Source organism: Burkholderia sp. IT-111MI5 (genome assembly GCF_949752865.1).
GTDB classification, from domain to species: Bacteria; Pseudomonadota; Gammaproteobacteria; order Burkholderiales; family Burkholderiaceae; genus Burkholderia; species Burkholderia pyrrocinia_C.
Genome location: NZ_CATKIF010000022.1, coordinates 502,024 through 593,162, shown reverse-complemented (window position 1 = coordinate 593,162; position 91,139 = coordinate 502,024). Strand labels below are relative to the sequence as shown.

The window sequence follows — 91,139 nt, the reverse complement described above, 5'->3', positions numbered from 1 at the left end:
CGCCGACAGCACGCCGTCCGCCACGTTGTGGACCGCCACCGGCGTACCGGCATTGCCCAGCGTGACGCCTGCCTTGGTCGCATCGTCGTACGTCACCGCCAGCGACGTCAGGTTGCCCTGGCCGTCGTCGCCCACCAGACCCGATTGCTTCAGCTGGCCGAGGTTCAGCGCGTCGCTGTCGCCCGTTGCGTCCGCCACGTTCGTCACCTTCACCGGACCGTTGCCATCGCCCAGCGTCACCGAACCGTAGTTCGGCGAACCGTCCGGGTTGCGGTCGTACGTCACGGCAGCGATTGCCTTGCCGTCGCCGCCGATCAGGCCCGAGTCCTTCAGTTGGCTCACGTTCACCGCGTCCAGATCGGCCACGCCTGCCTTCACGTTCGACAGCGTCGTGCCGTTCGCGCCGGCCAGCGTCGCCTTGTCCTTCGATGCGTCGTCGTACGTCACCGCCAGCGACGTCAGGTTGCCCTGGCCGTCGTCGCCCACCAGACCCGATTGCTTCAGTTGGCCGAGGTTCAGCGCGTCGCTGTCGCCCGTTGCGTCCGCTACGTTCGTCACCTTCACCGGACCATTGCCGTCGCCCAGCGTCACCGAGCCGTAGTTCGGCGAACCGTCCGTATTGCGGTCGTACGTCACCGCGGCAATCGCCTTGCCGTCGCCGCCGATCAGGCCCGAGTCCTTCAGCTGGCCCACGTTCACCGCGTCGGTCGTCTGCGTGCCGGCGGCCACGTTGGTGATCTGGCGCTGCAGCGTCGAGGAGCCGACCGACACGCTGTTATCGCGATCGGTGGAGGCGTCGGCACCGAGTGCGACACTGCCGTCGTTTTGCACGTTCGCACCCGCGCCGAGCGCGAGCGATTTGGCATTTCCTGCCCTAGCCCCGTAACCCAGCGCGGTCGCGCTGTCAGCGGTCGAGCTGGCGAGATATCCGACTGCGGTCGCGCCGTTGACGTTTGCGGTTGTACCACCGCCGATTGCAACTGCGCGACTCACTGCGTTCGCATTGCCGCCCACCGCAAGACTGTTACCGATTGCGCTGGCGTTCTGCCCGATTGCAACTGCTCGATGCGCCGCACCGGTGGCATCTGCGGTGGCGTTGCCGCCGATCGCGATTGCGCCGCTTGCTATCGCCGTGGCATCAGCTGTAACGCCGTTCACCTTGACGTACGGATTGGCTGTCGTGCCCGCAAGCGCGGCATTCAACTGAGCGAGGTTCACGGCATCGGTCGCTGCCGTACCGGCGGCCACATTGGTGATCTGGCGTTGCAGCGTCGAGCTGCCGACCGATACGGCATTTGCACGATCCGCCAGCGATCCATAGCCGAGCGCGACCGAGTTCTGTTCCGTTGCCTTCGCGTCGCCGCCCAGCGTCACTGCATTCGCCCCGCTTGACGTGGAGCGCAGGCCCAATGCAATGGCTTCGGTAGCCGACGCGGTCGAGTTGGAGCCGATCGCAACCGCACCGGCGCCGTTCGCGTTCGAGTTCCATCCCATCGCAATGGCCGGGGAGTTCTGCGGATCCGCGTACGAAGTGGCTCCGCTGCCGATTGCGATGTTCGACGTATTCCCGGAAGTGGCCGCGGCAGTCGTTCCGCCGACCTTGATGACGGTGTTGTCGAGCTTGGGTGCAAGCGCGGTGTTCATCTGGCCGAGGTTCACGGCGTCGGTCGCGGCCGTGCCGGCTGCGACGTTGACGACCTGGCGCTGCGCCGTCGCAGTACCGACCGAAACGGAATTTGCACGATCGGCGGTCGAGAACGTGCCCAGCGCAACCGAATTATTGGCGGTCGCAGCGGCCCCGCGGCCCAACGCCGTCGTATTCGTTCCTGATGCATTGGCGCCCACGCCGACGGCCGTAGACTCCAAACCCGTCGCTCTCGACATGGTACCGATAGCCACCCCGTTCTGCCCGGTCGCGACCGTGTTGCCGCCAAGCGCCACAGCCGACTGCCCGGTAGCATTCGCATTGGCGCCGACCGCAGTCGCGCTGCTTCCCGCTTGCGCCGGCGTCGCGGCGGCGTAAGTACCCGTATTGGTCACCACATACCGGTTATCGGTTGCCGCGATCGCCGCATTCAACTGCGAGACGTTGACGGCATCCGTGCCCGCAACGCCCGCCGCCAGATTATTGATGCGGTGGTTCGTCAGGTTGACGTTGTTGTCGAAATCCACCGGACCCTGGATGTGCACGCCCGAGCCGCCGAGCAACATCAGATGGCCGTCCTTGCTGCCGCCGATGCCGACTTCGGTCGCTGCGGACGGCTGGCCCATGCCGCTGCCGGTCGACGTGGTGTTGTTATAGAGCTGGAACGCCATCGGGTGATTCAGGCTCAAGCGGCTCGGATTCGCGGTACACGCCGCGGTCAGTGACGTACCGGTAAGGGCTCCCGATCCGAAGGTCACCCCGTTCGCACCGCCCGTCGGGCCGCACAAATTCAACCCGCCCGCGCCGTTCGCCGCCGCCTGCGCCTGCGCATCGAACGACACCGCCGCACCACCGACGCCCGCCATCATCGCGACCGCCGTCGCGATCGCCGACTTCGCGTTCGAATTCGATTTCGAGCGCGAGCGCGCCGTTTCCGCCGCAGCGGTCCAGGTACCCGTCGTCGCGTTCCAGACGGTCCGATAAGTCTTGTTCATTGATTGCCTCTATACGAGATACGAGAGATTGAGACGAGGATCCAGTTACACGAGGCAATATATTTTTTAAGCGCGCTTTCGATAATCAGACACTTGGCGGCGGCCAAACTATCTTTATAGGACCGGTCCGAATATGAACATGCCTGACAATTCTGCGAGGAAAGCGCAACACGCCATCACCGTCGCGTTTGACATGCACACGCATCGGATCGTATAAACGCAGCTCGCAGGCGACCTCACAAATAGGACTAGTCCTACCGGCATCCGCCCATTGTTTCGGACTGCCCTACATACCGACGATCCTGCCATCTTGATAATTGGCTCGTTCCCCGAGCCGGCAGCGCAATCGCCTGCCTCCCACACGGCTTACGGATATCGCTACGCGTCGCGCTTCGCACATGGCCCTTGCCGATCGACCCGCGCGCGTCACCCGATTTGTGCATTGATTTCCCGGTATTCGTCCCATGCCCATCCGCAAACTGTTCGCGTCCCAGGCGGACGCCAGCGCGCCGTTCGCGTCGAGCGAAGGCGACGCGCGCGACCTGAGCCTGCTGAACCGCTATCAGCGCTTCACGCTGTACGGCGGCGCCACGGTGCTGTCGTGCGTGATCCTGTTCGCGACGAGCATCCTGCTCGCCGGTTCGGTGCGCGACTACATCTCGAAACGGCGTGAACTGTTCGAGACGCACAAGGCGCTCGTGCAGCTCGAAGTCGAGGCGAAGCAGGCATCGATGCGACGCGCGGTCATCAACGCGGAGCTGCTGTGGAACAGCCATCCGCAGCATTCGCGCAACGCGGCGGACGCGCTCGTGCGCGACGGGCATGTCGTGCTTTCGCCGCTGCGCAACGTGAGCGAGATCTTCGTGGCGGTCACGCCGGAAGCCGTCACGACCAACGACGAAATCGACGAGTACGTGCAGTTGATGGAACGGCTGACGATCTCCGTGGCCGCCGCGGAGCGGCAAACCGGACGCCCGATGTCGGGCTACGCGTACAGCCCCGATCGCAACGTGATCGCGATCACGCCGCCGCCGTCGACGCCCTATTCGCACGTACTGGCGCACATTGGCGTGGCCGATACGCGCAAGCTGATCGACCGGCTCGCCTTCGACGTCGCCGACTGGTCGAACCCCGCCACCGCGCGCTACTGGCGCGACACGCGCCGCATCGCGTGGCAGGCACCCGCGATCGATCCGCTCACGGGCAAGACCGTGTTCCGCCTGGTCGAGCCGGCGTTCGACGGCCAGCGACACTTCATGACCTTCGTCAGCGATCTCGACGTCAGCGTGATCGACAACCGGCTGAAGCAGGCGCCCGAGGACGCCGTCGTGATGCTGGTCGATCACGCCGGCCGCAAGCTGCTGGACGAGGATCGCACCCGCGCATCGATCGACGGCGCCGCGCTGATGCGCCACGCACTTGCCGAGAACGCATGGCGGCACGGCATCGACCGGTTCAAGGAAAACTATCTGCACGGCGTCTTCACGATCAGCGACCGGATCTCCGATTCGGGCTTCGCGATCGTCTACGCGTATTCGTGGCGCACGATCGCGATCGCGATCTGGCCGACGATCGTGCGCGAGTTCGGCGTGGCCGCGCTGATCCTGGCCGTGCTGTGGACGCTGGTCATCTCATTCGACCTGAAAGTGTTCGCGCCGCTGTTCCGCCGCTCGCGCCGCGTGTTCGACAGCGAGCAGATGAGCCGCGCGATCATCGCGACGTCGCCGTTCGGCATCGCGCTCGTGTCGCTCGACACGCGCGACGTGCTGCTGCGCAACCGGATGCTGGAGGCGTACGAGCATGCGGCGGGCGAGCCGCCGCTGCACGAGCGCATGCTCGCGTGCTACCACGCGCGCTCGAACGGCGCGCCGGTGCTGCTCGACGTCGAGCTGCCCGTCACGCTCGACGACGGCCGCGCGCGCGACCTCGTCGTCAACTTCGTGCGCGGGCGCTACCGCGGGAAAAACACGCTGCTGTGCGCGTTCTCCGACATCACGACGCGCGCCGACGCCGAGCGCGCGCTCGATAGCGCGAACCGTGCGAAATCGACCTTCCTCGCGACGATCAGCCACGAGATCCGCACGCCGCTGAACGCGATGCTCGGCAATCTCGAACTGCTCGACAAGGCGCCCGACCCGAGCCGCCAGAAGCCGCGGCTGCACGCGGTCACATCGGCCGCGCGGATGCTGCTCGACATGCTGAACAACGTGCTCGACATGACCAAGATCGAAGCGGACCGGATGACGCTCGAAGCGACGAGCTTCCGCATCGACGAACTCGTGCGCGACGTGGTCGAGCTCTTCGAGCCGGTCGCGGCCGCGAAGGGTGTCGTGCTGTGCGCGGAAGTCGATCCGCGCATCGTCCGGCCGTACGTCGGCGATCCGCTGCGGGTGCGGCAGATCGTCGTCAATCTGGTCAGCAACGCGATCAAGTTCACCGAGCGCGGCTCGATCGCGCTGTCCGTGTTCGTGCCGGGCGCGGACGCGACGCCCGTGATGATTCGCGTCAGCGATTCTGGCATCGGCATGACGGCCGCGCAGGTCGAGCGCGTGTTCGAGCCGTTCGCGCAGGCCGATGCTTCGACCGCGCGCCGCTTCGGCGGCACCGGGATCGGGCTGGCGCTCAGCCACAAGCTCGCGGAATCGATGGGCGGCCGCATCGCCGTCGACAGCGTGCCGAACGTCGGCTCGACCTTCGTCGTCACGCTGCCGCTGCCGTACGACGATCGCCCCGGCACGATGCCCGGCGATGCAACCGACGACGACGCACCGAACGTGCGCGTGCTGTTCGTCGACGACAACCCGGTGAACCGCTCGCTGGTGCACGACCAGCTCGACGTGCTCGGCTATCACGCGGACGTCGCCGCGAACGTGGCGGACGCGCTGGAACTCGTCGCGCGTCACAGCTACGCGCTCGTGATGACGGATCTGAACATGCCCGGTCTCGACGGCTATACGTTTGCACGCGTGCTGCGCGAGCGCGGCCACACGCTGCCGATTCTCGCGGTAACGGCCCATGCGGAACCGGACGAACAGCGGCTGTCGCTGGAGGCCGGCATCGACGAGATCGTCACGAAGCCGACGTCGTTGAAATCGCTCGAGCAGGCGATCACGCGTTATACGGGGTCGCGCCGCAACGCGCGGCCGGCCGCGAGTGCGCTGTCGCAGGCGGACCGGCCGCTGCCGGCCGAACTGCACGCGGTGCTGGCCGACGCGATGCAGCGCGCGAACGCGGCGATCGCGAATGCGCTCGCGCATCGCGACCTGAAGGCGGCGCGCACGGAAATCCACAGCATGCGCGGCGCGTTCGCGATGATCGGGGAAAGCGGAATATCGGATTTCTGCGCGACGCTCGAACGGCTCGCGCTGGCGGGCGACGCCGCCGCGTTCGCGAGGGAGTTCGAACGTTATCGCGAGCTCGCGGGCGATGCGCTTGCGCGGCGCATGGCGGCGGAGACCGCACACGGCGCCGATTCGATTCCGATCGTGGATACGCCGGAGCGTTGACAGTTGGAGACGAAGTGGTGGCGCCCGGCCAACGCGGCTGACACAAGCGCACGCGCCTTGTCCTGATGGCCAACGTGGGTAGAACGCGATTAACCAATGCCCATTCCACCGTCGATTCGTCTACAGTGGATGCACGTTTGCGCGAGGGGATGAATCGGCCTTGCCGATCATTCGTGATGCGAGGGTATGCGGGTTGAAGTCCCCGCGTAAACGAGCGCGGGCCGTGAGTGTAGGAGCACCCACGACCCGCTGACCACAATCAACTCACTCCAGGAGTCAACCATGGCTGACGCGAATCATAACGCACAGGCAGTTTTCAACGATCGCTTCGTCGCTGCTCGATCGTCTTTGCGGCACCGCCGCACCATTCCGCACCTCCGGTTCGCCGACCGGGCACCGCCGGTGCTGTATCTGTGGATGAAGCTGTCCGGCCGATGGATCGAGGCAGCGGGTTTCGAGCCCGGGCAGCGCTTGCGGATCGACGTGACGCACGGTCGGCTGGTGATCACGCCAATGGACGAAACAGACGGCGACCTTGTCGGGCAGGACATTTTCCCCGAAGTCGATCCCGCGACGGGGCAGCGACAGTTTGCGGTGATGACGGGAGACGCACAATGAATCGCAACGACTCGCATCAAGACACTGACAACGTACCGCTCGACCCCGATTTCGACGACGTAGGGTTACTGTCGGCCAAGTCCGCGCTCGCGCTGAAACTCAACGCACTGATCGCGTCGTATGGGTTGAGCGAGGCCGAGGCGGCGGCGCTCGCGGAGATGGCGCGGCCGGTGGTCACGCCGGAGCAGCGCGACAGGCTTCGGAACGTTTCGCTGGAGCTGCTGATGCAGACGCTGGTGTCGTTTGACCAGCATGTGGAAATCGTGGTGCGGCCTGTGGGGCACTCGCGGTCGGCAGGCATCACGGTTTCGGTGTAACGGCCGGAGAAGCTGACAGAAAAGCGTGTGCGGCGGTCGGGTTCGGCCGCCGACTCCGAAGCGGCATCGCCGCCGCGCGCTTTCAAGGATCGGAACACACCGGCGCCGATCCACGTCGATAGCCAACGCTGTGCGCTGACCGCACGAAACCGTGCCGAGCGCGCCGAGACGCGCACGCAACAACATCATTCCGCTAGCGGCCCGCCAGCCAATCGAATTTTTCAGCCTTTGCGATGGTAGCCAGCACTATCACGACGATTTCGGCGCTCTCGAGTTATATCTGAACGGATATAATCAACGGAGCAAAAACGGAAGCTGCTGAAATAATGAATCGCAAAAAACCTCTTCAAGGCACCGACAACGTGCTTGTCGACCTCGGTTTCGATGATGCCCCGGAACTGACCGCCAAGGCCGCACTCGCGCTCAAACTCAACGACCTGATCGACAAACGTGGCTTGAGTCAGATCGAGACAGCGGCAATCACAGGCATGACCCAGCCGAAGGTTTCCCAGGTGCGTCGCTACAAGCTCCAGAACATTTCACTGGAGCGGCTGATGCAAGCTCTGGTATCACTGGATCAACATGTGGAAATCGTCGTGCAGCCTGCACGGCGCACGCGTTTGGCAGGCATCACGGTTGCCGGCTGACACCGGCTGCGGGCGCACGTTGTCGCGCCAGTCAAGATCTGTCTCCGCGAAGCTACGCGGACGGCATCGCCTATCAACGGGCGCGATAGTGCTCCGCCATGTGATCGATAAAGGCGCGTACCTTCGGCGCGAGATGGCGGGTCTGCGGATAGAGCGCGTGGTAGAAGCGCGTGCCGAGCGTACAGCCCGGCAGGATGCGCACGAGTTGCCCGCGCGCGAGTTCCGATTGCACGGTGTGCCACGTAAAGGCCGCGATGCCGAGCCCCGCTAGCGCGGCCGAGTAGGTTGCGGTGATCGCGTCGGTCTTCAAACGACCTTGCAGTTCGACGCGAACCGACTCGCCGTGCATGGGCTGGATCATCCATTCGGCCGGCGCGGCCGAACCCGCATGCGTCAGCAGTTCGTGCTCGCCGATATCCTGCGGCGCGACCGGCAGCCCGCGCCGCGCGACATAGCCGGGCGACGCGACCAGCACGATTTCGGATTCGGTGAGCATGCGCGCGATCATGCTGCTGCTGTCGAGCGGGCCGCTGATGCGCAGCGCGGCGTCGAAGCCTTCCGCGACGAGATCGACCATGCGGTCGCTGCACGACAGGTCGATCCGGACGTCGGGATAGCGCCGCTGGAACGCCGGCAGCCAGTCGACCAGCTCCAGCGTGCCGATTGCGAGCGGCACGCTCACGCGCAGCGTGCCGGCCACGCGCGCCCCTTCGCTCATCACGCCGCTCGCTGCGGCTTCCACTCTGCCCAGGATGTCGACGCACGCGTCGTAGTACTGCGCGCCGGCCGCGGTCAGCGTGAAGCGCCGCGTGTTGCGGTTCAACAGCTGCACGCCGAGTTCGGCTTCCAGCCGCTTGAGCTGGCGCGACACCGACGAATGCGTGGTATCGAGCCGCGCCGCCGCGGCGGAGAAACCCTCCGCCTCGACGATGCAGCAAAAGACGCGCATGGCGAGCAACTGGTCCATGATGATCGGTGCCGTGGAGTTGCACGCCCCGAAGGGCGTGTGGTGAGAATCAGCGCAGCGGCAGCTTCGTGATCTCGGACGTCGTCATCACGTCGCCGAACGTATCCTCGATCTCCGCCAGCGCCGCGCGGTGCAGCGTGCCGCTGTCGATCGTGCTGCCGTTCGCGCGCTTGATCGAACGCGTGGCAGACGCGTCGGATGCTACCACCACCTGATAGCCGAGCGGCACTGCGTCGCGCGCAGCGCCGGCCACGCATGCATGCGTCATCAGACCCGCGACGATGATCGTCTTGATGTTGGCCGCCTTCAGCTGCTTGTCCAGGTCGGTGCTGGCGAACACGCTGACGGTGGTCTTCTGCACCGTCTTGTCGTGTGCGCGCGGCTCCATCCCCGGCTGGAACTTCACGGTATCGCCGTCGATCGCGAACACGGCGGAACCGGCCGGTGCGATGTGCTGGATCTGGTACACCGGAATCTTCGCGGCGTCGGCGAACTTGATCAGCTTCTGCGTATTCGCCATCGCCTGCTTGCCGTCCGGAATCGGCATCTTGCCGCTGAAGTACTCCTTCTGGAAATCGATGACGACGAGCGCGGTCGTCTTCGGATCGAGATGATCCAGCTGCTTCGCGCCGGACATCGCGCGGATGGTCGGAGTGGCATCGGACTGTGCCGGCGCGGCTTCGACGATGGACGTAGCCGCGAGCGACATGCCGAACGCGACGGCTTTCATGAAGTGGGGAAAACGGAACGTCATGGTGTAATCCTGTTAAAAAAATGGAAAGGTCATTCTATGAACGCTGCGGTATTCGCCGCTACGTGCCGGGCGCTACATGATCTGTGCGCGGCGTGCACAGATCCGGCCACCTGTCGGACGAGACCGGTTTCGCTGCGATCGCTCGCAACGCGGGATCACGGCAGACAATGCACATCGAGGCGCACGCGCCGCGAATACGAACAATCAGCAAACGGGAATGAAGGCCACCGGGGAAACGCGGAACGGATGCACCGCGTCGCCACTACAAAGTGATGCAGCCGCGGCAGTGCCGTGGCTTCCACGCTCCGGCGGCTGCAATGCGCCACGCGAACGATGGCGCGTTCGCAACGGCCGTGAAAGCCGACGCGATCGCGAAAGAAAAAGGTGCGTGGCGCTCGAAGCGCTGCGCCCGACGCTCGCATAAGGCAGCGTGAGGAGTAGTGCTACAGGTAGTAGCCAGGTATGCGGCCGCGCCCACCGGCCGCCGTCGAACGTGCTTCGATGCCACGCAAGACCAGCTTAGCGTCCATCGCTTCCCGATCCAATCGGACTGGACTGAATTCGCGATCGGCGCCGCAGGAACAGTCGCCGGCACAATGCCATGCAAGCGCTTGCACGCGAACGGGCGCACCGCGGATTCGCCGCGGTACGCCCCACCCCGTCACGGGCGAATCGTCGCCTGCGCGGCAAGCTTGTCGACTAGCGCGGCAAGCGCACGATCGTTTGCCTGCACGTCAAGCTGCTGACGCAACACACCCTTCGCCTGGTCGAAGGTCGGCACGACCGTATTCCGCTTCTCGTCGAGCTTCACGATCGCGTACGCATTGCCGATCTGGATCGGGCCCGTCGTCGCGCCGACGGGCGTCATCGCGATCGCCTGTGCGACCGGCATCGGCAACCCGGCCGTGCGGCCCTCGGCGAGCGGCGTCTTCAGATCGACCCATTGCGCGACACCGCCGTTGGCGGTCGTATTGAACTCCTTCGCGACGGCGTCGAATGCGACGCCCTGCTTGAGCTTCGCCAGCGCGGCATTCGCCTTCGCCGCATCGTTGACCGCGATGACTTGCGCGCGGTATTCGAACTGCCCGGCGTTCGCGACGATCTGGTCGTAGCGCGCCTTCACCTGCGCGTCGGTCACCGGCTGCGGACGCAGCATGTCGCGCAGATAGAGGTCGCTGGCTGCGTCGGTGCGCACGCGCGAAACGAGGCCCTGCACTTCGGGGCGGCTGCCGTAGTTGGCCTTGTCGGCCGCCTGGCCGATCAGTTGCCGGACCACCAGTTCGCGCATCACGCGCGCGCGCAGTTCGGGCGTGTCCGCCTGCCCCGTCGACTTGATCGCGCTGTCGAACTCGCTTTGCGGGATCGGCACATTATTGACGACGGCCACGACGCCCTTCGGCAGCGGTTGCGATTCGGCGGCGGTCACATTCGCCGCGCCGGCCGCGCAGGCGATCGCGATCAGGGCGCCGGCGGCGCGAAGTCGGGTCTTCATCTTCATGATGCACTCCTTGATAAAAGTAAGTAGCTGGAACTGCACGCACGATCGGCACGACGCGTCCGCGGACAGGAAGGAATGCCCTGCGCTCGCATATGGCAGCGTTGTTCCGTCAATCAACTGGAGAGTCGGTCAGTCGATAAGCGGCCGAGCCCACCGGCCGCCGCAGGGCATTCGTTCGTGTCGAACGGAACCGGTACGTGATGCCGCATCGCGCGGCGTGCGTCCGAAAAAAAGGCGCCGCCCATGACGGGCGGCGCGTAACGAAGCCAAGCTTCGGATACGAGGTATCGAACGGCTCACCATGCATCCGTTCGACAAGGCCATTTTCAGCGCGCGACGATCGACAGCCAATCAGACCAGTCCCATTTTGCTTTCGCGATCATTCGCCGACGAATCAGACTGGGCTGATTCCATGCGCGAGCCGCGCTCGACACAATGGCTGCGCTGGATGACTAAAACCCTGTCACCCGGCATGTCGCGCGGAATCTATCGCGATTAATGTCTCCGTTTTTCGCCGCCTCCACCCCGAGGCGGCGTCTTTTTTTGTGCATGCCATCCACGTGCGAGGTCAAGCCATGAAACAGCGCGCCACCGTTCTCTGCCGACGCGGCGACCGGATTCTGCTGGTCGCGCGTGCGCATGCCCGCTGGGTGCTGCCCGGCGGCGGGCTGCATCACGGCGAATCGCTATACGACGCCGCGCGCCGCGAACTGCGCGAGGAAACCGGGCTGGTCGGCAACCGCCTGCGCTATCTGTTCCGCACGGCGGGCAGGCACAAGCTGCATCACGTGTTCGTCGCCGATATCGACGACCACGCGATTGCGCGTCCCGCAAACGAGATCGCGCAATGCGCGTGGATCGACCGCCGCACCGTCGCATCGATCGACTGCAGCCGGCCGACGCAGCCCATCGTCGAATGTGCGCTGGCCATGCTCGATCGCGGCCCGCACGCGTCGCGTCCGGTCGACGGCATTTCCATGCTCCTGATTGCATAGCAGACCTGTCGACTGCCCGTCGATACGAGTAGGCCCAGTCCGATTCGAATACCGGCGATTACGTCCCGCCGTCCGATGGTTTTGAGATGTTCCGGCACCTAGACTCGCCTTCATCCCCGGACACGTGAGCGGTTTTCCGGCCGAGCGGCGCCGTGTTGCCGGACAGGTAAGCCGCGCGCCTCCGATTGCGCGCGGCATGCAACCAAGAGAACCAGGACATGAAAATCAAACAGCCGGCACGCGGCGAGATCGTCGTTTGCGCGGTCGACGTCATCATGATCGTAGCGATCGCCGCATGGGCACATACGGGTTCGTTTCGCGATCTCGCGACGTTTCGCATCGAGTCGATTCTGGTCGGCGTCAGTGCGCTGCTGGCGGCGTTCCTGCTGCGGCTGGCCGGCTCGGGCATCGAAGGCCGGCGCCTGCCCGCGACACGCACCGCGCTGCGCACGCTCGCGCTGTGGCTCGTCGTACAGGGCTTCGTGTTCGTGAAGATGGTCGCGCTGACGACGCTCACGGTCGTGCTGCTGCACTGGTTCTTCGACTGGACGGTCGGCGCCGCGATCGCACTCGTCGTGTTGCGCGTCGCGCTGAGCGTCGTGCGACGCCGCAGCCTGCGCGCGACGGTCGCGCCGTGCCGCGTGGCGATCGTCGGCGACGGCGCGCGCATCGAGCGCATCGCCGCCGCAACGCGCGCGAACGTGTCGCCGTCGTACCGGCTCGTCGGCGCATACCGCACGTCGGGTGAGATGCCCGCACTCGACGACGGGGCGCGCGTGCTCGACGATCTCGCATCGTTCGCGGCGTGCGCGCGACGCGCGCAGGCGGAAGAGATCTGGATCGCGCTCGCGATCGAGGACGACGCGGTCGAGCCGGTGATCGACGAGTTCCGCAACGACTTCGTCGAGCTGCGTCTGATGCCCGACGTCAGCAAGCATGCGCTGTTCGGCAGCCGCGTCGACGAGATTCTCGGCGAACCCGCGATCGCGCTCGCGGCGCCGCCGCTGTCGCGCGGTGCACAGCTGACGAAGACGATCTTCGATCGCGCGTTCGCGGCGGCGGTATTGATCGTGCTGATGCCGCTGCTGCTCGCGATCGCGGCCGCGATCAGGCTGACGTCGCCGGGCCCGGTGCTGTTCACGCAAAAGCGGCGCGGCGGCGATGGCGGCACGTTCGACATCTACAAGTTCCGCACGATGCGCGTGCATGTCGAACAGCCCGGCACGGTCGTGCAGGCAAAACGCAACGACCCGCGCGTGACGAAGGTCGGCGCGTTCCTGCGCCGCACGAGCCTCGATGAATTGCCGCAGTTCATCAACGTGCTGTTCGGCGACATGTCGGTGGTCGGCCCGCGCCCGCACGCGGTGGAACACGACGCGCAGTACCGCACGCTCGTGGACGGCTACATCCATCGCTACCGGATCAAGCCCGGCATCACGGGCTGGGCGCAGGTCAACGGCCTGCGCGGCGCGACCGAACGGCTCGAAAGCATGCAGTCGCGCGTCGACTACGACCTGTATTACCTGCGCAACTGGTCGTTCGCGCTCGACCTGCGCATCATCGGCGCGACCGTGCTGAAAGGGATCGTGCATCCCAACGCTTACTGAACGGCTCGGCCGTTCGCCGCGGCGGCGTCATGCCCGCCGCATTCCGATAGACCCGGCGCGGCTCGGCTTCGACGAGCCCGTCGCGCGCCGCGCATCGTCATGCGCGGCGTTACTGGAAGGTAATCATGAGCATTCCTATCGCATCGGCGGCCGCCGGCCGCCGCGGTGCGCTTGCGCTCGTTCTGACGGCCTGCGTGTGGCTGTCCGGATGCGCGTTCGCGCCCGGCATGAAAATGAACACGTCCTATCTCGGCTGGCTGGCGGACGGCCAGGATCAAGCAGCCGCGACGCCGGCCAGCGCGCCCACTGCGGGAGCGCCTGCCGCCGGCGATACCGGTGGCGTCAGCGCGACGGCGCCCGCCCGCACCGCATCCGCCGCGATGCCACCCATCGTCGCGATCGATCCCGCGCTGATCGCGCGCCAGCGCGCCGCGCGTGACGCGGCGGCCGCATCGCTCGACGAGCCGGCCGCGCCGCGCGCGCCGTCGTACCGGATCGGCCCCGGCGACGTGCTGCAGATCACGGTCTGGGACCACCCCGAACTCGCGGCCGCGCAAGGTGGCGCGCAGCAAACGCCGCCGCGCGCGGCCGACCCCGTCGCCGGCTTCGTCGTCGACGATCGCGGCAACCTGACGTTCCCGTATGCGGGCACGCTGAAGGTCGCCGGGCTGACCGCATCCGACGCGCAGGCGCGCGTGCGCCGCGCGCTGTCGACGATCTATCGGGATCCGCAGGTCACGCTGCGCGTCGCGTCGTTCCGTTCGCAGCAGGTCTACGTCGACGGCGAAGTGCACACCCCCGGCGCGCTGCCGGTCAACGACGTGACGATGACGCTCGCCGACGCGATCGCGCGCGCGGGCGGCTTCACGCCCGCCGCCGACCAGAGCGACGTGACGGTCGTGCGCGACGGCACGCCCGTGCGCATCGATCTCGCGAGCCTGATCGAACACCATCGCGATCCGGCGCGCATCGTGCTGCGCGGCGGCGATCTGCTGCGCGTCGGCGCGCGCGACAACAACGGCGTCTATGTGATGGGCGAAGTGAACCGGCCGCTGCTCGCACTGCCGAAGCGCAACGGCCGCCTGACGCTCAGCGACGCGCTATTGCAGGCCGGCAGCATCAATTCGAATACGGCCGACGCCGCACAGATGTTCGTGATCCGCGACGCGCAGGGCCGTGCGCCGACGGTGTTCCATCTCGACGCGCGCTCGCCCGTCGCGATGGTGCTCGCGAACCAGTTCGAGCTCGAACCGAAGGACATCGTCTACGTCGACAGCAACGGCCTCGTGCGCTTCAGCCGCGTGCTGAGCCTGCTGCTGCCGAGCGTCAACACGGGCGTCGCCGCCGGGATCGCCGCGAAATGAGCGCGCGCCCGTTCCTGCTCGTCGTGTGCGAAGGCAACATCTGCCGCAGCCCGCTCGCGGCCGCGCTGCTCGCGGCGCGGCTGCCGCAGGCCGACGTGGGTTCGGCCGGCCTCGCACCGCCGCCGGGCCGCCCGGCTGATCCGCTCGCCTGCGAGATGGCCGGCGCACGCGGCCTGTCGCTCGACACGCACCGCGCCCGCCCGGTGACGACCGACCTGTGCAAGCAGGCATCGCTCATCTTCGTGATGGACGATGGCCAGCGCCGCGTGCTCGAAACCCGCCATCCGTTCCTGCGCGGGCGAGTCTTCCGGCTCGGCGAATACGCACGTGCGTCGGACGACGCACTTCCCGGCCTCGACATCCCCGACCCGTATCGCGGCACGCGCGCGGATTTCATCCGCAGCGCGGCGCTGATCGATCTCGCCGTCGCCAGCTGGCTGCCGCGCCTCGACGCGCGCTGGCCGGCCCTTCCCGTTTCGGAATTGTGGTCATGAACACTTCCTCTCCCCAAGAACGCGAGATCGACCTGATCCGCGTGCTCGACGTGCTGCGCAACGCGCGCTGGACGATCGCCGCGATCGCGACGGCCTGCGTCGCCGCCGGCGCGCTGGTTGCGTTCGTCGCGCCGCCCACCTATCAGGCCGACCTGATGATCCAGACCGACGACGCGACCGACGCGGCGTCGAAGAACCTGCTCGGCGACGCCGCGTCGTTCTTCAACGTCGGCTCGCCGGCCTCGGCGGAAGCGCAGATCCTGTCGTCGCGGCTCGTCGTCACGCGCGCGGTGGAAGACCTGCGCAGCTATATCGTCGCGAAGCCGTCACGCGTGCCGGTGATCGGCGCGTTCGTCGCCCGCTTCAACGACGGCGCGGTACCGCCCGGCCTGTTCGGCTTCGGCGGCTACGCGTGGGGCCAGGAGCGCATCGACGTCGCGCGGTTCGACGTGCCGACGCGCGCCGAAGGCGACACGTTCCACGTCGTGCGGCTCGACGCCACACGCTACCGCCTCACGGGCGCGGACATGCGAGCCGACGCGGTCGGCACCGTCGGCCACCCGGAAACATTCGACACGCGCTACGGCCCGCTGCACGTCGAGATCACGGGTTTCGACGCATTGCCCGGCACGCGCTTCAAGCTGATCCGGCAATCGCGCGCCGAGACGATCGACACGTTGCGCACCGCGCTCGACGTGCAGGAGAAGGTCAAGCAATCGGGCGTGCTGGTCACGTCGCTGCGCGGCAGCGATCCGGCCGAGATCAGCGCGACACTCAATGCGATCGCGAACCGCTACGTCGAGCAGAACATCGCACGCCGTTCCGCCGAGGCCGCCCAGTCGCTGACGTTCCTGAACGGGCAGCTGCCGATCGTGAAGCAGCAGCTCGAACGCGCGGAAACGCGCTACGCAGCGCTGCGCAGCCGCACCGGCTCGGTCGATCTCGCCGAGGAAGGCAAGCTCGCGCTCCAGCAGGGCGCGGACCTGCAGACGCGCGCGCTCGAACTGCAGCAGAAACGCGACGAACTCTCGCGACGCTTCCTGCCGACGCACCCCGACATGGCCGCGCTCGACGCGCAGCTCGCGACGCTTAAGCGTCAGCAAGGCGCGCTCGATGGCCGCATCGCGCGGCTGCCCGCGCAGCAGGCCGAGGAAGTGCGCGCGCAGCTCGACGTGAAGGTCAACACCGATCTGTACACCGCGCTGCTGAACAACATCCAGCAGCTCGAACTCGTGCAGGCCGGCAGGACGGCCAGCGTGCGCGTCGTCGACGCGGCCGTCGCGCCCGCCGATCCCGTGCGGCCGAACCGGCCGGTCGTGATCGCGGCCGCCGCGCTCATCGGCCTCGCGCTCGGCGTGATCGCCGCGTTCATGCGGGAGTTCCTGTACGGCGGGCTCACGGCCGTCGACGAAATCGAGCGCCATACGTCGCTGCCGGTGCGCGCGGTGCTGCCCGCCGCCACGCGCCAGCGCCGGTTGATGCGCGCGGTCGAACAGCACGACCAGGGCCTGCACGTACTCGTATACGACGATCCGTACGAGCCGGCGATCGAAGGCTTGCGCAGCCTGCAGACCTCGCTCCACTTCTCGCTCGCGGATATCGCGCACCCACTGGTGCTGGTCAGCGGCCCCGCGCCCGGCACCGGCAAGTCGTTCGTGTCGGTCAACCTCGCCGCGGTGCATGCGGCGAGCGGCCGGCGCGTGCTGCTGATCGACGGCGACCTGCGCAAAGGCTATCTGCACCAGTATTTCGGCCTCGAGCGCGGCCCGGGCTTCGCCGAACTGCTCGACGGCCGCGCCGACGCCGACGACGTCGTGCGCCGCGGCGTCGCGCCGAACCTCGATTTCCTGCCGACCGGCGAACTGCCGCACGCACCGACCGCACTGCTGCAACACGCGCGTGCCGGCACGCTGCTCGCATCGCTGCGTGCGCGCTACGACCTCGTCGTCGTCGATTCCGCGCCGCTGCTCGCCGCCACCGACGCCACCTGGCTCGACATGTACGCGAATGCGGCGCTGCTGGTCGCGCGTGCGGGCTCGACGCGGGCCGGCGAACTGGTTGAATCCGCGAAGCGGCTGCCGCAGCGGCCGGACCGGCTGGTCGGCGTGGTGCTGAACGGCCTCGATCCGCGCTCGGGCGCGTCCGCGTTCGGCTCGAAATACGGCGGCTACCGCTACGAAGCGTATCGCTACACCTGCGAGACGCGCTGCACGCACGTCGCCCGCCTGCGCGCGGTGCTGCAACGTCTGCTGCGGAGGTCCGCATGAGCGACATCGAACTCGCGCCGCCGCCGGTCGATTACCGCGCCCCGCGCGCGGCAACGCCTCCGGTTCCGGCCACGCCGCCGCTGCGCATCGCGCTGGTCGTCGAAGCGGCCGGCGGCGGCGTCGCCGTGCATCTGGCCGACCTGATCGCGGGGCTGCGCGCCCGCTCGAACGCGGAAATCCACCTGATCGCGCCGCTCGGCGAGCGCTTCGACGACGCGATGCTCGCCGGCGCCGCCGCGCAATGCCATTCATTCCACCGGCTGCCGCTGCGGCGCCCGGTCGGTCCGCACGATCTGACGGGCCTGCTTGCGCTGCGCCGGCTGCTGCGCCGGCTTCAACCCGACATCGTGCACAGCCACAGCTCGAAGGCCGGTGCGCTCGCTCGGCTGTGTCGCGGGCCGTGGAAGCAGGTCTACACGCCGCATGCGGTCTATACGCTGAACCCGACGCTGTCGCCCGCGAAGCGCGCGTTCTACGGCGGCATCGAGCGCGTGCTCGGCAATGCGTGCTCGGATGCGGTGGTCGCAGTCTCGCGGGACGAGGCCGACCACCTGCATGAACTCGGCATCGCGCGCCAGCGGATTCGCGTCGTCGAGAACGGCGTGACGCCGCCGCGGCTGCTCGCGCGCCAGGCCGCGCGCATCGCGCTGGGCCTCGCCGACGATACGTTCGTCGTCGGCTTCGTCGGCCGCTTCGATCACCAGAAGGGTGTGGATCGCCTGGTACGCATCGCACGCCTGCTCGAGCAGCGTTATGGCCGTCGCTTGCAGGTCGTTGCAATCGGCTCCGGCGATTTCGCTCGCGCTGCCGGCGACGAAGCGCGCGACCTGCCGCTGAACCTGCACGTCGCGGGCCGCGTCGACGACGCGCGCCGCTACTTCTCCGCGTTCGACCTGCTCGCGCTGCCGAGCCGCTACGAAGGCTTTCCGTATGTGTGCCTCGAAGCCGTCGCGGCCCACGTGCCGATGGTCGCGACCGAGGTCGCCGGCGCGGCCGAACTGATCGCCGCGCATCGCGTCGGCCTGGCCGTGCCGAACCACGACGATCCGGCCGCGTTCGCCGCGGCGGTCGGCCGGCTGGTCGATCACCCGGGCGCCTTCGGGCTGATGCGCGATCAATGCGAGCGCGCGTACCCGCATTTCTCGGCCGACGCGATGGTCGACCGCACGCTCGCCGTCTATCGCGAGCTTCTCCAGGAGAACACACGATGACCCGCCCCGTTCACGTCGCGCTGCTGCATGCGTACAGCGCGCGCAATTCCGGCGACGGGCTGCTCGTCGAACTGTCGGTCGCGCTGCTGCGCGACGCATTCGGCACCGACACGCAGGTATCGATCGTCGCGGCTGACCCCGCTTCGTTCCCCGGTCATCCGGACGTACGGCCGGCGCCCGTGCTCGCCGCCGGCGGCGCCGGGCGCCTGATCGGCGCCGCGATGGCCGCGCTGCCTATCGGCGCGAACCCGGCGCTTGCCGACCTGCGCACGCTGCTGCGGCGCGCCGACCTGATCGTCGGCGTCGGCGGCGGCTATCTGCGCGCGCGCAATGCAATCGAAGCGCTCAAGCTCGAAGCCGGGCATCTCGTGCAGATGCGCGCGGCCCGCGCGGCGCGCAAGCCGGCCGTCTATCTGTCGCAGAGCATCGGGCCGGCGGCCGGCAATCCGTTGCTCGCCGGGCACCTGACTTCGCTGCTCGCAGGCTTCGACGCCGTGTTCGCGCGCGACGACCGCTCGGCCGCGTTTCTCGCCGGCAACGCGAACACGCGCCGCGCGCCCGATCTCGCGGTGCTCGAATTCGGGCGCCGCGCGACCTGCCTGCGCGACCGCGTGCGCTCGGCCGCGTCGACGCCAGCGCACATCGCGCTCGTGCTGCGCCGCCCGCCCGCGTGGAACGATACGCAACGCGCGCGCTATCTCGCGTCGACCGACGCGCTGATCGAGCGGCTCGGCGCGTTCTGCCACATCACGTTCGCGGTGCAAAGCATGGGCCGCGGCAACGACGACGCCGCGTACTACCGCGAACGCGGCTTCGACGCCGCGCGCTCGCTGAAGGACGTGCTCGCCGACGACACGCCCGACGCGGTCGTATCCGTGCGCCTGCACGGCGCGCTCGAAGCGATCCTGCACGGCGTGCCCGCGTATCACCTGAGCTACGAGCGCAAGGGCTTCGGCGCGTATGACGATCTCGGTGTCGGCCAATGGGTTGCGAATGCGGCCGACTTCGACGCGAATACGGTCTGCGACACGCTGCTCGCGCCCGATGCGCTGCGCCGGTTCTGGATCCACGCCGAGGTCGGGCTCGCGCGCCTCGGGGACGAACGTGCGCGGATCGTCGCCGTGCTGCGCGATGCGCTCGCGAATGGAGCGGCACGATGAGCGCCGCATGGTTTCGCCTGGCGCTGCGGGTCGGCGCGCTCGGGTTGAAGTTCATGCTGACGATCGTCGTCGCGCGCACGCTCGGCTTCGACGCGGTAGCCGTTTATGGTGTCGCGCTCGCCGTGTCGGTCGTATCGTCGAAGGTGCTGGGGCTCGGCTTCAGCACCGAGATCAATCGCCGGCTCGCCGGCCCCAACCCGCACGACGCGGTGCGGACCTGCGTGCGGCTGTCCGTGCTTTACGCGGGCGTCTATGCGCTGCTGTGCGGCATCGCCGCGCTGCCGGTCGACGCGTTTGGCGCGGCGCGCATCGGCGCGTTGCCCGACATGCCGCTCCTGCTCGTGGTGCTCGTCGCCTGCGCCGAACACGCGGCGCTCGAAGTCAATACGTGGCTGTTCTCGCTGCATCGCGCGCGTGCTGCGTCGTGGCTGCTGTTCGTTCGCACCGGCGCGTGGGCCGGGGTCGCGATCGGTGCGCTGACAACGCGCGCGATCGGTTCGATCGACGGACTGTTCGGGATCTGGATCGCGGCCGACGTCTTTGTCGTGGCGACCGGCTGGGTGCTGATCGCGGGCGCCGCGCACCGGTTGCCGGCAATGCCTGCGTTGTCGGCGACGCGCGTGCGGCTCGGTGCGGTCTGGCGCGATGGCGCGCCGTTCTTCGTCGCGCTGCTGTTGCTGTCGGTGCTGCAATATCTCGAACGCTTCGTCGCGTCAGCACAGCTCGATGCGAACGAACTCGGCCGCTATGTGTTCGTCTGGTCGATCGCCAATGCAATACAGACGATCGCGTCGGCGACCGTCGTGGCGGTGGCCGCGCCGCGCCTCGTGAGCGCGCTCGACAGCACGCGCGCCGCCGCGCCGGCGTTCCGGGTCGAACTCGCGCGGGCCTTGCGCGCGTCGCTGCTGCTGACCGGCGCCGCCGCGCTCGCGATCGCCTTCATGCATCCGTGGATCTTCAGGCTCGCGCACGCAGGCAACGATGCGCCGTCGGCCGCGATCCTCGCGGTGCTGCTGCTGTCGTTCGTGCTGCGCGCCGCCGCCGACGTGCTGTGGGCCGCCGCCGTCGCGTTGCGGGCCGGGCGCGTGGTCGCCGGCGTGATCGCCGTGCTGACGCTCGCCTGCGTGCCGATGTCGATCGCGCTCGTGCACGACCAACACGCGCTCGGCGCGGCCGTCGCGCATCTCGTCGCCAGCATTGCCGTGACTGCGTGGCTCGCGTGGATCGTCACGTCGCGCGTCGCCGCCGTGCGCGGCAAACGCGCCGGAGCGGGCAATGCTGCGTAACGTGATCCGAAGCGTCATCTGGAGCGGGCCGCTGCTAAGTCGCGGCCTGCGCGACGCGATCGCGGCGCTCGTCGCGCTGCTGTATGTCGGCGTCTATGCGAACGCGCGCACGCTGCTGCCGGAATTCATCTTCCGCGACGCGGACAAGATCCAGACCCAGATCGGCGGCGGCTCGACCTACGACGGTTCGTCGTTCGACGCGGTCGGCAAGCTGTATCAGGCACTCGGCAACGCCGGCACGGCCGTGTTCGTGGTCGCGCTCGGCGTCGTCACGATCTGGGTCGCGCTGCGCGAGACGCGCCGGCTCGGCGGGCTCGTCGTTTATCTCGCGCTGCTTGCGCCGTGCCTGTTCTTCAACCTGTTCGTCGCCAGCAAGGACACGATCGTCGTCGCGATGTCGCTCGCGGTGCTCGCCGCCGCGCGCCTGCGCGGCACGGCGCGGCCGATGCTGATCGCCGCCGCGCTGTATCTCGGCTATGCGGCGACGATCCGCAGTTATTTCGCGCTGATTCTCGCGATCGCGCTCGCGGCATGGGTGTATCGGCGCGTGTCGACGCTGCCGCGAGTGGCCGGCGTGCTGCTGGTCGTCGCCGTGCTCGTCGCGCTGCCGAACGCCGCCTATACGCTGCTTCAGCAGCCGCGCGACCTCGCCGTCGACTATCTCGTCTATTCGTCGCCGTTCGGCGCGCGCACGAGCTTCTACAATCCGTTTCCGCCCGATTCGTTCGTGCATTTCGTCGGGAATTACGCGTATTCGCTCGTCCGGCTGAACCTGCCGGTGTTCTTCTCGTTCGATCCGAAGGGATGGGCGATGCAGGCGCTGATCGCGCTGTTCCTGTGCGCCGCGTGGCGACGCGTGCCGGCGCGGCGGACGGTTGCCGACGCAACCAGGCCGGCGCGCGACGGTGAATTGCCGGCTTGCCTCGTACTCGGCCACGTGGCCGTGTCGATGCTGTTCGAGCCCGATCTCGGCAGCTATCTGCGACACCTGTCGAGCGTCGCACCGTTCGCGGTCGCGCTGTGGTCGATCCGCACGCGGCGCGCGCGATCCTGATTACCGGGCCGGGGGCACCGCGTGCAGCGACGCGCGAACCGCGTCGAGCGCGGGCTTCGGCGTCCGGTCCGCCTGCACGATCCCGTAGCTTCGCTGGGCCGTGTCTCTGGCGTTCCCGGTATCGGCCCATTCGTAGATCGCGATCAGCGGGGTTTGCAGTTCACCGCGTGCGTCGAGCAGCGTGCGCAAGCGGTGCGCCTGGCGCAGTTCGCCGTCGCCGCCCACCGACGCCGCGCCGACTTCGGTGACGATCGCCGGCAAGCCGTAGCGCGCATCGATATCGCGTGCCGCCGCGCGGATCTGCGCGGGCGTCATGCCGTACGCGTGATAGGAAACCGCATCGAGACAACCCGGCGCGGCCGTCTGCACGCTCGCCAGCAGGCCGCCCGGCACGCTGCCCGGCAGCGGCGCCCGCGCGAACCCGAAGCCGACGATCGGCACGGCCCTTGCCCCTTCCGCCAATCGTCGGCAGAGCGCGACGGCGAACGGCGGGAAGGTCTGCGCCACGTCACCAGTCGGCCAGTAGCGGGCGAGGTCCGGTTCGTTCCAGAGTTCGACGGCGATCAGGTCGCGCCGATGCCGTGCGGCCAGCGCCGCGACCGCATCGGCGATCCGTTCGCCCGCGGCCGCGAGCGCCACCGCCTTCGGCTTCGTGCCGCGCGCCACCGCGAACGAGCCGAGCGCGCGCACGGTCAGCAGCACCGGCAAGCCGGCGGACCGCGCGGCATCGAATGCGTCGTCGAGCTGCGCGCGATAGGCGGCTTGATCGAGGCGGTCGGCCCAAGCGCCGAAGCGAACGAATGCGAAGCCGGTCGCGTGAATCCTGCGCGCGTCGTCGGGCGTGAACGACTGGATCTTGACCTGCACGCCGACGAGCGGTTTTTCGCTCGATGCATCGGGCCAGCGAGTGCGGTCGGCCGCGCATGCCGCGGCCGTCAGCAGGCAGCCGACGGCCATGATCGCCAGCTTGCGAATCCGGTTCGTCATCGAGCGGAAGGCTCCTTTTCAGTCATGGAAAGTTCGCATGTCATATCGACCGGAATCGGTCACAGCACGAAGAATATGGCGACAGTGACGCATATCGCGATGATCAGCAGACCCATGCATTGAATCCTCGAAAGTCCGACAGCATCGCCTACGTCGATCGCGCCGGCAATCAGACCGGTCCGATCCACGCCGTCCCGTGCGCGCAGAGCACCCCGAACCCGGTGCCGGTTGGGACGGCTGCCGCGGGCTGGTCATTGCCGCATCAATCACGACGGGATACGGCGGGAGAGCGCCGGAATGCGCCATAACGAAACGAATGAAACACGATCCGGGCGGATCGGTTTGTCATATCCGTCGACGTGGATCGACAGATGCGATGTCGGCAACGATGTTCAGCCGGCATTCGACCACTGAGATCAGGAGAAACGATATGAGCAAGCTCATCGCATCCGCTGTCGCGGCCGTCATTGGCATGCTGTCGGTTCCGGCGCAAGCGAATCAAGCGATGGTGACGCGCGCGCAGGTCAAGGCCGAACTGGCCGCGCTGCAGGCGACGGGTTATCGGGTGTCCGGCGAGGAGCCGGGCTACCCGGTGAAGTTGCAGGCGGCGTTGTCGAAAATCGACGGGACCGGCATGGCGGCAGAGGACAGAAGCGGCTATGGGTCGATGCCGGCGACGATGTCGGAGTCGGCGCACCGGAATGATCCGTTCAGGCGCGATCTGCCGGTCTACCGTGGACGATGAATGAACGGCCCGGTGCTTCAGGCACACGCAGCGTCGTCAACCGCGGCGCCGCTCGGGGTTTCAACCGATGCGGTAGCCGCGGCCTGCGTGCTTACGGCGCGCCATCGTGGGTCCCGCTTCCCAATGAACGGCCAGCTGTTCGCAGCAGCGCAATCTGGTCGCGGAAGTTGCGGCAGCCGCGGCAGATCGGCAAATGCACGCGCACACGCAGCCATTCGCTTGCAGTCAAAGGTCGGTCCAGCGAATCGGACACCAGACGCGCAATGCTCTTACAGGCTTCCGGCAGCATCTTCGGCCCCCACTCCCTGTTCGGTCAGGCACGCGCGCAATCGCGAGCGGGCACGGTAAAGCAGGACGCTGCAGTGATTGGCGGTGAGGTCCAATTCGTCGCAGATGGCGGCGATCTCCAAGCCGAGGAGCTCACGCATGACGAACACCCGGCCGATATGCGCTGGCAGCCGGTCCACGCACGCTTCGAAGAGCGCCCAGAATTGTTGCTGCTGCAACAAGGTTTCCGGCTTCGGCCACGGATTGGGCTTGGCGTGACCCGCCCAATGCCCGCGGTCATCGAACAGTTCGCGATCGAAAATCGATTCGCCATCGAGCTCGGATTCGAGCGCCGATGCATTGATCGTTCGACGGCGCGAGCGCAACGCGTCGATGAGCTTGTGTCGCAGAATCGCGAATACCCACGTCTTGTGCGACGACTTGCGGTCGAACCGGTCGGCATGGATCCAGGCGGCGGCAAGGGATTCCTGCACCGCGTCTTCCGCGGCGTCGGGATCGCGCAATTGCAGGCGAGCGAAACGCAACAGGTCGGATCGCAGTCGATCGAGATAGGTCGGATCGTGGAGTGTGTCGTGACATGCATCCATCATCTGGATACCTCGCTAATGGCTGTACTGCTATGAAGCGGATTGGGTACGGCGGTTGCCCCGCCGATCGAATGCGAACGTTTCCCGATGCCTTCGGGTTCTTCGGCTTGACGCGGTGCGGGACGAAACCGTCCGCACCATTGCCGGCGCTTTCAATACCGGCACGACGACCGCGACTGCGACGCGCCGAGGCTCATGCCGCGAGAAATGGCATGCGAAAGGGTGCGCCTGGCGGATTGCTTCCAGCCGGCGAGCGAGCCCCACAAGCGACTTCTGTCAAACCAGCCGAGCTATGTGCTCCGGCCGTATTCGAGGTTGCCTAGATTCAGTCGTGACCGACGCAAGGCTGGCGCGACGCTGTTCGCGGCCGACCGGCTGATGAAATCTCGTTCCATCAGGCTAGCGGCCTCGCGCCGCCGATGAAATCGGACTGGGCTGATTTCCTGGCCGCGTAGGCATCCTCACCATGCAATCGATCAGAATCCGACTAGTCCGATTGCCGCACCTGTCGATTGTTGGGACCATGGTCTTTTAGTGCGGGCAAAACCTTCATCTGCCCGCGTTCGCGCGCGCCGTGTGCGAGTCGCGATCGCGCTGCCCGGTTTTTCGGCGCGCCCGCGATCGAACCACGCACCGGCCTCAACGCGGGCGTCGCATGACGGCCCGCGATGCGTTTCATCCAGCCGTGCGTCGCCTGGCGATGCCGGCATCGCCGCCCTTCGCGAGCGGCCCGCCACACCGATCAATACGGATCCGGTCCGGCCTCGCGCCCGTGCCGCCGCGCCGCTTCCGCCCGACAACCGAATCGAAACAGGACATTCTCGATGAGCGATACAGGACTGCCTCCCCCTAGCGCCGACCTGACCGGTCGGCCGGCGTCGACCGCCCCCGAAAGCCAGACGCTGCAACGCACCCTCACGTGGAAAGACGGCTTCTGGGTCACCAGCGGCGTGCCGGCCGGCGTGCTGTTCACGATCGGCGGCGTATCGGCGACGATCGGCCATCCCGCGTGGGCGATCTGGATCGCCGCGATCACGATGGGGTTGATTCAAAGCGCGACCTACGCCGAAATCTCCGGGCTGTTCCCGCACAAATCGGGCGGCGCATCGGTGTACGGCGCGATCGGCTGGGTGCGCTACAGCAAGTTGATCGCGCCGGTTTCCGTGTGGTGCAACTGGCTCGCGTGGTCGCCGATGCTCGCGCTCGGCTGCGGCCTCGCGGCCAGCTACGCGCTCACGAGCTTCTTTCCGGCCGACGCGGCCGTGCTGCAATGGCGGCTCACGCTCGCCGACCTGAGCTTCATCAAGCCCGGCCTGTCGCTGCGGATCAACGCGACGTTCATCATCGCGGCGATCCTGCTGCTCATCACGTTCAAGCTTCAGCACAGCGGCGCGTCGAAGGCCGCAAAAACGCAGCGCATTCTCGGCATCGCATCGCTCACGCCGCTGTTGATCGTCGGCATCGTGCCGTTCGTCACCGGCGACGTACCGATGTCGAACCTGCTGCCGCTGCTGCCGCTCGGCCACGACGCACAGGGCAACCTCACGGCCGCGACCTTCGGCGCATGGAACGGGCAAGGCGTCACGATGGCGCTCGGCGCGATGTTCATGGCCGGCTGGGCGTCGTACGGTTTCGAGACGGCCGTCTGCTACACGCGCGAGTTCCGCGATCCGCGCCGTGACACCGCGAAGGCGATCTTCTGGTCCGGCGCACTGTGCCTCGTCGTGATGACGCTCGTGCCGATGGCATTCCAGGGTGCGCTCGGCACGCAGGCGATGCTCGATCCGGCGATTCGCGACGGCACCGGCGTCGCAGCCGCGATGGCGAAGCTCGTCGGCGGCGGTGCATGGGTTGCGAACGCGCTCGTCGTGATGCTGATGCTGTCGATCCTGCTGATCGTGATGACGTCGATGATGGGCTCGTCGCGCACGCTGTACCAGGCATCGGTCGACGGCTGGCTGCCGAAGTACCTGTCGCACGTGAACGAGCATGGCTCGCCGACACGCGCGATGTGGACCGATCTCGGCTTCAACCTCGTGCTGCTGATGATGTCGGACTACTTCACGGTGCTGTCGATCTCGAACGTTTGCTACATGCTGTTCGTGTTCCTGAACTTGCAGTCAGGCTGGATTCACCGGATGGATCGCGGCAACTGGGATCGTCCGTTCCGCTGCCCGACGTGGCTGCTCGCCGCGGGCGCGGTGTGCGGGTTCGCAAATCTGGTCTATGCCGGCGCTGGCGCCGATCTGCAAGGCGAAGGCACGCTGCGCAACGGGCTGATCGCGATGCTGCTGATCGTGCCGGTATTCGTCTATCGCCACTACTGGCAGGATCGCGGCCGCTTCCCCGCGCAGATGCAGCAGGACATGGAGCTTGAAGTACCGAAGCGGAGCGCGTGGATGAATCTCGCGCCGTATGCGACGCTGGTCGCCGCGGCACTGACGATCGGCGGTGCGTATTACTTCGCGTGGGTGCATTGAGCATCGCGCGCCGATCGCCGTGCGGGTTCGAATCAGCCTGGTCTGATAGGCCTGCGCGGCTTTCGGCGATAAGCTTGTTTTGCGCGGTGCCGGATTCGCGTGGTCTGACGGCCCTGTAAAGGGCTGCGCTCGGGAGGCGCGAGCGAATCCGGATACCGCGCACCTTTCGCTTGCGACGGCTTCGATGCGGGCGCTCGATGGTGGCCGGTGGGCGCGGCCACGCTTTGAAGGGCGCTGATCCTGCTGCAACTCGATAACGCTGCCATATGCGAGCGTCGAGCACCCGCATCGAAGCCCTGCCGCGCGTGCGCGATACCGATCACGATGGAGTCAGCATGAATCATCGACAGACGACACTACAGGACGGCGAATACTGGGCCGCCTGCAAGGAACGCAACGATCTTGCCGCCGCCGTCAACGGGCACGGCGCCGTGTATCCGCGCACGCGGATGACCGTCCGTGACGGCGTCGCCGTTTTTCATCGCGGCGGCAATACGCTCTGGACGTGCCGCGCGCACTACGCGCTCGCGAACTTCACGATCGATCCGGCGTAGCGCGTCGCATCGGTCGGCAAAGGCGGACGCGAACCGCCCGCCTGCCTCTACTCGGGCGCCCCCTCCGCCCACTCCCGCAACGCCGTGCGCTCCGGCGCGACCCTCGGCGGCGGCACCGTCGGCACGTCGGGCCATGGCAGGTTCGGAATCTCGTCGAACACCGAACGCTGCCGCGCCGCCCACGTCGTATGCAGCATCCCGTAGTACGGATCATGCTCGTCGAACGTCGCGAACTTCGTCGCGCGCAGCGCATCGCGTTCGTACACGAGCAGATCGACCGGCAGCCCGACCGACACGTTCGAACGGATCGTCGAATTCATCGAGATCAGCGCGCATTTCGTCGCGTCCGCGAGCGGCATCGCCTCGCACAGCATCCGTTCGATGATCGGCTTGCCATACTTCGCCTCGCCGATCTGCACGTACGGGCTCAACGTCGACGCCTCGATGAAGTTGCCGGCCGCATAGATCTGGAATAGCCGCGGCGCCTCGCCGCGCACCTGCCCGCCGACGATGAAGCTGCAGTTGAAATCGACGCCGAACTGGCTCAGCGACTGTGCGTCGCGCGCATGCACCGCCCGCACCGCGTCGCCGACGAGCCGCGCCGCGTCGTGCATCGAGCGCACGCGCCAGATCGACTGCGGATCGGTCCTCGGCTGCGACGCAAGGCTTTGCGTGACCGCCTGCGTGATCGCGAGATTGCCGGCCGACAGCAGCACGACGACCTGCTCGTCCGGCACTTCGAACAACGCCATCTTCCGGAACGTGCTCACGTGATCGATGCCAGCATTGGTGCGCGAGTCAGACAGGAACACGATCCCTTCGTCGACGCGCATCGCCACACAGTAGGTCATAACGCGCCTCCCGCCTGCACGTCCACCCGCACGTCGAGCGACTCGTCACCGCCGCCGATCCGCACGCCGCGCACCGGCGCGGCCGCTTCGTAGTCGCGGCCGGTCGCGACGCGGCAATACGCTTCGCCCGCGAAGCGCGCGTGCGTGACGTCGACCGACACCCAGCCAATCTCGCGCACCCATACGTCGACCCACGCATGGCTCGCCGCATGCGGCACGTCGCCCGCGTCGAAATAACCGCTCACGTAGCGCGCGGGCACGCCGCGCGCGCGGCAGCATGCGAGCATCAGGTGCGCGTGATCCTGGCATACGCCGTGCCGCAGCGCGAGTGCGTCGGCCGCCGTGCTCGTCGCGGCCGTGATTCCTTGCCGGTACGCAACCGCATCGGCGATCCGCTCGGCCAAAGCAATGAACGCGCCGGAGCCGTCGCCCGCTTCGAGCGGGGCGGCAAGCTCGCGGATCGCGCCGTCGGCCTCGGTCAGCCGCGTCGCACACGTGTAGTGCGCGACCGGCACGGGCCCCGGGTCGAGCCCGAGCCGGCCGTCGTCGAGCGGCTGCGTGTCGATTGCACCGTGCGCATGCAGCGCGATTTCGGTCAGCGGCCGCGTGACGACCAGCGCATGCAGCGCGTTGCCGTACGCATCGGTCGACGCATCGAGCGCGCCGGGCGCGGTGATCCGCCAGCCCGCGACGTACTGCGACGGCAGCGCCGGCGGCGTCATCCGGATCTGCTGGATCGAATAGGTGAGCGGCGCCGAATAGCGATAGATCGTGTCGTGTCGAATGGTCAGGTACATGGGAACCTCGATTCAGCTCGCGGACATCATGAAAGCGCGCGAGACCATGTTGCCGAGCGCATACACGCGCTCGAGCGATTCGTTCAGGAATGCGTGCAGCCCCTGCGCGCGGATTTTGCGGATGTCCGCGTAATGCAGCTCCGCACGCAATCGGCCGGCTTCGCGTTCGCACTCGGCCGACGCGCCGTTTTTCAGCTTGTCGAGCGTCATGCAGAAATCGTCGATCGCCGCGCGCAGCGAGCGCGGCATCGCGGGGTTCAGCAGCAGCAGTTCGGCCACGCGGTCGGGCGTCACGACGTCGCGATAGACCTTGTGATAGATCTCCATCCCCGACACCGACGTGAGGATCGACGTCCAGTAGTAGAACTCGTCGATCTCGTCCGGAGAATCGGCCGTGGCCTGCTCGATGTCGAGAAAGCGCACGTCGAGCATCCGCGCGACGTTGTCCGCGCGTTCGAGAAACGTGCCGAGCCGCGAGAAGTAATACGCGTCGTCGCGCATCGCGGTGCCGATCGATACACCGCGCGCAAGGTGCACGCGCGACTTCACCCATTCGAGGAATTCGTGCGGATCGGCCGCGAGCGCATCCGCCGCGAGCTGCTCGACGCACTCGATCCACGTATGGTTGATCGTCTCCCACCACTCCGTCGTCAGCAGGCCGCGCACCGCGCGCGCGTTCTCCCGTGCGCTGCGCAGGCAGGACACGATGCTCGACGGATTGTCGCGATCCGCGACGAGAAACGCGACGACCGTCTCGGGCGCCGGTTCGCCATGCTTCGCCGTGAAGGCCGGCTCGAGTTCGACCGAGCGCAGCAGCGCGCGCAGCGTGCGGCGCTGCCGTTCGTCGTCCTGCGGCAGCAGCAGCGATTTCAGGTTGATGTCGACGATGCGCGCCGTATTCTCCGCGCGCTCCAGATAGCGCGCCATCCAATAGATATGATCCGCGGTGCGGCTCAGCATGCTGCCTCCTTTGTCTTGTGGTTCGGGCCCGCGCGTGCCGCTCAGCCCGCGACCCACGTGTCCTTCGTGCCGCCGCCCTGCGACGAATTCACGACCAGCGAGCCCTCCTTCAGCGCGACGCGCGTGAGCCCGCCCGCGACCATCTTCACGGTGCGGCCCGACAGCACGAATGGGCGCAGGTCGATGTGGCGCGGCGCGATGCCGGCTTCGACGAAGGTCGGGCAGGTGGACAGCGCGAGCGTCGGCTGCGCGATGTAGTTGTCGGGCTGCGCGACGAGTCGCGCACGGAACGCCTCGATCTCCGCTTTCGTCGCGGCCGGACCGACGAGCATCCCGTAGCCGCCCGCGCCGTGTACTTCCTTGACGACGAGATCGGGCAGGTGCGCAAGCGTGTATGCGAGATCATCCGGCTTGCGGCACTGGTACGTCGGCACGTTGTTCAGGATCGGCTGCTCGTCGAGATAGAACCGGATCATGTCGGGGACGAACGGGTAGATCGACTTGTCGTCCGCGATGCCGGTGCCGATCGCGTTCGCGATCGTCACGCGCCCCGCGCGATACGCACCGAGCAGCCCCGGCACGCCGAGCGCCGAATCGCTGCGGAACGCGAGCGGATCGAGAAAATCGTCGTCGAGCCGGCGGTAGATCACGTCGACGCGCTTCGGCCCGTGGGTCGTGCGCATGTATACGTGCCGGCCGTCGACGAACAGGTCCTTGCCCTCGACGAGTTCGACGCCCATCTGCTGCGCGAGGAACGTGTGCTCGAAGTACGCGGAGTTGTACATGCCGGGCGTCATCACGACGACCACCGGATCGTCGACGCCGTCCGGCGCGCTCGCGCGCAGCGTGTCGAGCAGCAGATCCGGGTAGTGCGCGACGGGCGCGATGCGGTTGCGCACGAACAGGTCGGGAAAGAGCCGCATCATCATCTTGCGGTTCTCGAGCATGTACGACACGCCCGACGGCACGCGCAGGTTGTCTTCCAGCACGTAGAACGCGCCGTCGTCGCCGGCCCGCACGAGGTCCACGCCCGCGATGTGCGCACGGATGTCGCGCGGCACGTCGACGTTCTGCATCTCCGGCCGGTACTGCGCGTTCGCATAGATCTGCGCGGCCGGCACGATGCCCGCGCGCACGATGTCGCCGCGATGGTAGACGTCGTGCAGGAACAGGTTGAGCGCCTGCACGCGCTGCCGCAGCCCGGCTTCGAGCGTGCGCCATGCGTCGGCCGGCACGATGCGCGGAATCTGGTCGAACGGGATCAGCCGCTCGCCGCCCGATTCGTCGCCGTTGACGGCGAACGTGATGCCGACCCGTCGAAACATCAGGTCCGCTTCCGCGCGTTTGCGGCGCATCGTGTCGTCGGTCTGCTGGCTCAGCCAGTGCTGGAATGCTTCGTAGTGGCGCCGGACGGCGCCGCCTTCGCGATGCATCTCGTCGTAGAACTGCATGCTTGTCTCCGCTTGCTGGTTTCTGGTTGGATACGCCGCCGCCGGCGTACGGCGCGACGCGCATCGGGAACGGGCGGCAGGCGCGACCGGCGGCCGCGCCGGTCTTCGGAAGTCGTGCCGCCCGGCAGGGTCAGGAATCGGTCGGGCGCGCGGGGTGCATCGGGTGAAGTTCGGCCGCGCCGCGTTCTCGTGGATGAAACGTCGGCTCCGACGTCTGCTGGCGAATGTCGGTAAGCCACGACGCGAGTTCCGCGTCGGTCATGCCGAGCGCCTTCGCGGTATCGGACGATGCATCGGGCCGGCGCGGATAGCGCGCTTTCGCGCGCGCGGCCGCATGCACGGCCGAATCGTGCGCGGTGCGCGCCGGGTCGCCAACGCCGTGCCGTGCGGCGCCGACGGGTACGGCCGCCGGGCGCACGACGGAACCGGTGTGCACTGGGTTCGCGCCGTCTTGCATCCCGATCGCGGCCGGCGTCTGCATCTCGTACACGCGCGGCGCCGCGACGCATGCGGCCGCGAGCAGACATCCTGCCGTCGCCGCGAGAATCGTCGTGCGGCGCGGACGGCGCAGCACGTCCTTGAAGCACGGTGCCAGCGTGCTCGCCAACCGCCCGATGATGTGTCGATCGCCCATGATGTTCATATGGCTCCGTCCTCGGCCGAGCCGGAACGCGCCGCCGTCGTCATGCGACGGGCGACATCCGCGCTGCGTCGCCGCCGCGCGGCGGCAGCGACGCCAGCAGCAGGCACAGCGATGCCGCGAGCAGCACGAGGTCCTTCAGCAGGAACTGGCCGATCGGCGCCGAGATCGCCGGGAACCCGCCGGCCGTTGGCTCGCCAACGCCGGGCGTCGTCAGCATGAAGGTCAATGTCATCGCGTATGTGGCCGATGACATCGCGGCGCCCAGCACCGACGCCAGCGGCACGCGCGAGCCGACCACCAGCATCGCGGCCGTCGTCAGTTCGACCGCGCCGATCGCGATGCTCGCGCCTTCCACGCCGAACAGCGCGTGCAGCCAGCTCATCAGCGGGCTGTTCGCGATGAATGGCGCGATGCCGCCTGCTTCGTACGCGGTGAACTTCATTCCGCCGAACCACAGGAAGATCACGACTAGCGACCAACGCAGCAGTGCGAACGAACTGCGCGAGCCGTGCGTGCGCTCGGCAATGCGTGAGAAGGAATCAAGAACGGTCATGCGGAACGCCTCCGTCGAATGGCAATGCGCGTGAAGCGCATCATCGATTCCATTCTATGAACGCGAGGGACGCAAATGAATCGGACCCGTCTGATTCGGCGCGATATCGCTGATGCGATTGGCCGTGCGCGTACGCTGCTTGAAGTAGTGAATCAGCGAGTGAGCACGCGACGGCTCGCGGCTGGCGCCGGAGGAACACGATGGGCCGCGCAACGCGCGGTCTCGCGAACGGGAATGGCAGACGGGTGACGGCAGGCAGGACGCCGTTCAGATCCGGTACCCGAAGGGTATCCCGATCGCGGAGCCGACCCAATCGGACCAGTCCGATTACGTTTCGCCAGGTCAGGTGATGGAAGTGCCGGTGTCGCTGGGCCGGCATGTTGAAACCGTGGTGCGGCCCGCGCAGCGCGCGCATTCGGCAGGCATCACGGTTGCAAAGTAAGGTGCGGATCGTCTTCGATGGCGAACGGTTCGGCGTCGACGCCGCGCGTTCGGCTAAATCACCTTCAGCATGATGGCCGCAGATGCCGGGCACACACCGGCGAACTGACCGGACGATAGCAGCGGTCCAGGCACGTCACCGAGCGTAACGCGCACAAAACCCTGCCGAGCAAAATAGCGCTCCGCCGTGGTCGTGCGCAACGCTACCGCTTCGACCGCGCGACTGCGGCATTCCGCCAGCAAGCGCGAAACGATCGTCTTTCCCAGCCCGCCGCCGCGCGCTTGCGCAGCGACGGCAATCGAACGGATCAACGCGAAGTTGCCGTGGTATTCGATGCCGCCGCACGCAATGACGCTCCGGTCATCGACGGCCGCAATGAAATTAGACAAGTGCTCCGCCACACCGGCAACAGGTAAGTCGGAGGCACGAAGCAGGGCCTCTATCGAGACCAGATCGGATGTCGCCGCAGTGCGTAGTTGCATGATGCCGATCCTCGAAAGGTAGAGTCTTTTCAGGCGGTAGTGATTCGCGAGCGCCGAGGTGCACGTGGCCGACCGTCCGCTGTGGATCGTCATGGGCGCCGCACCGAGGCACGTCAGATACTGCGCTGATTGACGCGCTTCGACAGTTCCTCCGCGCTTTCCTTCCGCTCGCTATACCGATCCACCAGATAAGGCCCGATATCCCGCGTCAGCAGCGTGAACTTGACCAGTTCTTCCAGCACATCCACCACGCGATCGAAATAAGCCGAAGGCTTCATCCGCCCTGCTTCGTCGAATTCCGCGAACGCCTTCGCCACCGACGACTGGTTCGGGATGGTCAGCATGCGCATCCAGCGTCCGAGCACGCGCATCTGGTTCACCGCATTGAACGATTGCGAGCCGCCGCTGACCTGCATGACGGCGAGCGTCTTGCCCTGGGTCGGCCGCACGGCGCCCATCGACAGCGGAATCCAGTCGATCTGCGCTTTCATGATGCCGGTCATCGCGCCGTGCCGCTCCGGCGAGCACCACACCATGCCTTCCGACCACTGCACCAGTTCGCGCAGCTCGACGACCTTCGGATGACTCTCGGGCGCATCGTCCGGCAGCGGCAGGCCGCTCGGATTGAACACGCGCACTTCGGCGCCCATTGCGGTGAGCAGGCGCGCGGCTTCATCGATCAGCAGCCGGCTGAACGAACGCTCGCGCAGCGAGCCGTACAGAAGCAGGAACCGGGGCGGATGCGTCGACGGCACCGCCGGCTGCAACTGGCCGGCATCCGGCACGCGGAACGATTCGACGTCGAGTTGCGGCAGGTCATTCAGACGGTCAGACATGCGCACCCTCCGCGTGATCGCATTGAATCGTGACGTAGTTCATGCAGATGGATTCTCCCGTTTGCTCAAGCACGTTCGTACCAGCCCTTCGACCGGTTGACGATGCGCACCACCAGCAGCATGACGGGCACTTCGATCAGCACGCCGACGACGGTGGCCAGCGCCGCGCCGGAATGAAAACCGAACAAACTGATCGCAGCCGCGACCGCCAGCTCGAAGAAATTGGACGCGCCGATCAGCGCCGACGGACACGCGATGTTGTGCTTCTCGCCCACGGCGCGATTGAGCCAGTAAGCGAGCGCCGAATTGAAAAACACCTGGATCAGGATCGGCACCGCGAGCAGCGCGATCACCAGCGGCTGCTTCAGGATCGCTTCGCCCTGGAACGCGAACAGCAGCACGAGCGTGGCCAGCAAGGCGGCGATCGACCACGGACCGATCCTGGCCATCGCGGCATCGAACGCCGCCTGCCCGTTCGCGAGCAGCCGCTTGCGCCAGAGCTGCGCGAGGATCACCGGGATCACGATGTAGAGCACGACCGACGTGAGCAGCGTCGCCCACGGCACGGATATCGCCGACATCCCCAGCAGCAGGCCGACCAGCGGCGCGAACGCGATCACCATGATGCTGTCGTTCAGCGCGACCTGCGACAGCGTGAACAGCGGATCGCCGCCCGTCAGCCGGCTCCATACGAACACCATCGCCGTGCACGGCGCGGCGGCGAGCAGGATCAAGCCGGCGATGTAGCTGTCGAGTTGATCGGCCGGCAGCATCGGTGCGAACAGATGCCGGATGAACAGCCAGCCGAGGAACGCCATCGAGAACGGCTTGACGAGCCAGTTCACGACGAGCGTGACGCCGATGCCTTTCACGTGCTGACGCACTTCATGCAGCGCGCCGAAGTCGACCTTGACGAGCATCGGAATGATCATCACCCAGATGAGCAGCCCGACCGGCAGGTTGACCTGCGCGTATTCCATCCGGCCGATCTGCTGGAACAGGCCGGGCAGCGCCTGGCCGAGCGCGATGCCGGCGACGATGCACAGCGCGACCCAGACGGTCAGATAGCGTTCGAAGAAGTTGATGGAAGGCTTGGCGACAGCCTGCTCCGGCGGAGCGACGTTGGACGTGTTCATTGGACGGGTATCGGTCTCGAAGTCGCTGGCGGCCGGTGAATTCGGCCAGCCGCCGTGCGAACGGTCAGCTCCGGGAAATCTCGGTCAAGGCCGCCTGGAGTTCGGCGTTGCTCATGCGATCGAGCAGCAGCGCCAGCAACTGCAGCATCCGGTAGCCGATCGCCTGGCGCGTGAGTTCGAACGCGAGCCGCTTGCCTTCGTCGCCGCCCACCGCGTTCGACGGATCGGCATAACCCCAGTGCACTTTGACCGGGCTGCCGGGCCAGTACGGGCACGTCTCCGCGGCCGCGCTGTCGCACACCGTGATGACGACGCGCATTTCAGGCGCGCCGTCGCCCGTGAATTCGTCCCAGCTCTTGCTGCGGTAGTCGCCGACATCGACACCGGCGTTCGTCAGCGCTTCCAGCGCGAACGGATTGAGCCGGCCGCTCGGCGCACTGCCGGCGCTGTACGCGCGCACGTCCTTGCCGAGCTTCGCGGCCCAATGATTGAGCATGCCTTCCGCGAGCACGCTGCGCGCGGAGTTGTGGGTACAGAGGATCAGGACGTTCGTGGTCATGGGCGAGGTAGGCGAAGGCGCTTCAGCAAGGTTGCGGGCCGGACGTCGAACACGCGGACACCGGCGAGCACGGATTGCCGCCGCAGCAGTTCTCCGTGAGATAGGCCAGCAGCCCGTTCATCGTCGCGAAGTTCGCGCTATAGATGACGAAGCGGCCGTCCTGCTGACTCGTGACGAGCTGCGCATGGGCCAGCTCCTTCAGATGAAAGGACAGCGATGAAGGCGGTACATTCAGCAGCGTGGCGATCTGCCCGGCCGGCAGGCCCTGCGGCCCCGCCTGCACGAGCGTGCGGAAGACGGCGAGCCGGGATTCATGCGCGAGTGCCGACAGCGCGGCGATGGTCTGGTTCGTTTCCATTATTCGATAATAATCGAAATATCAAATTCCGAGAAGCCACCTCGAGATGAAGCGGTGGCCAACGAACGGGGACAAACAAAACGACTGCGCCAGCGGGCGAACCCTTCGCCCGACGACAGCCCGGCCTTCGACTACGCGCCGCGCGCTTCCCGATGCACGTCCCGATACGTTCCCCGGGCCGTCAGCATCGGGGTCGACGCACGGCTCACGGTTGCGAGAACACCATCACGCGCCCCGACACGCGCTGCAGCTTGAGCCAGCCCATATCGGCCGTGAAGCGCAGTTGCTGCAGCGGGAAGTCGAACGACGCCTTCTCGGCCGCGCTCACGACCGACTTGGCGATCCAGCGGATCAGCGCCTTCCCTTCCTCGGTCGTCACGCTGCCGTTCTGGATGCCGCCGTAGAAGTAGCGATTCCCGGCGTTGACCTCGTTCTGCAACTGCATCCAGTGACCCGGCAAACCCGGCAGCGTCCGGAACAGGTCGGCGACCCGCTTCGTCGTCAGGCCGCGCGCCCATAGCGCACCGTTCGCATCCGGCCGAACCAGGTTGTGGCGATCCGCTGCCTGGGCCTGCCCCTTGATGTCGCCCCGCAGGGCATCGAGCTTCGACATGACGCATTCCTCATGGTGATGGGCGCGGGAAAATGGCCCCGCGCGCGCCGCTAGCACGATACGCCCGTTGCGTGGAGTCATCTCCTGTCAGGTTTGTCAGGCCGCGCCGCCTCGCCGGCGCGGCCGCCACCGCCCGCTTACGCGACGGCCTTCACCGCCGCCTGCGCGCCAAAGAACGTCGCCTGCGCCGCTTCGTCAGCCCGCGCATACGCGCGGTTGACGCCGCTGATCACCGCGCGAATCGACGCGGTCGTCAGGTTCGCGTCGATGCCCACGCCGAACGCGCTGCCGCGCACGCCCGAGCCGGCCAGTTCCGCGATCGCGATCGCCTTTGCGTCGGCGCCCTGCGACAACGCGCGTTCCTCGTAGTGCTGGATTCGCAGCGGCGTGCGCAGCGCATGCATCAGCGCGTCGAGCGGGCCGTTGCCTTCGCCGCGCAGCACGCGGCGCTCGCCGTGCACGTCGGCGGTGAGCACGATCGTCTCGCGGCCGTCGCGTTCGCTAAGTTCATGGCCGACATAGCGCAGCGGCGCGTCGCCCTCCACGTATTCCTGCTGGAACAGCGACCAGATCTGCGCGCTCGTCACCTCGTGCCCGCTGTCGTCGGTCAGGCGCTGCACGGCCGCGCTGAAGTCGACCTGCAGGCGGCGCGGCAGCGCGACGCCATAACCCTGTTCGAGCAGGTACGCGATGCCGCCCTTGCCCGACTGGCTGTTCACGCGAATGATCGAATCGTACGTGCGGCCGAGGTCGCTCGGATCGATCGGCAGATACGGCATTTCCCACACGGCGTCGGCGCGCTGCACCGCGAAGCCCTTCTTGATCGCATCCTGGTGCGAGCCGGAGAACGCGGTGAACACGAGGTCGCCAACGTACGGATGACGCGGATGGATCGGCAACTGCGTGCATTCCTCGGACGTGCGCGCGACTTCGTTGATCTGCGAGAAATCGAGGCCCGGATCGACGCCCTGCGTGTACAGGTTCAGCGCGAGCGTCACGAGATCGACGTTGCCCGTGCGTTCGCCGTTGCCGAACAGGCAGCCCTCGATGCGGTCGGCGCCGGCCATCACCGCGAGCTCGGCCGCCGCGACCGCGGTGCCGCGATCGTTGTGCGGATGCACGGACAGGATCAGCGCATCGCGACGCGCGAGGTTGCGGTGCATCCATTCGATCTGGTCCGCATAGAAGTTCGGCGTGCCGACCTCGACAGTCGCCGGCAGGTTCACGATCGCCTTGTGCTCGGGCGTCGGCTGCCACACGTCGAATACCGCGTCGCAGACTTCCTTCGCGAAATCGAGCTCGGTCGCCGTAAACGTTTCCGGGCTGTACTGCAGCGTGAACTGCGTGTCGGTCGCGGCATCGGCGCAGCGCTTGATCGTGCGCGCCGCGTTCACCGCGAGCTGCGTCACGCCGTCGCGGTCGAGGCCGAACACGATCTTGCGGAATTCCGGCGCGGTTGCGTTGTACAGATGCACGATCGCGCGCTTCGCGCCGCGCAGCGATTCGAAGGTGCGCTCGATCAGGTCGTCGCGCGCCTGCGTCAGCACCTCGATCGTCACGTCGTCGGGAATGTGGCCGCCTTCGATCAGCTCGCGCACGAAGTTGAAGTCGGTCTCGGACGCCGACGGGAACGCCACCTCGATCTCCTTGAAACCGATCGCGACGAGCGTCTTGAACATCCGCATCTTGCGCGCCGCGTCCATCGGCTCGAACAGCGCCTGGTTGCCGTCGCGCAGGTCGGTGCTCATCCAGATCGGCGCGTGCGTGATGGTGCGCGACGGCCATGTTCGGTTCGGCAAGTTGACGGGCGTGAACGGCCGGTACTTCGTTGCGGGGTTCTTCAGCATCATGATGTTCGGTCCTCGGTCGGTTTGTCGGGAAACCGCGGCGCGGCGGCCTTCAGCAGTGGCGGCCGGCTGCGCACGCAGCGATCAAAGCGGTAAAAAGCGGCACAACGGCAAAGCGGTACGGCGAACGACAGCCTTGACGGTTGAGCGACCGGGACGGAGCGGAGCGATACGGAAAAAAGACGAGCTCAGGCGCCGGTCGACAACCGGGGCCAGGTCGGTGATACGGGGGAAATCTGGCGCTTCAGGAAAGAAGCAGATGGAAAGCGCGCAGCCGCAGACCCAGCCCGGAACAACGGGCTAGTAGTCGTAGCGAGAAGAGGGGCTGGGCGGCTTGCATGGCCGGAATCAAATCACAGGGTGGACGGGGCTGTCAACGGGAAGCGCGTGCCTCGCATGGCCGCGCCGTCTGCAAAATCAGTCCCGTCCGATAGGCGGCGGCCGCGCCCGTCGATATGCTTCATGGGTGCGGCGCCGGTGAGGTCCTATTCATGTTCGGAGTGAGTCGGTCCATCCTCTTCGCCGGTCGCCGCACACCCTCCCTTTGCGATCGGGCTTCGGCGTGGGCGTTTGGTGGTGGCCGGTGGGCGCGGCCACGACAGAGATGCTGATGTTGAAACGAACGCTGCCAGATGCGAACACCGAGCGCTCGCCCCGAAGCCCGATTGCCCCGTTGCCGATCCGCCTGTACCGCGCACTATTCAGAAAAACGACACGCGCGCCGGCATAGTTTCCGGAATATATAAAAACATCCTCGATTAAACCTGTTTCATTAAATCGATTCACCTTGATTTTCGATTTATTGAACAATTACCATTCTCATCTGAATATTTTTTTATTTATTTTTCGACATGCTTGTCGAACCGCGTTTCAAACGGCAAACGTTTGCGAGACGCGGGGAGACGCCTTACTACTGATCTTCAGGAGGAAAGCATGGCCGATTCTCAAACGTCATCCAATCGCGCCGGCGAATTTTCGATTCCGCCGAATACCGATTTCCGCGCGATTTTCTTCGCGAATGCCGCCGAACAACAGCACATCAAGCTGTTTATCGGCGACAGCAAGGAACCCGCCGCTTATCACAAGCTGACCACGCGCGACGGCCCGCGCGAAACCACGCTGAATTCCGGCAACGGCAAGATCCGCTTCGAGGTGTCGGTAAACGGCAAGCCGTCGGCCACCGACGCGCGCCTCGCGCCGATCAACGGCAAGAAGTCGGACGGCTCGCCGTTCACGGTCAACTTCGGGATCGTCGTGTCGGAAGACGGCCACGACAGCGACTACAACGACGGCATCGTCGTGCTGCAGTGGCCGATCGGCTGATCGGCCCGCCCGCCGATTGACCGATGACCGCCGGGCTGCCGCCTGCAAGGCAGCCCGGCGGTTCCACATCGAAAACGCGAAGCCATTCAATTCAAACCCGTTTCGCCTTCAGGAGACCGCCATGCCCATCATTTCGGCATCGATCAACAGCGCGCCCGTCGTCACGTCCGAGACTTACGTCGACATTCCGGGCCTGCATCTCGACCTTGCGAAAGAGCAGGCAAACATTCGCGACGGCAAGCTGCTCGTCACGCTCAACGTGCCGACGCCGTACGCGACCGGCAACAACTTCCCCGGCATCTATTTCGCGATCGCGACCGACAAGGGCGTCGTCGCGGACGGCTGCTTCACCTATTCGTCGAAGGTGCCGGAAAGCACCGGGCGCATGCCGTTCACGCTCGTCGCGACGATCGACGTCGGCAGCGGCGTCACGTTCGTGAAAGGCCAGTGGAAAAGCGTGCGCGGCAGCGCGATGCATATCGACTCGTACGCGAGCATTTCCGCGATCGGTAACGCCGTCGCGCAATCGTCGTCGCAATCCGGCGGGAATCAGGGCGCCGAAACCGGCAGCGGAACCGGCGGCGCCGGCAACATCGGCGGCGGCGGCGAACGCGACGGCACGTTCAATCTCCCGGCCAACATCAAGTTCGGCGTGACCGCGCTCACCAACGCGTCGAACGACCAGACGATCGACATCTACATCGACGACAACCCGAAACCGGCCGCCACGTTCAAGGGCGCGGGCGTGCAGGACCAGAACCTCGGCACGAAGGTGCTCGACTCCGGCAAGGGCCGCGTGCGCGTGATCGTGACGGTGAACGGCAAGCCGTCGCGGCTCGGCTCGCGGCAGGTCGACATCTTCAAGAAGTCGTTCTTCGGGATCGTCGGGTCGGAGGACGGCGCGGACGACGACTACAACGACGGCATCGTGTTCCTGAACTGGCCGCTGGGCTGATCGACGGACGTCAATAACAGGGACGCACGGCGCGGCATGGATTGCGCGCCGCTTTCGGTATCGCAATGACGACAGGGCCAACCACGCGTTGCGATTCATTCGGGCAGCCGCGACTGCCCACGCTTTGCTCCGCGCGCGACACGGCGAAACCGATTCGTCGGCCGCGCGACGCGAGACCTTCCATTACGACGAGGACGACATGCCACAACCCTTTACCCATGACGATCTGTACGCACTGCTGCAACTCGCCGGCAACGACGCGCTCGCCGTGCAGGCCGGCGGCGACCAGGCCGTGCTCGACCGGATGCGTCAGTTCATGACCGCGCAGCTCGTCGAGAAGCTGCCGCAATTCGATGTGTTCGTCCACCTCTCCACCGTGCCGTACAGCTTCGACATCAGCAGCTGGATGAACAAGGTCAAGACCGACACGACCGGGAAGATCGACGCCTGCACGGTGACGTGGGCCGGCGCACCCGGCGTGCTGCCGGGCGCTGCCGCGAAGTTCGGCATCGGTGCGGTGGTCACGTACTTCGCGAAAGCGACGGCGCAACCGCAACCCGCGCAGCCCGACCCCGCGACGAATGCCGGCGGCGAACGCGACGGCATCTTCAACCTGCCGCCGAACATCGCGTTCGGCGTGACGGCGCTCGTCAACTCTGCCGCACAGCAGACGATCGAGGTATTCGTCGACGACAACCCGAAACCGGCCGCGACGTTCCAGGGCGCCGGCACGCAGGACGCGAACCTGAACACGCAAGTGCTGAATTCGGGCAAGGGGAAGGTGCGCGTGGTTGTGACGGCGAACGGCAAGCCGTCGAAGATCGGCTCGCGGCAGGTCGACATCTTCAAGAAGACCTACTTCGGGCTGGTCGGATCGGAGGACGGTACGGACGGCGACTACAACGACGGGATTGCGATCCTGAACTGGCCGCTCGGCTGAGCATCGCGCGACGCTGACGGTCACGCTTCGGCATCGCCAGGCCTCATGGCCTGGCGATCCGGGTTCACGACACTCAGAAATTGAGTGTCGCCGTGACCCACGTCTGCCCGTTGTCCGGCCGCTGGCCGGCCGGCGCGCCCACCCGGAACGCATGCGATACGTCAACCCGTGCACGGGCCTTGTACTGATAGGAAACACCCACGCCATAGCCGCGCGCGTTCCACGTGTTGTCCGCGCCGGCGAGCGCGCGCGACTTGTTGATCTGACCGCGGCCGGCATCCGCGAACACGCGAGCCGAAAGGCCGGGCACGGCCGCGATCTGCTGCGTCAGATCGACCGACGCAATCGCGCCCTGGTCGACGCTCGGCGCATCGTATCCATAGGCGCGCACCGCATTCGGCCCGCCAAGCGACATCTGCTCCGACGGATCAAGGTGCCGGCTCGCGAACTGCGCACTCATCCGCGCGCGGACATTCGCCCCCGGCCACAGCGTCTGCGTGAAATCGGCGGAGCCGCCCCACTTCACGAAACGTCCCTGCGTGGACGGATCGCCCAAGCCGACGTCGAGTTGCTTCACATCGCCGGCATCGACCGAAAGCGCATACTGCAATCCGTTCGGCCGCCCTTTCCAGTCGCCGAAATGCGAGCCGTTCAGCGTGACGCTCGCCACGTTCGAGCGGCGACGAAACGCGTAAGAGAAAAACGAGTCCTTCAGCAGTTTCCGGTTATAGGCGACGCCGACGCTCAGATCGTCCTTGGGCGTCAATATCAACGGATGCCTGACATACGCGCCGATGACGTCCGCATAACCGTCGCCCAGATCCTGCAAGGGCCCGCCCAGCGCATACTGGACGCGAGAATACTGAACGCCGCCGCGCGTTCCCGCGCCGCCCAGCGGAACGTCGTACGACGCGAGACCGATCCACGTCATGCCATGCCTGCCGTCTCGATCCTGAATCGCGGATGGCGCGTTGTAGGCAAGCACGCGCGCGCGATCGCCGATGCCCAACGGACTGTTCGCCGCCAGTTGCGCGCCGATCCGGTAGCGTCCGGTACTCGGCGATCCGCCGTTGTCGGCAACCGCCGTCGCTTCGAAGGCCGGCTCGGGCGCGACGTCGAGCACCACGCGCGTGCCGCCCTCCGTCTCGCCTTGCGTGAGCATCGGCGTCACGGATGCGACGCCGGGCAGCGTGCGCGCGATCTGCGCGGCATGCTGCAGGTCGCTCAAATCCGGGCGCGTGATCGACAGCAGCGCCGCCCCGCCCTTTCCCGCGCCCGGCACGACTCGCTCGAGCGTCGCATCCGACACACGCGAACGATTGTTCAGTTCGATGCTTTCGACATGCCCGCGCACGATCCTGAAGCGCACGACGCCGTTGCTCGCATCCTGTTCCGGCAGGACGGCGAATACCAGCAAACCGAGCTGCCGGCGCAGCAGCGCGTTGAGCTGCATCCGCACCGCGGTGATCTGCTCGAACGTCAGATCGCGGCCGGCCGCGCCCGCGAACAACCGCGCGATCTCGCCGTCGAGCGGCTCGCCCAGTGATTCGTTCAACTCGAAACGTTCGACGTGCAGCGTCGCCGTCCCGCCTCCCGCCGCGCTCGCGCGCTCGTCGACGACCGTAGCGTCCGCACCGCGTTGCTGGCGCGCGGTATCGGCGTCGGGGGACAACAACGACTGGTTCTGCTGCAGCAGCTGGCCCGCGTTCCCGGGCACCTGCGTCGTCTGCGCGTCCGCGCGGGCGGCAGCAAACAGCAGCAATGCGGACGCAGAGATGCGTGCCGTCGCCCCATTCATGCGACGGCCAACCGTTAACCTCGATTTCATGATGAGTTCCGCCAACGAGCAACCGCAAGTCAGGCGCGGACGCCGTGTTGCGGCGTCCGGTCATGCGGCTCTTCAAGAGATTCGGGATTCGACGCCGCATGCCTGCGCTGCGGCGGATACGACGGAGGAGGCGCGGCGCGCTGCCGCGCATCCGTCGGATGATGCATTCGCGGCTCGAGCCGCGACGGCCGATCGATTGGATCGGGACGGCGCAAGCGCACCCACGCCTGTCCCGAGCGCGAAACGACGAGCGCCTACGTCACGTTTGCGCTCGCCCATGCCGCACGGAAGCGATTCCATGCGGCATGCGGCGCGACTTACCGCGACGTGCCGATATTGCTCATCGACAGTTTGCCGGACGTGTTCAACGGCCCTTCCGCCACGTACACGGCGTCGTCGCCGACACCCTGCACGGTTGCGTCGCCGTTGATCGTCGCGCCGGTCGACGCGATCGTCACGCGCCGGCCGGCCAGCGTCACGCCGTAGTCCGGGCCGACGTTGCGCGTGTTCAGCGTGGCGCCGTTCGACACATTCAGATCGCCCGTGCTGGCCAGACGAACGGTCTGCCCGGTGATCCGGCCGCGGATATTGACGATGCCGCCCTGGTCGCCGTTGTCCGCGTTGCGGCCGCTGATCAGCACGTCGCCGCGGCTCAGGCCGTTCGCCGACCGGCCGGCGTTCGACCGGTTGATCGCATCGATCTGACCGCGGTTGCGCGCAATTTCCGCATCGGCAGCGCCGGATGCGTATGCGTGCAGGCTGGCATAGCCGTTGTCGGCCGTGATCCGGCCGTCGTTCGCCACCAGCGCACGGTCGGTCGCGTCCGTCACGTCGATCCGGTTCAGGCTGCCGTCCGCGTTCAGCGACATCGTTGCGCCGCCCCCCGCCGCCAGCGCGACGTTGCCGTTGCCGCTCGTGATGCGCCCGGACGCCAGATTCGTCGCCTGGCGGCCGATCAGCGCCGCGCCGGTCCTCGTCGCGATCGACCCTTCGTTCTGGACGATCCCGCGCTTGGCCTGATCGATGTTGAAGCGCAGCGCGCGCTTCTGCATGAAGTCGTCGTCCGACGTGTCCGCAGCCGCGAGCGTCACGCCGTTCGCATTGATCGTCGCGTCCTTGCCGACCACGATGCCGTCCGGATTCAGCACGAAGACGCGGCCGTTCGCGTTCAGCGCGCCATCGATCGACGTGACCTTGCCGGACGCGACGCGGTTGAGCACCGCTGCATTCGCATTCGGTTGCCGGAAATTGATGGCCTCGTCGCGCGCGATGTCGAAATCCTTCCAGTTGACGACCAACCGATCGGTCGACTGCGCGACGTCGGTGATCTTGCCGTCCTGGGAGATGGTGCCGGCACCGGCAACGATCGAGCCGCCACGCCCCGGCTTGGCCGGTGCGACGGTCGCGCCGTGCGCCTGCCCCGGCGCGTAGTCGCCCGGTGCATAGTTGAAGGTGTCGTGCTCCGTGACGGAATACCCGGACGGCGCGTGCACCGTGCCGTTGAGCGCGACGCGCCCGTCGGTCGCGACGCTCAACGATCTGGCGCCGCGCAGGATGCCGCTCGGGGATTGCTCCACGCTCCGGTCCCCGTAAAGCTCGACGCGCATCCCGTCGACCAGGCCATCGATACGAAGCGTGCCATCGCCTCCTTCCGTCGTCCCGATTCTCAGCGCCCCGACGGGGCCGTCTGCCGTCGTCACCGCACCGGCAATATTCACGTTCTTGCCGGACAGCAACCCCGCACCGGAGGACACATTGACCCGTCCGTCGACGTTCAGATCGTTGCCGGCATGCAGCCCGGTGCTGATTGCATTGACCGCGCCGGTTTCGGAGACGGTCAGGTCGTTCCCGGCCCTGACGCTGGCCGTGTTCGCCGTCAGCCCGCCGTTCACGTCGAGATTGCGATCGGCACTCACCCTCAGGACGCCGGGCGTCGTCACTTCGCCGAGTACGATGTCGCGTGCGGAAAGATCGATGGGCCCCTCTGCGTACAGCAGCCCGCCGTTCTGAGCCAGGCGATCGAAACCCGAGGCGCTCATGGCGCCGTTGGTCAGGATCAGGTCGCCCTGCTGGAGATATGTCGCATGCTCGCCCGTCCCCACGACCTGCAGCGTACCGTCGGATGTCGCGCCGTTCTCCGATACCGTGACCTAATTGGCTTTAAGGATCGTGTCGGGTACGCGTCGCGGGTCGCCCCGGTTGGTGCTCAATTTCGCTCCGTCGAGCGTCAGGTCGCCGGAACTTTCGATCGAGATGTTGCGCGTGCTGATGTCGCCGCCGACACGAATGCCGGCGCTCGCGGGCGTGTCGCCGCTTGCGCGAAGCATCACGGTGCCTGCACCCTCCGGCGCACCCAGACCGCCGAGCGATTGCGCTTCGACGAAGCCGGTATTGCGTACGACCTCAGTACGCAGCGCATCGGTCGTTCGCCCTTCGAGTCGCACCCAGCCGCTCTCGGCCCCCACCTGTCCGTCATTGGCCGCCGATGCCCCCGACGCACCCGTGCTGACGTAGGCCTGAGCCATGCTGCCGTCCGGATTGAGCTCGAGCATCACCTTGCCGCCGGCCGCCAGCGCGATGTTGCCGTTCCGGGCCATCAAGATACCGTCCGGGCCGTTGATGACACGCGCCCCCGCCAGCAGTGCGCCGCTCTGCGTCTCGATCGTGCCGTCGTTCCGCACGGTGCCCGTCGCGCCGTTGGCGTTCTGCAGCGTCAGTACGCGATTCGACATGAAATCGCTATCCGACACGTCGGCTGCGGACAGCACCACGCTGTTCGCGTTGATCGTCGCGCCCTTGCCGACCACGATGCCGTTCGGGTTCACGACGAACACGCGTCCGTTCGCGTTCAGCGCGCCCTGAATCGACGTCATGTCTGCCGACTGCACGCGGTTCAGGATCGCCGCATTGACATCCGGCTGCTTGATGTTGACCGCTTCGGTTCTGCCGATATCGAAATTCTTCCAGTTGACGATCATCTTGGACGACGTCTGGTCGATCTGCGTGTTCGGGCCGGTTTGCGTAATGCTGCCTGCACCGGCCGCGATCGCTCCGCCTTGAACCGCGTATGCGTGGCCGGCGGCAATGAGCGGCACCAGCATCGCCAGCGGCTTCAGCACGCATTGACGTGCCTGCTTCTTGTCTGATTGCAAGGACTGCTTTGAATTCATTTTCCTTCTTCCTGAACTGGTCGATAACGGACCGGATTTCGTTCACGGATTTTCTCCGTTGCATCGGACCGAAAAAGCCGAATGGGTACGAAATCCCGGTGCACGAGATGCAGTGACCGATGCAATCTCGGGATGCTACGCAGGCACTTTCGGCACGTCCATCAGACCAGGATGATTCTGCGCGGAGCGCGCGGTTCTCCCCATTCACGCCACGAAAATACTGCGTCGATGGCCGCGTGATCCGAATCACGCCATGGCTGAACACACGCTCGGACTGGTCCGATGCAACGGGAACGAAATCGCTCATCGACCGGTATTCGAGCTGCACTTGTCCGGCCCGCACAGCGCGCCGTGATCGTAATGAGCTTGTTCAAGTGACTTCTCCCGTTCGATGAATGGGTGCCGGAAGCGAACATCGCTGCCGACATGGCGTCGGTCGGTTCGCAAACGGGAAAATGACAGCGCAAACAAAAAACTTCTGGATCGGCCGTTCGGGAAGTACGCCGCGGTGCGCGGATGCTCGCCGCCCGGCGCGGCGATTTGCTTTGGCGCGCCCGCCAGGCCAAGCCGCGTGTCGCAAGAACGATCAAATGCTCCCGCCACCGATACCATATAGTCCGCCCGACACCCTCATTGGCACACCATGAACCCGGTTGGAAAAGCACTCTGGTTTATCGAAACCGAACTGGACAGGAACCTGACACTCGACAGGATTTCCGCCGATTGCGACATGACGCGCTTCGGTTTTTCGCGCCTCTTCTCGATGAATACCGGCTGGCCGGTGATGCGCTATGTCCGGTCGAGGCGGCTGACGCGTGCGGCGCGGGCATTGGCGCAAGGCGCGCCGGACATCCTTCACGTGGCACTCGATGCCGGATATGGCTCCCATGAGGCGTTTACACGCGCCTTCCGCGATCTCTTCGGCGTCACGCCGGAGGAAGTGCGGGCACGGCGCACTCTCGACGGGTTGTCTCTTGTGGAGCCGCTTCGCATGAAAGAGCTGAAAATCATCGCCGTTACGCCATCGCGCTTCGAAGTCGCCGAAAGGCAGCTGATCGCGGGCATGAGCAGCCGGTATACCTTTGAAACCAATGAAGGGATTCCGGCGCTCTGGCAAGCCTTCATCCCGTATATCGGCCACATCCCCGGCCAGGTCGGCGGCGTAACGTATGGCGTGTGCTGCAACCCGGATGCGGATGGCAGCTTCGAATACATCGCGGGCGTGGAGGTCGAGAGTCGCGACCGGTTGCCTGCTCCATTTCGTTGCGTCGAACTCGAACCGCAACGTTATGCGGTCTTCGAACACAGCGGGCATATCTCCACGCTGCATCAGACCTTCTACAGCATCTGGAACGGCTGGCTGCCGACGTCGGGGTTCAAAGCCGTGGACGCGCCCGAGTTCGAGCGCTACAGCGAGGACTACGATCCGGTGACGGGCACCGGCGTGCTCGAAATCTGGTTGCCTGTAGAAAAATCCGCGTGAGTTGGCTGTCTGCACTGATCGGCCGCGACGATGTTCGCCGCGACCGATCGATCAACGCGTCATCGCCAACGACATCACCACGCCCAGCGCACGCCCGCATCGCCGGTAATCGTGCGCTGATGCTCGCCGCCGAGGTTCGTCAGGTAGCTGACCGTCGCATACACGCTGCCGCGCTTCGTCAACTGCGCGACCAGCCCCGCGCCGATCTGCCCGGCCGTCTGCCCGACCTGCGTGCCGATCGTCGTCGAGCCGCCGAACGAGGTCTTGTCGTCCGCGCCGAACGAGCGCAGCACGTTCACGCGCAGGTAAGGCTTCCAGCTCACGCCGTTCGTATCGAACGCCCATTGCAGCCGTGCGCCGATCCGGCCGACGAACGTGTTGCCGTTGTTCCACGTCACGTCCGACACCCCGTCGTTGAACCTGCCGAGCGACAGGTACTGCCATACGAGTTGCGCCTGCGGCTCCAGCGTCAGCCCGTAGCCGAGCGCGACCGGAAAGCCGGCCTCCACCGAACCCGTGAACGCGTTGCCGTCCGTCGAGCCGTTCACGTTGTCGTTCGAGTGCGTGCGCACCGTCAGCGCACTGCCCATCACGACGGCGTCCGTGTACCAGCCGCCCGGGCCGATATGCGTCCAGTAACCGCCGAGGTTGTACGAATTGATCTGCAGCGTGCCGACGCCGAGATCGGGCTGCGCGACCGCGAAGCCGTTCACGTCGCCGACCGCGCGCGCGAAACCGACGAAAAAGCCGTAGTGATTGCGATGACCGCTCGGGCTGTTGTCCGCATACAGATCCTGGCCGACCTGCATCCCCCACACCGTGCCGTCGAACGACGGCGTCGCGTCGCCCTTCTGCTTGATGTTGCTGTTGCCGCCCCACACGCGCGCCCACGACGCAGGCATCGGGCCACTCTCGCTCAGCAGCCCCTGTTCGCCCTGCCGGTCATGGAACGTGTCGATCTGCAGCAGGCCGAGTTGCCGCGCGACGGCCGGTGCCTCTGCATACAGCGGCACTTCGGGGCGGAAGATCGGCTCCGGGCTGCCGCCGGTGCCGGCATCGGCGACGGCTTCGACGATCGATTCGGGCGTGCCTTCGGCCGGCGTGACCGGCACCACGGGCGGCGGTGTCGGCTGCCCAGGTTCGACGACCCGCGGCTGCGGCTTCGGCGGCACCGTGTTGCGCAGGTACCAGCTGTCGCCGGTGCCGGCCGCCGCGCCGCCTTTCGCGAGGAAGTATGAATACGCGCCAGCGCTCACCGTGCCGCCCGACAACGTGAACGCACCCGCGCTCGACGTCGCGCCGTTGGTAGCCTGCACGACCTGGATGCCGTCGCCGGTCGTCAGTGCGCCCGCGCCGCCGACGTTCGTCACCTTCAGCATGCTCGCGCCGCTCGCCGTGCCGCCGCTGACGACCAGCTTGTCCGACGGCGCGCCGTCGCCGGCGAGCGTCGTGTTCAATGCGATCGTCGCGTTCTGGCCGACGTAGTTGCCGGCCACCGTCAGCGCGTTGCCCACGCCGCTGCCGCCGAGCTGCACGAGCCCCGCGTTGGTCAGGTTGCCGTTGATCCGGAAATTGCCGGTCGCGCCGCTCGCGAGGCTTGCCAGCGCATTCGCGACCGAGATCGTGCCGTTGCTGGTCACGTTGCCCGTCACGCTGCCGTAGCCGCCGAGCGTCGCGCCCGATGCAACCGTCACCGGCCCGCCGCCGCCCAGCGCCGCCGACGCGCTCGTACCGTCGCCGACGATCACCGTGCCGGCGTTCACGTTCGTGCCGCCCGCGTAGCTGCTCGCTCCGTTCAGCGTCAGTGTGCCGCTGCCGAGCTTCGTCAGCGAACCCGCACCGGCGATGCCCTGCGTCAACGTCGAATTGAAGCCCTGCGTATCGATCGTGCCGTTGTTCGACGTGATCGACACCGCGCGGCCCGACGCAAGATTGAACGCGCTGCCGAGCTGCAGCGTGCCGCCGTTGAACGTCAGGTTTCCTGACGATGCGCCGAGCGCATGGTCGGCCGCGACCGTCAACGTGCCCTGCGTGATCGTCGTGCCGCCCGAATACGTGTTGCCGCCGGCCGACGAAGGCGCGACCGTCAGCGTGCCCGCGCCGGTTTTCTCCACCGCGCCCGAGCCGCCGATCGTGCCCGTGTACGTGCCGGCGCTGTCCTGCTGGAAGCGCACGAGGCCGTTGTCGGTCACGGACAGCGGCAGGTTCGACGCATTCGCCTGCAGCGTCGCGCCCGCGTTGACGGTCGCGACGACCGACGCCGTCGTCGTGCCGAGCGTGCCGGTGAGATTCAGCGTGCCGCTCTGCACGAGCGCGGTCGAGAACGTGCCGGTGCCGGCCCATGTCCAGTCCGTGCCGGCCATCGTCAGGCTCTGGAAATTCGTGAACGCGTTCGACGCGGTGCCCGTGCCCTGCAGCGTCACGGTGTTGGCGCCGCCGCCGCCGTTCGCCGTGCCGACGATCTGCGAGCCCGTCTGCAGGATCAGCGTCACGTTGCCGCTGCCTCCCTGGATCGCGGTGCCGCCGCCGCCCTGGATCAGCCCCGCGTTGGTGATCGTCGTCGCGCCGTTGGTCGAGCGCACGCCGATGCCGTTGTTGCTGATGATCCTGCCGCCGGCCTGGTTCGTGATCGTTGCGGTAAACGAGCTGCCGAGCGTGTTCGACACGACCGCGTCGACGCTGCCGCCGCTCGTCGCGGTGCCCGTCGTCTGGATCGTGCCGCTGTTGACCAGCGTGTCGTTGTTGCCCTGCATGTAGACGGCCGGCGCATCGCGGCCGTTCGACGTCAGCGTGCCGCTGTTGATGATCGTGCCGTTGCCGCCGAGCAGCGACGCCGCGCGCGCGTTGTTGCCGGACGTCGTCACGGTGCCGGTGTTGACGATCTGGTTGCCCGACGCGCCGGGATTACTCTGCCCCCACGCGGCCGTCATCCCGTACGCATTGTTGCCGCTGGTCGTGATCGTGCCGTTGTTGACGAGCGTGTTGTTGTTGCCGTTCGCGGCCATCCCGTCGTTGTACTGACCAGTCGTCGAAATCACGCCGGTCGCGGCATTGGTGAGCGTATTGCCGTTGTTCACACCGAGCAGCACCGCGCCGCGGTTCGCGACGCCCGTGCCGTTGCCGGACATCGACAGGTTGCCGTTGTTGGTGATCGCACTCGACGTGTCGACGGAAAACGGCGTCGGCGTGGACGTCAGCACATAGCTGCCCGTCACGGTCGAATCGAGGTTGACCGTCACGTTGGTGCTGCCGGCCGTGGCCACGACCGACGGCGCATTGGCGCCGGAACACGTGACCGTCGTGCCGCTGCCCGGCGCGGTGGCCGAGCATGCCGCATGGGCGCCCACCGGCATCGCGCCGGTCAGGATCGCCATCCCACCCAAACCCAGGTTCCGCGTTTTTCTTTTCATCGTTCCGCTCGCATTTATTGGTGACGTTATTGCTGCAAATCGGTGCGTGGAACGGGTTATATCACCTGTCTTGAAATAATCGCAAGGTCAGTTCGTGTGATATTGGAAATCAGCCGGCGATTAATTTCTCAACGAGAAATAATGGGAACGGTTTCTGCCGCTGCGCAGCATTCGGAGATGCGGCAAGCGTCGCATTCGCGATGGAACGAAAAACCGGTTGAATTTGCCGGCTTTCGCTCACGCGCTGAAAGCGATCGCGATGCAGTCCGAAGCAATCGGAAAATTTGACGCAATCTATTAAACGATTCGCCGCGCATGTGTTGCCGCACGCCATTCAGCGATGTTGCTTCGCACGATGACCTGCCGTTCAAACGCGGACGTACCTCGGAATATCGCTGCCGCTGCGCGACTGCGCGTGCTGGTGCAGCGACGCCGACCGCAGCGGCCGGCATCCGGCGCTAGCGATCAGCCCGTATGCGGCTCGACTGCCGTCGACATGGCGACCGGCTGTGTCCACGTGGCCGACGCCAACTGCGTACGGGCGGCATGAGCCACGCGGTTGAACGCGACACGCAGTTCGCCCTTCAGCTTTGCCGCGTTGGCTGCTTGCACGAGCGCGACCGGATCGACGAGACGGGCGTTTCGCCGGACCTCGAAATGCAGATGCGGGCCGGTCGCGGTCCCCGTACTGCCGACGGCGCCGACACGCTGGCCGCGCTCGACGCGCGTGCCGGTTCGCAGCGTCGGCTCGAACGCCGACAGGTGCGCGTAGTACGACGCATAGCCGCCGTCGTGACGAATTACCACGTACTTGCCGTAGCCGCGCGGCTCGGTGCCGATGAACGACACGACGCCGTTCTCCGACGCATGGACGGCACGGCCCGTCGGCGCAGCCAGATCGACGCCGGAATGCACGTGGCGCGTGCCGGTCACCGGATGCACGCGCGCGCCGAACTGCGAGCTGATCCGCGTCGCGGCGACCGGCATCGCGAAATGCGCACCGGCGAGCGGCACGCCGTCGAGGTCGTAATACGCGCCCGGCGAGCCGGCGTCGGGCGCAAACCACACGCCCGCCACCTGCTGGCCGCGAAAACGCACGTCGAGCGCCGTCACGCGCACGCCGCCCTGCAGCGTCGCGTCGTCGTCCGGTTCGAATGCCACGCGGAAGGTGTCGCCAATCGCGCCACGCTGCTTCGGGTCGATGCGCCCGGCCAGCAAACGGACGACCTGCGCCGCGACGCCGGCAGGCAGTTCGGCGCGCGCCAGCGACGCCCGCAGGCTGCCTGTAATCGCACCGGCGCGCGTGCTGCGATCCGGCGCCGCGAGCATGAACGGCTCGGCCGACGCCAGATCGACGGAGCCCCGCTCGAATGCCGGCTGCGCACCCATCGACGGCAACGGCGATGCAATGCCGTACGCGAACCGCGTCGCGTAGCCACGTTCGATCGCACCGCGCGCCGCGTCGCAAAGCACGCGGTAAGCCACGCATGCGCCGAAGCGGGCAACGGGATCGTCGCCCGTCGGCAGGTTCGACGCATGCGATGCGTACGCGACGTCGAGCGGCGCCGCCGACGATGCACGCAAGCCGCCCCACGTCGTTCGGGCAGAACTGAAAAAAGGCACGTCGACAAGGTCTGCCGTTTCCGCCGTCACGGGCGTGAACGGCGCGGCGTCGTTAAACGCCTGTGCTGCCGCACCGTGTGCGCCGGCGACGCAGGCCGCCGCGACGGCACCGCGCAGCAGCACACGGCGAATCGGGAAACAGCAAACGCCGCGTCGGGCGGGTTGACCTTGTTCGCGTGCGAGACGGAAACGCAGGTTCAACCGCATGACGTCGTCACTCGCTATCAATGAAAAATCGGGAAAGGACCGGGTATCGCGGAGGAACGATCGTCGCGATCCGGCAACTTGAAACCGAGTGTATCGGCGTGCTTGAAATCGCTGAATAGGACGAATCCTATTTTATGGAACAGTCGATTAGTACTAGAACGAAATCGCGATTTCGCCGTCCGCCGACAGGGCGCTCCGCTCCCTGCATTCGCGCGAACCAACGTGTGCCGTGTACAGTCGAACGCTGCCTGCGCATGAGCGTCGTCCCGCCCGACAACGGCGGGCGGACGCACTATGCGCCGCGTACTGTATCTTCAACCCGGAATCCCGTCATGTTTCTCGATCATCTTCATCCGGAACGCTGGACGTTCCTGTGGAACGCACTGTCCACCCTTTCCATCAAGCTGAGCGCCGGCCTTGCGCTGCTCGTCGCAGGCTGGTGGCTGTCGAAACGCGTCGGCAACTGGCTGAACCGGTTGCTCTCGAACAAGGAGCGCGTCGACGACACGCTGCGGCCGATTCTCTGCGACGTCGCCGTGTGGGGCGTCCGCATCGTCGCGATCGTCGGCGCGCTGTCGCAGCTCGGCATCGAAACCGCGAGCATCGTCGCGGTGCTCGGCGCGGCCGGCCTCGCGATCGGGCTCGCGCTGCAGGGCACGATGCAGAACATCGCGGCCGGCATCATGCTTCTGCTGCTGCGGCCGTTCAAGGTCGGCGACTATATCGACGGCGGCACGGGCGTCGCGGGCACCGTAGACGAGGTCGGGCTGTTCATGACGCGGCTGACCAAGCCGGACGGCATCTGCGAATTCGTGCCGAACAGCGCGCTGTGGGGCAGCTCGATCCGCAACTACACACGCAATCCGACGCGCCGCCTCGATCTCGAAGTCGAGGTGTCCGTGCACGACGATATCGATCGCGCGCTCGACGCGCTGCGCACGCTGGCCGAAGCCGATCCCGACGTGCTGCAGGATCCGGCGCCGGACGTGATGGTGATGCGCTTCGACGACAGCACGGCCGTCGCGAACATGCGCGTGTGGACGCATACCGACAACTTCTGGGCGATGCGCTGGCGCCTCGCCCGCCAGGTGCGCAAGGCGCTCGCCGATGCGGACTGCGCGCTGCCGATCCGTACGCGCGAGCTGCACATCGTGCACGACGCGGAACGTCGCGCGGACAGCGTGCGCGTACGGGCGTCGTAACGCGTAACGACATCGGGGCGCGCAACCGCGCGTGACGCGCGGCGCGCCCCGGCTTCGTCGTTACATCTTCACGATATCGAGCAGCGCCTTCCTGCCGCTCTTGTACGTGAACACCGAGATCGCGCCGTGCTTCAGGTCGCCCTGCGGCGTGAAGCTGGTTTCGCCGATCACGCCGCGATAGTCGGTGGCCGGCATCGCGGCCAGCACCTTCGCCGGGTCGGTCGAGTTCGCGCGCTTCATCGCGTCGACGATGATGTAGACCGCGTCGTACGAGAACGGCGCATACACCTGCATCGGCTGGTGGTAACGCGCTTCGTAGCGCTTCGCGAACGCCGCGCCGCCCGGCATCTTCTCGAGCGCGATGCCGGCCTCGGAACACACGACGTTGTCGGACGCCGGGCCCGCGAGCTTCGGCAGGTCGGTCGAGCACACGCCGTCACCGGCGAGGATCTTCGCGCGCAACCCGAGCTGCCGCGCCTGCTTCGCGAGCGGCCCGCCCGTCGCGTCCATCCCGCCGTACATGATCGCGTCCGGGTTCGCGCCCTTGATCTTCGTGAGGATCGCGCGGAAATCGATCGCCTTGTCGTTGGTCGCGTCGCGCGACACGATCTTCATCCCGGCCGCCTTCGCCGCCTTCTCGAACTCGGTCGCGAGGCCCTGCCCGTAAGCGGTCGAATCGTCGACCACGGCCACCGTCCTGATGCCCATGTTCTTCGCCGCATACGACGCGAGCGCCGGCCCCTGCTGCGCATCGGTCGCGACGACGCGATAGGTCGTCTTGAAGCCCTGCTGCGTGTAAGTCGGGTTGGTCGCGGCCTGCGAGATCTGCACGACGCCGCCGTCGCGATACACGCGCGACGCCGGAATCGACGTGCCCGAGTTGTGATGGCCGACCACGCCGACGACCTTGTCGTCGACGAGCCGCTGCGCGACCTGCGTCGCGGTGCGCGGATCGCCCGCATCGTCCTGCGCGTCGAGCTGCAGCGTGACCTTCCTGCCGCCGATCGCGAGCCCCTTCGCGTTGATTTCCTCGACCGCGAGCCGCGCGCCGTTCTCGCTGTCCTTGCCGAGATGCGCGATCGCGCCGGTCAACGGCGCGACGTGGCCGATGCGCACGACTTCGTCCGCGTGCGCGGAGAACGCGGACAGCGCGCACGTCAGCGCGGCCGCGGTGGCGAGTGCCGTCTTGTGATGTCGATTCATGCTTGTCTCCTTCGTTGTCGCACTTCGTTCGTGTTCGGATACGTCGTTCGTTGAAGGCAATGCCACGCGCTTACGCGCGCCCTTCGAAACCCAGCAGTACGTTCACCGCGTTGATGCCGATCTCGTCGACCATGTAGCCGCCTTCCATCACGAACAGCGTCGGCAGGTTCAGGCGCGCGAGCGCCTCGCCGATGCGCAGGTAGTCGGGCGAGCGAAGGCGAAAGTGGCTGATCGGATCGTGCTCGAACGTGTCGACGCCGAGCGACACGACGAGCAGGTCGGGTGCATGCGCAACGATCGCGGCCGCCGCATGGCCGAGCGCGGTTGCATAGGTGTCCCACTGCGTGCCCTTCGGCAGCGGCAGGTTCAGGTTGAAGCCTTCGCCCGCGCCCGTGCCGCGCTCGTCCGCGTAGCCGGAGAAGTACGGATACGACACCGACGGCTCGCCATGGATCGACGCGAACAGCACGTCGTCACGTTCGTAGAAGATGTCCTGCGTGCCGTTGCCGTGATGGAAATCGACGTCGAGCACCGCGACGCGCGCGGCGCCGCTCGCGATGCCGTGCTGCGCCGCGATCGCCGCATTGTTCAGGTAGCAGTAGCCGCCCATGTACTCGCGGCCCGCATGATGGCCGGGCGGCCGGCACAGTGCGAACGCCGCGCGCGCGCCGCCGTTCGACAACAGGTCGGCGCCGGTGAGCGCCGAATTCGCGCTCGCGCTCACCGCGTCCCACGTGCCCGCGTTGATCGGCGCACCGGCGTCCATCGCGAAGAAGCCGAGCTTGCCGTCGATGAAATCGGGCAGCGTCGCGGCCGCCGGCATCGCGCGCACCGGCCATACGAGCGGCAGCGCCTGGCAGGTGCGGCCGGTCGCGGTCCATTCGTCCCAGGCGCCGGCGAGGAACTCGACGTAGCGCGCGCTGTGCGCACCGGCATAGCTGGCTCGGTCGAATGCGCGCGGCGCGATCACGTCGCCGAGGCCGGCCGCGCGGACCTGCGCGAGCACCGTTTCGGCGCGAAGGGGGTTTTCGAACGACTCGGTGATCGCGCCGTCCTTCAGTTCGACGCCGCGATGCAGGTGGTGATCGCTGCTGTAGACCGTGAGCATGGTTGACCGTTGCAGTGATGGCAGTGAGGGGGTGGCAACAGTCTATTGACGCCGACCGGCAATAACTTTGCTTTTCACATTCCCGTTTCGTACAATTTTGAGAAAACTGTCTACGGAACTACGGATATGAGCAAAAATCGCGCTTCGGTTGAACTGGACGGCGTCGACCGCGCGATGCTCCGCCTGCTGCAGGAAGACGGCGCGCTGTCGAACGCGACGCTCGGCGAAAAGCTGTCGCTGAGCGTCACGCCGTGCTGGCGCCGCCGCAAGCGGCTCGAGGACGAGCGCGTGATCACCGGCTACCAGGCGAACCTCGACCGGCGCGCGCTCGGGATGAACGTGTTCGCGTTCGTGCAGGTGACGTTCAACATGCACTCGGGCCAGGATTCGGATCACTTCGAGGATGTGATGCGGCGGCACGACGAGGTGCTGTCGTGCCACAAGATCACCGGCGCGGCCGATTACATCCTGCAGGTCGTCGCGGCCGATCTCGATGCGTATGCGGAATTCGTCGAGCGCGTGCTGAGGAAGCAGGCCGGCGTGTCGTCGATCCAGTCGAGCCTCGCGTTGCGCGAAGTGAAGTTCTCGTCGCGCGTGCCGGTGCCGGACGCGTGAACGGTGCAATGAACATGCAGGCCGTCATTCCGTTCCCCCAAACCCATCCCATGGAGCACGCCCCCATGAAACGTTTCATCCCCTCCGTCTCGCTTGCCGCCGCGATCGCGTTCGCACTGAGCGCCTGTGCGGCGCAATCCACCGCGCCTGCCAATGCGTCGGCGCCGCTCGATGCTTCCGCGCCGGCCGCGCCGCCGATGGTCGGCGGCGATCGCGATGCGCACGGCTGCATCGGCTCGGCCGGCTACGCATGGTGCGAACAGACGCAGCAATGCGAGCGCCCGTGGGAACTCGCGAAGCAAAAGGGCTTCGCGAATTCGGCGCTGTCGTACGAGCAGTTCTGCAGGAATAATTCGGCGAAGTGAGCGGATCGCGGCGCAATGCCGCGACGCAATGACGGGCCGACGCGAAGCGTTGCGCGAGCGATCGCGCAACGCTTCGGCACATCGACATTCCGACATGTCGCATCGGCACGCGGCGCGCCAATCGCGAACGCCGTGCCGCCAAATTCCCGCCGGTTTTCCGGCGCGGCACACCACGATTCCGGAAACCCGGACACGCGAAAAACCCCACAAAAACAAGGACATTTTTCGCGTGCGACACGTTAACCGAGTTCGGTTATATTACGCGCCCCTTGCCACCCCGCCCCCGGCAACAACGTCGCGTGCGGCCCTTTTCGATGCAGCCTGAAACCCCAACTACTCAGGCTTGCCGCAGGGGCCTCGGCGCAATGCGCGCCCCGTGACGCCGGCAATTGCGTGCCTGTCGCGAGCCGATCCGAAGGTGTCCTCCTCAACGGTTTCGCGTGCGCAAATGCAACGGCGAACAGCGTCGATCCGGAATTCCGGATTCGCGATCCGGATCTCCGGATGCGCGTATCGCGCCGCGATCGAAACGCGCGTCGGGCGGCATGGCAAAACCGATGCATCCAAGTTGAAAAAGGGATCTGCTGTGATCAAAACGTTACGGGTAATACTGTCGGCGCTCGCGCTGTGCATCGCCGCGTCGTCCGCGCACGCGGCCGATACGAAGAAGGTCGACGTCCTGCTGGTGGGCGGCGGCATCATGAGTTCGACGCTCGGCGTCTGGCTGCACGAGCTTCAGCCTGACTGGTCGATGACGATGGTCGAGCGCCTCGACGGCGTCGCGCTGGAAAGTTCGAACGGCTGGAACAACGCCGGCACCGGCCACTCGGCGCTCGCCGAACTCAACTACACGCCGGAAAAGGCGGACGGCAAGATCGACATCTCGAAGGCCGTCGAGATCAACGAGTCGTTCCAGATCTCGCGCCAGTTCTGGGCGTGGCAGGTCAGGCAGGGCGTGCTGAAGAACCCGCATTCGTTCATCAACTCGACGCCGCACATGAGCTTCGTGTGGGGCGACGACAACGTCCGCTTCCTGAAGAAGCGCTACGAAGCGCTGCAGGCGAGCCCGCTGTTCCGCGGCATGCAGTATTCGGAAGACTACGACCAGATCAAGCAGTGGGTGCCGCTGATGATGGAAGGCCGCGACCGCAAGCAGAAGGTCGCCGCGACGTGGACGCCGATCGGCACCGACGTGAACTTCGGCGAGATCACGCGCCAGTTCGTCGGCTACCTGAAGACGCAGCCGAACTTCACGCTGTCGCTGTCGAGCGAAGTGCGCGAGATCACGCGCAACGCCGACGGCACGTGGCACGTGTCGTGGGTCAAGCTGCATTCGGATGAAGCGCCGCAGGCCGTCGACGCGAAGTTCGTGTTCATCGGCGCGGGCGGCGGCGCGCTGCACCTGCTGCAGGCGTCGGGCATCCCCGAGGCGAAGGATTACGGCGCGTTCCCGGTCGGCGGCTCGTTCCTCGTGACCGACAACCCCGACGTCGTGAAGCAGCACCTCGCGAAGGCTTACGGCAAGGCGTCGGTCGGCTCGCCGCCGATGTCGGTGCCGCACCTCGACACGCGGATCATCGACGGCAAGAAGATCATCCTGTTCGGGCCGTTCGCGACGTTCTCGACCAAGTTCCTGAAGAACGGCTCGTATTTCGACCTGCTCACGAGCACCAACACGCACAACGTCGCGCCGATGATGCGCGTGGGCGTCGACGAATTCCCGCTCGTCCAGTACCTCGCCGGCCAGCTGATGCTGTCCGACGACGACCGCTACAACGCGCTGAAGGAATACTTCCCGAACGCGAAGAAGGAAGACTGGCGCCTGTGGCAGGCCGGCCAGCGCGTGCAGATCATCAAGCGCGACCCGGTGAAGGGCGGCGTGCTGAAGCTCGGCACCGAGATCGTCAGTTCGCAGGACGGCAGCATCGCGGGCCTGCTCGGCGCGTCGCCGGGCGCGTCGACGGCCGCGCCGATCATGCTGAACCTGATGAAGAAGGTGTTCAAGGACAAGGTCGCGACGCCCGAGTGGCAGCAGAAGCTTCGCCAGATCGTGCCGAGCTACGGCACGAAGCTGAACGACAGCCCGGCGAAGGTCGTCGAGGAATGGACCTACACGAGCGACGTGCTGCAGCTCTCGCCGCCGCCGAAGATCGATGTCAACGTGCCGTCGCAGGCGACCGGCACCGCGCCGGTCCGCCCGGCGAAGGCGTCGGCCGACATGGCGCTGTAACGCGTACGACCGCCGCGCGGCGCCGTTTCGCCGCACGACATGGCCGCCCTCCGGGGCGGCCATTTTTCATGGCGCGCCATAGGCGACGCCCGCGCCGGCCGCCCACGCCGGTCGCCCGCAGTCGTCGCCCGCCGCCATCGCCCACTGCCGGTCGCCCGCATCCGCTAGAATTGCGGCACGCGCGACCCCGTCGCCGCCCGATCCATCATCCGCATCGACGCAGTCCAAGCGACCGCCGGTGCGGCCCGCGCCCGAGCCGCGCGAGCGCCGCACGCCGTTGCCGCGCCCGCCCGGGCGCGCCACCAACCGAATTCAGCTGGAGAAAGACCGTGTTTACCTGCAGAAACCAGAGCTGCGGCACGCAGTGGGAAACGTCCGACGTCGTCATCAAGGACGAAGGCCAGGGGCTGTTGTTCCGCTGCCCGCTGTGCGGCGCGCGCAACTATCTCGAACGCTTCGAAGGTGACGACGGCACCATCGTCTACGAACAGATGGAAGGCAAGCCTTACCTCGGAGACCTGGAATGACCCAACCGACTGCAGCGCCCTTCAGCGCGCTGCCGCTGACGCCCGCCACGCTCGCCAACCTCGCGCAGCTCGGCTATGTCGACATGACGCCGATCCAGGCCGCGAGCCTGCCGATCGCGCTGGCCGGCCAGGACCTGATCGCGCAGGCGAAGACGGGCAGCGGCAAGACCGCCGCGTTCTCGCTCGCGCTGCTGTCGCGCCTCGACGCGCGCCGCTTCGACGTGCAGGCGATGATCCTGTGCCCGACGCGCGAGCTCGCCGACCAGGTCGCGCAGGAAGTGCGCCGCCTCGCACGTGCCGAGGAAAACGTGAAGGTGCTGACGCTGTGCGGCGGCACGCCGATGCGTCCACAGGCGCAGAGCCTCGAGCATGGCGCGCACATCGTCGTCGGCACGCCGGGCCGCATCATGGATCACCTCGATCGCGGCAACCTGAAGCTCGATGCGCTGAACACGCTCGTGCTCGACGAAGCCGACCGGATGCTCGACATGGGCTTCTTCGACGACATCGCGAAGGTCGCGCGGATGTGCCCGCCGACGCGCCAGACGCTGCTGTTCTCCGCGACCTATCCGGACGGCATCGTGAAGCTGAGCCAGCAGTTCCTTCGCAACCCGAAGGAAGTGAAGCTCGAAGAGCGTCACGACAACAGCAAGATCCGCCAGCGCTTCTATGAAGTGACCGAGAACGAGCGGCTGCACGCGGTCGGCCAGTTGCTGAACCACTATCGGCCCGTCAGCACGATCGCGTTCTGCAACACGAAGCAGCAGTGCCGCGACCTGCTCGACGTGCTGCATGCGCAGGGCTTCCACGCACTCGCGCTGCATGGCGAGCTCGACCAGCGCGAGCGCGACCAGGTGCTGATCCAGTTCGCGAACCGCAGCTGCTCGGTGCTGGTGGCGACCGACGTCGCCGCGCGCGGGCTCGACATCGCGCAGCTCGAAGCGGTGATCAACGTCGACGTGACGCCCGACCCGGAAGTGCACGTGCACCGCATCGGCCGCACCGGCCGAGCGGATCAGGACGGCTGGGCGCTGAGCCTCGCGAGCATGGACGAGATGGGCCGCGTCGGCGCGATCGAGCAGGCGCAGAAGCGCGACGTCGAATGGCATCCGCTCGCCGAGCTGAAGCCGGCCGGCGACGACACGCTGCTGCCGCCGATGGAAACGCTGCAGATCCTCGGCGGACGCAAGGACAAGATCCGCCCGGGCGACGTACTCGGCGCGCTGACCGGCGACGCCGGGTTCGACGGCAAGCAGATCGGCAAGATCAACGTGACCGAGTTCTCGACCTATGTCGCGATCGAGCGCGGCGTCGCGCACGACGCGCTGCGCAAGCTCAATGCGGGGAAGATCAAGGGCAAGCGGGTCAAGGTCCGGTTGATGGACGAGGAGTGACGGGAAGCGGCGCGGACGGTCCCACCGTTGCGCGCCGCCCTGTACTACCCGCACCTCACGCCAGTTCCGGATACCCGTGCGCGGCGGCCTCCCGTGCAAACCGCGCAATCGCGTCGTAGTCGGCCGGCGACAGCCGTTCGAATCCCTTCAGTCTCAGCATGCGCGAGCGTTCCGCATCGGCCGCGACCGCGCGATCGAGCGCATCCTGCAATGCGGCGACCTGCCCGCCTTCCAGCGCCCGCGAGGCGATGAACGGCAACCCCGGCGCGGACGCCGTCGTGCCGATGATCCGGATCTCCTTCAGCAATTCAGGCAGCGCGTCGCGCACATACGCGAACGTCACGCAGTCGATCGCCGCGCAATCGGCTTCGCCGGAAGCCAGCGCACGCAGCACGTTCAGGTGCGAGCCGAACGGCGTGACCGATCCGAAGAAACTTCCGTCGTGCGCATGCGGCGCGACCGCGTGCCGAAACGCGTTCATTCCACTGTGCGAATCCTCGCCGTTGAACGCGGCCCGCAGCCCGCGACAGGCGGCGAGCGTGGTCGCGCCGCCCGCGTGCACGCGCGCCGACACGACCAGCACGCTGCGATAGCGCGCCCCCTGACAACCATCCGCGTCGAAAACCGGTGTCGCGATCAATCTCACGGTGTCGCGCAAACCAAGCATCCGGTACGGATAGCCGCAGGTCTGCGACAGCAGCAGATCGTCGCGCCGCCACAGCGCGTGCAGGTCGTCGAACGGTTCGTCGGGCAGCACGACGTCCGCCGGCCCGCCCGCGTTCGCGAACGTATCGAGCGCGTCGCGCAGCAGCGCGCGCCACAGCACGGCGTGGCGCGGCGTCACGTTGTACATCGGCAGTTCTGCGATCCATTGGCTCATGCGCACATTCTACGCATCGGCGTCGGCTCAGCGGAACCCGGTTCGATCGCACGAAAACGGGCACCGAACGCGCCGCGGCGGCCTGAAAGCTTATCGGCCGCGCGACGATAAGCAAATGCGAATCGATTGGTTGGCCGTGCCGCGCCATCCCGGTAACGTCCGGATGCCTGCTCCCGCATCGCCGCCGCGCGCATGCCGGGCAAGCCGACCGTGATCCGCGAGACACCCGAGCATCCGGGCCGGCTCCGCGCCGCCCGTTCCATCCCGCTTCAGCACCATGGCCGAATACTTCGACGTCGACCACGCGCGCGCGATCGCCGCGCTCGACGCCCGCTTCACCGCCCGCACCGAATGGCCGACCTGGCTGCTGATCGTCGCGATCTACGGCGGCTGGCTCGCCGTGCTGCTGCTCGTGCGCGCGCAGCACCTGTCACTCGCGGCCGCGACGCCGCCGCTGATCCTGCTCGGCGCGTGGCACCTGTCGCTGCAGCATGAGCTGCTGCACGGCCATCCGACGCGTTCCGCATTCGTGAACAAGCTGCTCGGTTATCCGCCGCTGACGGTCTGGTATCCGTACACGCTGTATCGCGACACGCACCTCGACCATCACCGCGACGAAGACCTGACCGTGCCGGGCGTCGATCCCGAAACGAACTACGTATCGCGCGAACGCTGGGCGCGGCTGCCGCGCTGGCGTCGCGCGCTGACGGTCGCACGCACGACCTTCATCGGGCGGATCGTCGCCGGGCCGCCGCTCGCCATCGCCGCGACATTCGCCGACGCGTTCGCCGCGTTCCGGCGCGGCGACTTCCGCTACCTGCCGATGTGGGCGACGCACGCTGCATGCGTGGTCGCGCTGCTCGCGTGGCTGCAATGGGCGATCGGCGTGCCGTGGTGGTACTACCTGCTGGCGGTCACGTGGCCCGCGCTGTCGCTCGCGATGATCCGCTCGCTGTACGAGCACCGCGCCGCGCGGCATCCGAAGGCGCGCATCGCGATCAACGAAGCCGGCTTCGCGATGCGGCTGCTGTACCTGAACAACAACTATCACCTCGTCCATCACGACCTGCCGAAGCTGCCGTGGTACGACCTGCCGCGCGCGTACCGGATGCGGCGCGACGCGTATGCGGAAAAATGCGGCGGCTTTGTGATCCGCGGCGGGTATCGCGAGCTGCTGGCGCGCCACGCGTGGACGCCGACCGATGCGCCGGTGCATCCGTTCGATCAGGGCACCGCGTCGCTGTCGACGGGTGGCGGGGTGCAGGTGGCGGTGGTCGACGAGGTGCTGCAGATCAGCACGTAACGTTCGACGGAGCCGCGCTTCGTCGTGAAGTCGCCCGATTCGACGATGCAGGCGCGACGCCGCACGCCATGCCGATCCGCGCGCGTCGGCGCGAATTTCTTACGAAATGCCGACAACCCGGCGGTTCGTCGTCGAATTGCCAATCGCGTCGGCAATGTCCAGAATGGCGGGTCATCCGGGGCTCCCAAAACAAGCCCATCGCCCCGGCTCCGCTGCTGGCCGGGCGCTCATTCTCCGACGACGATGCAACCGAACACCCCGCCCGGCGCGATCCGCGCGATCGGCAACGACTGGTCCGTTTCCGCGATCACCGCCGGTTTTCTCGCGGTGCTGATTTCCTACGCGGGCCCGCTCGCGATCTTCTTCCAGGCCGCGCAGGCAGCTCACGCGTCCAATGCAATGGTGTCGTCGTGGGTCTGGGCGATCTCGATCGGCGCGGGCGTATCGGGCCTGTTCGCGAGCTGGAAGTTGAAGGTGCCCGTCGTCACCGCATGGTCGGCGCCCGGCACCGCGCTGCTCGTCGGCCTGTTTCCGCAACTGACGCTCAACCAGGCCGTCGGCGCGTACATCACGGCCGCGCTGATCATCCTGCTGATCGGCGTCACCGGCTATTTCGACCGGCTCGTGCGCCACATTCCGCGCGGCATCGCGTGCGGGATGATGGCCGGCATCCTGCTGCCGTTCGGCACGCATGCGTTCGCCGCGGCATCCGAGCAGCCGGCGCTCGCATTCGGGATGATCGCGGCCTACGTGATCTTCAAGCGCCTGCTGCCGCGCTACAGCATCGTGCTCGTGCTGCTCACGGGCGCCGCGCTCGCGACGCTGCTCGGGATGACGCATCTCGGCAACGTATCGCCGAGCATCGCGCAGCCGATCTTCATCGCGCCCGAATGGACGCTCGGCACGACGCTCAGCCTCGCGCTGCCGCTCGTCGTCGTCAGCCTCACCGGCCAGTTCCTGCCGGGGATGACGATCCTGCGCGTGTCGGGATATCACACACCCGCGCGCCCGATCATCACCGCGACCAGCGTGATGTCGCTCGTCGTCGCATGCTTCGGCGGGATCACGATCGTCGTCGCGGCGATCACCGCGGCGCTCTGCACGGGCAAGGACGCGCACGAGGATCCGGACCGGCGGTACATCGCCGGGCTCGCGAACGGCGCGTTCTACCTGATCGGCGGGCTCTTCGCGGGCACGATCGTCACGGTGTTCTTCGCGCTGCCGAAGGCGTTCGTCGCGATCCTCGCGGGGCTCGCGCTGATCGGTGCGATCGGCGCGAACGTGCACGGGATCTTCGAGGACGAGAATCACCGCGAAGCGTCGGTAATCACGTTCCTCGCGACCGCATCGGGGATGACGTGGCTCGGGCTCGGCGCCGCATTCTGGGGGATCGTGATCGGGTCGCTTTCGTATGCGGTGCTGAACAAGGTGCGGCGGCCCGCGTGATGCACGTTGCGCCCGTCGTGCGCATCGCTCGCCGCCGCTTCGATCACCGCGCGTGCCGGCGCACCAGTTGCGCAAGCGCATCCGCCAGCGTCGTCGTGCCGTAAAGTCGCTCCGACACGCCGGCCTCGACGTCGATCTGCCCGGCGTTGTGCACGTCATACAGGTCGACGATCAGTTGTGCATGGCGTTCGCCGAGGCCCGCGCGCAGCAGCGCCTCATTCCAGGTATCGCGCGGCAGCTCGTGCGCGACGATCGTCCGGCCGGCCGCCGCGCCGAGCGTATCCGCGATCGCCGTCACGCTCACCCGCTGCGGCCCTTCGACGCTGACGATGCGCGGCCCGTTGCCGCCTTCGGGCGCATCGAGCAGCAGCCGCGCCGCGACGACGCCCACATCGGGCGCCCAGACCGTCGGAAACACCTTGGCCACCGGATGATGAAAGCTCGGCAGCACACCGGTGCCGAGCGCGACCGGCAGAACCCGCGCCCAGTTCTGCAGATGCTCGGCCGAGCGCAGCAGCGTCAGTTGCGTCGGGATCGTCTTGAGCCGTTCCTCGAAGTGATGAAAGAGACGCGTGATGCCCGTATTGCCGTCGAGCTCCGCGCCGTAGTCCGACAGCGCGAGCAGCGCCGGCGGCGGGTTCGCGGCGAGCGCGGCGGTGGTGACGTCGATCGTCCGCTCCATCGTCGCGGCCGGATCGGAGTCGGCGACGGGCACCGGGCACAGCATCTGCACGGCCTGCGCGCCGTCGATCGCCGACGCGACCGCGTGCGCGTCCGTCAGCGCCGCGATCGCCACGTCGCAGCCGAGCTGCGCGAAACGTTCACGATGGTGTGCGTCGCGCAGCACCGCGCGCACGGGATGGCCTGCGTTGCGCAAGGTCGTTACGGTCGACAAACCGACGTTGCCTGATGCACCGAAGATCACGAACACGATCCGCTCCTGGGGGATGAAGGTGTGGTGATTGTCGAGGCGCATAGCCGGCATGGCGCGCACGGACAGATGAATCGGACAGGAACGGATGATGGATTGTCCGGCGGCTGTGACGCATATTGCCCGCTGCGTCACCTCTCACTTTGAATCGTACGGTCTGCCGATGACGGACAGCGACACGCCTGTGATGAATGAACCGTTCACGCTGAAGGCGTTGCGCTTCAACAGGCCGACGGTGCAGCGGTGAGAGTGCCGTCGCAGTCCCCGTTTTTGCATTTGATCGACTGCCGCGGCGAAGAAATCGTGAGTTTTGATCCGTCCGCCATCCCGCCGGCAATACCGGCTGGACGAACGCACGTGGGCCGGCGCGATGCGGTATGCGCAGCCGGCCGCCAATGACCGCTATGCGTGCGCCGCCGAGCGAGCGCGCGAACGCGCACGCGTTGATGCGGGAGCAGGCGCCGACGCCGATTCGGCTGCTGGCGCGGCCGGAGCAACGGTCAGGTGCAATCCCAGCGCGCTGACAACCTTCATGATCGTAGCGAATTCGGCGTTCCCACCCTCCGACAGTGCGCGGTAGAGCGCTTCACGCTTCACGCCAGATTCGCGCGCCAGCGCCGTCATGCCGCGTGCCTTCGCGACATTCCCGAGCGCGGCCTGGATCAGTCGCGGATCCCCATCTTCGAACGCTTGCGCCAGGTAGTGACGAATCGTTTCCTCGTCCTTCAGGTACTTCGAGCCGTCGAATTCGGCCAGTTCGCTGATTTTCATACTCAATCCTCCAGTTCGCCGGCGATTTGCTTCGCCACCCTGATGTCCTTCTTCTGCGTCGACTTGTCCCCGCCGCACAACACCACGACAATGATTTTCCCGCGTCGCACGAAGTAGGCTCGATATCCCGGCCCTACATCGATCTTCATTTCGTTGACGCCGTCACCGACTGCGCGCCATTGGCCGAGGTTGCCGAGCTTCGCCCGCTCGATGCGCAAGTTGATCGCCGCGCAACCGACCGGGTCGCGAAGCCCATCAAGCATTCATCAAATTGGGGAGTGGTCAGGACTTTGAACATGAAGTCACTGTAACCCATGAGGGACAATATAACTACCTGCATAACCATGGTGACCGTGTCGACAGTCACGCCTAAACCAGCACGGTTATGGGACCTGCAATTGCACGCGTTGAAGATCAGTGCCTACGCCCGCTGCGCTGCGCCTGCGTAATTGACGAAGGCGGCGCCAATTTCAACGTTGAGGGCAAGCCAGCCGCAACCCACCCAGAGCCCCCGATCGCACAATCTCCATCGGCGTCGCGCCGAGCACGCGGTTCATCCAGTTCGCCATGTGGCTCTGATGCGCGAACCCCGCTTCGAGCGCGATCTGGCTGATGCTGAGCCGGCCTTCGAGCAGCAGCGCCTTCGCGCGCTCGACCCGGCGCCGCACGACGTACTGGTGCACGGGCATCCCGAGCGTTTCGCGGAACAGCACCTTGAAATGCGGCACGCTGATCGCGACGAGCGCCGCGAGTTCGGCAAGCGTCAGGCGCCGGTCGAGGTTCGCTTCGACATAGTCGATCACACGCGCCGCCGCTTTCGGTGCAAGCGTGCGCCGACGCTCGCGGAATGCCGGCTGGCTGTCGACCAGCCGCGTGACGAGCGCCGTGCACAGGCTTTCCGCATAAAGCGGATCCGACGCGTCTTCCGCTTCGAGCTCGGCGGCCATCGCCCACGCGATGTGCTGCAGGCGCGGGTCGCGCACCTGCAGCCGGCGGCGGATCTGCGCCTGCGACGGTTTCAGCTCCAGATGCTCGAAGGTCCGCCGCACGAACGTGTCGCTGAGCATGATGTGCAGGATCCGGCAGTCGGCGCTGTCGGTCCACTGGCCGGGCAGGCCGGCCGGAATCACGTCGACGTCGCCATGCGCCTGGATGCGCGACACACGCTCGCCGTCGCACACGCAGTCCGCTCGAACGGGCCCGCCGATATGCACACCGATGCGGTGATGGTCGGCCGCCGGAATCCGGTACGTGCCGGCGCGAATGTCGAGCAGCGCCGCGCCGAAGCCCCGCCAGCCGAGCCCGCGGCTCGAACGCAGGCTGACCGGCACGCCGTTGTCCGACGGCGCGGCGAGAATCGGATCGCTCATGGCTTGGCTCCACCAGATCGTGTGTCGAACGCGCATTGTGACGCGTTTTCGGGCGGCATGCCGGGCCTGCGGGGGCCGTATCCGGCCGGACAGAAAAAGATCATCCGTTTCTGCTCAAGCCGATCCTTACGTGAGCGCCGGCGGGCACCGCGACGCTTACGATCGCCCCATCCGACACCTACGGAGCCCGTCATGCCCCATTACTGCCCGCAATGCGCGGCGTTCATCGCCCGCTCGCCGTCACGCGCCGCCCGCCTTCCGTCCCGCCCCGACGCCCGCAATGACCGGGCTGCCATCGCCACGTGGTGCCTGCGCATCGTCGGCTGGTATCGGCTCGAACGGTTGCTCGCGTCGATTCCCGACAGCAACGACGACTTCGGGCTCGGCTGACCGAGCGGCCGCCCGGCCGACGTCATCCGCCTACTTGCGCCGCCGCTCGTGCGGCGCCGCCGTCGCGCCGTCGATCACCGGCGCGCCCTGCTTGATCAGGAAGTCGCGAAACAGCCCCGTCACCTGCGAGATCCGCCGGTCGGCGAGCGTGACCACATACCATTCCCGCTCGATCGGGTTGCCGGGGAACGGCAGTTGCCCGAGCAGGCCCGTGCGCAATTCGAGTGCACACGCGTGCAGCGACAGGAACGCAATGCCGAGACCCGCTTCGGCCATCTGCTTGATCGCCTCGTTGCTCGACAATTCGGACCCCACATGGAAGCGATGGCCGGCCGTCTTGAACAGGCTCTCGACGGTCGAGCGCGTGCCCGCGCCGCGTTCGCGCACGAGCAGGTGCGCGGATTCGAGATCCTTCAGCGCGACGCGCTTGCGCTGCATCAGCGGATGGCCGGGTGCCGCAACGAACACCATCGGATGCTTCGCGAACTCGACCGCGTGCGTGCGCAGCTCCTTCGGCGCGCTGCCCATCACCGCGAGATCGATTTCATGCGTCGCGAGCATGCGGATGATGTCGTCGCGGTTGCCGACCTTGAAATACGTCTTCACATGCGGACGCGTCGCGGTGAATTTGACGAGCAGCGGCGGGATCAGATACTCGGCCGTCGTGATCGCGCCGATCCGCAGCGTGCCGCCGAGATCGCCCGTCAGCGCGGCCACTTCGTCGCCGGCCTCGCTCCACAGATGCAGGATCTCGCGCGCATAACGCGACACGATCTCACCGGCCGCGGTCAGCTGCACGCCGCGCCCCACCCGCTGCAGCAACGCGGCGCCCACGGCCTCCTCGAGCAGGCGAACCTGCAGCGACACGGCCGGCTGCGTCAGGTTCAGCTCCTCGGCCGCGCGCGACACGCTGCCGAGCCGCGCGATCATGTCCAGCGCCTTCAACTGCCGGAACGTCGCGGTCTTTCCTATAAGTGAATACATATGAGTCGCTTATAAACATTAAATTGTTCGACTGGGTTCGAAACTATATCGTCGGTTCTTGAGCAATGTCATCCGAATCGTCATCAGCGGGAGCCCAACATGGACAACATCACGCCCAACCTTGCAACGGACCGCGCGCCGCGCATCGTGATCGTCGGCGGCGGCGCCGGCGGCCTGCAGCTCGCCACGCGTCTCGGCGATACGGTCGGACGCCGCGGGCAAGCCGAAGTCGTGCTCGTCGATCGCTACCCGACGCACTTCTGGAAGCCGCTGCTGCACGAAGCCGCATCGGGCCATCGCGACCCGGCATCCCACACGATCGAATACGCGGCGCAGGCGAAGCGCCACGGCTTCCGCTTCGTGCAGGGCGCGCTGCAGCAGGTCGACCGCGCCGCTCGCACGGCGACGATCGCGGCCGTGCACGACGCGGACGGCACGGAAATCCTGCCGCAGCGCGAGCTCGGTTATGACGATCTCGTGCTGGCGGTCGGCAGCGTGACGAACTTCTTCAACGTGCCGGGCGCCGCACGCCATGCGCTGCCGCTCGAAAACCTCGACCAGGCCGAGGATTTCCGCCGCAAGTTTCTCGCGGCCTGCACGAAGGCGAATCATCAGGCCGAGCAGCATCCGGCGAAGCACGCGGCGCCGATCTGCATCAACGTGATCGGCGCGGGCGCGACGGGCGTCGAGCTGGCCGCCGCGCTGCGGCACGCGATCCAGCAACTGACGACGTACCGCTTCAAGGCGCTGGTGTCCGCGCGCGACGTGCACATCCGGCTGATCGAAGGCGGCCCGCGCATCCTGCCGGCGCTCGACGCGCGGCTGTCCGCGAAGATGCACGCGCAGCTTCGCGCGCTGAACGTCGACGTGCTGACCGATACGCGCGTGGCGGAAGTGAGCGCCGATGCCGTGACGACCGCGACGGGCGAACGGCTCGCGAGCGACATCACGATCTGGGCGGCCGGCGTCGCGGGCCCCGCGATCCTGCGGGAGATCGGCGACATCGCGCTCAATCGCTCGAACCAGGTGATCGTGACCGACACGCTGCAGACACCCGACGATCCGCACGTGTATGCGTTCGGCGATTGCGCCGCGTGCCCGTCGGCCGGCGCGAGCGGCTTCCTGCCGCCGCGCGCGCAGGTCGCGCACCAGCAGGCCGTGTATCTGGTCCACGCATTCGCGCGGCGCGTCGCCGGCAAGCCGGTGGCCGGCTTCACGTTCCGCGATGCGGGCACCGTCGTGTCGCTCGGGCACGCCGGCGCCGTGTACCAGGCCGACCTCGGCGTGCGTTCGCGTTCGCTGATCGTCGACGGGCTTGCCGCGATCGGCCTGTACAAGTTCCTGTACCGCAAGCACCTGTTCAGCGTGTACGGCGCGAAGCGCGCGCTGTTCCAGTCGCTGAGCCACTGGCTGCAAAGCCGCAACCAGCCGTCGATCAAGCTGCACTGATCGCCTGCTGAAAGCTGCAGCGCATGACGGCGTATCGGGCGCGTATCGCCCGATACGCCGTTTTTTTCACATGCATCTGACCGGTGCATGCGCAACGTGCGCGAGTTTGGTGCATCACATTGAAAGCCGTCGACACGATGCATTGCGTAAAAAAAACATTGCGCGACACGCATGCCGCGCCCACACTGGCTCGCAACCCGATTCATTAGTCGTATCGTATGAGTCGGATAAAAATATTAATTGGTTGCATATTCCGGATCAACGCTAAGGTGTGTGGCATTCCCGTCGGCGAACGGATCATCACGTTTCTGAAGAGGAATCACCGTGGTTATCGAAGCCATCGTCACCCGTCTCGACGCTGCATTCGCACAGATCGAAGCAACACCGGATTCGCACGAAGCGCGCCATCAGCGCGACGCAATCATCCAGTGGCTCGACCGTGCGTCGGAAGAAGGATATCGACTCGGTCTCGTCACGACGCTGCCGGCCGCACGGCTCAGCGACATGTTCGAAGGCCAGTTCGGCCGCGCGAACCTCGACCGCTTCTCGGTCGTCGTCACGGACGCCAATCAGCAGGACTCCGGATCAAACCAGCATCCTTTCGACGTTGCGCTGCAAGCGCTCGGCGTACCGCCCGAACGTGCGGTGGCGATTGCGAGCAGCGAACCGGAACGCCGCGAAGCCGAGCATTTCGGCCTGTCGCGCTGCGTGAACATCACCGATACGGTGCGCTCGATCGCATCGGCCGGCCTGCACTGAACGCCGGCACACGGGCCGGCGGCGGCCGGCCATCGTCGATCGGGCCGCAATCCGACGATTGCCCGACCCGATCCTGACATTCTGCTGTCAAAGTCGCTTGCAACACTTCCGGGTTCGACCGATCTCTCCCGGAAACGGGACGACGCGATACCGCATCGTCCCGCCCGTTACACGCCACGATGACACGCCCGCCCCACACCGCCCTCGCCCTCGCAATCGCCTGTCTGTTGCTTGCCGCCTGCGGCGGGGAAACCTCGACACCGCCCGCCACGTCGACCGACAACAGCGGCTCGACGCCCGCACCGCAGCCGCAACCAACGCCGACGCCGGTTCCCGCGACCTACTACCAGACGAAGACGCCGTACCGCCCGCAGCAGGACGCCGCGACGTACGAAGCGCCGCCCGCCGGCTACGTACCCGTCTACGCCGAACTCGTCGCACGCCATGGCTCGCGCGGGCTGTCGGGCTTCAAGTACGACGGCGCGATCTACGCGATGCTGGTCAAGGCCGAGGCCGACGGCGCGCTGACTGCGCTCGGCGCGCAGCTCAAGGCCGATACGTACGCGATGATGAAGGCCAATGCGCTGCTCGGTTACGGCGTGCCGGGCATCTCGACGCCCGGATACGGCAATCTCACGCAAACCGGCATCCGCGAACACCAGCAGCTCGCCGCACGGCTCGCACAGCGGCTGCCCGCGCTGTTCTCGGCGGGCAACCGGCAGGTTGTCGTCGTCAACTCGGGCCAGGATCGCGCGGTCGACAGCTCGACGTTTTTCTCCGCGGCGCTCGTCGCCGCGCAGCCGGCGCTGGCCGCGGCGATCACGCTGCCCGCCGCGCCGTCCGGCTATCCGGCAAACGCACCGGCCGCGCAGCCGGCCGGCACCAACCGCTTCCTGCTGTATTTCCATTCGCTGAAACCGGCCACCGATCTCGTGACCGACACGAGCGATCCGTACTACGCGACCTATCAGGCAAGCCAGGCCTACCAGGCCTACGCAAACGACACGGCGGTGGCCGCGAAGCTGAAGGCGATCAAGGCCGCACCGCAAGCGGCCGACGTCGCGCAAACGGTGCTGTCCGCGCTGGTGTCGCCGGCGTTCATCGCGAAGCTCGGCACCGACGGCTACACGTTCGCGAACACGGGAACCTATGCGTTCACGTCGGCGGACGGCAAGTTCACCAACACGCTGAAGGGCGACGGCAAGACGAAGATCGCGACGGCCGTCGATGCGGTGAACGTGCTGTACAACCTGCTGCAGATCGCGCCCGCGATGACGGCGGAAACCGGCGGCGTCACGATGGAGAAATACATCGGCGCGGAGCAGGCGCAGTATCTGGCCTATCTGCAGGATGCCGAGGACTACTACCAGAAGGGGCCCGGCATCCAGGAGGCGAACCCCGTCACGTACCGGATGGCGAAAGTGCTGCAGGACGACTTCTTCGGCGAAGTCGACGCGATCGCGCGCGGCGACCTGACCCGCGCCGCGAAGCTGCGCTTCACGCATGCGGAGATCGTGATTCCGTTCGCGTCGAACATGAACCTGAAGAACGTGTTCGTGCCGACGCCGCAGGCGCAGACCTACACGTATGCGAACAACCCGTGGCGCGGCGACCAGGTGTCGCCGATGGCCGCGAACATGCAATGGGATGTCTATCGCAACGGGTCGCGGCTGATCGTGAAGATGCTGTACAACGAGCGCGAGACGGATTTCCAGGCCGCATGCGACGGCGCGAAAATCGCGCCGGGCAGCCACTTCTATGACTATGCGGGGCTGAAGCAGTGTTACGGGTATCAGTGACCTGACGCGCGGTGCACGCGTCGCGCGCGGATGAGAGGATGAGCGGGGCGCCGCGGCATCGACGAACTCGCGTCCGCCCGCGCGGTCGAACCTGCATCGCCGGAGATTCCCATGAAACGCGTTGCCACTGTCGCTGTCCTGACCCTGCTTGCCGCCGTCAGCTTGCCGGCAGCCGCCGGCGCATCATCGTCCGGCGCCAATGCGCCGGTTCCGGTTCAAGCGCACGCAAAAAATTGCGTCCCGTCCCGGGACGCCGCGTACGACACCCGCTCCCCGTCGAAGGCGCCGCCGATCCGCGTGTGCGTCGGCGATTCCGACACGCAACTGAACCTGCCGTGGTTCCTGACCGACGTGCTCACCGCGGTCGACACGCACCAGTCACCCGGCGACCTGCTGCGCAAGATGCGCGACGATTTCTGAATCGCGGCCGGTGCGACGCGCCGGCACCGCATCGATCATTCGACGTCAGGCCGCTCCAACACCTGCATGAACGTGCCGGCGATACCGGCCCGCATCGCGGGATCGGCACTGCGATCGAGCAGCGCCAGCCATTCCTGTCGTTCACCTTTCGACAGCACTCCATGCTCTCCGTTGATGGCGTCATAGCGCGGCGTACCGTGCGGCCGACTTCGTGCAGCGACCGCTCACGCACCGGCATCGGTTCGACGAAAACGGCGCCGCGTAAAAAATATTTCCTGTCGAGATGCAATCACAAAACTACACCATTTGTTGAATAACAATATTTTGCAATCCCGCGTCGCACCTTATACTTGCCGCGCACCATCCTCGTGCCAAGAGAAGGTGTCTTTCGTCCCGGCCGCACGACCTTGCGGCCGGGGTTTTTTTCGGTGTGCTACGTCGATATACATGTGCCACAGGCACATGTTATGGTCGCGAGCCTCCGGATGAATGGCCGATCGCGAGGTGCCGCCGCCCATGGCCCTCGCGACCGTTGAATCGATTAGCATCGGGATATCGGCGCGCCGGACCCGGCACGACGCATGCTCGCCGTTTCCGCATCGACCGGTTCGGCTTGCGTCTCCATGCGAACAACACGAAAGGCAACTGCGGGAATGTCGGCGCTCACGCCAGGCTCTAAGCCAGTTTTCCAGCGCAGCGGCGCGTGGCCGCGAGTTGTCTTTTTCGTTGCCGTAATCGTTTGCGTGATCGTGCCGACCTTGGCGATCGTGCTGGCCGATCGCTACGCGCGCGATGCCGTCACCACACACGAGCGCGTCACCGCGAACGACATCGTCGCATCGGTGGACCGCATCCTCGACGGCGTCCGTCTGCGACATGCGGACGAACTGACCGCGCTGGTCGGGCGGCCATGCGCGACGATCTTCCGGACGCTGGCCGAAGTGGGCACTCGCCTGCGCTACCTGCGTGCCGTCGGGCTGGTGAACCACGGTCGCGTCACGTGCTCGTCGGCGCTCGGCGCGATCGACGTGCCGCTCGACGCGTACACGCGCGAGCCGAAACCGGGATCGACAATCGTCACGCTGTTGCGCCAGACGCCGTTTCAGCACGATATTCCGGTGCTGTCCGTGTTTCGCGCCACCGCGCGCGGCGCGGGTGTGCTCTACCTGATCGAGGGCGACTACGTGGCCGACGCGCTCGCGCGCGGCGCCCATCACGGCACGGAAACCGCGACGCTGTCGATCGCAGGTTCGGGCCATCTCGACCAGAACGGAAAGTACGCGCCGGAATCGGACGCCGGCCTCGCAGACGGAAGCACGATCGCGTCGCACCGATGGCCGTTCACGGTGTCGGTCGCCGCGTCGACGCACTACGCGTCGCAGGCCCAGCGCCACTATCGGTTGATCTGCATGACGATCGCGCTGCTCGCCGATGGCCTCGTGATCGCCGCCTACCTGCTGGCGATGGCGCCGCGGCGGCTGTTGCTGAAGGCCGTTCGCCAGGCGCTCAGGCGCAACGAGTTCCATGTCGTGTACCAGCCGATCGTCGACGTCCGGACGTGCAGGACAGTCGCCGTCGAGGCGCTGCTGCGCTGGCACCATCCGAAATGGGGGCCAATCAGCCCGGCGCTGTTCATCCCGCAGGTCGAATCGAGCACGATCCTGCCGAAAGTGACCGAATTCGTGCTGCGGACGGCCGTGTCCGAACTGACCGCGCTGACGCCGTCCGTGCCGCTGCGCATCGCCGTGAACGTCTCGCCGAAGGATCTCGAAAGCGCGCGGTTCGTGTCCGTCGTCGACGAAACAATCCGCTCGCTGCCGCCCGGCTTTACGCTGGTGCTCGAAGTCACCGAGCGCATCCTGCTCGAAAAGAACGCGCGGACCACCGCGATATTCCATGCGCTCAGGTCGAAAGGCGCGAAGTTCGCGATCGACGATTTCGGCACGAATCACAGCAATCTCGACATGCTGTCGCGCTTTCCGTTCGACTACGTGAAGATCGATCGCCAGTTCACCGCACGACTGAGCGATGGCGGCGCGGGGCTGATCGAGGGGATCGCCGCCGTCGCGCATTACTACGGCTTGAAGATCATCGCCGAAGGCGTGGAAACCGAAGCACAGCATTGCGCGCTGGAGGCGATCGGGATCCAGTACGCGCAAGGCTACCTGTATCAGTGGCCGCAGCGGGCGGAGAACCTGAGGCACGATTGCGCATGGGTGTAGCGGCGTTGCCGCCGAGGTGCGCGGCCCTATTGCGCGCACCTCGAACGCTCAATCCTGCGCGATAGCCGCCGGCTCGATGCCGGCCGCTTCCGGGCGATGCCCGAGCCGCGCGGAAATCGCCCGCCCCGATTCCTTCAGCAATGCGATGTAATGCGCCTTCGTATCCGCGCCGCAGCGCATCGTCGGAAACGAAATCGACAGCCCCGCGATCACGCGGCCGAAACGATCGAACACGGGCACCGCCAGACACATCAGGCCGTCTTCCTGTTCTTCGTTGTCCTCGCCGTAGCCCTGCTGCCGCACATGCGGCAGGATGCTCATCACCGCGTCCGCCGACGACAGCGTCTTCGCGGTCGACTTCCTGAACTCGATGCCGGCCAGCACCGCGCGCGCCTCGTCGGGCGACATCCACGCGAGCAGCACCTTGCCGATCGCCGTGCTGTAGAGCGGATTGCGCCGGCCGATCCGCGACTGCATGCGCAGCCCGTAATCGGCATCGATCTTGTGGATGTAGATGATCGCGTCCTCGTCGAATGCGCCGAGGTGCACGGCTTCGCGCGTCAGCTGCCCGATGCGGCGCATCTCGAGATCGGCCTCGCGCACGAGGTCCACGCTCTCCAGCGCCTTGCTGCCGAGCTCGAACAGCCGGATCGTCAGCCGGTAGCGGTCGGTCTCGCCTTCCTGCGCGACATAACCGAGCGTCTTGAGCGTTTGCAGGAAGCGATGGACCGTCGTCTTCGACATGCCGAGCTGCTGCGACAACTCGCTGATGCCGATCTCGCGGCGATCGCCGAGCGCCGCGAGGATCGTGAAGACCTTCCCGACGGCCGCGACCGAATCGGCCTTCTCCGCGGCGCCGGCCGCCGACGGGTCGGCCTGCGGTGCCACGTTCGCCTGATCGCGCTTGCGCTGCCTGGGCGTTGCTGTCATGTCCGTGAATCCGTAGATGCGAATCGGGAGAGCATAACGCGTCCGCCGCGCAATACCGTCAGCGTGCGAGCCACCCGCCGTCGACGGCGAGCGTGTGGCCGTGCACGTAGTCCGATGCACGCGACGCGAGGAACACGGCCGCGCCCGCGAGATCGTCGGGCACGCCCCAGCGGCCGGCCGGGATGCGGCCGAGGATTTCGTCGCTGCGCCGGCTGTCCTCGCGCAGCTGCGCGGTGTTGTCGGTCTCCATGTAGCCGGGGGCGATCGCGTTCACGTTGATCCCGCGCGCGGCCCATTCGTTCGCGAGCAGCCGCGTGAGGCCCAGCACGCCGCTCTTCGACGCCGTGTACGACGGCACGCGGATGCCGCCCTGGAACGACAGCATCGACGCGATGTTCACGATCTTGCCGCCGCGCCCCTGCCGCACCATCTGCCGCGCCACCGACTGCGACAGGAAGAACACGCTCTTCAGGTTCACGTCGACGACGGCGTCCCAGTCCGCCTCGGTGAAATCGAGCGCATCGCGGCGGCGGATCATGCCTGCGTTGTTGACGAGGATGTCGACCTGGCCGAACGCATCGACCGCGCCGCCGACGATCCGCTCGACCGGCTCCAGCGTCGACAAATCCGCGCGCACGTCGACGAAACGCCGCCCCGCCGCTGCGACACGCGCCGACGTAGCATCCGGCGCCGAGCGATTCGCGCCGACGATGTCGCAGCCGGCCGACGCGAGCGCGACGGCCATCGCCGCGCCGAGCCCCGTATTGCAACCGGTGACGATCGCGACCTTGCCGGTCAGGTCGAACAGGCCGGCGAGCGCGGAACGCGCATCGGCGGAAGGAAGATCGGGGTTGTCGCGTTTCATGGTGTCAGCGCAGATCGGCGACGGCGATGTGGTCCATGTCCTTGAACACCTGGTTCTCGCCGACCATCCCCCAGATGAACGTGTACGCCTTCGTGCCGACGCCCGAGTGGATCGACCAGCTCGGCGAGATCACCGCCTGCTCGTTGTGCACGACCACGTGGCGCGTTTCCTGCGGTTCGCCGAGCATGTGGAACACGGCCGCGTCGTCGGCGAGGTTGAAGTAGAAATACACCTCCATCCGGCGCTCGTGCGTATGACACGGCATCGTGTTCCACAGGCTGCCCGGCTCGAGCTTCGTCATCCCCATCGACAGCTGGCACGTGGGCAGCACGTCGGGCACGATGAACTTGTAGATCGTGCGGCGATTGCTCGTCGCCGCATCGCCGAGCGTTTCGGGCGACGCCTGCGCGAGCGTGATGGTGCGCGTCGGATACGCGGTGTGCGCGGGCGCGCAGTTCACGTAGAACTTCGCGGGATGCGCGCGATCGTCGCTGCCGAACACGACGCCCTGCCCGCCTTGCCCGATGTAGATCGCCTCCTCGGTACCCACCGCGTGACGCTGCCCGTCGACCTCGACCCAGCCGGGCCCGCCGATGTTGATCGCGCCCAGTTCGCGCCGCTCCAGCAGATGGCTCACGCCCATCGCGGCGCCGAGCGATGCGGGCACCTCGACCGGCCGCGTGGCCGGCCACGCGCCGCCGACGATGATGCGATCGATATGGCTGTAGGTGAGCGACAGCCCGTCCGGCTCGAACACGTTTTCCACCAGGAAATGCCGGCGCAGGCCGGCCGTGTCGAGCGCTTTCGCGTGTTCGCTGTGGATGCCCTGCCGCACTTCCATGCCGGTTCTCCATGGGGGATGGACACGCCGCCGATGCCTGTGCGGCCGACGGTCATACGATGAATTGAAGCATAAATTTTGCAGATTCGGAACGATGAACCGGATTTTTTGCATCGCGCCATGGCGCAATTAATCCCTTTTTTATCAGCAATTTATGAAGTTACGGGTATACGACTACCCGACAAATTCATAAAAACGGACCGACGTTCCGAATCATGTCCTATAGTCAGTCAGCAGACATCATTTGACAACGGGACGCATCGACGTCCACGGAGGAGACGTGAAGCTGAAACAGGCCATCGACCGCATTCCCGGCGGGCTCATGCTGGTCCCGATGCTGCTCGGCGCGTGCGTGCATACGTTCGCACCGAACGCCGGGAAGTACTTCGGCTCGTTCACCAACGGCCTGATCGCGGGCACGGTGCCGATCCTCGCCGTGTGGTTCTTCTGCATGGGCGCGACGATCAACCTGCGCGCGACGGGCGTCGTGCTGCGCAAATCGGGCACGCTGCTCGCGACGAAGATCCTGGTCGCGTGGCTCGCGACGCTGATCGCCGCGCGGTTCATCCCCGACGACGGCATCCGGACGGGCCTGTTCGCGGGCCTGTCGCTGCTCGCGATCACGACGTCGATGGACATGACCAACGGCGGCCTCTATGCGGCCGTGATGCAGCAGTACGGCAGCAAGGAGGAAGCCGGCGCGTTCGTGCTGATGTCGATCGAATCGGGGCCGCTCGTCAGCATGCTGATTCTCGGAGCGGCCGGCGTCGCGGTGTTCGAGACGCGGCTGTTCGTCGGCGCGGTGCTGCCGTTCCTGATCGGCTTCACGCTCGGCAATCTCGATGCGGACCTGCGCGAGCTGTTCGGACGCTGCGTGCATCCGCTGATCCCGTTCTTCGGCTTCGCGCTCGGCAACGGCATCGATCTCAACGTGATCGCGAAAAGCGGCCTGCCGGGCATCGCGCTCGGGCTCGCGGTGATCGTCGTGACGGGCGTGCCGCTGATTCTTGCCGACAAATTCGTCGGCGGCGGCAACGGCACGGCGGGTCTTGCTGCGTCATCGACGGCCGGCGCAGCGGTCGCGAACCCGGCGATCATCGGCGAGATGATTCCGAAGTTCAAACCGATGGTGCCGGCCGCGACCGCGATCGTCGCGACTGCCTGCCTCGTCACGGCGATCCTCGTGCCGATTCTGACGGCGATGTGGGCGCGGCGGGCGGCGCGGGCAAGCGGTGCGTCGCTGCCGTCGATGGCCGCACGGCCCGCGCATGGAAGCCCGATCGAGCATGAAGGCCATGTGTGATGCGCTTTTGACGTCGTTCCCCACTCCCGTCACAGGAAATCCGTTCGCCATGTCATTGCTCAAGCGCTTCGGCGCCGCTGCCCGTTTCGTCGCCGTTGCCGCGCTGCTTGCCGGAAGCGCCGCCGCTCACGCCGCCGATGCCGATGCCGAGCGCGTCGCGCATGCGGTCGAGCGCCTGCGCGTCGCGATGCTCGACAGCAACGGCGCCGCGCTGCGCACGCTCGTCGAGGACGATCTCACCTACGGCCACTCGTCCGGCCAGTTGCAGGACCGCGCCGCATTCCTGAAGACGCTCGACGGCACGCACGCGTTCCAGTCGATCGCACTGTCGGGCCAGACGGTGACGGTGAGCGGCGGCAGCGCATGGGTGCGCCATACGTTCGATTCCGTCAACAACCTGCCGGACGGCAAGACGAGCACCGCGCATATCGGCGTGCTGCAGGTGTGGAAGCGGCATCCGGACGGATGGCGGCTGTTCGCGCGGCAAGCGTATTTGCTGCCGAAGGAGTGACGGGGCTATCCCGCGGCATCGTGCAGCGCAGTCGCACTGCCCCGATCCCGTCCGCTCCGGAGCGTCGCGCGGCTCCGGAGCGCATCGCGCTACAACGCCATCCCGCCGTCGATCGTCAGGCTCGATCCCGTCATGTATCCCGATTCGGCACTCGCGAGCCATGCCACCAGCGATGCAATCTCGTCCGGGCTGCCGGCCCGCCGCAGCGGAATCAGCGGGCGAATCCGGTCGAGGTGATCGGCCGTCATGTCGGTCTCGACCGGCCCCGGCTGCACGTTGTTGATCGTGATCCCGCGCGGTGCGAGATCGACGGCGATGCCCTTGACCATCACGGCCACCGCGGCCTTCGTCATCGAATAGACGCTCGACCCCGGATGCCCGCTGCGCACGGCCGTGTTGCTGCCGATCGTGACGATCCGGCCCCCGTGCGTCAGGTGCGCGGCGCCGGCCTGGACGGCCAGGAACACGCCCCGCACGTTGACCGCCAGCATCCGGTCGAGATCGTCGACGCTGACCTCGGCCACGTCGCCCAGCTTCAGGATGCCCGCATTGACCACGACGACATCGAGCCGCCCGAAGCGCCCGACCGCCTGCGCGACGGCCTGGCGGATCTCGTCCGCGTTCGCGCTGTCGGCCCGGATCGCCAGCGCAGCCCGCCCGCTCGCTTCGATCGCGGCAGCGGTTTCCTGCGCGCGCTCGGGCGCCGAGACGTAGGTGAACGCGACATCCGCGCCGTCGGCCGCGAGCCGCCGGGCGATGGCCGCGCCGATCCCGCGCGACCCGCCGAATACGATCGCGGCCTTGCGTGCGCCGCCGGAAATGCCTGTCATGATTCGCTCCTTTATGGACTGATCAGTCAATAAGTACCCAAAAAAAACGCCGGCAGCCGTGCCGGCGCGTTGTCTTGCGTGTATCGGTATCAGCGCGCCCTGAGGCGATCGGCCGCGAATTCCGCGGTCGTGCGCAACGCCTGCAGCTTCGACCCGGCACGCGCGCCGAGCTGGATACCCTGCATCGTCGTCAGGATGAAACTCGCGGCCTCGCGCGCATCGACCGCGCGGTCGATCTCGCCCGCGTCCTGCCCTTCGCGGACGCGCGCGACGACCTGCTTGTGCAGCACCGCACCCGCTTTCTCGCGCAGCTCGGCCAGCTCGGGATCGGCCGTGCCGAATTCGCAGATCGCATTGACGCCCATGCAGCCGAGCACGCGCTCGGCCGCGTTGCCGGCGATCACGCCGAGCAGCAGCGCCTCGATACCCGCGATCGCGGACGCCGGTGCCGTCAGGCGTGCGACGTGGCCCGACACGCTGTCCGACTGGTAGCGTTCGAGCGCTTCGACGTACAGCCTGCGCTTGTCGCCGAACGCGTTATAGAGGCTCTGCCTGCCGATCTGCATCGCACTCAGCAGGTCGTCAGTGGACGTCGCGGCATAGCCCTTCTCCCAGAACACGCGCAACGCGCGCTCCAGTGCCTCGTCCCGATCGAATTCACGTGGTCTCACCATTGCCGCAGAATAGGCGTTATGGACAGATCAGTCAATAAACCGATATCGCTCCATCCCCATTTCGTCCATGCCCGCGTCAGGCACGGACCCCGCCCAAGCGCTAAAATCCGCCGCCTGGGCATCCACGACGAGCAAGCGTTTTGACTGCGTTCGAGCAGGGTTTCATCCTCACCCGCCACTGGCGGGACACCGCGACCGGCATCGAGATCGAGTTCTGGCTGGCAACCGAACACGGTCCGCGCCGCGTGCGGTTGCGCCCGCAGGAAGCCGTCGCGTTCATCCCGGCCGAACAGCAGGCGCTCGCCGAACGCACGCTGGCCGGCGAACGCGATGCGGAACTGCGCCCGCTCGCGCTGCGCGATTTCAGCCGGCGCCCGGTCGTCGGCCTTTATTGCAAGCGCTATCGCCACCTGTCCGGGCTCCAGAAGCGCCTCGCGGCGGCCGGCGTCGACGTCTACGAAGCCGATGTGCAGCCGCCCGACCGCTACGCGATGGAGCGCTTCATCACGGCATGCGTGCAGTTTCGCGGCCAGCCCGGCAACGACGGCACGCTGACCGGCGGCGAGCTGAAACCCGCGACCGGCTACCGCCCGGCGCTGCGCTGCGTGTCGCTCGACATCGAAACCAGCGTGCACGGCGAGCTGTATTCGATCGCGCTCGAAGGCTGCGGACAACGGCAGGTCTACATGCTCGGGCCGCCGAACGGCGATGCCGACACGAGCGCCATCGACTTCCGCCTCGACTACTGCGACAGCCGGCCCGCGATGCTCGCGCGGCTGAACGACTGGTTCGACGAACACGATCCCGACGCGGTGATCGGCTGGAACCTCGTGCAGTTCGACCTGCGCATCCTGCACGCGCACGCGGAGCAATACGGCGTGCCGCTGAAGCTCGGACGCGGCGGCAGCGTGCTCGACTGGCGCGCGCACGGCCAGCAGCCCGACCACTTCTTCGCGGGCGCGGCCGGCCGCCTGATCCTCGACGGCATCGACATGCTGAAATCCGCGACGTGGACGTTCCCGTCGTTCAGCCTCGAATACGTGTCGCAAGCGCTGCTCGGCGAAGGCAAGTCGATCGACAATCCGTACCAGCGGATGGACGAGATCCAGCGCCGCTTCGACCACGACAAGCCCGCGCTCGCGCACTACAACCTGAAGGACTGCGAGCTCGTCACGCGCATCTTCGACAAGGCCGACCTGCTGTCCTTCGCGCTCGAACGCGCGAGCGTCACGGGGCTCGCCGCCGATCGCACCGGCGGCTCGGTCGCGGCGTTCACGCACCTGTACCTGCCGCGCATGCACCGGCTCGGCTATGTCGCGCCGAACCTCGGCGACGTGACGGGGCAGAACAGCCCCGGCGGCTTCGTGATGGATTCGCGCCCCGGGCTGTACGACTCGGTGCTCGTATTCGACTACAAGAGCCTCTATCCGTCGATCATCCGCACGTTCCTGATCGATCCCGTCGGGTTGATCGAAGGGCTCGCGAACCCCGGCGACGACGCGTCGGTGCCCGGTTTTCTCGGTGCGCGCTTCTCGCGCACCGCGCACTGCCTGCCCGATATCGTGCGCCGCGTGTGGGAAGGCCGCGACGACGCGAAACGGCAGCGCAACGCGCCGCTGTCGCAGGCGCTGAAGATCATCATGAATTCGTTCTACGGCGTGCTCGGCTCGACGGGCTGCCGCTTCTTCGACCCGCGCCTCGCGTCGTCGATCACGATGCGGGGCCACGAGATCATGCACCGCACGCGCGAACTGATCGAAGCTCAGGGTTACGAAGTAATCTACGGCGATACCGATTCGACGTTCGTGTGGCTCGGCCGCGCGCACGACGACGACGAAGCCGGCGCCAAGGGCCGCGCGCTCGTCGAGCACGTGAACCGCTGGTGGCACGCGCACCTGCGCGACCACTTCGGGCTCGAAAGCGCGCTGGAACTGCAGTACGAGCGGCATTACCGGCGGTTCCTGATGCCGACCGTGCGCGGTGCGGAAGAAGGCAGCAAGAAGCGCTACGCGGGCCTCGCGGCGACGGCCGACGGCGGCGAGGACCTCGTCTTCAAGGGGCTCGAAACGGTGCGTACCGACTGGACGCCGCTCGCGCAGCAGTTCCAGCGCGAGCTGTACCGGCGCGTGTTCAGACGCGAGCCGTACCAGGATTTCATTCGCGACACCGTGCAGCGCACGCTCGCCGGCGAATTCGACGACCAGCTCGTCTACCGCAAGCGCGTGCGCCGGCCGCTGCGCGAGTACGAGCGCAACGTGCCGCCGCATGTGCGCGCGGCGCGGATCGCCGACGAGTTCAACCAGGCGCAAGGCCGGCCGATGCAGTACCAGCGCGGCGGCTGGATCAGCTACGTGATGACGACGGCCGGCCCCGAGCCGCTCGAAACGATGCGTTCGCCGATCGACTACGCGTTCTACCTGAGCCGCCAGTTGCAGCCCGTCGCCGATGCGATCCTGCCGTTCCTGCGCGACGATTTCGAACGCGTGATCTCCGGGCAGGGGCAGTTGTTCGGCGACTGATGCAACGGCGCTGCGCACGTCACCGCAACCTCTCCTCCGCGTGACGTCGATCTTCGTCGTGTTGCGCACGCATCACTCACTCTGACTCATTCAGGAACACAGTTGGTCAGGAATCGCCATTTATCCGGCCGGTCCGGGTTCCTAAACTTGTCTCGTCGGTTCAGCGAAGCAAATTCGCGCCGAACCGCAACGCAATCGTCTGAGGAAACCGTGAAATCCATCATTGTCACCATCGCCGCCGTCGCCGCTACCGCCACCGCTCTTCTCGCCGCACCGGCCGCGTCGTACGCGCAATCGTCGCACTCGACGCTCACGCGCGCACAAGTGCGCCAGGAACTGCTCGACCTCGAATCGGTCGGCTACGAGCCGATTGCCGGCGACGGCGACAACTATCCGGGCGATATCGTCGCCGCGCAGGAACGCCTGGCCGCCAAGCGCCTCGCCGAACGCAAGAGCGCGGAAGCAGCCTACGGGGCGAACGGCGCAGCGGGCTCGGATTCGGGCGCGCCGGCGGTTGCGCCGGTAAGGCAATAACGCGCTGCCGGTCGTTTCTGAGGAGCAGGCCCTTCCGGGCCGCCGGCGACCGGGACCTCCATGGCACGTAGCGTTGCTCGCTGTCGCCCGGGCGGCCAGGTACCCGATACGACGCAAGCACGGAACCGGAAGCCGGAGGAACGCCCGTCCGGCTAAAATACCGGCCTGCCGCGCCTCCTGCCGCGGCCGGAGGACATCAATCATGACCGCACGTCGCGGAGCCGCGGTCGTCATCGCGCCCAGCCACGAGACAGCCAGCCTGTCGAAAGCCCAGAAGACGTTCAATACGCTCGTCGAGCAAATCGAAAAACGGCGCGAACGTCTCGGTGCGTGGGAAGCCGTCATGCCGGTCTTCCAGAAAAAATTCGTCGACGGGCTGTTGCCGCTCGAACAGGCGTCGACGGCGTTGCGGATCAGATTGCTCAATCTGCTCGACGACGCGTTCCTGCAGAAGGGCTTGAGCAAGGCCGAGCAGCGCACGCTGTCCGCACTGATCGCCGATATGGCGCGCAACCTGCTCGACGTCAGCGACGACGTGCAGTTGAAAGTCATCTACAACCGGCACAGCGCATCCGACAACGAAGGCAACGCAGCGGCCGATCTCGAGCAGATGAAGCCGGAACCGGCGCCGATGCCGCGCATTGAACCGGCAGACGACCTCGACACGCTATCGCCCGACGAACTGATCGAGCGCATGCAAGCCGAACAGGACGAACAGTTCAAGCGCGACATGGCCGACCACGAGGCCCGCGAAGCACAGCGTGCGAAGCGCAAGAAAGCACCCCGGCAATCGGCCGCGGCGGCCAAACGCGAAGCCGAGCAGGCCGAATCGAGCAAGTCGATCCGCGAGGTCTATCGCAAGCTCGCGAGCGCGCTGCATCCCGATCGCGAAACCGATCCCCGTGAACAGCAACGCAAGACGGTGCTGATGCAGCGGGTCAACCACGCTTATGCGAAGGGCAATCTCCTGCAACTGCTGGAGCTGCAACTGGAGATCGAGCAGATCGACCGGCGCGCGATCGCCGGCCTCGGCGAAGATCGGCTGACGCGCTACAACGGCATCCTGGAGGAACAGCTCCGCGAGCTGGATCAGGAGATCCTGCACGTCGAGACCGGTTTCCGGCGGACGTACGGAATCGCGTCGTCGGTCAAAGTGGCACCCGATACCGTGATGCGCATGCTCACGCGCGACATTGCCGGCATGCAGCGCAGCAACCACGACCTGACCGTGGCGCTGCGCGAATTCGACGATCCGGAAAACGTCCGGGACTGGCTGAAGGACATGAAGCGCCGGCCGGCTTCCTCCCGCTTCGACGACGATCCGTTTTAAGCGCGCACGCGCTGTACCCGCAGAACGTCGAGCGTCACTGCGGCTCGCCCATCCCGCCCATCAGCGTCATCAACTGTTCGCGCAGCCACCGGCTGCCCTGGTCCTGATCGGCGCTGCGATGCCAGTAGCAGAAGTATTCGAGACCCGGCATCTCGAACGGCAGTTCGAGGATCCGCGCCGGATAGCGCTGCAGCAGCCGCAGCGGCGCCGTCAGCGCGAGATCGCCGCGCATCGCAATCAGCGGCGCGACCATGTAGTGCTGCACGCGCATCTGGATGTTGCGGCGCAGCCCGAGTCGCGTCAGTTCCGCGTCGACGTGCCCGCTGCCCTTGCGGCGGCTCGACACGTGGATGTGCCCCATCGACAGGTAGTCGTCCATGGTCAGCATGTCGCCCTTGAACGGGTGATCGTCGCGGATCATGCACGCGTAGCGGTCGCGCACGAGCAGTGCCTGGTGCAGATGCGGATCGCCGATCAACGGCGCGTCGATCGCGATGTCGACCGAGCCGTTCGCGAGCGCGGTGGCCACTTCGCGGCGGTCCATCGTGTAGCTGCGCACATGCATGCCGGGCGCATGCGTTTGCAGCAGTTCGCCGAGCGCCGGCAGCAGCAGCGCTTCGGTCAGGTCGCTCATGCTGAGCCGGAACACGCGCGCCGACGAAGCGGGATCGAACACGTCGCCTTCGTGCGCACTCGAATCGAGCAGCTGCAGCGCCTCGCGCACGCGGCCGACGATGTTCTCGGCCATCGGCGTCGGCATCATCCCGGCCGGCGTGCTGACGAACAACGGATCGTTCAGCGTCTTGCGCAACCGTGCCAGCGCGTTGCTGACGGCCGGCTGCGTGAGGTTCAGCACCTCGGCCGCCCGCGTCAGGTTGCGCTTGTTGTAGATCGCCTCGAATACGACGAACAGGTTCAGATCAATCTTCGAAAGGCGCATCGCCGGATCTCCTTGCCGGCATCTTACGGCGTGCGCCGTTCGTTCGTCCATGCCGGCCCCGCGAGCGGCACCAGACGCGTTGCGCATCCCGGCGCACCGCTCAACCGCGCGGCGGCGGCGTCAGGTAAGGCGCGGTCGAACCCGGCTCGCCGTCCTTGATCTCCATCCGCGCGATCGCCTGCAGGTGCACCTCGTCCGGGCCGTCGGCGAAGCGCAGCGCGCGGCCCCAGGTCCACAGATCGGCGAGCGGCGTATCGGGGCTCAACCCCGCCGCGCCGAACACCTGCATCGCGCGGTCGCAGACGTCCGTATACACGGTCGGCACGAGCGCCTTGATCATCGAGATTTCCTTGCGCGCGGCCTTCGCGCCGACCTTGTCGATCATCCACGCGGCCTTCAGCACCAGCAGGCGCGCCTGGTCGATCTCGATGCGCGAGCGCGCGATCCATTCGCCGACGGTGCCGTGCCGGTTCAGCGGCTTGCCGAACGCGACGCGCGACTGCGCGCGATCGACCATCAGCTCCAGCGCGAGCTCGGCCGCGCCGATCGAACGCATGCAGTGATGGATGCGGCCCGGCCCGAGGCGTGCCTGCGCGAGCGCGAAGCCGCTGCCTTCGTCGCCGAGCAGGTTGCGCGCCGGCACGCGCACGTTGTCGAACGTGATCTCGCAGTGCCCTTCCGGCGCGTGGTGATTGACCACCGTGATGTTGCGCACGACCGTCACGCCCGGCGTGTCGCGCGGCACGAGGATCATGCTCTGCTGCTGGTGCGACTCGGCGCCGGGATCGGTCTTGCCCATCACGATGAAGATCTTGCAGTTCGGATGCGCGGCGTTCGTGATGAACCACTTGCGGCCGTTGATCACATACTCGTCGCCCGCGCGCTCGATGCGCGTCGTGATGTTCGTCGCATCCGACGACGCCACGTCGGGCTCCGTCATCGCGAACGCCGAACGGATCTCGCCGCGCAGCAGCGGCAGCAGCCACTGTTCGCGCTGCTCGGGCGTCGCGAACATGTGCAGCAGCTCCATGTTGCCCGTGTCCGGCGCATTGCAGTTGAACACCTCCGACGCCCAGCTCACGCGCCCCATGATCTCGGCGAGCGGCGCGTATTCGAGGTTCGTCAGGCCCGTGCCGGGCTCGTCGCCCTTCAGGTGCGGCAGGAACAGGTTCCACAGCCCCTCCGCCTTCGCGCGTTCCTTCAGTTCCTCCATGAACGACACGGGATACCGGCCCGCATGCACTTCCTCGTTCCACTGGCGGATGCGCGGCACGATGTGCGCGTCCATGAACGCGCTTACGCGCTCACGCAGTTCTTCCACTTTCGGGGTGTAGCCAAAGTCCATGATCGACTCCTCGAGATTCCGTTTTGCGTTCTGTCAGAAGGCCGAGACACCGCCGTCGACGGCGACGGCCTGCCCGGTCAGGTAAGTGTTTTCCTTCGCACACAGCGTCAGCATCGTCGCAACGATTTCGTCGGGCCGGCCGAGCCGCTTCATCGGCGAGCCCTGCGCAAGAAAATCCTGGCGATCGCCGATATCGCTGTCGGTGACCATCGGCGTCGTGCTGTAGAACGGGCACACCGCGTTCACGCGAATGCCGTGACGCGCGTATTCGAGCGCAGCCGTCTTCGTGAGCCCGACCACCGCATGCTTCGACGCCGCGTACGCGGCCAGCTTCGGCGCGCCGCCGAGCCCGGCCATCGACGCGACGTTCAGGATCACGCCTTCGCGCTGCGCGAGCATCTGGCGGATCTGGTGCTTCATCCCGAAGAACACGCCCTTCGCGTTCACCGCGAAGCTCAGGTCGAGATCGGCTTCGTCGGTGTCGATCAGCGCCTTCATCGGCGGTGCGATGCCCGCGTTGTTGATGCCGACGTCGAGCCGCCCGAAACGCGCGGCGGCTTCGTGCACCAGCGCCGCGACGTCCGCTTCGACACGCACGTCGCAGCGCTGCGCGATCACGTCGGCGCCGGCCGCGCGCAGTGGCGCGGCCACGCGTT

The 91,139-nt window shown here is 66.6% G+C and carries 82 protein-coding genes and 1 pseudogene (1 of these 83 running past the window's edge); 40 read left to right on the top strand and 43 right to left on the bottom strand.

All coding sequences use genetic code 11. The features are described from left to right. On the bottom strand, nucleotides 1-2,640 hold a 2,640-nt coding region (locus tag ACM6JT_RS21095), incomplete at its 3' end, for an ESPR-type extended signal peptide-containing protein (RefSeq protein WP_414857200.1). Nucleotides 2,641-3,104: 464 nt separating this feature from the next. Between ACM6JT_RS21095 and ACM6JT_RS21090 the strand changes: the two genes are divergently transcribed. The 4 genes from ACM6JT_RS21090 (at nucleotide 3,105) to ACM6JT_RS21075 (ending at nucleotide 7,728) form a co-directional block, all read left to right on the top strand. Further along, entirely contained in the window at nucleotides 3,105-6,146 is a 3,042-nt protein-coding gene (locus tag ACM6JT_RS21090) for an ATP-binding protein (protein WP_414857199.1), read from the top strand. Between the two features lie 282 nt (nucleotides 6,147-6,428). Next, nucleotides 6,429-6,764: a SymE family type I addiction module toxin gene (locus ACM6JT_RS21085; RefSeq protein ID WP_414857198.1), complete on the top strand. Its 336-nt coding sequence runs from the start codon at nucleotides 6,429-6,431 to the stop codon at nucleotides 6,762-6,764. Next, complete coding sequence (locus ACM6JT_RS21080) at nucleotides 6,761-7,081, top strand: XRE family transcriptional regulator (protein ID WP_105391768.1); 321 nt, start codon at nucleotides 6,761-6,763, stop codon at nucleotides 7,079-7,081. Before ACM6JT_RS21085 ends, ACM6JT_RS21080 begins: the two co-directional genes overlap by 4 nt. 326 nt (nucleotides 7,082-7,407) lie before the next feature. Further along, nucleotides 7,408-7,728, top strand: a complete 321-nt coding sequence (locus tag ACM6JT_RS21075; protein ID WP_414857197.1) for a helix-turn-helix domain-containing protein — start codon at nucleotides 7,408-7,410, stop codon at nucleotides 7,726-7,728. Between the two features lie 73 nt (nucleotides 7,729-7,801). Here ACM6JT_RS21075 and ACM6JT_RS21070 read toward each other — a convergent pair whose 3' ends face one another. The 3 genes from ACM6JT_RS21070 to ACM6JT_RS21060 all read right to left on the bottom strand — a co-directional run bounded on the left by ACM6JT_RS21070 (nucleotide 7,802) and on the right by ACM6JT_RS21060 (nucleotide 10,947). Beyond that, the gene (locus ACM6JT_RS21070) at nucleotides 7,802-8,695 is read right to left on the bottom strand and encodes a LysR family transcriptional regulator (RefSeq protein ID WP_414857196.1); all 894 of its coding nucleotides are present in this window, start codon (nucleotides 8,693-8,695) and stop codon (nucleotides 7,802-7,804) included. Nucleotides 8,696-8,744: 49 nt separating this feature from the next. Then, nucleotides 8,745-9,404, bottom strand: a complete 660-nt coding sequence (locus ACM6JT_RS21065; RefSeq protein ID WP_204494113.1) for an isochorismatase family protein — start codon at nucleotides 9,402-9,404, stop codon at nucleotides 8,745-8,747. A gap of 706 nt (nucleotides 9,405-10,110) precedes the next feature. Next, entirely contained in the window at nucleotides 10,111-10,947 is an 837-nt protein-coding gene (locus ACM6JT_RS21060) for a peptidyl-prolyl cis-trans isomerase (protein ID WP_414857195.1), read from the bottom strand. A 301-nt stretch (nucleotides 10,948-11,248) separates the two neighbouring features. Between ACM6JT_RS21060 and ACM6JT_RS21055 the strand changes: the two genes are divergently transcribed. The 10 genes from ACM6JT_RS21055 (at nucleotide 11,249) to ACM6JT_RS21010 (ending at nucleotide 22,385) form a co-directional block, all read left to right on the top strand. Then, nucleotides 11,249-11,446 carry a hypothetical protein gene (locus ACM6JT_RS21055; RefSeq protein WP_204493960.1) on the top strand — a complete coding sequence of 66 codons (198 nt, stop codon included), beginning with the start codon at nucleotides 11,249-11,251 and terminating at the stop codon, nucleotides 11,444-11,446. Between the two features lie 76 nt (nucleotides 11,447-11,522). Then, nucleotides 11,523-11,942, top strand: coding sequence for an NUDIX domain-containing protein (locus ACM6JT_RS21050; RefSeq protein WP_204493958.1), 420 nt, complete (start codon nucleotides 11,523-11,525; stop codon nucleotides 11,940-11,942). A 218-nt stretch (nucleotides 11,943-12,160) separates the two neighbouring features. Further along, nucleotides 12,161-13,549, top strand: coding sequence for an undecaprenyl-phosphate glucose phosphotransferase (locus ACM6JT_RS21045; protein ID WP_414857194.1), 1,389 nt, complete (start codon nucleotides 12,161-12,163; stop codon nucleotides 13,547-13,549). Between the two features lie 125 nt (nucleotides 13,550-13,674). Further along, complete coding sequence (locus ACM6JT_RS21040) at nucleotides 13,675-14,913, top strand: polysaccharide biosynthesis/export family protein (RefSeq protein ID WP_414857193.1); 1,239 nt, start codon at nucleotides 13,675-13,677, stop codon at nucleotides 14,911-14,913. Then, a complete protein-coding gene (locus tag ACM6JT_RS21035; RefSeq protein ID WP_414857192.1) occupies nucleotides 14,910-15,407 on the top strand; it encodes a low molecular weight protein-tyrosine-phosphatase in 498 nt (165 codons plus the stop codon). Before ACM6JT_RS21040 ends, ACM6JT_RS21035 begins: the two co-directional genes overlap by 4 nt. Beyond that, nucleotides 15,404-17,674: a polysaccharide biosynthesis tyrosine autokinase gene (locus ACM6JT_RS21030; protein ID WP_414857191.1), complete on the top strand. Its 2,271-nt coding sequence runs from the start codon at nucleotides 15,404-15,406 to the stop codon at nucleotides 17,672-17,674. Before ACM6JT_RS21035 ends, ACM6JT_RS21030 begins: the two co-directional genes overlap by 4 nt. Beyond that, the gene (locus tag ACM6JT_RS21025; protein ID WP_414857190.1) at nucleotides 17,671-18,885 is read left to right on the top strand and encodes a glycosyltransferase family 4 protein; all 1,215 of its coding nucleotides are present in this window, start codon (nucleotides 17,671-17,673) and stop codon (nucleotides 18,883-18,885) included. The genes ACM6JT_RS21030 and ACM6JT_RS21025 overlap by 4 nt, the downstream gene beginning before the upstream one ends. Next, complete coding sequence (locus ACM6JT_RS21020; protein WP_414857189.1) at nucleotides 18,882-20,045, top strand: polysaccharide pyruvyl transferase family protein; 1,164 nt, start codon at nucleotides 18,882-18,884, stop codon at nucleotides 20,043-20,045. The genes ACM6JT_RS21025 and ACM6JT_RS21020 overlap by 4 nt, the downstream gene beginning before the upstream one ends. Next, nucleotides 20,042-21,331 carry a lipopolysaccharide biosynthesis protein gene (locus tag ACM6JT_RS21015; protein ID WP_414857188.1) on the top strand — a complete coding sequence of 430 codons (1,290 nt, stop codon included), beginning with the start codon at nucleotides 20,042-20,044 and terminating at the stop codon, nucleotides 21,329-21,331. The genes ACM6JT_RS21020 and ACM6JT_RS21015 overlap by 4 nt, the downstream gene beginning before the upstream one ends. Further along, nucleotides 21,321-22,385 (top strand): hypothetical protein, encoded by a 1,065-nt coding sequence (locus tag ACM6JT_RS21010; RefSeq protein WP_414857187.1) that lies wholly within the window; start codon nucleotides 21,321-21,323, stop codon nucleotides 22,383-22,385. Before ACM6JT_RS21015 ends, ACM6JT_RS21010 begins: the two co-directional genes overlap by 11 nt. Here the strand turns inward: ACM6JT_RS21010 and ACM6JT_RS21005 are convergent, their stop codons facing one another. Then, nucleotides 22,386-23,372: a beta-xylosidase gene (locus tag ACM6JT_RS21005; protein ID WP_414857186.1), complete on the bottom strand. Its 987-nt coding sequence runs from the start codon at nucleotides 23,370-23,372 to the stop codon at nucleotides 22,386-22,388. Between the two features lie 430 nt (nucleotides 23,373-23,802). On the opposite strand from ACM6JT_RS21005, the gene ACM6JT_RS21000 reads away from it, so the two are divergent. After that, a complete protein-coding gene (locus tag ACM6JT_RS21000; RefSeq protein ID WP_204493945.1) occupies nucleotides 23,803-24,117 on the top strand; it encodes a DUF4148 domain-containing protein in 315 nt (104 codons plus the stop codon). A gap of 91 nt (nucleotides 24,118-24,208) precedes the next feature. Here ACM6JT_RS21000 and ACM6JT_RS20995 read toward each other — a convergent pair whose 3' ends face one another. Together ACM6JT_RS20995 and ACM6JT_RS20990 are read right to left on the bottom strand one after the other, a co-directional pair. Continuing rightward, entirely contained in the window at nucleotides 24,209-24,406 is a 198-nt protein-coding gene (locus ACM6JT_RS20995; protein WP_414857185.1) for a zf-HC2 domain-containing protein, read from the bottom strand. Then, the gene (locus ACM6JT_RS20990; protein WP_204494106.1) at nucleotides 24,387-24,992 is read right to left on the bottom strand and encodes an RNA polymerase factor sigma-70; all 606 of its coding nucleotides are present in this window, start codon (nucleotides 24,990-24,992) and stop codon (nucleotides 24,387-24,389) included. Before ACM6JT_RS20990 ends, ACM6JT_RS20995 begins: the two co-directional genes overlap by 20 nt. A gap of 824 nt (nucleotides 24,993-25,816) precedes the next feature. Here ACM6JT_RS20990 and ACM6JT_RS20985 point away from each other — a divergent pair. Both ACM6JT_RS20985 and ACM6JT_RS20980 read left to right on the top strand, forming a co-directional pair. Next, nucleotides 25,817-27,472 (top strand): APC family permease, encoded by a 1,656-nt coding sequence (locus ACM6JT_RS20985; protein ID WP_414857184.1) that lies wholly within the window; start codon nucleotides 25,817-25,819, stop codon nucleotides 27,470-27,472. Nucleotides 27,473-27,807: 335 nt separating this feature from the next. Beyond that, nucleotides 27,808-28,026 carry a hypothetical protein gene (locus ACM6JT_RS20980; RefSeq protein ID WP_131946719.1) on the top strand — a complete coding sequence of 73 codons (219 nt, stop codon included), beginning with the start codon at nucleotides 27,808-27,810 and terminating at the stop codon, nucleotides 28,024-28,026. A 47-nt stretch (nucleotides 28,027-28,073) separates the two neighbouring features. Here the strand turns inward: ACM6JT_RS20980 and ACM6JT_RS20975 are convergent, their stop codons facing one another. The 13 genes from ACM6JT_RS20975 to leuA all read right to left on the bottom strand — a co-directional run bounded on the left by ACM6JT_RS20975 (nucleotide 28,074) and on the right by leuA (nucleotide 39,554). After that, nucleotides 28,074-28,877: a peptidase gene (locus ACM6JT_RS20975; protein ID WP_081938444.1), complete on the bottom strand. Its 804-nt coding sequence runs from the start codon at nucleotides 28,875-28,877 to the stop codon at nucleotides 28,074-28,076. Next, nucleotides 28,874-29,674, bottom strand: a complete 801-nt coding sequence (locus ACM6JT_RS20970) for a transglutaminase family protein (RefSeq protein WP_034181093.1) — start codon at nucleotides 29,672-29,674, stop codon at nucleotides 28,874-28,876. Before ACM6JT_RS20970 ends, ACM6JT_RS20975 begins: the two co-directional genes overlap by 4 nt. Before the next feature lie 12 nt (nucleotides 29,675-29,686). Continuing rightward, complete coding sequence (locus ACM6JT_RS20965) at nucleotides 29,687-30,634, bottom strand: alpha-E domain-containing protein (protein ID WP_204493936.1); 948 nt, start codon at nucleotides 30,632-30,634, stop codon at nucleotides 29,687-29,689. A gap of 41 nt (nucleotides 30,635-30,675) precedes the next feature. Next, complete coding sequence (locus ACM6JT_RS20960) at nucleotides 30,676-32,085, bottom strand: circularly permuted type 2 ATP-grasp protein (protein ID WP_034181091.1); 1,410 nt, start codon at nucleotides 32,083-32,085, stop codon at nucleotides 30,676-30,678. Nucleotides 32,086-32,215: 130 nt separating this feature from the next. Next, on the bottom strand, nucleotides 32,216-32,719 hold the full coding sequence (locus ACM6JT_RS20955) for a hypothetical protein (protein ID WP_152603924.1): 504 nt from the start codon (nucleotides 32,717-32,719) through the stop codon (nucleotides 32,216-32,218). Between the two features lie 49 nt (nucleotides 32,720-32,768). Further along, nucleotides 32,769-33,281 carry a YkgB family protein gene (locus ACM6JT_RS20950; RefSeq protein WP_414857183.1) on the bottom strand — a complete coding sequence of 171 codons (513 nt, stop codon included), beginning with the start codon at nucleotides 33,279-33,281 and terminating at the stop codon, nucleotides 32,769-32,771. A gap of 495 nt (nucleotides 33,282-33,776) precedes the next feature. Further along, the gene (gene arsN2 / locus ACM6JT_RS20945; protein WP_414857182.1) at nucleotides 33,777-34,298 is read right to left on the bottom strand and encodes an arsenic resistance N-acetyltransferase ArsN2; all 522 of its coding nucleotides are present in this window, start codon (nucleotides 34,296-34,298) and stop codon (nucleotides 33,777-33,779) included. A gap of 20 nt (nucleotides 34,299-34,318) precedes the next feature. Then, nucleotides 34,319-35,041 carry an arsenical resistance protein ArsH gene (arsH, locus tag ACM6JT_RS20940; RefSeq protein WP_414857181.1) on the bottom strand — a complete coding sequence of 241 codons (723 nt, stop codon included), beginning with the start codon at nucleotides 35,039-35,041 and terminating at the stop codon, nucleotides 34,319-34,321. A gap of 65 nt (nucleotides 35,042-35,106) precedes the next feature. Further along, nucleotides 35,107-36,177 (bottom strand): ACR3 family arsenite efflux transporter, encoded by a 1,071-nt coding sequence (gene arsB, locus ACM6JT_RS20935; RefSeq protein WP_034181086.1) that lies wholly within the window; start codon nucleotides 36,175-36,177, stop codon nucleotides 35,107-35,109. 64 nt (nucleotides 36,178-36,241) lie between these two features. Continuing rightward, the gene (locus ACM6JT_RS20930; RefSeq protein WP_414857180.1) at nucleotides 36,242-36,736 is read right to left on the bottom strand and encodes an arsenate reductase ArsC; all 495 of its coding nucleotides are present in this window, start codon (nucleotides 36,734-36,736) and stop codon (nucleotides 36,242-36,244) included. 22 nt (nucleotides 36,737-36,758) lie between these two features. Continuing rightward, nucleotides 36,759-37,094, bottom strand: coding sequence for an ArsR/SmtB family transcription factor (locus tag ACM6JT_RS20925; protein ID WP_034181084.1), 336 nt, complete (start codon nucleotides 37,092-37,094; stop codon nucleotides 36,759-36,761). A 205-nt stretch (nucleotides 37,095-37,299) separates the two neighbouring features. Continuing rightward, on the bottom strand, nucleotides 37,300-37,707 hold the full coding sequence (locus ACM6JT_RS20920; RefSeq protein WP_034181083.1) for a hypothetical protein: 408 nt from the start codon (nucleotides 37,705-37,707) through the stop codon (nucleotides 37,300-37,302). A gap of 137 nt (nucleotides 37,708-37,844) precedes the next feature. Further along, the gene (leuA, locus tag ACM6JT_RS20915) at nucleotides 37,845-39,554 is read right to left on the bottom strand and encodes a 2-isopropylmalate synthase (RefSeq protein ID WP_414857211.1); all 1,710 of its coding nucleotides are present in this window, start codon (nucleotides 39,552-39,554) and stop codon (nucleotides 37,845-37,847) included. 933 nt (nucleotides 39,555-40,487) lie between these two features. Between leuA and ACM6JT_RS20910 the strand changes: the two genes are divergently transcribed. The 3 genes from ACM6JT_RS20910 (at nucleotide 40,488) to ACM6JT_RS20900 (ending at nucleotide 42,772) form a co-directional block, all read left to right on the top strand. Then, the gene (locus tag ACM6JT_RS20910) at nucleotides 40,488-40,877 is read left to right on the top strand and encodes a fucose-binding lectin II (protein WP_034181081.1); all 390 of its coding nucleotides are present in this window, start codon (nucleotides 40,488-40,490) and stop codon (nucleotides 40,875-40,877) included. A 121-nt stretch (nucleotides 40,878-40,998) separates the two neighbouring features. Further along, nucleotides 40,999-41,832, top strand: a complete 834-nt coding sequence (locus ACM6JT_RS20905; RefSeq protein ID WP_204493923.1) for a fucose-binding lectin II — start codon at nucleotides 40,999-41,001, stop codon at nucleotides 41,830-41,832. Between the two features lie 199 nt (nucleotides 41,833-42,031). Further along, nucleotides 42,032-42,772, top strand: coding sequence for a fucose-binding lectin II (locus tag ACM6JT_RS20900; RefSeq protein ID WP_034181117.1), 741 nt, complete (start codon nucleotides 42,032-42,034; stop codon nucleotides 42,770-42,772). 73 nt (nucleotides 42,773-42,845) lie between these two features. Here ACM6JT_RS20900 and ACM6JT_RS20895 read toward each other — a convergent pair whose 3' ends face one another. The 4 genes from ACM6JT_RS20895 to ACM6JT_RS20880 form a co-directional block, all read right to left on the bottom strand. After that, nucleotides 42,846-44,570 (bottom strand): ShlB/FhaC/HecB family hemolysin secretion/activation protein, encoded by a 1,725-nt coding sequence (locus tag ACM6JT_RS20895; protein ID WP_414857179.1) that lies wholly within the window; start codon nucleotides 44,568-44,570, stop codon nucleotides 42,846-42,848. 347 nt (nucleotides 44,571-44,917) lie between these two features. Beyond that, entirely contained in the window at nucleotides 44,918-46,639 is a 1,722-nt protein-coding gene (locus ACM6JT_RS20890; RefSeq protein ID WP_414857178.1) for a filamentous hemagglutinin N-terminal domain-containing protein, read from the bottom strand. A gap of 111 nt (nucleotides 46,640-46,750) precedes the next feature. Then, nucleotides 46,751-47,770, bottom strand: a complete 1,020-nt coding sequence (locus ACM6JT_RS20885) for a filamentous hemagglutinin N-terminal domain-containing protein (RefSeq protein WP_414857177.1) — start codon at nucleotides 47,768-47,770, stop codon at nucleotides 46,751-46,753. Nucleotides 47,771-48,073: 303 nt separating this feature from the next. Further along, nucleotides 48,074-48,382 carry a hypothetical protein gene (locus ACM6JT_RS20880; RefSeq protein WP_414857176.1) on the bottom strand — a complete coding sequence of 103 codons (309 nt, stop codon included), beginning with the start codon at nucleotides 48,380-48,382 and terminating at the stop codon, nucleotides 48,074-48,076. Between the two features lie 31 nt (nucleotides 48,383-48,413). On the opposite strand from ACM6JT_RS20880, the gene ACM6JT_RS20875 reads away from it, so the two are divergent. Then, on the top strand, nucleotides 48,414-49,253 hold the full coding sequence (locus tag ACM6JT_RS20875; RefSeq protein WP_414857175.1) for an AraC family transcriptional regulator: 840 nt from the start codon (nucleotides 48,414-48,416) through the stop codon (nucleotides 49,251-49,253). Between the two features lie 74 nt (nucleotides 49,254-49,327). Here the strand turns inward: ACM6JT_RS20875 and ACM6JT_RS20870 are convergent, their stop codons facing one another. Continuing rightward, nucleotides 49,328-52,627 (bottom strand): autotransporter outer membrane beta-barrel domain-containing protein, encoded by a 3,300-nt coding sequence (locus ACM6JT_RS20870; protein ID WP_414857210.1) that lies wholly within the window; start codon nucleotides 52,625-52,627, stop codon nucleotides 49,328-49,330. Nucleotides 52,628-53,128: 501 nt separating this feature from the next. Next, the gene (locus ACM6JT_RS20865; RefSeq protein WP_243565958.1) at nucleotides 53,129-54,493 is read right to left on the bottom strand and encodes a M23 family metallopeptidase; all 1,365 of its coding nucleotides are present in this window, start codon (nucleotides 54,491-54,493) and stop codon (nucleotides 53,129-53,131) included. 332 nt (nucleotides 54,494-54,825) lie between these two features. Here ACM6JT_RS20865 and ACM6JT_RS20860 point away from each other — a divergent pair, with 332 nt between their 5' ends. Then, nucleotides 54,826-55,695, top strand: coding sequence for a mechanosensitive ion channel family protein (locus tag ACM6JT_RS20860; protein ID WP_105391776.1), 870 nt, complete (start codon nucleotides 54,826-54,828; stop codon nucleotides 55,693-55,695). A 60-nt stretch (nucleotides 55,696-55,755) separates the two neighbouring features. On the opposite strand, the gene ACM6JT_RS20855 is transcribed toward ACM6JT_RS20860, so the two are convergent. Both ACM6JT_RS20855 and ACM6JT_RS20850 read right to left on the bottom strand, forming a co-directional pair. Next, nucleotides 55,756-56,898, bottom strand: a complete 1,143-nt coding sequence (locus ACM6JT_RS20855) for a branched-chain amino acid ABC transporter substrate-binding protein (protein ID WP_034181076.1) — start codon at nucleotides 56,896-56,898, stop codon at nucleotides 55,756-55,758. Nucleotides 56,899-56,968: 70 nt separating this feature from the next. Beyond that, nucleotides 56,969-58,006, bottom strand: a complete 1,038-nt coding sequence (locus ACM6JT_RS20850) for a histone deacetylase family protein (protein WP_414857174.1) — start codon at nucleotides 58,004-58,006, stop codon at nucleotides 56,969-56,971. A 126-nt stretch (nucleotides 58,007-58,132) separates the two neighbouring features. On the opposite strand from ACM6JT_RS20850, the gene ACM6JT_RS20845 reads away from it, so the two are divergent. From ACM6JT_RS20845 to dbpA, 5 genes are all read left to right on the top strand, one after another. Next, entirely contained in the window at nucleotides 58,133-58,621 is a 489-nt protein-coding gene (locus ACM6JT_RS20845) for an Lrp/AsnC family transcriptional regulator (RefSeq protein WP_034181074.1), read from the top strand. A gap of 65 nt (nucleotides 58,622-58,686) precedes the next feature. Further along, nucleotides 58,687-58,986 carry a hypothetical protein gene (locus tag ACM6JT_RS20840; protein WP_217588508.1) on the top strand — a complete coding sequence of 100 codons (300 nt, stop codon included), beginning with the start codon at nucleotides 58,687-58,689 and terminating at the stop codon, nucleotides 58,984-58,986. 568 nt (nucleotides 58,987-59,554) lie between these two features. Further along, nucleotides 59,555-61,216 carry a malate dehydrogenase (quinone) gene (mqo, locus tag ACM6JT_RS20835; protein ID WP_414857173.1) on the top strand — a complete coding sequence of 554 codons (1,662 nt, stop codon included), beginning with the start codon at nucleotides 59,555-59,557 and terminating at the stop codon, nucleotides 61,214-61,216. Nucleotides 61,217-61,545: 329 nt separating this feature from the next. Beyond that, complete coding sequence (locus ACM6JT_RS20830) at nucleotides 61,546-61,743, top strand: hypothetical protein (RefSeq protein WP_105391779.1); 198 nt, start codon at nucleotides 61,546-61,548, stop codon at nucleotides 61,741-61,743. After that, nucleotides 61,740-63,137 (top strand): ATP-dependent RNA helicase DbpA, encoded by a 1,398-nt coding sequence (dbpA, locus tag ACM6JT_RS20825; protein ID WP_034181069.1) that lies wholly within the window; start codon nucleotides 61,740-61,742, stop codon nucleotides 63,135-63,137. Before ACM6JT_RS20830 ends, dbpA begins: the two co-directional genes overlap by 4 nt. 55 nt (nucleotides 63,138-63,192) lie before the next feature. On the opposite strand, the gene ACM6JT_RS20820 is transcribed toward dbpA, so the two are convergent. Beyond that, nucleotides 63,193-64,017 carry a phosphate/phosphite/phosphonate ABC transporter substrate-binding protein gene (locus tag ACM6JT_RS20820; protein ID WP_414857172.1) on the bottom strand — a complete coding sequence of 275 codons (825 nt, stop codon included), beginning with the start codon at nucleotides 64,015-64,017 and terminating at the stop codon, nucleotides 63,193-63,195. 277 nt (nucleotides 64,018-64,294) lie between these two features. Between ACM6JT_RS20820 and ACM6JT_RS20815 the strand changes: the two genes are divergently transcribed. Next, nucleotides 64,295-65,320, top strand: a complete 1,026-nt coding sequence (locus ACM6JT_RS20815; protein WP_407971768.1) for a fatty acid desaturase — start codon at nucleotides 64,295-64,297, stop codon at nucleotides 65,318-65,320. A 243-nt stretch (nucleotides 65,321-65,563) separates the two neighbouring features. Then, entirely contained in the window at nucleotides 65,564-66,766 is a 1,203-nt protein-coding gene (locus ACM6JT_RS20810) for a benzoate/H(+) symporter BenE family transporter (protein ID WP_414857171.1), read from the top strand. A gap of 43 nt (nucleotides 66,767-66,809) precedes the next feature. Here ACM6JT_RS20810 and ACM6JT_RS20805 read toward each other — a convergent pair whose 3' ends face one another. The 4 genes and pseudogenes from ACM6JT_RS20805 to ACM6JT_RS20790 form a co-directional block, all read right to left on the bottom strand. Beyond that, nucleotides 66,810-67,697 (bottom strand): NAD(P)H-binding protein, encoded by an 888-nt coding sequence (locus ACM6JT_RS20805; protein WP_414857209.1) that lies wholly within the window; start codon nucleotides 67,695-67,697, stop codon nucleotides 66,810-66,812. 402 nt (nucleotides 67,698-68,099) lie between these two features. Further along, nucleotides 68,100-68,468, bottom strand: coding sequence for an addiction module antidote protein (locus tag ACM6JT_RS20800; RefSeq protein WP_414857170.1), 369 nt, complete (start codon nucleotides 68,466-68,468; stop codon nucleotides 68,100-68,102). Nucleotides 68,469-68,470: 2 nt separating this feature from the next. Next, a pseudogene (locus ACM6JT_RS20795) lies at nucleotides 68,471-68,766 on the bottom strand (type II toxin-antitoxin system RelE/ParE family toxin). 172 nt (nucleotides 68,767-68,938) lie between these two features. Next, nucleotides 68,939-69,838 (bottom strand): helix-turn-helix domain-containing protein, encoded by a 900-nt coding sequence (locus ACM6JT_RS20790; RefSeq protein WP_414857169.1) that lies wholly within the window; start codon nucleotides 69,836-69,838, stop codon nucleotides 68,939-68,941. 192 nt (nucleotides 69,839-70,030) lie between these two features. Here ACM6JT_RS20790 and ACM6JT_RS20785 point away from each other — a divergent pair, with 192 nt between their 5' ends. Then, nucleotides 70,031-70,228, top strand: a complete 198-nt coding sequence (locus tag ACM6JT_RS20785; RefSeq protein WP_414857168.1) for a hypothetical protein — start codon at nucleotides 70,031-70,033, stop codon at nucleotides 70,226-70,228. Nucleotides 70,229-70,258: 30 nt separating this feature from the next. Here the strand turns inward: ACM6JT_RS20785 and ACM6JT_RS20780 are convergent, their stop codons facing one another. Next, complete coding sequence (locus ACM6JT_RS20780) at nucleotides 70,259-71,212, bottom strand: LysR family transcriptional regulator (RefSeq protein ID WP_034181062.1); 954 nt, start codon at nucleotides 71,210-71,212, stop codon at nucleotides 70,259-70,261. A 99-nt stretch (nucleotides 71,213-71,311) separates the two neighbouring features. On the opposite strand from ACM6JT_RS20780, the gene ACM6JT_RS20775 reads away from it, so the two are divergent. The 4 genes from ACM6JT_RS20775 (at nucleotide 71,312) to ACM6JT_RS20760 (ending at nucleotide 75,639) form a co-directional block, all read left to right on the top strand. Then, entirely contained in the window at nucleotides 71,312-72,661 is a 1,350-nt protein-coding gene (locus ACM6JT_RS20775; protein WP_414857167.1) for an NAD(P)/FAD-dependent oxidoreductase, read from the top strand. A gap of 324 nt (nucleotides 72,662-72,985) precedes the next feature. Further along, a complete protein-coding gene (locus ACM6JT_RS20770) occupies nucleotides 72,986-73,420 on the top strand; it encodes a phosphatase (RefSeq protein WP_034181060.1) in 435 nt (144 codons plus the stop codon). A gap of 179 nt (nucleotides 73,421-73,599) precedes the next feature. Continuing rightward, entirely contained in the window at nucleotides 73,600-75,219 is a 1,620-nt protein-coding gene (locus tag ACM6JT_RS20765; protein WP_414857166.1) for a histidine-type phosphatase, read from the top strand. 111 nt (nucleotides 75,220-75,330) lie between these two features. Beyond that, nucleotides 75,331-75,639 carry a hypothetical protein gene (locus ACM6JT_RS20760; RefSeq protein ID WP_414857165.1) on the top strand — a complete coding sequence of 103 codons (309 nt, stop codon included), beginning with the start codon at nucleotides 75,331-75,333 and terminating at the stop codon, nucleotides 75,637-75,639. Between the two features lie 35 nt (nucleotides 75,640-75,674). On the opposite strand, the gene ACM6JT_RS20755 is transcribed toward ACM6JT_RS20760, so the two are convergent. After that, the gene (locus tag ACM6JT_RS20755; protein WP_279608084.1) at nucleotides 75,675-75,797 is read right to left on the bottom strand and encodes a hypothetical protein; all 123 of its coding nucleotides are present in this window, start codon (nucleotides 75,795-75,797) and stop codon (nucleotides 75,675-75,677) included. Between the two features lie 423 nt (nucleotides 75,798-76,220). On the opposite strand from ACM6JT_RS20755, the gene ACM6JT_RS20750 reads away from it, so the two are divergent. Further along, nucleotides 76,221-77,861 (top strand): EAL domain-containing protein, encoded by a 1,641-nt coding sequence (locus ACM6JT_RS20750; protein WP_414857164.1) that lies wholly within the window; start codon nucleotides 76,221-76,223, stop codon nucleotides 77,859-77,861. 48 nt (nucleotides 77,862-77,909) lie between these two features. Here ACM6JT_RS20750 and kdgR read toward each other — a convergent pair whose 3' ends face one another. From kdgR to kduI, 3 genes are read right to left on the bottom strand one after another with little or no spacing between them, the layout of a single operon-like run. Continuing rightward, on the bottom strand, nucleotides 77,910-78,791 hold the full coding sequence (kdgR, locus tag ACM6JT_RS20745) for a DNA-binding transcriptional regulator KdgR (RefSeq protein ID WP_034181056.1): 882 nt from the start codon (nucleotides 78,789-78,791) through the stop codon (nucleotides 77,910-77,912). 58 nt (nucleotides 78,792-78,849) lie between these two features. Next, nucleotides 78,850-79,656 (bottom strand): 2-dehydro-3-deoxy-D-gluconate 5-dehydrogenase KduD, encoded by an 807-nt coding sequence (gene kduD / locus ACM6JT_RS20740; protein WP_414857163.1) that lies wholly within the window; start codon nucleotides 79,654-79,656, stop codon nucleotides 78,850-78,852. Between the two features lie 4 nt (nucleotides 79,657-79,660). After that, complete coding sequence (gene kduI / locus ACM6JT_RS20735) at nucleotides 79,661-80,497, bottom strand: 5-dehydro-4-deoxy-D-glucuronate isomerase (RefSeq protein WP_034181054.1); 837 nt, start codon at nucleotides 80,495-80,497, stop codon at nucleotides 79,661-79,663. A 280-nt stretch (nucleotides 80,498-80,777) separates the two neighbouring features. Between kduI and kdgT the strand changes: the two genes are divergently transcribed. Both kdgT and ACM6JT_RS20725 read left to right on the top strand, forming a co-directional pair. Continuing rightward, on the top strand, nucleotides 80,778-81,800 hold the full coding sequence (gene kdgT, locus ACM6JT_RS20730) for a 2-keto-3-deoxygluconate transporter (protein ID WP_131948176.1): 1,023 nt from the start codon (nucleotides 80,778-80,780) through the stop codon (nucleotides 81,798-81,800). Between the two features lie 49 nt (nucleotides 81,801-81,849). Next, complete coding sequence (locus tag ACM6JT_RS20725) at nucleotides 81,850-82,311, top strand: nuclear transport factor 2 family protein (protein WP_414857162.1); 462 nt, start codon at nucleotides 81,850-81,852, stop codon at nucleotides 82,309-82,311. Nucleotides 82,312-82,400: 89 nt separating this feature from the next. Here the strand turns inward: ACM6JT_RS20725 and ACM6JT_RS20720 are convergent, their stop codons facing one another. Further along, a complete protein-coding gene (locus ACM6JT_RS20720) occupies nucleotides 82,401-83,141 on the bottom strand; it encodes an SDR family oxidoreductase (RefSeq protein ID WP_131948177.1) in 741 nt (246 codons plus the stop codon). An 89-nt stretch (nucleotides 83,142-83,230) separates the two neighbouring features. Then, complete coding sequence (locus ACM6JT_RS20715; protein WP_414857161.1) at nucleotides 83,231-83,815, bottom strand: TetR/AcrR family transcriptional regulator; 585 nt, start codon at nucleotides 83,813-83,815, stop codon at nucleotides 83,231-83,233. Nucleotides 83,816-83,955: 140 nt separating this feature from the next. Between ACM6JT_RS20715 and ACM6JT_RS20710 the strand changes: the two genes are divergently transcribed. From ACM6JT_RS20710 to ACM6JT_RS20700, 3 genes are all read left to right on the top strand, one after another. Further along, nucleotides 83,956-86,334 carry a DNA polymerase II gene (locus tag ACM6JT_RS20710; RefSeq protein WP_414857160.1) on the top strand — a complete coding sequence of 793 codons (2,379 nt, stop codon included), beginning with the start codon at nucleotides 83,956-83,958 and terminating at the stop codon, nucleotides 86,332-86,334. 210 nt (nucleotides 86,335-86,544) lie between these two features. Continuing rightward, complete coding sequence (locus ACM6JT_RS20705) at nucleotides 86,545-86,868, top strand: DUF4148 domain-containing protein (RefSeq protein ID WP_414857159.1); 324 nt, start codon at nucleotides 86,545-86,547, stop codon at nucleotides 86,866-86,868. A 202-nt stretch (nucleotides 86,869-87,070) separates the two neighbouring features. Further along, a complete protein-coding gene (locus tag ACM6JT_RS20700; protein WP_414857208.1) occupies nucleotides 87,071-88,198 on the top strand; it encodes a molecular chaperone DnaJ in 1,128 nt (375 codons plus the stop codon). Nucleotides 88,199-88,232: 34 nt separating this feature from the next. Here ACM6JT_RS20700 and ACM6JT_RS20695 read toward each other — a convergent pair whose 3' ends face one another. From ACM6JT_RS20695 to ACM6JT_RS20685, 3 genes are all read right to left on the bottom strand, one after another. Continuing rightward, on the bottom strand, nucleotides 88,233-89,138 hold the full coding sequence (locus tag ACM6JT_RS20695) for a LysR family transcriptional regulator (protein WP_414857158.1): 906 nt from the start codon (nucleotides 89,136-89,138) through the stop codon (nucleotides 88,233-88,235). Between the two features lie 100 nt (nucleotides 89,139-89,238). Further along, complete coding sequence (locus tag ACM6JT_RS20690; RefSeq protein WP_407971776.1) at nucleotides 89,239-90,483, bottom strand: acyl-CoA dehydrogenase family protein; 1,245 nt, start codon at nucleotides 90,481-90,483, stop codon at nucleotides 89,239-89,241. A 33-nt stretch (nucleotides 90,484-90,516) separates the two neighbouring features. Then, nucleotides 90,517-91,139, bottom strand: partial view of an SDR family NAD(P)-dependent oxidoreductase gene (locus ACM6JT_RS20685; protein ID WP_217588476.1) — the 3' portion only. It continues 136 nt past the right edge of the window; the window shows 623 of its 759 coding nt (coding positions 137-759); the start codon falls outside the window, past its right edge — the gene reads right to left on this strand; its stop codon occupies nucleotides 90,517-90,519.

Bases quoted from the DNA above. Each gene is read 5' to 3' on its own strand.
- ACM6JT_RS21090 (WP_414857199.1), top strand. From the start codon at position 3,105: ATGCCCATCCGCAAACTGTTCGCGTCCCAGGCGGACGCCAGCGCGCCG.
- ACM6JT_RS21085 (WP_414857198.1), top strand. From the start codon at position 6,429: ATGGCTGACGCGAATCATAACGCACAGGCAGTTTTCAACGATCGCTTC.
- ACM6JT_RS21080 (WP_105391768.1), top strand. From the start codon at position 6,761: ATGAATCGCAACGACTCGCATCAAGACACTGACAACGTACCGCTCGAC.
- ACM6JT_RS21075 (WP_414857197.1), top strand. From the start codon at position 7,408: ATGAATCGCAAAAAACCTCTTCAAGGCACCGACAACGTGCTTGTCGAC.
- ACM6JT_RS21070 (WP_414857196.1), bottom strand. From the start codon at position 8,695: ATGGACCAGTTGCTCGCCATGCGCGTCTTTTGCTGCATCGTCGAGGCG.
- ACM6JT_RS21065 (WP_204494113.1), bottom strand. From the start codon at position 9,404: ATGTCGCTCGCGGCTACGTCCATCGTCGAAGCCGCGCCGGCACAGTCC.
- ACM6JT_RS21060 (WP_414857195.1), bottom strand. From the start codon at position 10,947: ATGAAGATGAAGACCCGACTTCGCGCCGCCGGCGCCCTGATCGCGATC.
- ACM6JT_RS21055 (WP_204493960.1), top strand. From the start codon at position 11,249: ATGCATCCGTTCGACAAGGCCATTTTCAGCGCGCGACGATCGACAGCC.
- ACM6JT_RS21050 (WP_204493958.1), top strand. From the start codon at position 11,523: ATGAAACAGCGCGCCACCGTTCTCTGCCGACGCGGCGACCGGATTCTG.
- ACM6JT_RS21045 (WP_414857194.1), top strand. From the start codon at position 12,161: ATGAAAATCAAACAGCCGGCACGCGGCGAGATCGTCGTTTGCGCGGTC.
- ACM6JT_RS21040 (WP_414857193.1), top strand. From the start codon at position 13,675: ATGAGCATTCCTATCGCATCGGCGGCCGCCGGCCGCCGCGGTGCGCTT.
- ACM6JT_RS21035 (WP_414857192.1), top strand. From the start codon at position 14,910: ATGAGCGCGCGCCCGTTCCTGCTCGTCGTGTGCGAAGGCAACATCTGC.
- ACM6JT_RS21030 (WP_414857191.1), top strand. From the start codon at position 15,404: ATGAACACTTCCTCTCCCCAAGAACGCGAGATCGACCTGATCCGCGTG.
- ACM6JT_RS21025 (WP_414857190.1), top strand. From the start codon at position 17,671: ATGAGCGACATCGAACTCGCGCCGCCGCCGGTCGATTACCGCGCCCCG.
- ACM6JT_RS21020 (WP_414857189.1), top strand. From the start codon at position 18,882: ATGACCCGCCCCGTTCACGTCGCGCTGCTGCATGCGTACAGCGCGCGC.
- ACM6JT_RS21015 (WP_414857188.1), top strand. From the start codon at position 20,042: ATGAGCGCCGCATGGTTTCGCCTGGCGCTGCGGGTCGGCGCGCTCGGG.
- ACM6JT_RS21010 (WP_414857187.1), top strand. From the start codon at position 21,321: ATGCTGCGTAACGTGATCCGAAGCGTCATCTGGAGCGGGCCGCTGCTA.
- ACM6JT_RS21005 (WP_414857186.1), bottom strand. From the start codon at position 23,372: ATGACGAACCGGATTCGCAAGCTGGCGATCATGGCCGTCGGCTGCCTG.
- ACM6JT_RS21000 (WP_204493945.1), top strand. From the start codon at position 23,803: ATGAGCAAGCTCATCGCATCCGCTGTCGCGGCCGTCATTGGCATGCTG.
- ACM6JT_RS20995 (WP_414857185.1), bottom strand. From the start codon at position 24,406: ATGCTGCCGGAAGCCTGTAAGAGCATTGCGCGTCTGGTGTCCGATTCG.
- ACM6JT_RS20990 (WP_204494106.1), bottom strand. From the start codon at position 24,992: ATGGATGCATGTCACGACACACTCCACGATCCGACCTATCTCGATCGA.
- ACM6JT_RS20985 (WP_414857184.1), top strand. From the start codon at position 25,817: ATGAGCGATACAGGACTGCCTCCCCCTAGCGCCGACCTGACCGGTCGG.
- ACM6JT_RS20980 (WP_131946719.1), top strand. From the start codon at position 27,808: ATGAATCATCGACAGACGACACTACAGGACGGCGAATACTGGGCCGCC.
- ACM6JT_RS20975 (WP_081938444.1), bottom strand. From the start codon at position 28,877: ATGACCTACTGTGTGGCGATGCGCGTCGACGAAGGGATCGTGTTCCTG.
- ACM6JT_RS20970 (WP_034181093.1), bottom strand. From the start codon at position 29,674: ATGTACCTGACCATTCGACACGACACGATCTATCGCTATTCGGCGCCG.
- ACM6JT_RS20965 (WP_204493936.1), bottom strand. From the start codon at position 30,634: ATGCTGAGCCGCACCGCGGATCATATCTATTGGATGGCGCGCTATCTG.
- ACM6JT_RS20960 (WP_034181091.1), bottom strand. From the start codon at position 32,085: ATGCAGTTCTACGACGAGATGCATCGCGAAGGCGGCGCCGTCCGGCGC.
- ACM6JT_RS20955 (WP_152603924.1), bottom strand. From the start codon at position 32,719: ATGGGCGATCGACACATCATCGGGCGGTTGGCGAGCACGCTGGCACCG.
- ACM6JT_RS20950 (WP_414857183.1), bottom strand. From the start codon at position 33,281: ATGACCGTTCTTGATTCCTTCTCACGCATTGCCGAGCGCACGCACGGC.
- arsN2 (WP_414857182.1), bottom strand. From the start codon at position 34,298: ATGACGATCCACAGCGGACGGTCGGCCACGTGCACCTCGGCGCTCGCG.
- arsH (WP_414857181.1), bottom strand. From the start codon at position 35,041: ATGTCTGACCGTCTGAATGACCTGCCGCAACTCGACGTCGAATCGTTC.
- arsB (WP_034181086.1), bottom strand. From the start codon at position 36,177: ATGAACACGTCCAACGTCGCTCCGCCGGAGCAGGCTGTCGCCAAGCCT.
- ACM6JT_RS20930 (WP_414857180.1), bottom strand. From the start codon at position 36,736: ATGACCACGAACGTCCTGATCCTCTGTACCCACAACTCCGCGCGCAGC.
- ACM6JT_RS20925 (WP_034181084.1), bottom strand. From the start codon at position 37,094: ATGGAAACGAACCAGACCATCGCCGCGCTGTCGGCACTCGCGCATGAA.
- ACM6JT_RS20920 (WP_034181083.1), bottom strand. From the start codon at position 37,707: ATGTCGAAGCTCGATGCCCTGCGGGGCGACATCAAGGGGCAGGCCCAG.
- leuA (WP_414857211.1), bottom strand. From the start codon at position 39,554: ATGCTGAAGAACCCCGCAACGAAGTACCGGCCGTTCACGCCCGTCAAC.
- ACM6JT_RS20910 (WP_034181081.1), top strand. From the start codon at position 40,488: ATGGCCGATTCTCAAACGTCATCCAATCGCGCCGGCGAATTTTCGATT.
- ACM6JT_RS20905 (WP_204493923.1), top strand. From the start codon at position 40,999: ATGCCCATCATTTCGGCATCGATCAACAGCGCGCCCGTCGTCACGTCC.
- ACM6JT_RS20900 (WP_034181117.1), top strand. From the start codon at position 42,032: ATGCCACAACCCTTTACCCATGACGATCTGTACGCACTGCTGCAACTC.
- ACM6JT_RS20895 (WP_414857179.1), bottom strand. From the start codon at position 44,570: ATGAATGGGGCGACGGCACGCATCTCTGCGTCCGCATTGCTGCTGTTT.
- ACM6JT_RS20890 (WP_414857178.1), bottom strand. From the start codon at position 46,639: ATGAGCGCCTCGGGTTTCGATCGCCTGGCTCAGAACGGCGGGCTGCTG.
- ACM6JT_RS20885 (WP_414857177.1), bottom strand. From the start codon at position 47,770: ATGAATTCAAAGCAGTCCTTGCAATCAGACAAGAAGCAGGCACGTCAA.
- ACM6JT_RS20880 (WP_414857176.1), bottom strand. From the start codon at position 48,382: ATGGTATCGGTGGCGGGAGCATTTGATCGTTCTTGCGACACGCGGCTT.
- ACM6JT_RS20875 (WP_414857175.1), top strand. From the start codon at position 48,414: ATGAACCCGGTTGGAAAAGCACTCTGGTTTATCGAAACCGAACTGGAC.
- ACM6JT_RS20870 (WP_414857210.1), bottom strand. From the start codon at position 52,627: ATGGCGATCCTGACCGGCGCGATGCCGGTGGGCGCCCATGCGGCATGC.
- ACM6JT_RS20865 (WP_243565958.1), bottom strand. From the start codon at position 54,493: ATGCGGTTGAACCTGCGTTTCCGTCTCGCACGCGAACAAGGTCAACCC.
- ACM6JT_RS20860 (WP_105391776.1), top strand. From the start codon at position 54,826: ATGTTTCTCGATCATCTTCATCCGGAACGCTGGACGTTCCTGTGGAAC.
- ACM6JT_RS20855 (WP_034181076.1), bottom strand. From the start codon at position 56,898: ATGAATCGACATCACAAGACGGCACTCGCCACCGCGGCCGCGCTGACG.
- ACM6JT_RS20850 (WP_414857174.1), bottom strand. From the start codon at position 58,006: ATGCTCACGGTCTACAGCAGCGATCACCACCTGCATCGCGGCGTCGAA.
- ACM6JT_RS20845 (WP_034181074.1), top strand. From the start codon at position 58,133: ATGAGCAAAAATCGCGCTTCGGTTGAACTGGACGGCGTCGACCGCGCG.
- ACM6JT_RS20840 (WP_217588508.1), top strand. From the start codon at position 58,687: ATGAAACGTTTCATCCCCTCCGTCTCGCTTGCCGCCGCGATCGCGTTC.
- dbpA (WP_034181069.1), top strand. From the start codon at position 61,740: ATGACCCAACCGACTGCAGCGCCCTTCAGCGCGCTGCCGCTGACGCCC.
- ACM6JT_RS20820 (WP_414857172.1), bottom strand. From the start codon at position 64,017: ATGAGCCAATGGATCGCAGAACTGCCGATGTACAACGTGACGCCGCGC.
- ACM6JT_RS20815 (WP_407971768.1), top strand. From the start codon at position 64,295: ATGGCCGAATACTTCGACGTCGACCACGCGCGCGCGATCGCCGCGCTC.
- ACM6JT_RS20810 (WP_414857171.1), top strand. From the start codon at position 65,564: ATGCAACCGAACACCCCGCCCGGCGCGATCCGCGCGATCGGCAACGAC.
- ACM6JT_RS20800 (WP_414857170.1), bottom strand. From the start codon at position 68,468: ATGAAAATCAGCGAACTGGCCGAATTCGACGGCTCGAAGTACCTGAAG.
- ACM6JT_RS20790 (WP_414857169.1), bottom strand. From the start codon at position 69,838: ATGAGCGATCCGATTCTCGCCGCGCCGTCGGACAACGGCGTGCCGGTC.
- ACM6JT_RS20785 (WP_414857168.1), top strand. From the start codon at position 70,031: ATGCCCCATTACTGCCCGCAATGCGCGGCGTTCATCGCCCGCTCGCCG.
- ACM6JT_RS20780 (WP_034181062.1), bottom strand. From the start codon at position 71,212: ATGTATTCACTTATAGGAAAGACCGCGACGTTCCGGCAGTTGAAGGCG.
- ACM6JT_RS20775 (WP_414857167.1), top strand. From the start codon at position 71,312: ATGGACAACATCACGCCCAACCTTGCAACGGACCGCGCGCCGCGCATC.
- ACM6JT_RS20765 (WP_414857166.1), top strand. From the start codon at position 73,600: ATGACACGCCCGCCCCACACCGCCCTCGCCCTCGCAATCGCCTGTCTG.
- ACM6JT_RS20760 (WP_414857165.1), top strand. From the start codon at position 75,331: ATGAAACGCGTTGCCACTGTCGCTGTCCTGACCCTGCTTGCCGCCGTC.
- ACM6JT_RS20750 (WP_414857164.1), top strand. From the start codon at position 76,221: ATGCTCGCCGTTTCCGCATCGACCGGTTCGGCTTGCGTCTCCATGCGA.
- kdgR (WP_034181056.1), bottom strand. From the start codon at position 78,791: ATGACAGCAACGCCCAGGCAGCGCAAGCGCGATCAGGCGAACGTGGCA.
- kduD (WP_414857163.1), bottom strand. From the start codon at position 79,656: ATGAAACGCGACAACCCCGATCTTCCTTCCGCCGATGCGCGTTCCGCG.
- kduI (WP_034181054.1), bottom strand. From the start codon at position 80,497: ATGGAAGTGCGGCAGGGCATCCACAGCGAACACGCGAAAGCGCTCGAC.
- ACM6JT_RS20725 (WP_414857162.1), top strand. From the start codon at position 81,850: ATGTCATTGCTCAAGCGCTTCGGCGCCGCTGCCCGTTTCGTCGCCGTT.
- ACM6JT_RS20720 (WP_131948177.1), bottom strand. From the start codon at position 83,141: ATGACAGGCATTTCCGGCGGCGCACGCAAGGCCGCGATCGTATTCGGC.
- ACM6JT_RS20715 (WP_414857161.1), bottom strand. From the start codon at position 83,815: ATGGTGAGACCACGTGAATTCGATCGGGACGAGGCACTGGAGCGCGCG.
- ACM6JT_RS20700 (WP_414857208.1), top strand. From the start codon at position 87,071: ATGACCGCACGTCGCGGAGCCGCGGTCGTCATCGCGCCCAGCCACGAG.
- ACM6JT_RS20695 (WP_414857158.1), bottom strand. From the start codon at position 89,138: ATGCGCCTTTCGAAGATTGATCTGAACCTGTTCGTCGTATTCGAGGCG.
- ACM6JT_RS20690 (WP_407971776.1), bottom strand. From the start codon at position 90,483: ATGGACTTTGGCTACACCCCGAAAGTGGAAGAACTGCGTGAGCGCGTA.